The 113,484-nt window shown below is 73.9% G+C and carries 100 protein-coding genes and 1 riboswitch; of the genes, 43 read left to right on the top strand and 57 right to left on the bottom strand.

All coding sequences use genetic code 11. The features are described from left to right. Positions 1 to 103 precede the first annotated feature (103 nt). Positions 104 to 907 (top strand): hypothetical protein, encoded by an 804-nt coding sequence (locus ACIP4P_RS20265; RefSeq protein WP_350511533.1) that lies wholly within the window; start codon positions 104 to 106, stop codon positions 905 to 907. A 22-nt stretch (positions 908 to 929) separates the two neighbouring features. Here the strand turns inward: ACIP4P_RS20265 and ACIP4P_RS20260 are convergent, their stop codons facing one another. From ACIP4P_RS20260 to ACIP4P_RS20250, 3 genes are all read right to left on the bottom strand, one after another. Next, the gene (locus ACIP4P_RS20260; RefSeq protein ID WP_350511534.1) at positions 930 to 1,586 is read right to left on the bottom strand and encodes a response regulator transcription factor; all 657 of its coding nucleotides are present in this window, start codon (positions 1,584 to 1,586) and stop codon (positions 930 to 932) included. Further along, positions 1,579 to 2,775 (bottom strand): GAF domain-containing sensor histidine kinase, encoded by a 1,197-nt coding sequence (locus tag ACIP4P_RS20255; RefSeq protein WP_400920276.1) that lies wholly within the window; start codon positions 2,773 to 2,775, stop codon positions 1,579 to 1,581. The genes ACIP4P_RS20260 and ACIP4P_RS20255 overlap by 8 nt, the downstream gene beginning before the upstream one ends. Positions 2,776 to 2,935: 160 nt before the next feature. Then, positions 2,936 to 5,533, bottom strand: coding sequence for an FHA domain-containing protein (locus tag ACIP4P_RS20250; RefSeq protein WP_400920274.1), 2,598 nt, complete (start codon positions 5,531 to 5,533; stop codon positions 2,936 to 2,938). Positions 5,534 to 5,773: 240 nt separating this feature from the next. Between ACIP4P_RS20250 and serB the strand changes: the two genes are divergently transcribed. After that, positions 5,774 to 7,024 (top strand): phosphoserine phosphatase SerB, encoded by a 1,251-nt coding sequence (gene serB, locus ACIP4P_RS20245; RefSeq protein WP_350511536.1) that lies wholly within the window; start codon positions 5,774 to 5,776, stop codon positions 7,022 to 7,024. Positions 7,025 to 7,122: 98 nt separating this feature from the next. On the opposite strand, the gene ACIP4P_RS20240 is transcribed toward serB, so the two are convergent. The 3 genes from ACIP4P_RS20240 to ACIP4P_RS20230 all read right to left on the bottom strand — a co-directional run bounded on the left by ACIP4P_RS20240 (position 7,123) and on the right by ACIP4P_RS20230 (position 9,332). Then, complete coding sequence (locus tag ACIP4P_RS20240; protein WP_400920271.1) at positions 7,123 to 7,650, bottom strand: SixA phosphatase family protein; 528 nt, start codon at positions 7,648 to 7,650, stop codon at positions 7,123 to 7,125. 168 nt (positions 7,651 to 7,818) lie between these two features. Further along, positions 7,819 to 7,941 carry an SGM_5486 family transporter-associated protein gene (locus ACIP4P_RS20235; RefSeq protein ID WP_350511538.1) on the bottom strand — a complete coding sequence of 41 codons (123 nt, stop codon included), beginning with the start codon at positions 7,939 to 7,941 and terminating at the stop codon, positions 7,819 to 7,821. A 104-nt stretch (positions 7,942 to 8,045) separates the two neighbouring features. Further along, positions 8,046 to 9,332, bottom strand: coding sequence for a CynX/NimT family MFS transporter (locus ACIP4P_RS20230; RefSeq protein ID WP_400920269.1), 1,287 nt, complete (start codon positions 9,330 to 9,332; stop codon positions 8,046 to 8,048). Positions 9,333 to 9,455: 123 nt separating this feature from the next. Between ACIP4P_RS20230 and ACIP4P_RS20225 the strand changes: the two genes are divergently transcribed. After that, entirely contained in the window at positions 9,456 to 10,145 is a 690-nt protein-coding gene (locus tag ACIP4P_RS20225; protein WP_400920267.1) for a FadR/GntR family transcriptional regulator, read from the top strand. 88 nt (positions 10,146 to 10,233) lie between these two features. Here ACIP4P_RS20225 and fabI read toward each other — a convergent pair whose 3' ends face one another. Beyond that, positions 10,234 to 11,001, bottom strand: coding sequence for an enoyl-ACP reductase FabI (gene fabI, locus ACIP4P_RS20220; RefSeq protein ID WP_350511541.1), 768 nt, complete (start codon positions 10,999 to 11,001; stop codon positions 10,234 to 10,236). A 2-nt stretch (positions 11,002 to 11,003) separates the two neighbouring features. After that, complete coding sequence (gene fabG / locus ACIP4P_RS20215; protein WP_350511542.1) at positions 11,004 to 11,723, bottom strand: 3-oxoacyl-[acyl-carrier-protein] reductase; 720 nt, start codon at positions 11,721 to 11,723, stop codon at positions 11,004 to 11,006. Between the two features lie 315 nt (positions 11,724 to 12,038). On the opposite strand from fabG, the gene ACIP4P_RS20210 reads away from it, so the two are divergent. The 6 genes from ACIP4P_RS20210 (at position 12,039) to ACIP4P_RS20185 (ending at position 17,954) form a co-directional block, all read left to right on the top strand. Beyond that, positions 12,039 to 13,184, top strand: coding sequence for an MBL fold metallo-hydrolase (locus ACIP4P_RS20210; RefSeq protein WP_400920264.1), 1,146 nt, complete (start codon positions 12,039 to 12,041; stop codon positions 13,182 to 13,184). 224 nt (positions 13,185 to 13,408) lie between these two features. Then, entirely contained in the window at positions 13,409 to 14,962 is a 1,554-nt protein-coding gene (locus ACIP4P_RS20205) for a TldD/PmbA family protein (RefSeq protein ID WP_400920306.1), read from the top strand. After that, entirely contained in the window at positions 14,962 to 16,359 is a 1,398-nt protein-coding gene (locus ACIP4P_RS20200; RefSeq protein WP_400920262.1) for a metallopeptidase TldD-related protein, read from the top strand. The genes ACIP4P_RS20205 and ACIP4P_RS20200 overlap by 1 nt, the downstream gene beginning before the upstream one ends. 32 nt (positions 16,360 to 16,391) lie before the next feature. After that, positions 16,392 to 16,940: an RNA 2'-phosphotransferase gene (locus ACIP4P_RS20195; RefSeq protein WP_350511545.1), complete on the top strand. Its 549-nt coding sequence runs from the start codon at positions 16,392 to 16,394 to the stop codon at positions 16,938 to 16,940. A gap of 144 nt (positions 16,941 to 17,084) precedes the next feature. Next, positions 17,085 to 17,468 carry a DUF3099 domain-containing protein gene (locus ACIP4P_RS20190; protein ID WP_400920260.1) on the top strand — a complete coding sequence of 128 codons (384 nt, stop codon included), beginning with the start codon at positions 17,085 to 17,087 and terminating at the stop codon, positions 17,466 to 17,468. Positions 17,469 to 17,735: 267 nt separating this feature from the next. Continuing rightward, the gene (locus ACIP4P_RS20185) at positions 17,736 to 17,954 is read left to right on the top strand and encodes a hypothetical protein (RefSeq protein ID WP_400920258.1); all 219 of its coding nucleotides are present in this window, start codon (positions 17,736 to 17,738) and stop codon (positions 17,952 to 17,954) included. 12 nt (positions 17,955 to 17,966) lie between these two features. On the opposite strand, the gene moaA is transcribed toward ACIP4P_RS20185, so the two are convergent. The 4 genes from moaA to ACIP4P_RS20165 form a co-directional block, all read right to left on the bottom strand. Next, positions 17,967 to 18,956 carry a GTP 3',8-cyclase MoaA gene (moaA, locus tag ACIP4P_RS20180; RefSeq protein ID WP_400920256.1) on the bottom strand — a complete coding sequence of 330 codons (990 nt, stop codon included), beginning with the start codon at positions 18,954 to 18,956 and terminating at the stop codon, positions 17,967 to 17,969. Between the two features lie 79 nt (positions 18,957 to 19,035). Beyond that, positions 19,036 to 20,643, bottom strand: a complete 1,608-nt coding sequence (locus ACIP4P_RS20175) for a cation acetate symporter (RefSeq protein WP_350511549.1) — start codon at positions 20,641 to 20,643, stop codon at positions 19,036 to 19,038. Further along, entirely contained in the window at positions 20,640 to 20,996 is a 357-nt protein-coding gene (locus ACIP4P_RS20170; RefSeq protein WP_350511550.1) for a DUF485 domain-containing protein, read from the bottom strand. Before ACIP4P_RS20170 ends, ACIP4P_RS20175 begins: the two co-directional genes overlap by 4 nt. A 271-nt stretch (positions 20,997 to 21,267) precedes the next feature. Beyond that, the gene (locus tag ACIP4P_RS20165) at positions 21,268 to 22,311 is read right to left on the bottom strand and encodes a zinc-dependent alcohol dehydrogenase family protein (protein ID WP_400920253.1); all 1,044 of its coding nucleotides are present in this window, start codon (positions 22,309 to 22,311) and stop codon (positions 21,268 to 21,270) included. A 145-nt stretch (positions 22,312 to 22,456) separates the two neighbouring features. Here ACIP4P_RS20165 and ACIP4P_RS20160 point away from each other — a divergent pair, with 145 nt between their 5' ends. Further along, positions 22,457 to 23,452: a DEDDh family exonuclease gene (locus ACIP4P_RS20160; protein ID WP_400920251.1), complete on the top strand. Its 996-nt coding sequence runs from the start codon at positions 22,457 to 22,459 to the stop codon at positions 23,450 to 23,452. Between the two features lie 31 nt (positions 23,453 to 23,483). Beyond that, the gene (locus tag ACIP4P_RS20155) at positions 23,484 to 24,287 is read left to right on the top strand and encodes an SURF1 family protein (protein ID WP_400920249.1); all 804 of its coding nucleotides are present in this window, start codon (positions 23,484 to 23,486) and stop codon (positions 24,285 to 24,287) included. An 11-nt stretch (positions 24,288 to 24,298) separates the two neighbouring features. Here ACIP4P_RS20155 and trxA read toward each other — a convergent pair whose 3' ends face one another. Next, positions 24,299 to 24,631 carry a thioredoxin gene (trxA, locus tag ACIP4P_RS20150; protein ID WP_350511554.1) on the bottom strand — a complete coding sequence of 111 codons (333 nt, stop codon included), beginning with the start codon at positions 24,629 to 24,631 and terminating at the stop codon, positions 24,299 to 24,301. A gap of 3 nt (positions 24,632 to 24,634) precedes the next feature. Next, the gene (locus ACIP4P_RS20145; protein ID WP_400920247.1) at positions 24,635 to 25,042 is read right to left on the bottom strand and encodes a MerR family transcriptional regulator; all 408 of its coding nucleotides are present in this window, start codon (positions 25,040 to 25,042) and stop codon (positions 24,635 to 24,637) included. A gap of 100 nt (positions 25,043 to 25,142) precedes the next feature. On the opposite strand from ACIP4P_RS20145, the gene ACIP4P_RS20140 reads away from it, so the two are divergent. Next, positions 25,143 to 25,904 carry an SDR family oxidoreductase gene (locus ACIP4P_RS20140; protein ID WP_400920245.1) on the top strand — a complete coding sequence of 254 codons (762 nt, stop codon included), beginning with the start codon at positions 25,143 to 25,145 and terminating at the stop codon, positions 25,902 to 25,904. A 38-nt stretch (positions 25,905 to 25,942) separates the two neighbouring features. Here the strand turns inward: ACIP4P_RS20140 and ACIP4P_RS20135 are convergent, their stop codons facing one another. The 9 genes from ACIP4P_RS20135 to ACIP4P_RS20095 all read right to left on the bottom strand — a co-directional run bounded on the left by ACIP4P_RS20135 (position 25,943) and on the right by ACIP4P_RS20095 (position 32,943). Beyond that, entirely contained in the window at positions 25,943 to 26,590 is a 648-nt protein-coding gene (locus ACIP4P_RS20135; protein ID WP_400920243.1) for an alkaline shock response membrane anchor protein AmaP, read from the bottom strand. Continuing rightward, positions 26,587 to 27,207 carry a DUF6286 domain-containing protein gene (locus ACIP4P_RS20130; protein ID WP_400920241.1) on the bottom strand — a complete coding sequence of 207 codons (621 nt, stop codon included), beginning with the start codon at positions 27,205 to 27,207 and terminating at the stop codon, positions 26,587 to 26,589. Before ACIP4P_RS20130 ends, ACIP4P_RS20135 begins: the two co-directional genes overlap by 4 nt. Beyond that, on the bottom strand, positions 27,204 to 27,551 hold the full coding sequence (locus tag ACIP4P_RS20125; RefSeq protein WP_400920239.1) for a hypothetical protein: 348 nt from the start codon (positions 27,549 to 27,551) through the stop codon (positions 27,204 to 27,206). Before ACIP4P_RS20125 ends, ACIP4P_RS20130 begins: the two co-directional genes overlap by 4 nt. Next, positions 27,551 to 27,742 (bottom strand): hypothetical protein, encoded by a 192-nt coding sequence (locus ACIP4P_RS20120; RefSeq protein WP_196951007.1) that lies wholly within the window; start codon positions 27,740 to 27,742, stop codon positions 27,551 to 27,553. The genes ACIP4P_RS20125 and ACIP4P_RS20120 overlap by 1 nt, the downstream gene beginning before the upstream one ends. A 72-nt stretch (positions 27,743 to 27,814) precedes the next feature. Next, complete coding sequence (locus ACIP4P_RS20115; protein WP_400920237.1) at positions 27,815 to 28,348, bottom strand: Asp23/Gls24 family envelope stress response protein; 534 nt, start codon at positions 28,346 to 28,348, stop codon at positions 27,815 to 27,817. Positions 28,349 to 28,518: 170 nt separating this feature from the next. Further along, entirely contained in the window at positions 28,519 to 29,325 is an 807-nt protein-coding gene (locus ACIP4P_RS20110; protein ID WP_400920235.1) for an enoyl-CoA hydratase/isomerase family protein, read from the bottom strand. Positions 29,326 to 29,559: 234 nt separating this feature from the next. Beyond that, positions 29,560 to 29,793 carry a helix-turn-helix domain-containing protein gene (locus ACIP4P_RS20105; protein WP_030059940.1) on the bottom strand — a complete coding sequence of 78 codons (234 nt, stop codon included), beginning with the start codon at positions 29,791 to 29,793 and terminating at the stop codon, positions 29,560 to 29,562. A 327-nt stretch (positions 29,794 to 30,120) separates the two neighbouring features. Further along, positions 30,121 to 31,719: an ABC-F family ATP-binding cassette domain-containing protein gene (locus ACIP4P_RS20100; RefSeq protein ID WP_350511562.1), complete on the bottom strand. Its 1,599-nt coding sequence runs from the start codon at positions 31,717 to 31,719 to the stop codon at positions 30,121 to 30,123. A gap of 213 nt (positions 31,720 to 31,932) precedes the next feature. Continuing rightward, positions 31,933 to 32,943, bottom strand: coding sequence for a hypothetical protein (locus tag ACIP4P_RS20095; RefSeq protein ID WP_400920233.1), 1,011 nt, complete (start codon positions 32,941 to 32,943; stop codon positions 31,933 to 31,935). Between the two features lie 369 nt (positions 32,944 to 33,312). On the opposite strand from ACIP4P_RS20095, the gene ACIP4P_RS20090 reads away from it, so the two are divergent. Continuing rightward, positions 33,313 to 34,554: a glycoside hydrolase family 26 protein gene (locus ACIP4P_RS20090; RefSeq protein ID WP_400920231.1), complete on the top strand. Its 1,242-nt coding sequence runs from the start codon at positions 33,313 to 33,315 to the stop codon at positions 34,552 to 34,554. 3 nt (positions 34,555 to 34,557) lie between these two features. Here the strand turns inward: ACIP4P_RS20090 and ACIP4P_RS20085 are convergent, their stop codons facing one another. The 9 genes from ACIP4P_RS20085 to ACIP4P_RS20045 form a co-directional block, all read right to left on the bottom strand. Next, entirely contained in the window at positions 34,558 to 35,718 is a 1,161-nt protein-coding gene (locus tag ACIP4P_RS20085) for a GNAT family N-acetyltransferase (RefSeq protein ID WP_400920229.1), read from the bottom strand. Beyond that, complete coding sequence (locus ACIP4P_RS20080; protein WP_400920227.1) at positions 35,715 to 36,620, bottom strand: Wzz/FepE/Etk N-terminal domain-containing protein; 906 nt, start codon at positions 36,618 to 36,620, stop codon at positions 35,715 to 35,717. Before ACIP4P_RS20080 ends, ACIP4P_RS20085 begins: the two co-directional genes overlap by 4 nt. A 46-nt stretch (positions 36,621 to 36,666) precedes the next feature. Beyond that, positions 36,667 to 37,782, bottom strand: coding sequence for a glycosyltransferase (locus ACIP4P_RS20075; RefSeq protein WP_400920225.1), 1,116 nt, complete (start codon positions 37,780 to 37,782; stop codon positions 36,667 to 36,669). Further along, positions 37,779 to 38,699, bottom strand: a complete 921-nt coding sequence (locus tag ACIP4P_RS20070) for a polysaccharide deacetylase family protein (RefSeq protein ID WP_400920223.1) — start codon at positions 38,697 to 38,699, stop codon at positions 37,779 to 37,781. The genes ACIP4P_RS20075 and ACIP4P_RS20070 overlap by 4 nt, the downstream gene beginning before the upstream one ends. Further along, complete coding sequence (gene murJ / locus ACIP4P_RS20065) at positions 38,689 to 40,431, bottom strand: murein biosynthesis integral membrane protein MurJ (RefSeq protein ID WP_400920221.1); 1,743 nt, start codon at positions 40,429 to 40,431, stop codon at positions 38,689 to 38,691. The genes ACIP4P_RS20070 and murJ overlap by 11 nt, the downstream gene beginning before the upstream one ends. Beyond that, positions 40,428 to 41,744 carry an O-antigen ligase family protein gene (locus ACIP4P_RS20060; protein ID WP_400920219.1) on the bottom strand — a complete coding sequence of 439 codons (1,317 nt, stop codon included), beginning with the start codon at positions 41,742 to 41,744 and terminating at the stop codon, positions 40,428 to 40,430. The genes murJ and ACIP4P_RS20060 overlap by 4 nt, the downstream gene beginning before the upstream one ends. Positions 41,745 to 41,750: 6 nt before the next feature. Next, positions 41,751 to 43,274 (bottom strand): sugar transferase, encoded by a 1,524-nt coding sequence (locus ACIP4P_RS20055; RefSeq protein ID WP_400920217.1) that lies wholly within the window; start codon positions 43,272 to 43,274, stop codon positions 41,751 to 41,753. A gap of 407 nt (positions 43,275 to 43,681) precedes the next feature. Then, positions 43,682 to 44,836 (bottom strand): glycosyltransferase, encoded by a 1,155-nt coding sequence (locus tag ACIP4P_RS20050; protein WP_400920215.1) that lies wholly within the window; start codon positions 44,834 to 44,836, stop codon positions 43,682 to 43,684. A 260-nt stretch (positions 44,837 to 45,096) separates the two neighbouring features. Beyond that, positions 45,097 to 45,537 carry an SRPBCC family protein gene (locus tag ACIP4P_RS20045; protein ID WP_350511573.1) on the bottom strand — a complete coding sequence of 147 codons (441 nt, stop codon included), beginning with the start codon at positions 45,535 to 45,537 and terminating at the stop codon, positions 45,097 to 45,099. 103 nt (positions 45,538 to 45,640) lie between these two features. Between ACIP4P_RS20045 and ACIP4P_RS20040 the strand changes: the two genes are divergently transcribed. Then, positions 45,641 to 46,537: a HipA family kinase gene (locus ACIP4P_RS20040; protein WP_400920213.1), complete on the top strand. Its 897-nt coding sequence runs from the start codon at positions 45,641 to 45,643 to the stop codon at positions 46,535 to 46,537. Positions 46,538 to 46,620: 83 nt separating this feature from the next. On the opposite strand, the gene ACIP4P_RS20035 is transcribed toward ACIP4P_RS20040, so the two are convergent. The 3 genes from ACIP4P_RS20035 to ACIP4P_RS20025 form a co-directional block, all read right to left on the bottom strand. Then, positions 46,621 to 48,111 (bottom strand): S8 family peptidase, encoded by a 1,491-nt coding sequence (locus ACIP4P_RS20035; protein ID WP_400920211.1) that lies wholly within the window; start codon positions 48,109 to 48,111, stop codon positions 46,621 to 46,623. A gap of 357 nt (positions 48,112 to 48,468) precedes the next feature. Next, positions 48,469 to 49,908, bottom strand: coding sequence for a glutamine synthetase (locus tag ACIP4P_RS20030; protein WP_400920209.1), 1,440 nt, complete (start codon positions 49,906 to 49,908; stop codon positions 48,469 to 48,471). Positions 49,909 to 49,984: 76 nt separating this feature from the next. Beyond that, a complete protein-coding gene (locus ACIP4P_RS20025; protein WP_400920207.1) occupies positions 49,985 to 52,756 on the bottom strand; it encodes an MXAN_6230/SCO0854 family RING domain-containing protein in 2,772 nt (923 codons plus the stop codon). A gap of 550 nt (positions 52,757 to 53,306) precedes the next feature. Between ACIP4P_RS20025 and ACIP4P_RS20020 the strand changes: the two genes are divergently transcribed. From ACIP4P_RS20020 to ACIP4P_RS19980, 9 genes are all read left to right on the top strand, one after another. Next, complete coding sequence (locus tag ACIP4P_RS20020; protein WP_400920205.1) at positions 53,307 to 55,082, top strand: 3-hydroxyacyl-CoA dehydrogenase family protein; 1,776 nt, start codon at positions 53,307 to 53,309, stop codon at positions 55,080 to 55,082. 242 nt (positions 55,083 to 55,324) lie between these two features. Then, positions 55,325 to 56,245: a TetR family transcriptional regulator gene (locus ACIP4P_RS20015; RefSeq protein WP_400920203.1), complete on the top strand. Its 921-nt coding sequence runs from the start codon at positions 55,325 to 55,327 to the stop codon at positions 56,243 to 56,245. Between the two features lie 393 nt (positions 56,246 to 56,638). Next, positions 56,639 to 57,976 carry a crotonyl-CoA carboxylase/reductase gene (gene ccrA, locus ACIP4P_RS20010; protein ID WP_400920201.1) on the top strand — a complete coding sequence of 446 codons (1,338 nt, stop codon included), beginning with the start codon at positions 56,639 to 56,641 and terminating at the stop codon, positions 57,974 to 57,976. 10 nt (positions 57,977 to 57,986) lie between these two features. Next, on the top strand, positions 57,987 to 60,017 hold the full coding sequence (locus ACIP4P_RS20005; RefSeq protein WP_350511581.1) for a protein meaA: 2,031 nt from the start codon (positions 57,987 to 57,989) through the stop codon (positions 60,015 to 60,017). A gap of 26 nt (positions 60,018 to 60,043) precedes the next feature. Then, positions 60,044 to 61,006 carry an HpcH/HpaI aldolase/citrate lyase family protein gene (locus tag ACIP4P_RS20000; protein ID WP_400920199.1) on the top strand — a complete coding sequence of 321 codons (963 nt, stop codon included), beginning with the start codon at positions 60,044 to 60,046 and terminating at the stop codon, positions 61,004 to 61,006. An 11-nt stretch (positions 61,007 to 61,017) separates the two neighbouring features. Beyond that, positions 61,018 to 61,521 (top strand): MaoC family dehydratase, encoded by a 504-nt coding sequence (locus ACIP4P_RS19995; protein WP_350511583.1) that lies wholly within the window; start codon positions 61,018 to 61,020, stop codon positions 61,519 to 61,521. A gap of 173 nt (positions 61,522 to 61,694) precedes the next feature. Then, positions 61,695 to 62,897: an acyl-CoA dehydrogenase family protein gene (locus ACIP4P_RS19990; protein ID WP_350511584.1), complete on the top strand. Its 1,203-nt coding sequence runs from the start codon at positions 61,695 to 61,697 to the stop codon at positions 62,895 to 62,897. A gap of 518 nt (positions 62,898 to 63,415) precedes the next feature. Continuing rightward, on the top strand, positions 63,416 to 64,108 hold the full coding sequence (locus ACIP4P_RS19985) for a phosphatidylserine decarboxylase (RefSeq protein ID WP_350511585.1): 693 nt from the start codon (positions 63,416 to 63,418) through the stop codon (positions 64,106 to 64,108). Next, the gene (locus ACIP4P_RS19980) at positions 64,095 to 64,973 is read left to right on the top strand and encodes a CDP-alcohol phosphatidyltransferase family protein (RefSeq protein ID WP_380463542.1); all 879 of its coding nucleotides are present in this window, start codon (positions 64,095 to 64,097) and stop codon (positions 64,971 to 64,973) included. Before ACIP4P_RS19985 ends, ACIP4P_RS19980 begins: the two co-directional genes overlap by 14 nt. Positions 64,974 to 65,081: 108 nt before the next feature. Here the strand turns inward: ACIP4P_RS19980 and ACIP4P_RS19975 are convergent, their stop codons facing one another. From ACIP4P_RS19975 to ACIP4P_RS19965, 3 genes are all read right to left on the bottom strand, one after another. Beyond that, positions 65,082 to 66,407, bottom strand: coding sequence for a hypothetical protein (locus ACIP4P_RS19975; protein ID WP_400920195.1), 1,326 nt, complete (start codon positions 66,405 to 66,407; stop codon positions 65,082 to 65,084). A gap of 571 nt (positions 66,408 to 66,978) precedes the next feature. Next, positions 66,979 to 68,097, bottom strand: a complete 1,119-nt coding sequence (locus ACIP4P_RS19970; protein WP_350511587.1) for a hypothetical protein — start codon at positions 68,095 to 68,097, stop codon at positions 66,979 to 66,981. A gap of 158 nt (positions 68,098 to 68,255) precedes the next feature. Next, positions 68,256 to 68,948 carry a helix-turn-helix domain-containing protein gene (locus tag ACIP4P_RS19965; protein ID WP_400920192.1) on the bottom strand — a complete coding sequence of 231 codons (693 nt, stop codon included), beginning with the start codon at positions 68,946 to 68,948 and terminating at the stop codon, positions 68,256 to 68,258. Between the two features lie 194 nt (positions 68,949 to 69,142). Next, a riboswitch (cobalamin riboswitch) is annotated at positions 69,143 to 69,273 on the top strand. Between the two features lie 92 nt (positions 69,274 to 69,365). Between ACIP4P_RS19965 and ACIP4P_RS19960 the strand changes: the two genes are divergently transcribed. The 6 genes from ACIP4P_RS19960 (at position 69,366) to ACIP4P_RS19935 (ending at position 76,818) form a co-directional block, all read left to right on the top strand. Beyond that, positions 69,366 to 70,481: a cobalamin biosynthesis protein gene (locus ACIP4P_RS19960; protein ID WP_400920190.1), complete on the top strand. Its 1,116-nt coding sequence runs from the start codon at positions 69,366 to 69,368 to the stop codon at positions 70,479 to 70,481. Then, positions 70,478 to 72,016 (top strand): cobyric acid synthase, encoded by a 1,539-nt coding sequence (locus ACIP4P_RS19955; RefSeq protein WP_400920188.1) that lies wholly within the window; start codon positions 70,478 to 70,480, stop codon positions 72,014 to 72,016. The genes ACIP4P_RS19960 and ACIP4P_RS19955 overlap by 4 nt, the downstream gene beginning before the upstream one ends. Continuing rightward, positions 72,013 to 74,148, top strand: a complete 2,136-nt coding sequence (locus ACIP4P_RS19950) for a putative cobaltochelatase (protein ID WP_400920186.1) — start codon at positions 72,013 to 72,015, stop codon at positions 74,146 to 74,148. Before ACIP4P_RS19955 ends, ACIP4P_RS19950 begins: the two co-directional genes overlap by 4 nt. Before the next feature lie 6 nt (positions 74,149 to 74,154). Then, positions 74,155 to 74,760: a cob(I)yrinic acid a,c-diamide adenosyltransferase gene (cobO, locus tag ACIP4P_RS19945; protein WP_350511591.1), complete on the top strand. Its 606-nt coding sequence runs from the start codon at positions 74,155 to 74,157 to the stop codon at positions 74,758 to 74,760. Positions 74,761 to 74,770: 10 nt separating this feature from the next. Then, a complete protein-coding gene (locus ACIP4P_RS19940) occupies positions 74,771 to 76,183 on the top strand; it encodes a cobyrinate a,c-diamide synthase (protein WP_400920184.1) in 1,413 nt (470 codons plus the stop codon). 89 nt (positions 76,184 to 76,272) lie between these two features. After that, positions 76,273 to 76,818: a chloramphenicol phosphotransferase CPT family protein gene (locus ACIP4P_RS19935; RefSeq protein WP_400920182.1), complete on the top strand. Its 546-nt coding sequence runs from the start codon at positions 76,273 to 76,275 to the stop codon at positions 76,816 to 76,818. Between the two features lie 12 nt (positions 76,819 to 76,830). Here the strand turns inward: ACIP4P_RS19935 and ACIP4P_RS19930 are convergent, their stop codons facing one another. Both ACIP4P_RS19930 and ACIP4P_RS19925 read right to left on the bottom strand, forming a co-directional pair. After that, entirely contained in the window at positions 76,831 to 78,546 is a 1,716-nt protein-coding gene (locus ACIP4P_RS19930) for a serine/threonine-protein kinase (RefSeq protein ID WP_400920180.1), read from the bottom strand. Positions 78,547 to 78,592: 46 nt separating this feature from the next. Next, a complete protein-coding gene (locus ACIP4P_RS19925) occupies positions 78,593 to 79,186 on the bottom strand; it encodes a TetR/AcrR family transcriptional regulator (RefSeq protein ID WP_400920177.1) in 594 nt (197 codons plus the stop codon). A 170-nt stretch (positions 79,187 to 79,356) separates the two neighbouring features. Between ACIP4P_RS19925 and ACIP4P_RS19920 the strand changes: the two genes are divergently transcribed. After that, on the top strand, positions 79,357 to 80,535 hold the full coding sequence (locus tag ACIP4P_RS19920; protein ID WP_400920175.1) for an FAD-dependent monooxygenase: 1,179 nt from the start codon (positions 79,357 to 79,359) through the stop codon (positions 80,533 to 80,535). 398 nt (positions 80,536 to 80,933) lie between these two features. Then, a complete protein-coding gene (locus ACIP4P_RS19915; protein ID WP_400920173.1) occupies positions 80,934 to 81,596 on the top strand; it encodes a class I SAM-dependent methyltransferase in 663 nt (220 codons plus the stop codon). A gap of 6 nt (positions 81,597 to 81,602) precedes the next feature. Here the strand turns inward: ACIP4P_RS19915 and ACIP4P_RS19910 are convergent, their stop codons facing one another. Both ACIP4P_RS19910 and ACIP4P_RS19905 read right to left on the bottom strand, forming a co-directional pair. Further along, on the bottom strand, positions 81,603 to 82,055 hold the full coding sequence (locus ACIP4P_RS19910) for a hypothetical protein (RefSeq protein WP_400920171.1): 453 nt from the start codon (positions 82,053 to 82,055) through the stop codon (positions 81,603 to 81,605). Between the two features lie 102 nt (positions 82,056 to 82,157). Continuing rightward, a complete protein-coding gene (locus tag ACIP4P_RS19905; RefSeq protein ID WP_400920169.1) occupies positions 82,158 to 82,667 on the bottom strand; it encodes a MarR family winged helix-turn-helix transcriptional regulator in 510 nt (169 codons plus the stop codon). A 173-nt stretch (positions 82,668 to 82,840) separates the two neighbouring features. Between ACIP4P_RS19905 and ACIP4P_RS19900 the strand changes: the two genes are divergently transcribed. Continuing rightward, positions 82,841 to 83,821 carry an EamA family transporter gene (locus ACIP4P_RS19900; protein WP_400920167.1) on the top strand — a complete coding sequence of 327 codons (981 nt, stop codon included), beginning with the start codon at positions 82,841 to 82,843 and terminating at the stop codon, positions 83,819 to 83,821. A gap of 64 nt (positions 83,822 to 83,885) precedes the next feature. On the opposite strand, the gene ACIP4P_RS19895 is transcribed toward ACIP4P_RS19900, so the two are convergent. From ACIP4P_RS19895 to ACIP4P_RS19880, 4 genes are all read right to left on the bottom strand, one after another. Continuing rightward, positions 83,886 to 84,707, bottom strand: a complete 822-nt coding sequence (locus tag ACIP4P_RS19895) for a hypothetical protein (protein WP_400920165.1) — start codon at positions 84,705 to 84,707, stop codon at positions 83,886 to 83,888. 179 nt (positions 84,708 to 84,886) lie between these two features. After that, positions 84,887 to 85,921 (bottom strand): TolB family protein, encoded by a 1,035-nt coding sequence (locus ACIP4P_RS19890; protein ID WP_400920163.1) that lies wholly within the window; start codon positions 85,919 to 85,921, stop codon positions 84,887 to 84,889. Positions 85,922 to 85,951: 30 nt separating this feature from the next. After that, positions 85,952 to 87,343, bottom strand: coding sequence for an MFS transporter (locus ACIP4P_RS19885; RefSeq protein WP_400920161.1), 1,392 nt, complete (start codon positions 87,341 to 87,343; stop codon positions 85,952 to 85,954). 5 nt (positions 87,344 to 87,348) lie between these two features. After that, a complete protein-coding gene (locus tag ACIP4P_RS19880) occupies positions 87,349 to 88,296 on the bottom strand; it encodes an alkaline phosphatase family protein (protein WP_400920159.1) in 948 nt (315 codons plus the stop codon). A gap of 323 nt (positions 88,297 to 88,619) precedes the next feature. On the opposite strand from ACIP4P_RS19880, the gene ACIP4P_RS19875 reads away from it, so the two are divergent. Both ACIP4P_RS19875 and cobC read left to right on the top strand, forming a co-directional pair. Continuing rightward, positions 88,620 to 90,056, top strand: coding sequence for a cobalamin biosynthesis protein (locus ACIP4P_RS19875; protein ID WP_400920157.1), 1,437 nt, complete (start codon positions 88,620 to 88,622; stop codon positions 90,054 to 90,056). Next, entirely contained in the window at positions 90,053 to 91,099 is a 1,047-nt protein-coding gene (cobC, locus tag ACIP4P_RS19870) for an Rv2231c family pyridoxal phosphate-dependent protein CobC (RefSeq protein WP_400920155.1), read from the top strand. The genes ACIP4P_RS19875 and cobC overlap by 4 nt, the downstream gene beginning before the upstream one ends. 45 nt (positions 91,100 to 91,144) lie before the next feature. Here cobC and ACIP4P_RS19865 read toward each other — a convergent pair whose 3' ends face one another. From ACIP4P_RS19865 to ACIP4P_RS19825, 9 genes are all read right to left on the bottom strand, one after another. Further along, complete coding sequence (locus ACIP4P_RS19865) at positions 91,145 to 91,957, bottom strand: MOSC domain-containing protein (RefSeq protein WP_400920153.1); 813 nt, start codon at positions 91,955 to 91,957, stop codon at positions 91,145 to 91,147. Then, positions 91,951 to 92,490, bottom strand: coding sequence for a hypothetical protein (locus tag ACIP4P_RS19860; RefSeq protein WP_400920151.1), 540 nt, complete (start codon positions 92,488 to 92,490; stop codon positions 91,951 to 91,953). The genes ACIP4P_RS19865 and ACIP4P_RS19860 overlap by 7 nt, the downstream gene beginning before the upstream one ends. Then, positions 92,487 to 93,020 (bottom strand): hypothetical protein, encoded by a 534-nt coding sequence (locus ACIP4P_RS19855; protein WP_400920149.1) that lies wholly within the window; start codon positions 93,018 to 93,020, stop codon positions 92,487 to 92,489. The genes ACIP4P_RS19860 and ACIP4P_RS19855 overlap by 4 nt, the downstream gene beginning before the upstream one ends. A gap of 124 nt (positions 93,021 to 93,144) precedes the next feature. Next, positions 93,145 to 94,242 (bottom strand): LLM class flavin-dependent oxidoreductase, encoded by a 1,098-nt coding sequence (locus ACIP4P_RS19850; protein ID WP_400920147.1) that lies wholly within the window; start codon positions 94,240 to 94,242, stop codon positions 93,145 to 93,147. Positions 94,243 to 94,478: 236 nt separating this feature from the next. Then, positions 94,479 to 95,105 carry a hypothetical protein gene (locus ACIP4P_RS19845; protein ID WP_400920145.1) on the bottom strand — a complete coding sequence of 209 codons (627 nt, stop codon included), beginning with the start codon at positions 95,103 to 95,105 and terminating at the stop codon, positions 94,479 to 94,481. A gap of 222 nt (positions 95,106 to 95,327) precedes the next feature. Further along, on the bottom strand, positions 95,328 to 96,350 hold the full coding sequence (glnII, locus tag ACIP4P_RS19840) for a glutamine synthetase (protein ID WP_400920143.1): 1,023 nt from the start codon (positions 96,348 to 96,350) through the stop codon (positions 95,328 to 95,330). A 208-nt stretch (positions 96,351 to 96,558) separates the two neighbouring features. Further along, positions 96,559 to 97,497: an SCO1860 family LAETG-anchored protein gene (locus tag ACIP4P_RS19835; RefSeq protein WP_400920141.1), complete on the bottom strand. Its 939-nt coding sequence runs from the start codon at positions 97,495 to 97,497 to the stop codon at positions 96,559 to 96,561. A 182-nt stretch (positions 97,498 to 97,679) separates the two neighbouring features. After that, on the bottom strand, positions 97,680 to 98,357 hold the full coding sequence (locus ACIP4P_RS19830) for a uracil-DNA glycosylase (RefSeq protein WP_350511615.1): 678 nt from the start codon (positions 98,355 to 98,357) through the stop codon (positions 97,680 to 97,682). A gap of 104 nt (positions 98,358 to 98,461) precedes the next feature. Further along, positions 98,462 to 99,553, bottom strand: coding sequence for an amidohydrolase family protein (locus ACIP4P_RS19825; RefSeq protein WP_350511616.1), 1,092 nt, complete (start codon positions 99,551 to 99,553; stop codon positions 98,462 to 98,464). A 108-nt stretch (positions 99,554 to 99,661) separates the two neighbouring features. Here ACIP4P_RS19825 and ACIP4P_RS19820 point away from each other — a divergent pair, with 108 nt between their 5' ends. Beyond that, on the top strand, positions 99,662 to 100,747 hold the full coding sequence (locus ACIP4P_RS19820) for a pyridoxal-phosphate-dependent aminotransferase family protein (protein WP_400920138.1): 1,086 nt from the start codon (positions 99,662 to 99,664) through the stop codon (positions 100,745 to 100,747). Between the two features lie 206 nt (positions 100,748 to 100,953). Next, entirely contained in the window at positions 100,954 to 103,188 is a 2,235-nt protein-coding gene (locus ACIP4P_RS19815; protein WP_400920136.1) for a transglycosylase domain-containing protein, read from the top strand. A gap of 105 nt (positions 103,189 to 103,293) precedes the next feature. On the opposite strand, the gene ACIP4P_RS19810 is transcribed toward ACIP4P_RS19815, so the two are convergent. After that, positions 103,294 to 104,934 carry an APC family permease gene (locus ACIP4P_RS19810; RefSeq protein ID WP_400920134.1) on the bottom strand — a complete coding sequence of 547 codons (1,641 nt, stop codon included), beginning with the start codon at positions 104,932 to 104,934 and terminating at the stop codon, positions 103,294 to 103,296. A 269-nt stretch (positions 104,935 to 105,203) separates the two neighbouring features. Between ACIP4P_RS19810 and ACIP4P_RS19805 the strand changes: the two genes are divergently transcribed. Next, on the top strand, positions 105,204 to 106,802 hold the full coding sequence (locus tag ACIP4P_RS19805; protein ID WP_400920132.1) for a TauD/TfdA family dioxygenase: 1,599 nt from the start codon (positions 105,204 to 105,206) through the stop codon (positions 106,800 to 106,802). 84 nt (positions 106,803 to 106,886) lie between these two features. Here the strand turns inward: ACIP4P_RS19805 and ACIP4P_RS19800 are convergent, their stop codons facing one another. Beyond that, positions 106,887 to 107,666 (bottom strand): GntR family transcriptional regulator, encoded by a 780-nt coding sequence (locus ACIP4P_RS19800; protein ID WP_350511803.1) that lies wholly within the window; start codon positions 107,664 to 107,666, stop codon positions 106,887 to 106,889. Positions 107,667 to 108,052: 386 nt separating this feature from the next. Here ACIP4P_RS19800 and ACIP4P_RS19795 point away from each other — a divergent pair, with 386 nt between their 5' ends. From ACIP4P_RS19795 to ACIP4P_RS19770, 6 genes are all read left to right on the top strand, one after another. Then, positions 108,053 to 109,219 carry an ABC transporter substrate-binding protein gene (locus ACIP4P_RS19795; RefSeq protein WP_350511621.1) on the top strand — a complete coding sequence of 389 codons (1,167 nt, stop codon included), beginning with the start codon at positions 108,053 to 108,055 and terminating at the stop codon, positions 109,217 to 109,219. Positions 109,220 to 109,225: 6 nt separating this feature from the next. Next, positions 109,226 to 110,218: an ABC transporter permease gene (locus ACIP4P_RS19790; RefSeq protein WP_400920130.1), complete on the top strand. Its 993-nt coding sequence runs from the start codon at positions 109,226 to 109,228 to the stop codon at positions 110,216 to 110,218. Continuing rightward, complete coding sequence (locus tag ACIP4P_RS19785) at positions 110,218 to 111,027, top strand: ABC transporter permease (RefSeq protein WP_400920303.1); 810 nt, start codon at positions 110,218 to 110,220, stop codon at positions 111,025 to 111,027. The genes ACIP4P_RS19790 and ACIP4P_RS19785 overlap by 1 nt, the downstream gene beginning before the upstream one ends. A gap of 94 nt (positions 111,028 to 111,121) precedes the next feature. Then, positions 111,122 to 112,207: an ABC transporter ATP-binding protein gene (locus tag ACIP4P_RS19780; RefSeq protein ID WP_350511623.1), complete on the top strand. Its 1,086-nt coding sequence runs from the start codon at positions 111,122 to 111,124 to the stop codon at positions 112,205 to 112,207. An 83-nt stretch (positions 112,208 to 112,290) separates the two neighbouring features. After that, a complete protein-coding gene (locus tag ACIP4P_RS19775) occupies positions 112,291 to 112,995 on the top strand; it encodes an HAD family hydrolase (protein ID WP_400920127.1) in 705 nt (234 codons plus the stop codon). A 7-nt stretch (positions 112,996 to 113,002) separates the two neighbouring features. Then, complete coding sequence (locus tag ACIP4P_RS19770) at positions 113,003 to 113,323, top strand: multidrug efflux SMR transporter (protein ID WP_350511625.1); 321 nt, start codon at positions 113,003 to 113,005, stop codon at positions 113,321 to 113,323. Positions 113,324 to 113,484 lie beyond the last annotated feature (161 nt).

Genomic DNA, 113,484 nt, shown 5'->3' with positions numbered 1-113,484 from the left:
GGCGAGCCTACTCCGGCAGCCGGTGGGCACGGGATGGGTGCGCCGCACGCGCATGGGCAAACCTACGCCACGCGGATGACCGCCGATTCCGTAGGCTGGCCGGATGCTCGCGACTCCTGCCGACAATCCGTACGAAGAGCCCCGTTCGGGGCGGCTGACCGCCTGGGGCAACGCCCTGCTGAGCGGCCTGGTGGCGCCCGACGACGCCGCCGCGGCCGTGCTCGGCGAGGACGAGGGGCACCGGGTGACCGGGCTGCCCGGGGACGCCCCGGGCGAGCAGCACGGCCTGACCTGGGCGCTGGGCCGGCTGCGGGTGCTGGGTGCGAAGGGGCTCCGGCTGGCGCTGCCCTCGGCCGGGCACCCGCTGGGACTGACCGGCCCGGCGGCCTTCAACCAGCACGCCATGGCGACGGGCGAGGCGGTGCTCGCGGTGGGGGTGCCGCTCGGGCTGGTGCCGGAGATCACGGTGTTCGGGCCGGCCGGGGACCGCTCGGCGACCGTGCTGTGGCGCTGCGCCGAGGTCAACGACGCCCCGCCGGCCGACGTGCCCTCGCTGCACGAGGCCGAGCGCGAGCTCGCGGACGGGCTGCGCGAGGCGACCGTGCTGCTGACCCGGCTGGACGTGGCCGGCGCCGGGCCGGAGGCGATGCGCGCCCTGGAGGCGTACCGCCGGCGCGGGCACGCCGAGCTGCTCGCCCCCGGCTACCCGCCGCGCGCCGTCCGGGTGCTGGAGTCGGCCCGGCAGGTGTCCGCGCTGCTGTCGATCGCCGCGGGCGGCCACGGCGCGGCCGTGAGCGCCTCGGAGATGGCCGCGCGGCAGTCCGTGCTGGCCCCCCTGCGGCGCACCGCCCGGCGGGCCCAGGTGGCGGCGTACAACGCCCTGGTGGACGAGCGCGAGGCCCGTTAGGACCGTCCGCCGGGGCCGTCCGCTACGCCGGCCGGGTCTCGCCGTTGCGGACGGCCCACAGCGCGGCCTGGGTGCGGTCGGCGAGGTCCAGCTTCATCAGGATGTTGGACACGTGGGTCTTCACCGTCTTCTCCGACAGGTGCAGGCTGCGGGCGATCTCCCGGTTGGAGCGGCCGTCGGCGATGTGGCCGAGCACCTCGCGCTCGCGCTCGGTGAGGGTGCCGCCGCGGCCCTGCGGGGCGCGCGGGCCGTCGTCGGAGAGCAGCGCCTCGGCCAGTTCGGGCTGGAGCAGGACGTGACCGGCGTGCACCGAGCGGATCGCCCCGGCCAGCGCCTCCGGGTCGACGTCCTTGTAGACGTACCCGGCGGCGCCGGCCCGCAGCGCGGGGACCATGGTGCGGTGCTCGGTGAAGCTGGTGACGATCAGGATCCGGGCCCGGCTGCCCTCGTCCTTGAGGGTGCGCAGCGCCTCGATGCCGTCGACGCCGGGCATCTTGAGGTCCATCAGGACGACGTCCGGGTCGAGTTCACGGGCGCGGTCGACGCCCTCGGCCCCGTCGGCGGCCTCCCCGACCACCTCGATATCGTCCTGGACCTCCAGGAAGGTGCGCAGTCCGCGGCGGACCACCTGGTGGTCGTCGACCAGCAGGACGCGGATCGACGGCGTGCTCTCAGGCACCGGGGACCTCCATCTCGACGAGCGTCCCCTTGCCGGGGGCGGATTCCAGGGTGAGCGTGCCGCCGACGGCGGCCGCGCGGTCGCGCATCGAGGCCAGGCCGAGGTGGCGGCCGGCCCGGCGGACGGATTCGGGGTCGAAGCCGCGGCCGTCGTCGCGCACCCGCAGCACGGCGCCGCGGCCAGGGGTGCCGGCCAGGGTGACGCTGACCCGGCCGGCTCCGGAGTGGCGCAGCGCGTTGTGCAGGGCCTCCTGGGCGACCCGCAGCAGCGCGGCCTCCTGGGCGGGCGGCAGGGCGCGGACGCCGTCGGCGGCGAAGGCCAGGTCGGCGGTGTGGGCGCGGTCGAGCACCTGCACCTGGGAGGCGAGGGTGGCGCTCAGCCCGTCCTCCTCCAGGGCGGCGGGGCGCAGTTCGACCACCACGGCGCGCAGTTCGTCGGCGGCCTCGGCCGCGAGCCGGGCGACCTCGGCGAGTTCGGCGCGGGCCCGGGCCGGGTCGCGGTCGACCAGCTTCGCGGCGGCCTTGGCGGTCAGCCGCAGCGAGAAGAGCTTCTGCGCGACGGCGTCGTGCAGGTCGTGGGCGATCCGGGCGCGCTCGCCGGCCAGGGTGAGTTCACGACTGCGCTCGTACAGGCGGGCGTTGGAGAGGGCGAGGGCGGCGTGCGCGGCGAGGATCCGCAGCAGTTCCTCGTCGTGGTCGGTGAACAGGCCGCCGCCGCGCTTGTTGGCGAGGAAGATGACGCCCAGCACCTGGGGCTCGTCCTCGGCCGCCTCGGCGTCCAGGACCGGCATGCCGAGGAAGGCGTCCATCTCGGGGTGGGCGGCGGGCCAGCCCTCGAAGGCGGGGGCCTTGCGGACGTCGGCGAGGCGGGTGGGCCCGGTCTCGTGCAGCAGTTCGGCGAGCACGCCGTGCTGGCGGGGCAGCGGGCCGATCGCCCGCCACTGCTCGTCGGTGACGCCGTCGACCACGAACTGGGCGAAGCCGCCGTGGTCGTCGGGCACACCGAGGGCCGCGTACTCGGCGCCGAGCAGGTCGCGGGCGGAGGCGGTGATGCGGCGCAGCACCTCGCGGACCTCCAGGTGCCGGCTCATCGCGAGCAGGGCCTGGCTGACGGCCTCGATGCCGGCCAGCGGGTCGCAGGCGGCGGGCGGTCCGACGGGGGCGGGACGGTCATCGGTGGCGCTGGGCATACCGCCAAACTACCGCCGCCGCGGGGGCGTCCGCGTCCGTCCCCGGCCGCGCGGGACGCAGGTCCGCGGACCTAGGACGATGGGCCCCGTCCCGTACGCCGGGGAACGCCGAAGGGCGCTCCCCCGGCGTACGGGGAGCGCCCTTCGGCGGTGGCGGGCGTCAGCCCTTCTGCATGACCTCCGGCTCGTGCCGGCGCTGCAGCCGGGTCACGACCACGCCGATCACGACCGAGATGACGATCAGCACGGCCGCGTCGATCGACCACTGGGCGACGGAGTGCGTCCACAGCGGGTCGTAGTTCGGGTTCTGGAAGTCCTTGTTCCAGGGGCCCATCAGGTGCGACAGGTCGAGGGTGGTGGACACCATGCCGGTGCCCCAGCGGGCCGGCATCAGCCAGGCGACCTGCTCCAGTCCGGGCTTGCCGAAGATCTGGAACAGGCAGCCGGTGAAGACGACCTGGACGATGGCGAACATGACCAGCAGCGGCATGGTCTTCTCGGCGGTCTTCACCAGCGCGGAGATCATCAGGCCGAACATCATCGCGGCGAAGCTCAGCAGGATCATGCCGATGGTCATCTCGATCATCGGGATGTCCTTGACGATCAGACCGTGCTCGGGGAGCTTGCGCGGCAGGAAGCCGACGGCGGAGATGATCGCGCCCTGGATCACCGAGAAGATGCCCAGCACGATGATCTTGGACATCATGTACGCCGAGCGGGACAGCCCGGTGGCCCGTTCCCGTTCGTAGATCGCCCGTTCCTTGATCAGCTCACGGACCGAGTTGGCCGCCCCGGAGAAGCAGGCGCCGATCGCCAGGATCAGCAGGATCGTGGCGGCCCCGTTGTTCAGGTGGAGCTGGGTCTTCGGATTGGGGGCGAGCCCGGGTTCGTTGGGGATCAGCACGCTGACCGCGCCGATCACCGCCGGCAGCAGCACCGACAGCGCCAGGAAGCCGCGGTCCGAGGCGAGCACCGACATGTAGCGGCGCATCAGCGTCCACAGCTGGGAGCCCCAGCTCTGCGGCTTGGGCGGGCGGACGGCCTCCTGGGCGACCTGGGCGTGCTGCACCTCGCCCGCCTCGACGGTCGGGGCGGAGTACTGCTGGTAGTGCACCGAACCGCGGTAGCGGCCGGACCAGTCGTGGTCCGGGTAGTTCTCGAAGGCCTGGAAGACGTCCGCCCAGGTCTCGTACCCGAAGAAGTGCAGCGCCTCGTCCGGCGGGCCGAAGTAGGCCACCGAGCCGCCCGGCGCCATCACCAGCAGCCGGTCGCAGAGCGCGAGTTCGGCCACCGAGTGGGTGACGACCAGGATGGTGCGGCCGTCGTCGGCGAGGCCGCGCAGCATCTGCATGACCTCGCGGTCCATGCCCGGGTCGAGGCCCGAGGTGGGCTCGTCCAGGAAGATCAGCGAGGGCTTGGTGAGCAGCTCCAAGGCGACCGAGACGCGCTTCTGCTGGCCGCCGGAGAGCGCGGTGATCTTGTTGTCGGCGCGCTTGTCCAGGCGCAGCTCGTACAGCACCTCGTCGATCCGGGCCTCGCGCTCCTTGGCCTCGGTGTCGCCGGGGAAGCGCAGGCGGGCCGCGTACTTGAGGCCCTTCCGCACGGTCAGCTCGCGGTGCAGGATCTCGGACTGCGGCACCAGGCCGATCCGGGAGCGGAGTTCGGCGAACTGCTTGTAGAGGTTGCGGCCGTCGTACAGCACCTCGCCGCGGTCGGCCGGGCGGTAGCCGGTGAGGGCGCGCAGCAGGGTCGACTTGCCGGAGCCGGACGGGCCGATCACGGCGACCAGGGACTTCTCCGGGACGCCGAAGCTGACATCGTCGAGCAGGACCTTCTTGCCGCCCTTGTGGTCGACCTCGACGGTCAGGTGGCGGGCGGAGAAGGAGACCGCGCCGGTGTCGACGAACTCCTGCAGCTGGTCGCCGACCAGCACGAAGCCGGAGTGGCCGACGGTCAGCCGGTCCTGCGGGCCCATCAGCTGGCGCTGCACCCGCTGGCCGTTGAGGAAGATGCCGTTGTGGCTGCCGAGGTCGACGATCTCGTAGCGGCCGTCCGGCAGTTGGCGCAGCTCGGCGTGGTGGCGGGAGACCTGGAGGTCGGACACCACGACGTCGTTGTCCAGCGCACGGCCGATCCTGACGGTGCGCATGCCGGCGGTCAGGTTGCGGATCACCGTCGGCTGCGGGCCGCCGGCACCGTGCTGGGGCGCGGGCGTGAAGCCCTGCTGCTGCGGGAACCCGCCGTGCTGCGGCGGCTGCTGGTCCTGCGGCGGGTACGGCTGCTGCTGCGGGGGTGCGTACTGCTGCGGGGGCTGCTGGCCCGGCCAGGCCTGCGGCGGCTGTTGCTGCTGGTACGGGTCCTGACCGGGCCAGGGCTGCTGCTGCGCGGGCGGCTGGGGCGTCGGGGCGGGGCTGCGGCTGGTGACGGCCTCGTGCACCGGGGTGGGCTGCGGGGCGGCGGCGTGGGCGGGCGCGGAGAAGGCGAGTCGGGGGCCGTTCTCCGGGTTGCCCAGGTTCACCACGGCACCGGGGAACAGCTGGGCCTGCATGGTGCGGGCGCCGGCCGTGTACGTGCCGTTGGTGCTGCCGTGGTCGTCCAGCTGCCAACCGCTGCCGTTGAAGCTGATGGTCCCGTGCTGCCAGGAGACCCTGGCGTCGTCGAACGTGAAGTCCGACTGCGGGTTGCGCCCGATGGTGTAGGACCGCCCCGGCTCAAGAGTCCGTTGCTGTCCGTTGATCTCGATGACGAGTTGCGGCACTGCTCGCCTGCCCCGCTCTCTCGGTTCCCCCGAATTGTGGCCCCCCGGCCGGGGGTGCTTCGTTCCTCTGACTGACGGGGGGAATCATTCCAGTCCGCCGTCCGCCGGTGAAAGTCACCCCGGGTGACTGTGACCAGGCTGCTACGCGGGGGTGCCGGCCCGGGAAGGGGCGCGCGGGTGTCCCGCGACGTGGGACGGGTGCCCTCCGCGCACCCACCGACGGGTAGCGTGGGAGACACCATGAACGCATCGCCCTTGGCCGCTGAGCCCCTCCCCGCCGCCCAGCCCCGGACCGCGGACGAGCGCACCCTGCTCGTCAAGGTGTTCGGCAAGGACCGCCCCGGCATCACCGCCGGCCTCTTCGCCACCCTGGCCGGCTTCGGCGTCGACGTCATCGACATCGAGCAGGTCGTCACCCGTGGCCGCATCACGCTGTGCGCCCTGGTCACCCCGCCCCTGGCGCCCGGCGCCGAGGGCGGCCTGCGGGCCACCGTGCACCGCTGGGCGGACGAACTCAAGCTGCAGGCCGAGATCCTCTCCGGCATCGGCGACAACCGGCCGCGCCGCGAGGGCCGTTCGCACGTGACGGTGCTCGGCCACCCGCTGACCGCCGCCGCCGTGTCCGCGCTGACCTCCCGGATCACCGCGGCGGGCGGCAACATCGACCGGGTCTTCCGGCTCGCCAAGTACCCGGTGACGGCGGTCGAACTGGCCGTCTCCGGTGTGGCCACCGATGAGCTGCGGGCCGAACTGGCCCAGGAGGCGGCCACCCAGCGGGTGGACGTCGCGGTGGTGGCGGCCGGGCTGGAGCGCCGGGCCAAGCGCCTGGTGGTGATGGACGTGGACTCCACGCTCATCCAGGACGAGGTGATCGAGCTGTTCGCCGCCCACGCGGGCTGCGAGGAGGAGGTCGCCGAGGTGACGGCGGCGGCGATGCGCGGCGAGCTGGACTTCGCCGAGTCGCTGCGGGCCCGGGTCGCCCTGCTGGCCGGGCTGGACGCCGCGGTGACCGAGAAGGTGCGCGCGGAGGTCCGGTTCACGCCGGGGGCGCGCACCCTGATCCGCACCCTCCAGCGGCTGGGCTTCCAGGTGGCGGTGGTGTCGGGCGGGTTCACCCAGGTCACCGACCACCTGGTGGAGCAGCTGGGGCTGGACTTCGCGGCGGCCAACACCCTGGAGGTGGTGGACGGGAGGTTCACCGGCCGGGTGGTCGGCGAGATCGTGGACCGCGCGGGCAAGGCCCGCTGGCTGGCCCGGTTCGCCGAGCAGGCCAAGGTGCCGCTGGAGCAGACGGTGGCGATCGGCGACGGCGCCAACGACCTGGACATGCTGAACGCGGCCGGGCTGGGGGTGGCGTTCAACGCCAAGCCGGTGGTGCGCGAGGCCGCCGACACCGCGGTCAACGTGCCGTTCCTGGACACCGTGCTCTACCTGCTGGGCATCACCCGCGAGGAGGTCGAGGCGGCCGACGGCGGGCTCTCGGTCGACTAGGCCCGGACCGAAACCCAGGCCCGGCCGCTCGACGGCGGTGGTTGCACACGAGGGGCGCGCGGATCCAATCCGCGCGCCCCTCAAGCATGTTCCGGAGGTCAGTCCTGCGGCGTGTGGTACGAGACCAGCGCGGCCACGCCCGGCTCGACGTCCTTCCAGGACCCGCCGAAGCTGAGCACCGCGATCGCCGCCGTCGGGAAGCCCCCCAGCCGCAGCCGGTTCAGCGCGTCGACGTCGCCGCTGTCCCCGGCCAGCACCTGGGTCAGGCCCAGCACACCGGGGTTGTGGCCGACCAGCACCACGTCCGCGAACTCCTCCGGGGTCTCCTGGAGGACGGCGATGATCTCCCCCGGGCTGGCCTCGTAGATCCGCTCCTCGTACACCGTCCGGCGGGCCCGCTTGGGCAGCTCGTGCGCGGCCAGCTTCCAGGTCTCGCGGGTGCGCAGGGCGGTGGAGCAGAGCACGAAGTCCGGGTTGATGCCGGAGTCGACCAGCCAGCGGCCGGCGTCCGGGGCCTGCTGGCGGCCCCGGTCGGCCAGCGGCCGGTCGTGGTCGTCCACCCCGTCCGGCCAGTCGGCCTTGGCGTGGCGGAGAACGATGATCCTGCGGGGCGTTTCGGCGCTCATACCCAGCAAGCTTGGCAGAAAAGCGGTCCGGGGGCGCGGTGCTCCCGGTTGCCGCCACTCCGGGGGGTGGCGGGTGCCGTCCTGCGCCGATCGCGGTCACCGGGAGTACGGGACTCCGGGGGTACCGCGACGGTGCGGCGGGCACCACGGGCGGGCGGAGCGGACGGGTCAGCCCATCGCGGCGGCGACGGTGGCGATGATCGCCACCAGCACCACGATGCCGGCGAAGGCGAGGGCGATGCGGCCGAGCTGCTTGCGGCCGTCGGTGGGATTCGGGTCGAGAACGGGCATGTCGGGATTCAACCACCCCGAACACGCCCGTTCCGCGCTGGCCCCACCGCCTTGGCCTGGCCTTGACCTTCCGGACCCCGACGCGACCGCCGGGCCCCGGGCCGTCAGGCCTTGGCCGGCTCGACCGGCAGGACCGCCTCGTCCTCGATGTGCCGGGCCCGCGCGGCCCGCAGGCCGAACAGCATCTGCGGCACCAGCAGCAGCGACAGGAAGCCCAGCGGCCAGTACCACTGGCCGGTGGCCTGGTAGAGCCGGCCGATCAGGATCGGGCCCGGGATGGAGATCAGGTAGCCGAAACCCTGGGCGAAGGCGGACAGCTGGGCCACCCCGCCCGGGGTCCGGGCGCGCAGCCCGATCATCGTCAGCACCAGCGGGAAGGCGCAGTTGGACAGACCGACCAGCACCGCCCACAGCCACGCCCCACCGGCCGGGGCGAGCGCCAGCCCGGCGTACCCGACGATGCCGCAGCAGGCCAGCACGACCACGAAGAGCCGCTGGTCGCCACGGCGGGCGGCCAGGTTGGGCAGCACGAAGGAGACCGGCACCCCGATCACCATGGTGACCGCGAGCAGCACCCCGGAGGTGCCCTTGTCGATCCCGGAGTCCTGGAAGATCTTCGGCAGCCAGCCCATCACCACGTAGGCGCCGGTGGCCTGGAGGCCGAAGAAGCAGGCCAGCGCCCAGGCCGTACGGCTGCGGGTGATCGGCAGCCTGACGGGCACGGCCGCGCCCCCGGCGCGCTCCCCGCGCTCGCGCTTGGCGATCAGCACCGGCAGCCAGAGCACCAGGGCGAGCGCGCCGAGCGCGGCCCAGACGCCCAGGCCGTAGCGCCAGTCACCGCCGAGCGCGCTGGTCACCGGCACGGTGACGGCGGCGGCCAGCGCGGTGCCGGCCGACAGCGCCATCGAGTACAGGCCGATCATCGGCCCGACCTTCTCCGGGAAGTACCGCTTGATCACCACCGGCAGCAGCACGTTGGAGACCGCCACCCCGGCCAGGGCGAGCGCGGTGAGCAGCAGGAACACCGCGGTGCCGCCGGCGAAGGAGCGGGCCAGCACGCCCGCGGTGATCGCGCCCATGCCGGCCGTGACCACGGCGATCGGGCCGACCCGGCGGGCCGCCGCGGGTGCGGCGAAACCGAACAGCCCGAAACAGAGCGAGGGGACGGCGGTGAGCAGTCCGGCGAGGGTCGGGTTCATCCCGAGGTCGCCGCGGACCTGGTCGAGCAGCGGCCCGAGGCTGGTGACCACGGGGCGCAGGTTGAACGCGGCGGCGGCGATCGCGACGGCGAACAGCACGCCGAGGTACTTGGCGGAGGCGTCGGGCCGCTCGGTCTGCGGCCGGTCCCCGGTACGTGCGGGGGTGGTGGTGGTGTCTGCTGCGGGAGGCATGTGCGCCATCATAGAATGATGGGATGAATTGATGCACCTTGGAATTGGCATGATGTGCCGACCGTTCATCCACCGGCCATCTCCCTCCAGGGCCCACCCACCCCGTAGTCGCAAGGAGTCCCCGTGGCGCTGTCCTCGCCGAGGCGCACCCCGCTGTCCGACCAGGTGATCGCGCAGCTGCGCGCCCAGATCACCTCCGGGGAGTGGCCCGTCGGCTCGCGCATCCCCACCGAGGCCGCCCTCGTCGAGCAGCTCGGGGTGGCCCGCAACACCGTCCGGGAGGCCGTCCGGGCCCTCGCCCACAACGGCCTGCTGGACATCCGCCAGGGCTCCGGCACGTACGTGCTCGCCACCAGCGAGCTGGCCGGGGTGATGCACCGCCGCTTCGCCGACGCCGACCAGGCCCAGGTCGCCGAGCTGCGGGCGACGCTGGAGACCTCCGCGGCCGGGCTGGCCGCCGTCCGCCGCACCGACCGCGACCTCGGCCTGCTGGACGCCGCGCTCGACCGGCGCGAGACCGCCTGGCGCTCCGGCGACGCCGAGGACTTCGTCCAGGCCGACGCCGCCTTCCACCAGGCCGTGGTGGCCGCCGCCCACAACGACGTGCTGCTGGCCGTCTACTCCGACCTCGGCGAGGTCACCCGCGAGCACCTGCGCAACGACGTCGGCCCCGAGCTGATCGCCGAGCGCTACATCGGCCACGACACCATCCGGGACGCCATCCGGGACCGCGACGCCCGGCGCGCCTCGGTCGAGGCCGGCCGCGCCATCGCCTGCGCGACCACCGACGTCCAGGCCGCCCCGGGCGCGTAGGGCCGGTCCGGGCCACCGCGACGGGAACGCCGCTGCCCGGCACCCCAGGACGGGGTGCCGGGCAGCGGCGTCGAGGACGATCGGGCGATCAGGCCCCGATGGCGTGCAGACCGCCGTCGACGTGGACGATCTCGCCGGTGGTCTTCGGGAACCAGTCCGACAGCAGCGCGACGATGGCGCGGCCGGCCGGCTCCGGGTCGCTCAGGTCCCACTTCAGTGGGGAGCGGTGGTTCCAGGTGTCGGCCAGGTCGCCGAAGCCCGGGATGGACTTGGCGGCCATCGAGCCGAGCGGGCCGGCCGAGACCAGGTTGCAGCGGATGTCCCGCGCGCCCAGGTAGCGGGCCATGTACCGGTTGGTGGCCTCCAGGGCGGCCTTGGCCGGGCCCATCCAGTCGTACTGCGGCCAGGCGAACTGGGCGTCGAAGGTCAGGCCGACCACCGAGCCGCCGTCCTGCATCAGCGGCATCAGCGCCGTCGTCAGCGACTTCAGCGAGTACGCCGAGACGTGCATCGCGGTGGCCACGGACTCCCACGGGGTGTCCAGGAAATTGCCGCCCAGCGCGTCCTGCGGCGCGAAGCCGATCGAGTGGACGATGCCGTCCAGGGTCGGCAGGGTCTCCCGGACCTGGTCGGCGATGCCGGCCAGCTGCTCCGGGTTGGAGACGTCCAGCTCCAGCACCTTGACCGGGTGCGGCAGCTTCTTGGCGATCCGCTCGGTCAGGGTCGGCCGCGGGAAGGCGGTGAGGATGATCTCCGCGCCCTGCTCCTGGGCGAGCTTGGCGGCGTGGAAGGCGATGGAGGACTCCATCAGCACGCCGGTGATCAGGATCCGCTTGCCCTCGAGGATTCCACTCATGATCAGTGACCCATGCCCAATCCGCCGTCGACGGGAATGACGGCTCCGGTGATGTACGCGGCCTCGTCCGAACCGAGGAACCGCACGGTGGAGGCGACCTCGGCGGGCGCCGCGTAACGGCCCAGCGGCACGCCCGAGACGATCTCCGCGCGGCGCTCGTCGCTGAGCACGGCGGTCATGTCGGTGTCGACGAAGCCGGGGGCGACCACGTTGACGGTGATGTTGCGCGGGCCCAGCTCGCGCGCCAGGGAGCGGGCGAAGCCGACCAGGCCGGCCTTGGAGGCGGCGTAGTTGGCCTGGCCCGGCGAGCCGGACAGGCCCACCACGGAGGAGATCAGCACCACGCGGCCCTTCTTGGCGCGCATCATCAGCCGCGACGCGCGCTTGACCACCCGGAAGGTGCCGGTCAGGTTGGTGTCCAGGACGGAGGTGAAGTCCTCCTCGGTCATCCGCAGCAGCAGGGTGTCGTTGGTGATGCCCGCGTTGGCGACCAGCACCTGGACCGCGCCGTGCTTCTGCTCGATCTCCGTGAAGGCGGCGTCGACCTGCGCGGCGTCCGTGATGTCGCAGCGCACCGCGAGGACGTCGTACTTCGCCAGGGCCTCGGGCACCTCACCCGAGCGGCTGGTGATGGCGACCTTGTCGCCCGCCTCGGCGAAGGCCTGGGCGATCGCGAGGCCGATGCCCCGGTTTCCTCCGGTGACGAGAACCGAGCGGCTCAACGACCCACCTCTCTCCATGTGGTCAGCGCGTACGTCGGAATGCGTACGCGGTGTGACGCTATCGGGCGGTCGGCGGCGGCGGCGAATCGGGCCCCCACAGCGCCGCACCGGAGGATCTGTGGCAATCCGACAATCCGGAGCCCCGCCACCTGCCCGTTCCCCGCCCCGCCCCACCGGCCGCAGGACCGCCGCGAAAGGGGCCGCTGTACGGGAACAACACGGACGGCCGCGCCCGTTGCCCCGTGGTGCGGGCCGAACCGGGACCGGCCGTACCCTTCCCCGAAGAGTCCCGGTGCGGAAACGAAGGCAGGGCGCATGACCAAGGCACGGCCCGGGAGCACCTCCCGACGCGGACGACTGCTCGCCCTCACCGCCCTGGCCGCGGGCCTCGGCGCGACCGCCTGGGCACTGCGCGACCTGCCCGCGGCGTTCGGGCGCCGCCCGGACGGCGAGCGCGAGGCGAGGGTGCGCAACTCCCCGCAGTACCGCGACGGGGTCTTCCACAACGCGCCCTCGGACCTCGCCCGGTCCACCGCCACCCCGGACTTCGACCGCGACACCGTCCGCCGGATGCTGTTCCAGCGCGAGGGCCGCGTCCCGGCCCACCCGGTGCCCACCGTCCGCCCCGCCGCCGCGACCGGGCCGGCCGCCGAGGGCCTGGAGATCACCTGGTACGGGCACGCCTCCGCGCTGGTGGAGATCGAGGGCTCGCGCGTGCTGCTCGACCCGGTCTGGAGCGACCGCTGCTCCCCCGCCGCCCACGTCGGCCCCAAGCGGCTGCACCCGGTGCCGGTCGAGCTGGAGGAGCTGCCGCCGGTCGACGCGGTGCTGATCTCCCACGACCACTACGACCACCTCGACATGGCGACCGTCAAGCGCCTGGTCCGCAGCCAGTCCGCGCCCTTCGCCGTACCGCTCGGCATCGGCGGCCACCTGCGCCGCTGGGGCGTCCCCGAGCACCGGATCATCGAGCTGGACTGGGACGAGACCTGCACCCTGGGCGAGCTGGTGCTCACCCTCACCTCCGCCCACCACTTCTCCGGCCGCGGACTGACCCGCAACACCACCCTGTGGGGCTCCTGGGTGATCGCCGGCCCGAGCCGCAAGGCCTTCTACACCGGCGACTCCGGCTACTTCGAGGGCTACGCCCGGATCGGCGCGCAGCACGGCCCCTTCGACGCCGCCCTGGTGCAGATCGGCGCCTACGACGCGGCCTGGGCGGACATCCACATGACCCCCGAGGACGCCGTCCTCGCCCACCGGGACCTCCGGGCCGGGCTGCTGGTGCCGGTCCACTGGTGCACCTTCAACCTGGGCCTGCACCCGTGGGCCGAACCGGTCGAACGGCTGCTCAAGGAGGCCAAGACCCAGGCCGTCCCGCTGGCCGTCCCCCGACCGGGCGAGCGGGTCGACGTGGACAACCCGCCGGAGCTGGACGGCTGGTGGGAGTCCGTCTCCTGACGGACCTCCCGACACGCCGGGGGCCGGCGCCGCCCGACACCGCGGCGCACCGGGGACGGCGCTGTCCGAAACTGCAGCGCACCGGGGACGGCGCTGTCCGAAACCGCAGCGCACTGGGTGAAATGCGCTGGCCGGAAACCCCGTGGACGGGAAATGATGCGGTGCGGGCGCCCCTGTGGCCCCGCACCGCCCCCCTCCGCGACCTGGGAGCCCGATTGCCTCCGATCCCTGCGGCGAACAGCGCCGGCGCCGCGTCCGCCCGCGCCGTCGACCCGCTGTTCCTCGCCCTGCCGCTGCGCACCCTCGCCGACGCGGCCCTCAGCCGGGCCCGCGAACTCGGCGCGAGCCACGCCGACTTCCGGCTGGAACGGGTCCGCAGCGCCTCCTGGCGGCTGCGCGACGCCCGGCCGGCCGGCACCTCCGACAGCGTGCAGCTGGGCTTCGCCGTCCGGGTGCTGCTGGACGGCGCCTGGGGCTTCGCCGCCGGGGTGGACCTCACCCCGGCGGCCGCGGCGGAGGTCGCCGCCCAGGCCGTCGCGGTGGCCCGGCTCTCCGGCGGGATCAGCCGGGCGGCCGGCTCCACCGAGCGGGTCGAGCTGGCCGACGAGCCGGTCCACCGGGACGCCACCTGGGTCTCCGCGTACGAGGTCAACCCCTTCGAGGTGCCGGACGCCGAGAAGACCGCGCTGCTCGCCGAGCGCAGCGCCCGGCTGCTGGCCGCACCGGGCGTCTCGCACGTCCAGGCGGCCCTGCTGACGGTGCAGGAGAACAAGTTCTACGCGGACACCGCGGGCACCACGACCACCCAGCAGCGGATCCGGCTGCACTCCGACCTGGAGGCCACCTCGGTCGACGAGCGCACCGGCGCCTTCGACTCGATGCGCACCCTGGCCCCGCCGGTCGGCCGCGGCTACGAGTACCTGACCGGCGCGGAGTGGGACTGGGACGGGGAACTCGCCGAACTGCCCGTCCTGCTGGCCGAGAAGATGAAGGCCCCGAGCGTCCGCCCGGGCCGCTACGACCTGGTCGTCGACCCGTCCAACCTCTGGCTGACCATCCACGAGTCGATCGGCCACGCCACCGAGCTGGACCGCGCGCTCGGCTACGAGGCCGCCTACGCCGGCACCTCCTTCGCCACCTTCGACCAGCTCGGCAGCCTCCGCTACGGCTCCGAGCTGATGCACGTCACCGGTGACCGCACCGCCGAGCACGGCCTGTCCACCATCGGCTACGACGACGAGGGCGTCGCCACCCAGTCCTGGGACCTGGTCAGGGACGGTGTCCTGGTCGGCTACCAACTCGACCGCGGAATGGCCAAGTTGAAGGGCTTCGAGCGCTCCAACGGCTGCGCCTTCGCGGACTCCCCCGCGCACGTCCCGGTCCAGCGGATGGCCAACGTCTCGCTCCGGCCCGCCGCCGACGGCCCGGACACCGCGGGCCTGTTCGCCGGGGTGGAGAACGGCCTGTACATCGTCGGCGACCGCTCCTGGTCGATCGACATGCAGCGCTACAACTTCCAGTTCACCGGGCAACGCGCGTACGCCATCAAGAACGGCGAACTGGCGGGCCAGGTCAAGGACTTCGCCTACCAGGCCACCACCACCGACTTCTGGGGCTCGATGGCGGCGGTCGGCGGACCGCAGACCTACGTCCTCGGCGGCGCCTTCAACTGCGGCAAGGCGCAGCCCGGCCAGGTCGCGGCGGTCAGCCACGGCTGCCCGTCGGCACTGTTCCGCAACGTCAACGTGCTCAACACCCAGCAGGAGGCGGGTCACTGATGACCGCGATGCAGCCCCACGAACTCGTCGAGCTGGCGCTCGGCCTCTCCCGCGCCGACGGCTGCGTGGTGATCGCCGACGAGGAGTCCACCGCCAACCTGCGCTGGGCCGGCAACGCCCTGACCACCAACGGCGTCACCCGTGGCCGCCGGCTCACCGTGATCGCCACCGTGGCCGGCGCCGAGGGCACCGCCTCCGGCGTGGTCTCCCGCGAGGCCGTCACCGCCGAGGACGTCGAGGACCTGGTCCGGGCCGCCGAGGAGGCCGCCCGGGCGGCCGGCCCGGCCGAGGACGCCCAGCCGCTGATCGCCGACGTGCCGCCGTCCCCGGACTTCGGCCGGCCGCCCGCGGAGACCTCGATCGAGGTGTTCGAGGCCTTCGGCCCGGCCCTCGGCGCGGCCTTCGCCCGGGCCGCCGCCCAGGGCGAGCTGCTCTACGGCTTCGCCCGGCACGAGGTCGTCACCAGCTACCTGGGCAGCTCCACCGGCCTGCGGCTGCGCCACGACCAGCCCACCGGCACGGTCGAGCTCAACGCCAAGACGGCCGACCTCAGCGGCTCGGCCTGGGTCGGCGCCGCCACCCGGGACTTCACCGACGTCGACGTCCCGGCCCTGCACGCCGAGCTCACCAAGCGGCTCGGCTGGGGCGCCCGCAAGGTCGACCTGCCCGCCGGGCGGTACGAGACGCTGCTCCCGCCCTCGGCCGTCGCCGACCTGATGGTCTACCTCCACTGGTCCTCCGGCGGCCGGGACGCCACCGAGGGCCGGACGGTCTTCGCCAAGCCCGGCGGGGGGACCAGGCTCGGCGACAAGCTGGCCGGCCTGCCGCTGACCCTGCGCGCCGACCCGCGCGAACCCGGCCTGGAGGCCGCCCCGTTCGTGCTGACGCACAGCACCGGCGGCGACGTCTCGGTCTTCGACAACGGCGCTCCGGTCACCGCCACCGACTGGATCCGCGAGGGCGTGCTGACCGAGCTGATCACCAGCCGGCACGCGGCCGCCCTCACCGGCCTGCCGCTGCGCCCGTCGGTCGACAACCTGGTGCTGGAGACGGCCGACCAGGAGTCCGCGCCGACCCTGGACGAGATGATCGCCCGCACGGAGCGCGGCCTGCTGCTCACCTGCCTCTGGTACATCCGCGAGGTGGACCCGGCGACGCTGCTGCTCACCGGCCTCACCCGGGACGGCGTCTACCTGGTCGAGAACGGCGAAGTGGTCGGCGCGGTCAACAACTTCCGGTTCAACGAGTCCCCGGTCGACCTGCTCGGCCGGATCACCGAGGCGGGCCGCACCGAGCGCTGCCTGCCACGCGAGTGGGGCGACTACTTCACCCGCACCGCGATGCCACCCGTGCGTGTCGCGGACTTCAACATGAGTTCGGTCAGCCAGGCCTCATAGCCGGCGGCCGACGGGGGGATACGAAGAACATGATGGACGAAAAGCGGCTGGTCAGATCGAGCAAGATGCTGTCGCGCATCCTGCGGCACGAGCCGGAGCTGCTGGGGATCACCCTGGACGGCTCCGGCTGGGTCCGGATCGACGTCCTGCTCGACGCGCTCGCCGCGAAGGGCCGGCCGCTCACCCGGCCCGAGCTCGACCACGTCGTGGCCACCAACAACAAGCGCCGCTTCGGCTACTCGCCGGACGGCCTCTCCATCCGCGCCAACCAGGGCCACACGGTGGCGGTCGACCTCGGTCTGACCGCCACCGAGCCGCCCCACGTGCTGTACCACGGCACCGCCGACCGCCACCTGGCCCCGATCTTCCGGGAGGGCCTGCGCCCGATGACCCGGCAGGACGTGCACCTGTCGGCGGACACCGAGACGGCGACCAGGGTCGGCGCCCGGCACGGCCGCCCGGTCGTGCTGACCGTGAACGCGGCCGCGATGGCGGCGGACGGATACGAGTTCCGGCTCAGCGAGAACGGCGTCTGGCTCACCGACGCCGTCCCCCCGCAGTACCTCTCCCGGCGCTCCTGACACCCACAGCGCCGTACGGCTCCTCTATCACGCCCGACCGGGTGGGCCCCGCCCACCCGGTCTCGTCGTCCCCGCCGCCCGGGCGTACCGTGAGGAGGCCGCGCGGAACGGCGCGCGGGCGCGTGGACGAGGGCGGTAGGACACATGGGCAAGAGCGCCGAGGGCGAACAGGTCTACCGGATCACGGGCGCGCGCAGCAGCCTCTCCGAGGACGTCCGGGGGCGCCAGCGCCGCTACGTCATCTCGATGCTGATCCGCACCGTCTGCGTGCTGCTCGCGGTGGTGCTGTGGGACGTCCAGCGCTGGCTGGCCTTCGCCGCGCTGGGCGGCGGTGTGCTGCTGCCGTACTTCGCGGTGCTGATCGCCAACGCCGGCCGGGAGCAGGCGCCGGGTCTGCCGAGCACCTTCGACTTCCCGGCCGACACCCCGCTGATGCTCGGCCCGGGTGGTACGGGTGGGGCTGGTGCGGCCACTGGTACAGGACAGGCAAAGGCCCCGGCCGCCGAGGCGCCGCCGCACACGGACTGATCGTCCGATTCGCTCTGGTTCAGCCGGATTCAACTCCACGAAAGCTCAAAAGAACCTCAGATTAATCATGCAAGACCTCCCCATCCGAGGGTCTCGGCGTGACATACTGCGTACGCGCTCCGCATCCCCCGTCGGAGCGACGGACCGACGCCGGGCGGCTCCCCCCGTGGCTGCCCGGCGTCGCCATGTCCGGATCCGGGCGAGCCCGACCGGCGTGACAGACTGGCGGTGACGACGCACCCGCCTGAGCACCGAGGACGGCCCCCGATGGACACCGCGCAGACGCCGATCTGCTCCGCCAAGGGCTGCCGGGCGGAAGCCCGTTGGGTGCTGGTGTGGAACAACCCCAAGCTGCACACCCCGGACCGCCGCAAGACCTGGCTGGCCTGCGAGGAGCACCGCGAGCACCTGTCCCAGTTCCTGGGCGTGCGCGGCTTCCTCAAGGAGGTCGTCGCCTTCGCCGACTGGACCGCCGAAGAGGCCTGACCGCCGTCCGGTCTAACCGCCGATCGCCGACATCGGCCGCTCGGGCTGGTGGAACTCCGGGTCGTCGATCCCGGCCCCGGCCTTCTTGCCCCACATCGCCGCCCGCCACAGCGCGGCCAGCTCCGCGTCGTCCGCCCCCGAGCGCAGCGCGGTGCGCAGGTCGGTCTCCCCGGTCGCGAACAGGCAGTTGCGCACCTGCCCGTCGGCGGTCAGCCGGGTCCGGTCGCAGGCCCGGCAGAACGGCCGGGTGACGGAGGCGATCACCCCGACCCGGCCGGGGCCGCCGTCCACCGTCCAGCGTTCGGCGGGCGCCGCGCCCCGGCGCGCGGACGGCTCCGGGGCGAGGACGAAGCGGGCCCGCAGCAGTTCGAGGATCTCCTCCGCGGTGACCATCGACGAGCGGTCCCAGCCGTGCTGGGCGTCCAGCGGCATCTGCTCGATGAAGCGCAGCTCGTAGCCCCGCTCCAGGCACCAGGCCAGCAGGTCGGCCGCCTCGTGGTCGTTGACCCCGCGCATCAGCACCGCGTTCAGCTTCACCGGCGCCAGCCCGGCCGCCTCGGCGGCGGCCAGCCCGTCCAGCACGTCCTGGTGGCGCCGGCGGCGGGTGAGCGTGAAGAACACCTCGGGGTCGAGGGTGTCCAGCGAGACGTTGACCCGGTCCAGCCCGGCCTCGCGCAGCGCCGTCGCGGTCCGGGCCAGCCCGATGCCGTTGGTGGTGAGGGAGAGCTCCGGGCGCGGCTCCAGGTCGGAGCAGGCGGCCACGACCGCGACCAGCCCGGGGCGCAGCAGCGGCTCGCCGCCGGTGAAGCGGACCTCGCGCACGCCCAGGTCCCGCACGGCCAGGGAGACCAGCCGGACGATCTCCTCGTCGGTCAGCAACTCGGGCTTGGCCAGCCACTGCAGCCCCTCCTCCGGCATGCAGTACGTGCAGCGGAGGTTGCACCGGTCGGTCAGGGAGACCCGCAGGTCGACGGCGCGTCGTCCGAAGGTGTCGAGCAGCACGTGCGTCCCTTCCCGAAAAAGCGGCCGGCCCGGTCCACCGTCTCGGCGGGGCCGGGCCAGCATAGTCATGCCGGATCGATCAGTGGGCGCCCAGCCCGGTGAGCGAGCGGACCTCCAGTTCAGCGTACTTCGCCGGGTCGGGCTGTTCCCTGGACAGCAGGGTGCCCAGCCAGCCGGCCAGGAAGCCGATCGGGATGGAGACCAGGCCCGGGTTCTCCAGTGGGAACCAGTGGAAGTCGGAGTCCGGGAAGAGCGAGGTCTTGGCGCCGGAGACGACCGGGGAGAAGACCACCAGCAGCACCGAGCTGACCAGTCCGGCGTAGACCGAGCTGACCGCGCCGACGGTGGTGAACCGCCTCCAGAACAGCGAGTAGAGCAGCGTGGGCAGGTTGGCCGAGGCCGCCACCGCGAAGGCCAGCGCCACCAGGGCGGCGGTGTTGAGCTTGTCCGCGAAGAGGCTGAGCACGATCGACACCGCGCCGATCCCGACCGCGGCCCACTTCGCCGACCGCACCTCCTCGCGCTCGCTCGCCTTCCCGCGCCGGATCACGTTGGCGTACAGGTCGTGGGCGAAGGAGGCCGAGGAGGCCAGGGTGAGCCCGGCGACCACCGCCAGGATGGTGGCGAAGGCGACCGCCGAGATCACCGCGAGCAGGATCGCACCGCCGGTGCTGCCGCTGCCGCCGCCGAGCGCCTCGGCCAGCTGAGGGGCGGCCGTGTTCCCGGCCGCGTTGGCCGCCTTGATCTCCTTGGAGCCGACCAGCGCGGCCGCGCCGAAGCCGAGCGCCAGGGTCATCAGGTAGAAGACGCCGATGATGCCGATCGCCCAGAGCACCGACTTCCGGGCCGCCTTGGCGGTGGGCACGGTGTAGAAGCGGACCAGGATGTGCGGCAGGCCGGCGGTGCCGAGCACCAGCGCGATGCCCAGGCTGATGAAGTCGAGCTTGGCGGTGCCGGTGCCGTACTTCTGCCCGGGTTGCAGGAAGGCCTCGCCCTTGCCGCTGGCGCTCGCCGCCGCGCCGAGCAGCTCCGAGGGGTTGAAGTGGTACTTGGCCAGCACCAGGACGGTCATCAGCGCGGCGCCGGCGATCAGCAGCACGGCCTTGACGATCTGCACCCAGGTGGTGCCCTTCATACCCCCTATCACCACGTAGACGATCATCAGTGCGCCGACGCCGACGATGGTCCAGCGCTTGGCGGCGTTCCCCTCCGCGCCGAGCAGCAGGGCCACCAGCGTCCCGGCGCCGACCATCTGGGCCAGCAGGTAGAAGATCGACACCACGATGGTGGAGACGCCCGCGGCGGTGCGCACCGGACGCTGGCGCATCCGGAAGGCGAGCACGTCCGCCATGGTGAAGCGGCCGGAGTTGCGCAGCGGTTCGGCGATCAGCAGCAGCGCGACCAGCCAGGCGACCAGGAAGCCGATCGAGTAGAGGAATCCGTCGTAGCCGGCCAGCGCGATGGTGCCGGCGATGCCGAGGAAGGAGGCGGCGGACATGTAGTCGCCGGAGATGGCCAGGCCGTTCTGGAAGCCGGTGAAGCCGCGGCCACCGGCGTAGAAGTCGGCGGCGCTGCGGTTCTGCCGCCCGGCCCAGACGGTGATGACCAGGGTGGCCGCCACGAAGAGTCCGAACAGGGCCATCGTCAGACCGCGGTGGTCGGTGGCGGAGCTGGCGAGCAAGGTCATTCGGCGGCCTCCCGGGGAGCGTGGACGACGGCGCCGTGGGCCTCGCGGATCGCGGCGGCGGGCGGGTCGATCCGCCGGTCCGCGTAGCGGGCGTACCAACCGGCGATGACGAAGGTGGTGACGAACTGCAGCAACCCGAGCACCAGGGCCACGTTGATGTGCCCGAGGACCCTGGTGCCCATCAGCCCGGGGGCGTAGCAGGAGAGCAGGACGTAGAGCAGGTACCAGAGCACGAAGCCGATGGTGACCGGGAAGGCGAAGCTCCGGAACGAGCGCCGCAGGGTACGGAACTCCTCGCTGTCGTCGATGAGTTGGACTTCCGTGGCAGTAGTGGTGATCGGCGGCGAATCCACTCTGTCTCCTCACTCCTTCGGTGGGGCGGTCACACGGGTGGGAACAATCGAACGTGAGGGACGTCACATTCCCCGTGCGCGCCGCGCAATGCTAGGAGCGTCGTGCCCACCCCGGAAGGGGTTGACCGCGATCAGCCAGTCGTTCACCCCCTCGCACTATCCAATTGGCCGAAAACCGCCGCTCGCCGCGCCGTCCGGAGTGTGCCCGGAGGGGCCGGAGGAACCGAAAGGGGTGACACCGTCCAACGGTGCCACCCCTGTTGACGGAGCGTCAGAACGCGATCCGGACCTTCAGCGCCGAACGGTCGTCCATCGCCCGGTAGCCGTCCGGCACGCCGTCCAGGTCGACCGTCCGGTCGAAGACCAGGCCCGGCTCGATCGCTCCCGAGAGCACGTCCGGCAGCAGCTCGGGGATGTACGCCCGGGCCGGCGCGACGCCACCGTTCAGCGAAACGTTTCGGCCGAACATCTGACCGATGTCGACGCCCGCGGAGCCGCCGTGCGGCACGCCCACGTAGCCGACCGCGCCGCCGTCCCGAGTGATCGAGATCGCCGTCCGCATCGACTCCTCGGTGCCGACCGCCTCCAGCACCGCCTGCGCGCCCAGCCCGCCGGTCAGCTCCTTGACCGCCTCGACCGCGGCCTCGCCGCGCTCGGCCACCACGTCCGTCGCCCCGAAGCGCCGGGCCAGCTCCGTCCGGGCGGGGTGGCGGCCCAGCGCGATGATCCGGCCCGCGCCCAGCCGGTGCGCCGCCAGCACGCCGCACAGGCCCACCGCGCCGTCGCCGACCACCGCGACCGTCGCCCCCGGACGCACCCGCGCGGACACCGCCGCGTGGTGCCCGGTGGCCATCACGTCGGACAGCGCCAGCAGCCCCGGCAGCAGCTTCTCGTCGCCCTCCGCCTCCTTCGGCAGCTTCACCAGCGTCCCGTCCGCGAACGGCACCCGGACCGCCTCGCCCTGGCCGCCGTCCGAGCCGACCGAGCCCCAGAACCCGCCGTGCGGGCAGGAGGTCTGCAGGCCTTCGAGACAGAACTCACAGACGCCGTCCGACCAGACGAAGGGCGCGACCACCAGGTCGCCCTTCGCGAAACCCCGGACCTCGGCGCCGACCTCCTCGACCACCCCGAGGAACTCGTGCCCGATCCGCTGCCCGGCCACCCGCTGGGCCACCCCGCGGTAGGCCCACAGGTCGCTGCCGCAGATGCAGGCGTTGACCACCCGCACCACCACGTCCGTGGGGTGCTGGATCACCGGGTCGGGCACGTCCTCGATCCGGATGTCGTTGGGTCCGTGAATCACCGTGGCACGCATGCGTTCTTCCTCACAAAGATCCGGCCCGAGGGCCGAAAACGATCTCGACCAGGTGTACGACATCCCCTCCGACCACTCTATTCCGGCCCCCGCGTCGGAACATTTCGACCGGACCCGACCGGCTCGCCCCTTATCCTGTTGGACCATGCAACCGATCCAGCCCGAGACGTACGGCGCGCCGCGGACCGCCCCGGTCCCCGCCCAGCGCTCCGCCGCCCCCGCCGAGGGCTTCGCGGTCGTCGACGTCGAGACCACCGGTCTCGGCCGCTCCGACCGCGTCATCTCGGCGGGCGTCTACCAGCTGGACGGCGACGGCGAGGTGACCGACCACTGGTACACCCTGGTCAACCCCGAGCGGGACCCGGGCCCGGTCTGGATCCACGGCCTCACCGCCGAGCTGCTCTCCGGTGCGCCGACCTTCCCCGAGATCGCCGAGGAGTTCGCCACCCGCCTGGCGAACCGCGTGCTGGTCGCCCACAACGCGCTGTTCGACTGGAACATGATCTCCCGCGAGTTCTCCCGGGCCGGCCGCACCGCTCCGGTCGAACAGCGGCTGTGCACCATGGTCCTCTCCCGCGACCTGCGCCTGCCGCTGCCCAACGGCAAGCTCGCCTCGCTCGCCGCCCACTTCGGCGTCCAGCAGCTGCAGGCCCACAACGCCCTGGACGACGCCCGGGTGCTCGCCGAGGCCTTCCGCCCCAGCCTGCGGCTGGCCCGGCTGGCCGGCCTCGCGCTGCCGCTGCAGACCTGCGTCGCGGTCACCGACCTCGGCGAGGACGAGCCCGCCACCCCCGGCCGCGGCAACTGGACCGGCTCCCAGTACCGCCAGGCCAAGAAGCGCCCGCCCTGCCCGTACCCCAACCCGGGGCGTTGGGAGGACGGCAAGCCGCTGGTCCAGGGCATGCGGGTGGCCTTCACCGGGGACACCGCCACCGACCGCGAGGTGCTGGAGGACCGCGCCGTCGAGGCCGGGCTGCACATCGCCGGCTCGGTCAGCCGGCTCACCAGCCTGCTGGTCACCAATGAACCGACCAGCTGGAGCGGCAAGGCCCGCAAGGCCCGCGACGTCGGCACCCCGGTGATCACCGAGGACGCCTTCCTCCAACTGCTGCGCGAGGTCGCCCCGCACCCCGGTGCGTGAGCCGGTTGTGAGGTCGGCGTACCGTTCCCATGTGTACCGTTTTCTGCTGACCCGACAGTGGCTGATCACCATGCTGATCGCGCTGCTGCTGATCCCCGCGACGATCAAGCTGGGCTTCTGGCAGCTGCACCGCCACGAGGCGCGGGTGGCCCGGAACGAGCTGGTCGGCAAGGCCCTGACGGCCCCCCCGGTGCCCTTCGACTCGCTGTCGACGGCCCCCGGCGCCGGGGTGCCCTCCGGCCTCCTCTGGCACGCCGTGACGGCCACCGGGCAGTACGACCCGGCCCACGAGTTCGTGGTCCGCAAGCGCACCGACTCCAACGGCACCCTCGGCTACTTCGTCATCACCCCGCTGAAGCTCGCCGACGGCAAGGGCACCGTGCTGATCAACCGCGGCTGGGTGCCCTCCGGCGACGGTGCCACCCAGTACCCGCCGGTCCCGGCCGCCCCCACCGGCGAGGTCACCCTCACCGGCCGGCTGCGCGCCGACGAGACCACCGGCAGCAGCGGCGGCTGGGTCAAGGACCGGGCCGGCCTCCCGGACCACCAGTTCAACCTGATCAACACCGAGCAGCAGTCCAAGGAGAACGGCACCACCCTGCTCGGCGGGTACCTGGAGCTCACCGGCACCACCCCGGCCCCGGCCGACCAGCCCGAGCTGATCGGCGAGCCCAACCACTCCGACATCGGCCCGCACATGGCGTACGCCGTCCAGTGGTGGCTGTTCACCGCGATGATCCCGGTCGGCGTCTGGGTCCTCATCCGCCGCGAGGCCAAGGACCGCGCCAAGCAGGCCGGCGAGCCCGAGGTCGCCCTCGACGCCCTGCCGGCCTGACCGACGACGCGCTACAGCACGTCCGCCAACTCCCGCAGCAACCGCGCCTTCGCCCGCGCCCCCACCACCGAGCGGACCGGCTCCCCGCCCCGGAACAGCATCAGAGTCGGCATCGACAGCACCCCGTACGCCGCCTGGGTCCGGGGGTTGTGGTCCACGTCCAGGCTGACCACCCGCATCCGGTGCGCCTCCTCCCGCGCGACGTCCGCCAGCACCGGCGCCATCATCCGGCACGGCGGGCACCAGTCCGCCGTGAAGTCGACCAGCACCGGCCCCTCGGCCGCCAGCACCTCCGCCGCGAACGTCTCGTCCGTCACCGCCGGCACGCCCGGGATCTCCACCATCGCCTACTCCTTCGCCAGTTCACACAGGGGAGGCTGCTCGGCGGAGGCGAGTTCGTCCCGCGCCCGCACCGCCCGATCGAACTGCCCGGACACCTGCTCGCGCACGTCCCGCAGCCGCGCGATGCACTCGTCCAGCTCCGCGAGCTTGCGCCGGTACACCTCCAGCGAGGCCGGGCAGGAGTCACCCTCCGGGTGCCCGGCCCGCAGGCACTCCACGAACGGCCGGGTCTCCTCCAGCCCGAAGCCGAAGTCCTGGAGCATCCGGATCTCCCGGAGCAGCCGCAGGTCCTCCTCGCCGTACGCCCGGTACCCGTTGCCGGCCCGCCGGGCCGGCAGCAGCCCCAACTGCTCGTAGTACCGCAGCGCCCGCGTGGTCGTCCCCGCCCGCTCCGCCAACTCCCCGATCCGCACGCCGAACCACTCCTTCCGAACAGCCGGTACCGACGGTAAACCTTGCCCCGGACGTCAACGCCAGTGCGAACGCGGGACCGTGGCCCGGCAAGATGTCCCCATGGATCTCGGACTGAAGAACAAGGCCTACGTCGTCACCGGCGCCACCCGGGGCCTCGGCCTCGCCGCCGCCCGCGAACTGGCCGCCGACGGCGCCCACGTGCTGATCAGCGGCCGCACCCGATCGGCCGTCGACGCGGCCGTCACCGAGCTCGACGCGCTCGGCAGCGCCCACGGCCTGGTCGCCGACAACGCCGACCCGGACACCGCCGAGCGCCTGATCACGGAGGCGAAGGAGCGTTTCGGCCGCTTCGACGGCATCCTGATCAGCGTCGGCGGCCCGCAGGCCGGCCCGGTCGAGACCACCCCCGAGTCCGCCTGGCGGGACGCCTTCGAGTCGGTCTTCCTCGGCGCCCTGCGGCTGGCCCGCGCCGCGGCGGCCGCCCTCCCGGCCGGCGGCGTGATCGGCTTCGTGCTCTCCAGTTCGGTCCGCCAGCCGATCCCCGGCCTCGGCATCTCCAACGGCCTGCGCCCCGGCCTGGCGATGGCCGCCAAGGCCCTCGCCGACGAGCTCGGCCCGCGCGGCATCCGGGTGCTCGGCCTGCTCCCGGCCCGGATCGACACCGACCGGGTCCGCGAGCTCGACGCCCTCGCCGCCGACCCCGAGGCCGCCCGCGCCGCGGCGAGCGCCAGCATCCCGCTCGGCCGCTACGGCACCCCCGAGGAGTTCGGCAAGGTCGCCGCCTTCCTGCTCTCCCCCGCCGCCTCCTACCTGACCGGCCTGATGGTCCCCGTCGACGGCGGCGCCCTGCGCTCCCTCTGACCGCACCCGCACCCGGGTAGGGCCTGCTCCAGCTCCCGCTACTCCAGCCTCCGCCGCTCCGGCCGGCGCCGGGCGAACCGGCGCCGCCGCCCGGCGGGGGCCTCCTGCAGCACCCGGATCCGCAGGTCGGCCGGCAGCTCCGCCAGCCCCAGGCTGCGCACCGCGTCCGCCCGGGGGCCGTCCTCGAAGTGCTCCACCAACGCCACCGGGTCCCCGCCCGGGGTCAGTCGGACGGCCCCGCGCAGCCGGGGGTGCCCGGGCGCCCGGACCAGCCGCACCCCCGCCCGCTCGACCTCCGGCAGCACCGCCGTGCCCTGCTCCAGCGCCTCCTCCAGGGCCCGGGCACCCACCCGCAGCCGCAGCCCGGGCACCCCCGGCGTCGGCACGGCGATCCCCGGCAGCCCGGTCCGGCGCAGCTGGGCGACCAGCCACCAGGCCGTCCCCAGCACCAGCACCGACAGCCCGCCGAGCACCGTCGGCCACCACCACGAGGACCCGGCCCACCGGCGCCGGGAGTGCGCACCGACCACCGGCTGGTCCGGCGAGGTCAGCGGCCACCAGCCGGGCGGGTGGACCCCGAGCCGCTGGTACAGGTCCAGCCCGCCCGCCAGCACCAGCACCCCGACCCCCAGCAGCACCGCCCCCACCAGCCCCAGCAGCACCCGGTTGACGACCGTCCGGCTCACCGCGCCGCCTCCCCCGCCCGGTCGGCCGTCTCCTCCGGCACCACCCCGGCCGACCCGCCCCAGGAGCGCACGTCCAGGCGCAGCGGCCGCGCCAGCCCGACCCGCGCCAGTTCCTCCCGCAGCTGCCGCTGCACCGTCGCCGGGTCCACCGGCCCGCTCACCGACACCCGCACCCGCCGCCGCCCGACCCGGATCCGCAGCCGGTCGACGCCCGGCGACCCGGCGGCCCGGTCCGCCAGCAGGTGGCCGATCCCGGCCCGCTCGATCGCCGCGGCCGTCCCACCGTACGGGCGCAGCACCAGCCAGCGGCGCAGCCCGGGCGCGCACGCCAGCCACAGCAGCCAGCCGCCCACCAGGACCGCCGCACCGGCGCCCACCAGCACCCACTGGTCCGCCAGGTGACGGGCGGCCAGCTCGTCCGCGAGCCGCGCCCGCCAGCGCCGGGCCGGCTGTCCGGCCCGCACCGCGACCGCGTCGTACAGCAGCGCCCCCGCGACCACCAGGACCACCGTGGCGACCAGCGCCGCCACGGCCGCCCGGGCCGACCGCAGCCGGGGCACCCGCCGCTCCCGGTCGGCGGCCCCCCGCTCCGCCCGCGCCGCACTCGCGGTACTCACCGGGCTGCCCGGGGGACCAACGTCTCCACCACGACGACCACCTGGGACACCCTGGTCCCGGTCAGCCCGACCACCCGCTCGGCCACCCGGTCCCGGACGCCCCGGGCGAGGCCCGCGAGGTCGGCGGGGAAGGGCAGGTCGACCGCCACCCGGACGGTCACCGTGCTGCCCGGCCGGGCCACCGACACCCGGGGCGGCGCCCCCTGCGCCGACCGCCCGGCCCACGCCTCGGCGAGCGCCTCCCGGGCCGCCTGTCCGGCGATCCGCCGGTACACCCGGTCGGCGACCCGAAGCCGCCCCCGGCGCGCCGCGGCGGGGGCGGGGGCGGGAACCGAGGCCCCCATCAGCGCCGCCGGTCGCGGCCGCGGAGCAGGTCCCCGAGGTCGCCCAGCTCGATGTCGCCCTCCAGCAGCCGCCCGACCACGAAGCCGACCAGCCCGAGCGCCGCCACCAGCAGGAACGCCGCGAACCCGCCGAAGTACCCGGCGAAGCCGAGGGCCATGCCCACCACCAGGCCGACGATGGCCAGGTTCATCCGCTACTCCCTCGTCTCCCTCGTCCTCCGCCGAACACCGGGCGCCGAACGCCAAACACCGGGCGCCGGGCGCTACTTGAGCTTGGGCCGCTGCCCCGACACCGCCACCGGCTCCTCGTCCTCCTCCACCTCCGGTTCGTCCGGGAGGTGGACGTCGTTGACCGCGATGTTGACCTCGACGACCTCCAGGCCGGTCATCCGCTCCACCGCGTCGATGATGTTCTCCCGCACCTGGCGGGCGAGTTCGGGGATCACCACGCCGTACTCGACCACCAGGGCGATGTCGATCGCGGTCTGCTTCTCGCCGACCTCGGCCTTGATCCCGCGTCCGACGCCGGCCCTGCCGCCGGACGCCCGGTCCCGCATCGCGCCGAAGGTGCGGGCCAGCCCGGAGCCCAGCGCGTGGATGCCGGTGACCTCCCGGGCGGCCATTCCGGCGATCTTCTCCACCACGCCGACCGCCAGCGCGGTGCGCCCGCGCTCGCCGACCGGCCGGCCGCCGTCCCCGCCCGCGCCGGACGCGGGCCTGGCACCGCCGGGCGGGCCGGGCACGGGCCCACCGCCGGGGTTCTTGTGCAGGGTCGCGGGGGTCGGGGTGTCGGGCATGGGACGCATCTCCCTCGTGGCGGCTCCAGCTGTATCGCAAACCTCCCCAAGCCTGGCATTCCGCCACGGCCCCCGCCCGCCGAGTACGCCCCCGGGAGTGCCCCGGGAACGCCGGAGGCCCGGCCCCGGGGCACTCCCCCGGGCCGGGCCTCCGGCTGTTGGCGGACTGATCAGTCGCCGATCCCGGCGAGCTCCCGCAGTCGACGGGCCTGGGCCGCCCGTTCGGCCGAACGCTGCTCCTCGTACGACCGTCCGGAGGCGCCCTGGAGCAGCGCCTTGGTCTCGATCACGGCCCCGCGCGGAGCGGCCAGCAGGGCGGCGGCGAGGTCGCGGGCGGCGGCGTCCAGCTCGGCGACGGGCACGGCCAGGTTGGCCAGCCCGGTCGCGGCGGCCTCCTCCGCGCCGACCCAGCGGCCGGTCGCGCAGATCTCCAGCGCCCGGGCGTAGCCGACCAGTTCGACCAGCGGCTTGGTGCCGGCCAGGTCCGGGACCAGGCCGAGCGAGGTCTCCTTCATCGCGAACTGGACGTCGTCCGCGACCACCCGCAGGTCACAGCCGAGCGCGAGCTGGAAGCCGGCCCCGACGGCGTGGCCCTGGACCACGGCGATGGTGACCAGGTCGGCGCGGCGCCACCAGGTGAAGGCCTCCTGGTAGCCGGCGATGGCCTCGTCCAGCTCCCGGTCGGCGGAGCCGGCCAGCTGCAGGAAGGTGGGCTCGCCGGGGATGCCCTCGGGGGTGAACATGGCCCGGTCCAGCCCGGCCGAGAAGGAGACGCCCTCGGCCCGCAGCAGCACCACCCGCACGCTGCCGGGCAGTTCGCGGCCGGCCTGGGCGAGGGCGCGCCAGAGCGCGGGCGACTGGGCGTTGCGCCGCTTGGGCTGACAGAGGGTGACGACGGCCAGCTCGCCGTCGATCTCCAGACGGACGCCGTCCCGCTCCCAGCTCGGGGCCTGCGGGTCGGTGGCGGGGGCGGTCATGCGGGAACCTCCGGTGGCGGGGGACGTGGCTACCGGAGAGTAACAAAACTGGGCGCGAACGGGCAGGGCCCCGGCCCGGAAAGATCAGGAGAGGAGGAGCGGGTCCGGGATCCGGACATGACGATCGGCGGCCGGTCCACTCGATCCGAGGGCGGACGCCCAGCTGCGGTCAGCTGTCGTCTCCTCGGCCGGCGCCCTGCCGCCGCGCCATCCAGCTCCGGGGCTGACGAACCGTCAGGAACCGGCCCCGGCAGTCGCCTTGTTCTTGCCCCGCGTGGCACCACCGCGGCCCCGGAGGATCACTCCGGATTCGCTCAGCATCCGGTGCACGAAGCCGTACGAACGACCGGTCTCCTCCGCGAGAGCGCGAATGCTCGCCCCGGAGTCGTACTTCTTCTTGAGATCGGCCGCGAGCTTCTCACGCGCGGCACCGGTCACCCGGCTGCCCTTTTTCAGAGTCTCGGCCACCCGTGCCTCCTCGTAGCGTTGCTCGGTCAGATTCCCATGATCACCCATCCACCGCGTCCTGGCCACCCATTCGACAAGGTCGATGTCGCAAATGCGTGGTCCTGCGGTGGTGATCCGAGCGCACCGGGGCGCTCACGCAGAGTGCACGCCCCCGGACTGATTCCGCCGTATGCCGAGAAAGAGCTGATCAGCAACGTCGGCCCGACCACGATCGAGTGGCGGGCCGACGGGAAGTGCTTAAACGGAATCCGGGTCTTCTTCATTCCCGGACACGCCGAAAGGACTAGATTTTCTGGTCCGAAAAGCCGATACGGCGTCTAGTTCCGGTCAGGTCAGCGAGACCAGATCGGCGTACGACGGGTTCCAGAGGTCCTCCACCCCGTCGGGCAGCAGGATGATCCGCTCCGGTTCGAGCGCCTCGACCGCACCCTCGTCGTGGGTGACCAGCACGACCGCACCGCTGAAGTCGCGCAGCGCGCCGAGGATCTCCTCGCGGCTGGCCGGGTCCAGGTTGTTGGTGGGCTCGTCCAGCAGCAGCACGTTGGCGGAGGAGACCACCAGGGTGGCCAGGGCCAGTCGGGTCTTCTCACCACCGGAGAGCACCCCGGCCGGCTTGTCCACGTCGTCGCCGGAGAACAGGAAGGAGCCGAGGATCTTGCGGATCTGCACCAGGTCGGTGTCCGGCGCGGCCGAGCGCATGTTCTCCAGGACGCTGCGCTCCGCGTCCAGGGTCTCGTGCTCCTGGGCGTAGTAGCCGATCTTCAGGCCGTGGCCCGGGATCACCTCGCCGGTGTCCGGCGCCTCGACCCCGGCCAGCATCCGCAGCAGGGTGGTCTTGCCGGCACCGTTGAAGCCCAGCACGACGACCCGGGAGCCCCGGTCGATCGCCAGGTCGACGTCGGTGAAGATCTCCAGCGAGCCGTAGGACTTGGACAGGCCGCTGGCCGTCAGCGGGGTCTTGCCGCACGGGGCCGGGTCCGGGAAGCGCAGCTTGGCGACCTTGTCGCTCTGGCGCACCTGCTCCAGGCCGGAGAGCAGCTTGTCGGCGCGCCGGGCCATGTTCTGCGCGGCGACCGTCTTGGTGGCCTTGGCCCGCATCTTGTCGGCCTGGGCGTTCAGCGTCGCGGCCTTCTTCTCGGCGTTGGCCCGCTCGCGCTTGCGGCGCTTCTCGTCGTCCTCGCGCTGCTGCTGGTACTGCTTCCAGCCCATGTTGTAGACGTCGATGCAGGAGCGGTTGGCGTCCAGGTAGAAGACCTTGTTGACGACCGTCTCGACCAGGTCGACGTCGTGCGAGATGACGATGAAGCCGCCCTTGTACGTCTTCAGGAAGTCCCGCAGCCAGACGATCGAGTCCGCGTCCAGGTGGTTGGTGGGCTCGTCGAGCAGCAGCACGTCGGAGTCCGAGAAGAGGATCCGGGCGAGCTCGACGCGGCGGCGCTGACCGCCGGAGAGGGTGTGCAGCGGCTGGGCGAGGATGCGGTCCGGCAGGCCTAGGGCGGCGGCGATGGTGGCGGCCTCGGCCTCGGCGGCGTACCCGCCCTTGGTGAGGAACTCGGTCTCCAGGCGCGCGTACTTCTTCATCGCGTTCTCCTGGGTGGCCCCCTTGCCGTTGGCCATCCGGTCCTCGTTCTCGCGCATCTTCTTCAGCACGGTGTCGAGGCCGCGGGCGGAGAGGATGCGGTCCTTGGCGAGGACGTCCAGGTCGCCGGTGCGCGGGTCCTGCGGGAGGTAGCCGACCTCGCCGCTGCGGGTGACCGTACCGGCGGCGGGCATGCCCTCACCGGCCAGCACCTTGGTGAGCGTGGTCTTGCCGGCGCCGTTGCGCCCGACCAGGCCGATCCGGTCACCGGCGGCGACCTTGAAGTTCGCGGACTCGATCAGGACCCGGGCACCGGCGCGCAGCTCAAGGGCGTTGGCGGAAATCATGGCTGGAACTACTCCTGGGACGTGGGCGGGCGGCCGGGTACGGGCCCGGGCGGCGGGAAGCGGTAACGGGGCTTCATCGGCGGTCGGCGCGGTGGAACTGGGCGCCGCCGCCCGCTATTGCCCGGAGAGGATAGCCATGACGGCCAGTCTACCGGGCCGCGCGAAACGCCCCGTGGGCGTACCGCCCTGGGGTACCCGCGGGGCCCTCGGCGCCTACTGCGGGGCGGTCGCCCCGTCGGTCGCGGAGGCCGTCGCCGAAGCCGCCGCGGCCCCGGTCGGATCCGCCGGGGCGGCCGCCGTCGGGCTCGCCGACGGGTCGGTGCAGCCCTCCTTCGGGCGGACGGCCGCGAACGGCGCGTCCAGGCCGGTGCAGGCCGTCTCGGGGGCGGCCGCCTTGGTATCGAAGACCTTCACCGGCACGATCGGCCCGTCGGTGATCTCCACCCGGCTGGCGTCCAGCACCTTCACGGTCGCGGCCGGGCCGGTGATCATCGACCAGCCGTTGCTGTCCAGCCGGTAGCCGGTGATGCCGCCGGAGACCGGGACCCCGCCGCTGGTGCAGGTGCGCGGGATGAGCACCGCGTAGTCGGTGTGCACGGTGCGCAGCGGGTCGTAGAGGCAGCCGTTGGACGGCCGGTCGTTGTACCGCAGGTCCCCGTCGGCGTCGCGCAGGCCCATGGTCAGGTTGGGCGTCACCACGGCCAGCCAGGGCGAGCCGTCCCGCTGGACGGTGTGCAGCGCGGCGGCGGCCCGCTGCTTGGCGGTCTCCTTGCGCTCGGCGTCGGTCCGCTTGTCGGCGCCCGGCTCGCCGTCGGCGCGCAGGTAGTCCGCGAGGCCGGGCACGGCGCGGTGCCAGCGCACCTCGTGGTCGCCCGGGCGCACCGAGGTGATCAGGCCGTCGTCCCAGACCACGATCGCGTTGTCCCCGGCCATCGCCAGGTAGAGCGCCTCGGCGCCCTCCCGGCGGTACGTCCAGGCCCGCTCGCCGGTCTGCTTGTGGTACGCCTCCAGGCCGGGGCCGACCACCTTGAGGTCCAGGCCGGCCGAGTCGACCGACTGGGAGTTCACCGGGGTCGCCTCCGCGTCGCCCGGCCCCGCCACCCGGTCGCCGAACGGCACCGGCTTGTTCGCGTGCGCCGCCGCACCGGCCGCAAGGACCAGCATCACCGCCAGGGCAGGCAGGATCGAGCGGGGGGTGAGGACACGCGGCGGCTTCCAGGACACGGCCGGAGCGTACCTTTCGGCGGGCGCACGAGTCAGCCCGGAATCGCCCTCCGGACGGCCCGCCGACCGTACGCCGGGCGGTGCGCGCCCGTCCCGCACGCCCGCCCGCCCACCTGCGCCGTCGGCTCCCCGGCCGGTCGGCGGGGCCCTCCGCGGCGGGCGCCGTAAGGCCCGCCGGACCGTTACAGACCTGATACACGCGACCGGGCCGGACGGGGGTTGCGGCAGACGGCGTTCGAATATCGCCCACTTTAGGGTGACATTCGGCTTTCCCGTCGCGTGCCGGGCCTACTGTCGGCGAGCGTGGCGCCACCGTCCGTCGACGTGGCCACCGCCCGCCCCGCTCCCGCGACGTCCGGAGGAGAGACCATGCGCATCGGCCGCCTGACGCTGGCCGCCGCCACTCTGCTGCTGCTGGCCACGGCCAGCGTCCCGGCCGGGACTCCGCTCAGCCGGACCGAACGGCACTCGCTCTCGTCGGACGCCTTCGAGCCGCGCGGCGCGGCCCCCCGCCCGCCGGTCCAGCGGCCGAAGCACGAGCCGCCGTTCGGCGCCTTCGTCGGCTCCTGGAACGACTACATCCCGCAGATCGGCAAGTACGCCCAGTTCCTGGGCAACGCGAACATGCAGGTCGGCCACACCTACCTGGCGGGCAACGGCTGGGCGGACATCGAGGGCGAGCCGGTGGTGCTCGGCCTGTGGTCGCAGTGGCGGCTGGCCGACCCGTCCCGGCTGCTGGTGCTCGGCGTGCCGATGCTGGTGCCCAACGAGGCGAACGTGCCGGACGGCGAGGTCGCCCGGCTGCTCGGCCAGGGCGCGCGCGGGGACTTCGACAGCCACTTCCTCCGGCTCGCCCGCCGACTGGTGGCGCTCGGCGGCGCGGACACCGTGATCACCCTCGGCTGGGAGATGAACGGCGTCACCTACACCCACCGCTGCAAGCCCGACCCCGCCGCCTGGAAGACGTACTGGCGCCGGATCGTCGGGGTGATGCGCTCGGTGCCCGGGCAGCGGTTCCGCTTCGACTTCGCCCCCAACCGGGGCCTGGACGCCATCCCGTGGACCAAGTGCTACCCGGGCGACGACGTGGTCGACATCATCGGCATGGACAGCTACGACCAGCCGGCCGGGAGCACCTTCGACGACTACGTGCGCGAGCCGTACGGCCTCCAGGACCAGGTGGAGTTCGCGGCCAAGCGCGGCAAGCCGGTCTCGTACCCGGAGTGGGGGCTGTTCCGCAACGGCGACAACCCCGAGTTCGTCCGCCGGATGGTCGAGTGGATGCGCACCCACGACACCGCCTACCAGACCGTCACCGACTACTGCCCGCACGGCTTCTTCCAGTGCCGGAGCAACCCGCGCTCGACCGCGGTGTTCAAGCAGCTGATGGCCGGTTCGCCGGGGGCACCGACGGCGGTGCCGACGGCGCCCCCGGCCCCGATGGTGCCGGTGCTGCCGAGCGCCCCCGGCCTGCCGACCCCACCGGTCCGGCCGACCCCGCCCGTCCCACCCGCCCTGCCGGGCGCGACGGCGAGCCCCTCCGCCACGGCCTCGCCCAGCCCCTCCGGGGCCGCCCGACCCTCCCGCCGGGAGGGCGAGGACGGACCTTAGGGCCTAGGCCCGGCGGCGGGCCAGCAGGGCCTCCTTGAGCCGGGGGAAGCGGGTGCGCAGCTGGTGCACCGCCGCCGCCCGGGCCAGCACCGTGCCGGCCCGGGCGGCGGCCGCCGGGGCGGCGCCGGCCGGGCCCAGCAGCAGCCGCTGGTTGGGCATCCGGTCCGGCCGCCAGCGCTGCTTGTACGGCTCCTGGCCGCGCAGCAGGCCGAGCACCGGGATGCCCGCGCCGACCGTCTCGTCCAGGGCGGCGCTGAACAGCAGCCCGGCGATGTCCAGCCGCTCGCGCAGCACCGGGTGGGCGCCGTACATGTACAGCCCGCCGAAGGAGGGGCAGAGCAGCAGCAGGTTCACCGCGACCAGCTCGCCGTTCAGGTGGAACTGGTGGACCGCCGCCCGCCCGCTGGCGACCAGGCCGACGGTGGACTCGGTCAGGTGCCGGGCGAAGCGCTCGGTGCGGTGCTCGGCGGTGACGCCGCGCTCCTGCCACTGCAGGAAGTGCAGCCGCAGCAGCCCCTCCAGCGCGGCCGGCACCTCGTCCACCGGCGTGCTGCGGACCTGCACCCCGGCCTCGGCGATCTTGCGCAGCTTCACCCGGCTGCGCTGGGCGGTCTTGCCCGGCACCCGCTTGAGCAGCCGCTCCATCGGGACGGCCGGGAGGTACTGGCAGAGCGAGTCCTGGTGCCGGCGGCGGGAGCCGCGCCAGTGCTCGTACACCCGCTGGACCGCCGCCTCGGGGTGCACCTCGCGCAGCTCCAGCCAGTGCCAGGGGCGGGTGAGCGGGAGGGCGGCGGCGAACTCGGCGGCGGCCCGGTCCGCGCAGTCGTCGTCCAGCAGGACGTCGCCGTAGTCGACCAGCCCGGCGCCGAGGCCGGTGAGGCCGCCGAACGGGCCGCCGCGCCGCATGAAGGCGCCCGCGCCGACCAGTCGGCCGTCCCGGCGGACCAGCACCACCAGCAGCGCGCCCGGGCGGCCGTAGTGGCGCCACCAGGAGCGCTGCCAGACGGCCGCCTGGAAGAAGGTGGCGGTGCGGCAGCGGGCGACCAGGTCGTCCCACTCCTCGGCGAGGGTGTCCAGTGCGTCGTCCTCGCGCCGCAGCTCGGTGGTCCAGACGGGCACGGCCGACTGGACCGGGAGGCCGGCGGCGCGGGCCTCGGTGCTCATCGTCCGCTCCCGGCGGCGGCCTTCTCCTTGGTCGGGGGCTTGGGCTCGCCGTCGGGCTTGCCCGTGGCCTTGCCCGCGGCCTTGCCCGTGGACGCGGCGTCGGCCTTCGACTCGGACTTGGGCTCGGCCTTGGGTTCGGCCTCCGACTCCGCCTTGGCCCCGGTCTTCGACTCCGTCCCGGGCACGACCTCGACCTCGGCCTTCGCCGCGCCGCTCGACCGGGCCGGGCCGCCCGGCTGTTCGGCGCGCGGCCGGGGCGCGACCGGGGCCGGCGCGACCTCGCCCGGCTCCGGGGCGGCCGGGGGCTCCGGGGCCCTCGGTGCCGTCGGCGCCGCCTCGGCCGGGCCGCCCCGCCGACGGGTCATCAGCACCAGCGACCCGAGCAGCAGCCCGGCCGCGGCGCCGACCGCGACGTCCAGCTTGCCGGAGGGCGTGGTCGGCTTGTCCGGCTCGGCGGCCGGGGCCAGCGTCACCAGCCGGACGTTGGTGTCCTTGCTGCTGGTGTTGGCGAAGGCGACCAGCGAGCGGGCCACCGCGTCGGCGGTCTGGGCGGCCTCCTGGGGGCGGGTCCCGGTACCGGTGATCTCGATCATCGGGGCGTCCGGGGAGGTCGTCCCGGAGACCAGGGACTCCAGCTCGGAGCGGGTGTGGCCGGTCTCGGCGGCCGCGACCGCGAGCACCTGCGGCTGGCCCGCGAGCCGCCCGTACGCCTGGGCGAAGTTGGTCGCGGTGGAGGCCTCACCGGGGTTCTGCGGCACCACCAGGACGTAGGCGCTGGCGGCGTACGAGGGGTGCGAGACGACGGCGTACCCGGCGCCGGCCGCGGCGCCCAGCGGCACCGCGAGCGCCACCGGCCACCAACGGCGGACCAGGTGGCGGGCGCTTCGGCGCGGTGTGGTCATGGGTGTGGCTCCTTGGGTCTGGGGCGGCGGTTCCGGCGGCGGGCGGTCAGACGCGGGCCAGCCGGTCGTAGAGGGCGCCCAGGTCGGCGGCGACCCGGGCGATGTCGTAGTGGCCGACGGCCGGGGGGTGCGGCAGCGGGTCGGCGGTGTGGCCGCCCTCCTGCCGCAGGTCGCGCAGCGCGGCGGCGTACGCGGCGGGCTCGGAGGGGATCCGGCGGGCCTGCGGGGCAGCACTGGGCGGCAGTTCGTCGAGCGCCGGGCAGGCGCTGTGCCGCACCGGCAGCCCGGCCGCGAGGCCCTCCAGGACGCCGAGGCCGAAGGTCTCCGCGGTGGAGGGGGCGGCCAGTACGTCCATCGCGGCCAGCAGATCGGGCACGTCGTCGCGTTCGCCGGTGAACACCAGCCGGTCCCGGACGCCGAGTTCGGCCGCCCGCCGCTCCAGCCCGGCGCGCTCGGGGCCCTCGCCGACCAGCACCAGCCGGGCCTGCGGGTCGAGGTCGGCGAGGGCCGCCAGCAGCACCTCGAAGCGCTTGCCGGGGACCAGCCGGCCGACCCCGCCGATCACCCAACTGCCCTCCGGCAGACCGAGTTCGGCCCGGACCCGGCGGCGGGCCGCGGCCCGTTCGGCGGCCGGGCGGCGGTAGCCGGAGGTGTCGATGCCGTTCGGGATCAGCTCGATCCGGGCCGGTGGCACGCCCCAGGAGCGCAGCGTCTGGGCGACCTGCCGGGAGACCGCGACGGTGGTGCTGCCGAGCCGCTCGGCCGCCAGGTAGAGGCCCTTGACGCCCCGGGTGACCGGCCGGCCCTCGATCACCCCGGCGTGCAGCGAGTGCTCGGTGGAGACCACCGCCCGCACCCCGGCGAGCCGGGCGGCCAGCCGGCCGTACAGCTGGGCGCGGTAGAGGTGGGTGTGCACCAGGTCGTAGCGGCCGGCCCGGACCAGCCGGACCAGCCGGGGCAGCGCGCCGAGGTCCCGGTTGCCGCGCATGCCGAGGTGGTGCACGGTCACGCCGTCGGCGCGCAGCGCGTCGGCGACCGTGCCGGGGTTGGTCAGCGCGACCACCTCGCAGCGCTGGTGCGGCGGCAAGTGGCGCAGCAGCAGGTGGAGTTGGCGTTCGGCGCCGCCGGAGGCGAGCCCGGTGACGATGTGCAGCACCTTCACGGCCGCCGCTCCTTCATCGCCCGCTCGCCTCCGGGCCGCTCGGACCCGCTGCCGACGCTCCCCTTCGACTCGGGGCGGCCCCCGCTTTTGCGCTTCAGCCCGGTGACGGCGTCCCGCAGCCGGTGCCGGCCCTTCTTGGCGCGCAGCCGCCAGGCGCCGTCGCGGTCGCCGACGTAGCAGCGGGGCAGCGCGAAGCGGCCGGTGAGCGGGGAGTGGGCGATCGCGCAGGCGTAGTCGTAGCCGGCCTCGCACACGGCCTCGGCGGCGGGCGCGTCCACGGCGCCGTACGGGTAGCAGAAGCCGGTGACCGGACCGCCGACCACCTCCTCCAGCAGCCGCCGGCTCTCCCGGGTCTGCACCGCGAGGACGTCGGCGGGCAGCCCGGGCAGGGCCTGGTGACCGAGGCCGTGCGAGCCGATCTCCCAACCGGCGGAGGCGAGTTCGGTGACCTCCTCGACGGTGAGCAGCTTCTTGCGCGGCCCCTCGGTGTCCCAGCCGTTCTCCTGGCCGAGCAGGTCGGCGACCACGTACGCGGTGGCGGTGAAGCCGTACGCCTGGAGGATCGGTACGGCGTACCGGGCGAAGTCCGCGTAGCCGTCGTCGAAGGTGAGGCCGACCAGCTTGTCGTCCCGCCCGTGGGCGCGGGCCCGCATCAGCTCGCGGACCGAGACGCCGCGCCGTCCACGCCGGTGCAACCAGGCGATCTGCTCGGCGAACCGCTCGGGGCTGACGGTGAGTTGGTACGGATCCTCCTTCTCGACCGCCACCGAGTGGTACATCAGGATCCACGGCGAGGAGGAGCCGAGCAGGACCGGTTCGCCGACCGGACGGCGGCTCCTGGGCAGTCGCGCCCGGCCGGGCGTGGCGCCGGCGCCGCCCGCCAGGGCCGAACGGACGGTTCCCCGTTCATTCTCCATCGGGCAGCTTCCCTTCATCGGCGACGGTTGGCGGGTTCGGGGAGCGCCCCAGGACCCGGGCGACGGCGAGGACCGGGCCGCGCACCTCGCGGGCGCCGAGGCCGGTGCCGAGGACGGCGAAGGCCAGGACCACCGCGAGGCCCCCGGTGAGGGTCGCGAGCAGCGGATCGGCGCTCAGGCCCGCGGCGGCGGTGCCCAGCAGGGTGGCCCCGGCGGCGGCGCCGACCAGCCGGCCGTGGCCGCCGAGCACCCGGCGCAGCCGCAGCGGGATGCCGCGCAGCACCAGGCCGCGCAGCAGCAGCGCGGCGGTGACGGTGATCCCGGAGGCGTTGCCGGCGGCCAGGCCGAGGGCGCCGAAGCGGTGCGTGGCCAGCAGCCCGACGGTGACCGTCACCGCGAGGCCGAGCAGCATCGCGGCGACCGGGTACCAGTCCAGCAGCCGGCGGCCGCCGTCCTCGCAGCGCGGGTCGTCGGCCCGACGGACCACCGGGCGCAGCGAGAAGTACGGGCGGATCATCACGCCGATCAGCGCCTGGGCGGGCAGGCCGAAGCTGTAGACCCGGATCACGGCGGCGGTGGCCGCGGTGTCGCCGGGGCCGAAGGCGCCGCGCTCGAACAGCAGCGAGACCACCGAGGGGGCGCAGGCCATCAGGAAGGCGGTGCCCAGCAGGACGACCGCCGCGGCCTGGCCGAGGTCCTTCTCGACCCGGTCGCGGGCCGCGGTGAGGTCCCCGGCCGCGAGCGCCCGGGCGACCAGCGGGAAGGTCACGGTGCAGATCAGGATGCCCGCCGTCATGGCGAGTTGGGAGACCTTGGCGGCGTAGTTGAGGTGCGAGATGGTGCCGGGCGGCAGCGCCGAGCCGAGGTAGCGCTCGGCGAACACCTGGGACTGCCGGGTCAGCGTGAAGGCGGCCACCGGGAGCAGGGCCAGCGGCATCAGCACCAGCGTGTCGCGGCTGCGCCGGGTGCGGCCCGCCGCGGCCTGTCCGGCCCGCAGGTGGCGCAGGAACGGGCCGACCAGCAGACCCGCCATCAGCAGGCTGCCGAGCGCCACGCCGAGCGCGGCGGAGCGGACCCCGAGGACGCCGTGGAAGCCGAACAGCAGGGCCAGGATGCCCAGGTTGTAGGCGACGTAGATGCCCGCCGGGGCGGTGAAGCTGTGGTGGGCGCGCAGGGCGGCGGCGAGGTAGCCGGCCACGCCGAAGGGCAGCACGGTGATCGCGGTGATCCGGGTGCAGACGACCGCCAGGCCCGGGTCGGGCAGGCCGGGGGCGAGCAGCTCGACCAGTTGGGGCGCGCCCAGGGCGGCGGCCAGGGCCAGCCCGCTGAGGGCGAGCAGCAGCCAGGGCAGGGTGGCGCGGACCAGCTGGCGGACCGGGTCGGGGGCGTCCGGGTCCTCCTCGCGCAGCACCAGGGCCAGGGCGAAGGCGGGCACCATGAGGAAGGACATGGCGTCCTCGATCAGCAGCGGCGCGGCCGTCTCGGGGACGGTCCAGGCGACCAGGAAGGCGTCGGTGCCCTGGCTGGCGCCGAAGTAGCGGGCCAGCAGCAGGTCGCGCAGCAGACCGAGCCCGGAGCCGGCCGCGCTGAGCAGCGCGGTGATGCCGAAGGCCTTGGCGAGGAAGCCGCCCCGGGGCGCCGGGCCGGGCCCGGGGGCCGGGGCCTGGACGGGGGCGCTGCGCGGGGCCGGGAGGGGGGAGGCGAGCGCGGCGGCGGGCCGGTCGGTGGTCACCGGGCCTCCCGCACGCCGGCCCTGGCGGCGAGGCCGAGGACGACGGAGGTCAGCACGGTGGTGGTGCCGCCGATGTCGGCGTACAGGAAGTCGACCAGCACCCAGGTGAGCAGGGCGAGGGCAGCCAGGGTCGTACCGCCGCGGTGGCGCAGGCAGCCGAGTAGGAGGCCGAGGAAGAGCGCGGCGTACGCGGTGATGCCGATCAGACCCTGCTCGCTGAGCACCAGGAAGTACATGTTGTGCGGGGAGAGCAGCGGCTCGCGCTGGAAGCCGATGGTGGAGTCGGCGGCGTCGCTGCCGGAGGACAGCCGCAGCGGGGCGTGGCTGTCGCGCAGTTTGGGGAAGGCCTTCGGTCCGGCGCCGTGGACGGGGTGGTCCTGCCAGATCCGGCCGGCGGTGGCCCACAGGTCGTAGCGGTCCGAGACGGACTGGTCGGGCGCGGCGGAGACCGAGCCGATCGAGCTGAGCCGCTCGGTGACGCCGGAGGCGCCGAGGCCCAGGCCGCCGATCAGGACGACGGCGGCGGCCAGGCCCAGCACGGCGCTGCGCACCAGCAGCCGGGCGTCGGCGCGCAGCAGCAGCACGGTGGCGGCGGCGCCGGTGGCGATCCAGCTGCCGCGGCTGAAGGAGACGGCGAGCGGGAAGGCGAGGAAGGCGGCGGCGGCGAACATCGCACGGCGCAGCCGGACGTCGCCGCCCGGTCCGCGCTCGCCGAGCGCGAGGGCCAGGGCGGCCAGCAGCCCGTAGCCGACCACGGTGGACATCGCCATGATGTCCAGCGCGCCGAAGGTGCCGACCGCGCGGATCGGCTGGCCGGTGTAGGAGGCACCGGTGCGGGTGAGGTACTGGTGCGCGCCGACCACGCCCTGGATCAGCGCGGCGAGCACGAAGGAGCCGAGGACGAGCCGCTGGTCGGTGCGGTCGCGCAGCGAGCAGAGCACGGCGGCCGGCACCAGGACGAACACCTGGGTGAGCCGGACGAAGCCGGTGACGCTGGTGGCCGGGTCGATCGAGCCCGTGGTGGCGACGGCGGCGGCGACCACGATCCCGCCGAACAGCACGGCGGTGGTGCGGGTGATCACAGGAAGTCGGCCGCGCAGCAGGTTGAGCGCGGTGAGGGCGACCAGGGCGAGCGAGGCGACGTCGGCGGCGGTGACGTGGACGGCCGCGGTGACGTCCTTCTCCCCGGTGGGCACGCAGACCAGCAGGACGGTGGCCGCGGCGAGCAGACTGGGCCGGTCCGCGAGGGCGGGCAGGGCCCGCCGTAAGGCCGGTCGGGTCAGCCGTGGCAGGGCCGGGAGGGTCAGGGCCACGCGGGGTCAGCTCCCGTCCGGGTGGAGCATCAGGGCCGCGGTGCGGCAGAGGACCTTGACGTCCTGCCAGAGGCTCCAGCTCTCGATGTAGCGGTTGTCGAAGCGGGCCCGGTCCTCGATCGAGGTGTCCCCGCGCAGGCCGTGGACCTGGGCGAGGCCGGTGAGACCGACCGGGACCCGGTGGCGGTCGGCGTACTCGGGGTAGGCCTGGCTGAACCGCATGACGAAGTAGGGGCGTTCGGGGCGCGGGCCGACCAGGCTCATGTCGCCGCGCAGCACGTTCCACAGTTGCGGCAGCTCGTCCAGCGAGCTCTTGCGCAGCAGGCGGCCGACCGCGCCCATCCGGTGGTCCTGGGAGATGTTCCAGCGGGTCGCCGACTCGTGCTCGTTGCTGGGGCGCAGGGTGCGGAACTTCAGGACGGTGAAGACCCGTCCGTCCAGGCCGGTGCGCTGCTGGCGGAAGAGCACGCCGGGGCCGGTGTCGAAGCGGACGGCGAGGGCGCACAGGGCCAGGACGGGGGCGAGCAGCAGCAGGCCGAAGCCCGCGGCGACGACGTCCAGGGCGCGCTTGGCGGCCCAGCCGGGGCGGCGCATGGCCGGGCTGCCGAGCCGCAGGCAGGGGAAGCCCCACAGGTGGTCGCCGCCGGCGATCGGGGCGGTGGGCAGCGAGCCGTGCTCGCGCAGCGCGGGCACCAGCCAGACCTGGCAGCCGAGCCGGACGGCGTCGCGCAGGGCGGCGGCGGTCTCGGCCTCGTCGGCGGCGCCGGCGGTGGCGATCACCTGCTGGATCCGGTGCCGGCGGACCTCGCGCTCCAGCACCTCGCGGCCGCCGAGGACCGGCAGGTCGGTGTCGCCGGCCAGCAGCGGCGGGTCGGCGTCCAGGAAGCCGACCGGGCGCATGCCGTACTCGCCGTGCTCGCTGAGGGCGGCGGCGACCTTGCGGCCGAGCCGGCCGGCGCCGAGCACCAGGACCGGGCTGGGGCGGCCGCGGCGGATCCGCCGGACCAGGTGGTAGAGGACGGCGCGGCCGACCGCGACGATCACCAGCTGGGCGCCGAGCAGAACGGTGAGCCGGGCCGGGGTGGCGGGGCCGCAGTCGGGCCAGCGGCCGTCCAGGCAGCCGGCCAGGGTGACCGCGAAGGCGGTGGCGACCACGGCGCGGACGGCCAGGGCGGGCAGTTCGTCCAGGACGGACAGGGTGAGCCGGGTGCGGTAGAGGCCGCCGGCCAGGTTGAGCAGCAGGAGCAGGGGCAGGACGGCCGCGACGCCGAGCAGCGGGGCGAGGGCGTCGGCCGGGTCGATCGCCCGGTTGGCGATGCCGACGGCGGAGCACAGCGCGATCGCGTCGACCTGGACCAGCGCGAGCGGCAGGGCGAGCCGGGAGTGGCCGGCCCGGCGGTGCCGGCGGGGCGCCGGCACCGCCCGGGCGTACGTCGCCCCGGTCGGCCGGTCGAGCAGCCCGGTGCCGGGGAGTCGCGGTCCGGACAGGGACCCGCCGGATCGCGGCACACTGTCGTGGTCAATGGTCATCAGCGCACGAACTCCCCTGCTGTGTGCCCGGGGTGGCGGTGTCCCGACGCCGTCGGGCGCAGGGCCGCCGTCCCGGCCCGGTGGGCGCGGTCCTGACAGCGCCTGCTACCGCTGGCGGCTTTCGGCTCTCCGGCCGGCTCTCCTGCGCGGGGGCCGATCGCGGAAGGCCTGGTCGCCGTGGACGCGGCCGCGAGGGGCCCGGACGCGAATGTCCGGGACGAAATCGAAATGAAGCAGGCAAAATCCGACAATACCGAACCAGGCCATGGGGGTCGGAAGTTGACTTGCCGATTCATTCCAGCCGCCCATTAATAGGTATTTCGGATTTGACGCCTCGCCCATATTTCCGGCTGAGGGTGCGAATGCGCCGGCGTCGGAACGGCGGGGATTCACGGCATGTGAAACGATCAGATCCGCTCTGGGACACGGGCCCTGCGCCGGCCGGCGGCCGGTCCGGCCCCCAGCAGATGGCGGTACAGGGCGTCCACCTGTTCGACCACGGTGCGGACGTCGTGCCGGGCGACCACGTGGTCACGCAGCCGGGCACCGCGTCGCTCGCACTCGATCGGATCGGACAGCGCTTCGGCCATCCGGGTGGCGAGCGCGTCCGGCTCCCCCGGCGGCACCACCGACTGCCCGCGCTCCGCCGGCGGCAGGCACTCCCGGGCACCCGGCACATCGGTCAGCAGCACCGGACGGGCCGCCGCCATCGCCTCCAGCGGGGCCAGCGCCATGCCCTCCCAGCGCGAGGGCAGCACCACCAGGTCCGCCGCCGCCAGCCACGGCCGAGGATCCGGCACGTCCCCGACCAGCCGGACCCGGCAGGGCTCGGCCGACTCCCGGACCGTCTCCGCCAGCCGCTGCTCCTCCGGCCCGCCGCCGACCAGCGCCAGCCGGGCCTGCGGCACCCGGCGCAGCACCTCCGGCCAGGCGGCCAGCAGCACGTCCTGACCCTTCTGCCGGCACAGCCGCCCGACGCAGACCGCGAGCGGGGCGTCCAGGTCCAGCCCGAGCGCGATCCGGGCGGCCCGGCGGTCGGCGGGCGCGTAGTGGCGGACGTCCACGCCGTTGGGCACCACCGCCCAGTCCGCGTGCATCCCGGCGGCCACGCCGTCCGCCCGCTCCTGGACGCTGACGCACAGCAGCCGGTGCGCCCAGCGGGTCGCGAAGCGCTCCCAGCGCAGGGTCGCGGCGGCCATCGCGCCGTCCACGGCGGCGAAGGACCAGGCGTGCGGCTGGAAGACGGTCGGCACCGCGCCGCGCACGGCCAGCCGGCCGGCCAACCCGGCCTTGGCGCTGTGCAGATGGACCACGTCGGGCCCGGCGGCCCGGACGATCCGGCGCAGCCGCCAGGCCTCGGCGGCGGTGCCCGGGCCGGGCGAGCGGCCGGCGGGCCAGTCCTGGACCAGCGCGCCCACCGCGGTGGCCTCCTCGGCCAGTCGGCCGCCGCGCGGGCAGGCGACCAGCACCCGGTGCCCGGCCTCGCGCTGCCCCCGGACCAGATCGACGACGACGCGGGCGACTCCGCCGTCCACCGGCTGTGAAATGTGAAGGATCGTCATATGCACGGCGGCGAGCCTAGGATGGCTCCCCCGCGCCGGGCGGCCCTCGTCACCCGCAGGTGGCGGGCCGTCCACCCGTACGGCTTTCGGCTCGTACGGGCGGACGAGCCGCTCGAAATCCCGGACGAATTCCCGGTTCTACTATCGGATCCCGCGGACCTCCGTGGATTCCGGCGGATTCCGGCGGATTCCGGCGGACCTCGGTGGATCTCAGCTGTTCTCGGTGGACCTCGGTGGATCCCAGCCGACCGCGGTGGACCTCAGCGGACCTCGGCGTCCAGGTTGGCCAGCACCTGGTCGTGGATCCGGTTCAGGCCCTTGGGGGCGAAGGTGCGCTCGAAGAAACCGCCGATGCCGGTCGCGCCCTGCCAGGTGGCGGTGACGGTGACCTTGGAGCGGCCCTCGCCGACGGCCGCGACGGTCCAGGTGATCACCATGCTGGAGTTGGCGTCCTTCTCCACCAGCTGGTCCGGCTTGGGCGCCGAGACGGTGAACAGGCAGTCGCGCACCCGCTTCTCGGTGGCCTGCAGCTTCCAGTGCACCTGGGTGCCGGCGCCGGTGCCGCCGACCCGGACCTCGTACTCGCTGTACTGCTCGGGCAGCAGCTTCGGGCGGGTCACCTGGTAGTCGGCCAGCGCCTCGTACACCCGCTCGGGGGCCGCGTCGTAGACCCGCTCGGTGGTGGCCTGCACCTGTCCCATGCCGTGCTCTCCTCGTGTGGTGGGTACCGCTTCGCCGTACCGTTCGCACCGGCAAGCCAATCACAGCGTCGCGGCCGCGACGCGGCGGGATAGGGTGACGGGTGTGCTCGATCTGGTGACTGCGCTGCGCTACGTGGACCCGCTGCGGGCCGGCGGTTCGGTGCCCGGCGTCGTGGAGACGGACGACCTGGGGACGTACGTGGTGAAGTTCACCGGTGCCGCCCAGGGCCGCAAGGCGCTGGTGGCCGAGGTGATCGTCGGTGAGCTGGCGCGGCGGCTCGGGCTGCGGGTGCCGGAGCTGCGGCTGGTGGACTTCGACCCGGCGGTGGCCGCGGACGAGCCGGACACCGAGATCCAGGACATGCTCAAGGCCAGCGCCGGCCTCAACCTCGGGATGGACCTGCTGCCCGGGGCCACGGACTACCGGCCCGGGATGATCCCGGTGGACTCGGTCGAGGCCGGGCGGGTGGTCTGGCTGGACGCCCTCACCGGCAACGTGGACCGCACCGTCCACAACCCCAACCTGATGGTCTGGCACCGGCGGCTCTGGCTGATCGACAACGGCGCCGCGCTGATCTTCCACCACCGCTGGGCCGGCGCCGAGGCGTCCGTCGGCAAGCGGTACGACCTCAGCGCCCACGCACTCGGCGGCTGCACCCCGGACGTCCGGTTGGCCGACGAGGACCTCGGGCCGCTGGTCACGGTCGAGCTGCTGGAGCAGGTGGTGGCCCTGGTCCCGGACGAGTGGCTGGCCGACGAGCCCGGCTTCGACTCGGTGGCCGCCGTCCGGCACGCCTACGTCACCCACCTGGCCGCCCGGGCGGTGCTCTCCGAGCAGTGGCTGCCGGAGGGCTTCGCCACCCCCGAGCAGCTGCGCGAGGCCGAGTTGCGGCGCGCGGCGCGCACCCGGGCCGGTCGGCCGGCCTGGCTGCAGGAGGTGCCGGACCTGCATGGCAAGCCCTCGGTGGAGACGGTCTGGGAGCACCACTTCGAGGAGTAGCGGGTGCTCGAACGCCGCTGGGGAGCGGGGCCCGAAGGCCCCGCTCCCCAGCTCAGTGCTCAGAGGTCACCGCGGTCGGCGCGTCAGCGCCACCACTGGACCGCCTTCTCGGCGTTGATGATGCCCGCGCCGTAGAAGCCGTTGTCGTCCTCGCCGCCCTCGCAGGTGGCCTTGAACTGACCGGTGTTGCCCGGGTTGTACTCGCCGGTCGGGCAGGCGTGGGACTCGGCCTGGTTGGTCAGCAGCTCGGTGAGCTCGTCCGGGCTGGCCCACGGGAAGGTGCTGGCGAGCAGCGCGACCACGCCGGTGACGTGCGGGGTGGCCATCGAGGTGCCCTGCATGTACCCGTACTTGTTGCCCGGGATGGTCGACAGGATGCGACCGTTCTTGTCCGGGGTGTTCGGGATCTGGTAGCGGGCGTCACCACCCGGCGCGGCGACGGTGACGATGCCCTTGCCGTAGCTGGAGTAGTACGACTTGTCGCCGTTGACGCCGACCGCGGAGACCGCGATCACGCCGGGCAGCTCGGTCGGCAGCGACAGGCAGTCGTTGGTGACCGGGCGGGTGGTCTTGGTGGTGTCGTCCGGGCTGGAGACGTCGACGGTCTTGTGGGCCAGGTCGATGTTCTCGTTACCGGCGGCGGCGACGTTCAGGACGCCCTTGCGCTGCGAGAAGGCGACGGCCTTGCGGACGGCGGCCGAGATCGCGGCCTGGTCCTTGTCGTTCGGGCAGTTGAACATCCACGGGTCGACGTAGTAGCTGTTGTTCGTCACCTTGAAGCCGTGCTCGCCGGCCCAGACGAAGCCGCAGACCGCGTTCTCCGGGTAGATGAAGCCACCGTCGTCGACGACCTTGACCGCGGCCAGCTTCACGTTCGGGGCGATGCCTATGATGCCCTTGCCGTTCTTGGCGGCGGCGATCGTACCGGCCACGTGGGTGCCGTGGTCGCTGTTGGTCGGCTGCCAGGCCTTCCAGTCGGTGTTCGTCTTGCCGTCGATGCAGGAGACCGACTGCGAGGCGTCCACGTTGGCGGCCAGGTCCTCGTGGGTGGCGTCGATGCCGGAGTCCAGCACGCCGACGGTGACGTTGCGGCTGCCGAGCGAGATCTTGTGCGCCTTGTCGACGCCGATCTGGCGCATGTCCCACTGGTTGGGCTCGTACGGCTCCTGGCCGTCGGCCGCGGCGGCGGCGCCGGTCGGCTCGGCGGCGACCTCGGCCTTGCCCTGGTCCGCGGCGAGGATGCCCTTGGTGCGGCTGGCACCGACCGAGTCGACGCCCTTGGCCAGGCGCAGCTTCTCGGCGAACTTGGTGTCGTTGGAGCGGGCGACCACGACGCCGATCTGCTCGTACGACTGGACCACCGTGCCGCCGAGGGAGGTGACGGCCTTCTCCACCTTCTGCACCTGGCCGTGGTTGGCCTTGGTGTTGACGACGTAGCTGAGCAGCGGACCGGTCGTCGGGTCGCCGGTGGGCGCCGCGACGGCGGTGCCGGCCGGAAGCGCGAGGGCGCCGGCGGTGGCGAGCACGAGGCCCACTGCCGCGTACCGGGTCCGGCTGATCCGAGGAACTCTCATGGGGGTATGCCCTCCCGGGTCGTCAGGCGGCAGCCGCGGTGCGGCAGGTGCGCTGGGATGACCGGGACGTTAATGAATATTCGCTGAGAAGCGCAAGAGGTAGTCATCTAATCGTCACATCTTGACCAACAATGGCGGGCGGCGTTCCGCAGGTCAACAAGGCCAACAGAGACGAAGATTGTTAAAAAGTGATGGTTCGCCGACGAGCTGACTCAACTGGTCATGTACGCGACGCACCCAGTCCGTACCGGAACTGTGCGGCGCCGGTCCGGAACGGTTCGGGAAGGCCGTGGGCATCGGCGGAGAACAACGGTTTTCCGGACGGGGCGAGTTCGGGCATCTCCCCTCCCGTCCGTCTCAGTACCTCCAGCGCGTCGCCGCGATCAACTCCTCGGGGCCGACGGCCGCGTACTGCTCGGCCTCGGCCCGGCGCACCGCCAGCACCGCCTGGTGCAGCGGCTCGCCCAGCGCCTCGCGCAGCACCGCCGAGCACTCGTACGCGGCGATCGCCTCGGCCGGGCCCTGCGGCAGCCGGGGCACCGTGCCCGGCTCGGCGGCGGCCGGGTCCCCGGTGAACTCCGTTGGCAGGGCTCGGCGTTGCTCCAGCCCGGCGAGCCCGGCGGCGAGCACCCCGCCGACCGTCAGGTACGGGTTGGCGCTCGCGTCGAAGCACTTGACCTCGGCGTTCGCGGTGGCGGCGCGCTCCCCGGCGGAGCCGGTGACCAGACGCAGCGCGGCCTCCCGGTTCTCCAGGCCCCAGCACTGGTACGCCCCGGCCCAGTGCTGGGGCACCAGGCGGAGGTACCCGGCCGGGCTGGAGCACCCCAGCACCAGGAGTTCGGGCAGCGCCTGGAGCACCCCGGCGAGGAAACCCTCGGCCTCGGCCGTCAGCCCGTGCGGGCCGGGGCCGCCGTGGCCGAGGTTGCGGCCATCCCGCCAGAGGCTGACGTGCAGGTGGCCGCCGTTGCCGACGCCGTCGGGCTCGACCACCGGGGCGAAGGACACCCGCAGGCCGTGCCGGGCGGAGACGGCGCGGACGGTGTGCCGGACCAGCACGGAGGTGTCCGCGGCGCCGACCGGGCCCTCGGGGGCGACCGAGACCTCGAACTGGCCCGGGGAGTACTCGGGGTGGATCTGCAGCACCGTCAACCCCTGGGCGCCGAGGGCGCGCAGGACGTCCCGCAGGTAGTCGGAGAGGTCGGTGAGCCGGTGCATCCCGTACGCGGGGCCGTGCGTCGGGTACTGCGGCGGATCCTCCGGGGCTCCCTCCCGGGCGACCACCCACTCGACCTCGATGCCGGCCTTGAGGCTCAGCCCGCGGGCGGCGGCCGCGGCCTCCATCCGGCGGGCGAAGAGCCGTTGGCAGCCCGGGTGCGGGCCGCCGCCCTGGGTGTGGCGGTCCCCCGGGGCCCAGGCCCAGCCGGGCTGGGCGGCCAGCGGGACGATCCGGTCGAGGTCCGGGTAGAGCCGGAGGTCCCCGGTGGGGCCGCCGATGTGCGGGCTGGTGATGATGGCGTCGTCGGCGAGGATGACGTCGAAGCAGGGCGCGGCGCCGACGCCCCACTGGGCCGCGTGCACCAGGCCGCCGAGCGGCACCGCCTTGACCCGGGCGATGCCGGCGTTGTCCACCCAGGTGACGGCGACCGCCTCGACGGCGGCGGTGCGCAGCCGGTCGACCGCCCGCTCGGCCCGCTCGGCACGCTCGGCCCGCGGGGGCAGCGCGACGGCGGCCACGAGGGCGGCCGGGTCGAGCGGGCCGGTGGGGCCGGCGGCCTGGGAGGCGGTGACGGTGCTCATGCCGTCATGCTGCCCCGCGGCCGGGGTGGCGGTAACTCCCCTATCGGGTGGAAGAGATGGACGTCCGTACGCCTCTTCACCCGTTCGTGGCAGGGTCGTTCGTGGCAGGGCCATTCGGGGAGGTGCCAGCCGGGGACGTGCCGTCCGGGGCGAAGCGGGCCGTCAACTCCCCGGCGGTGATCCGCTCCAGCGCGTCCGGAGCGGCGTCCAGCGGCCCCGGGTAGAGCCGGTACAGCGTCCCCTCCGCCCCCGCCGGGGCGGGCACGTCGGCGTGCACCAGGGCCGTGAACGCCCGGACGCCGGTGAGCCGTTCGGCGATCAGCCGGGCGGTGTCGTCGGCCCGCTGCTCGGTGCGGTGGTCACTCCCGTACCGTCCGCGCACCCGCTCGGCGAAGTCGGCCACCGGCTCGTCCGCGCCCCGGCGGTAGCGGTCCAGCCGCTCGCCGTCGCGGTCGCGCACCCACACCTCGTCGCTGCCCGCCGCCGCGGCGGCGCTACCGAGGTCCCACAGGGTGGCCCGGGTGCCGGGGGCGAAGTGGGTCAGCACCGACTCGGCCAGCGCGCCGATCCGGTCACGGTGCCGGTGGAGGTTCTGGAACCCGCTGGTGGAGCTGAGGTTGAGGTCGGTCCAGGTGTACGCGCGGGTCTGGAGGTCGACGATCATCGGCAGGCAGATCCTGGCGTTCCCGGCGAGGTCCAGCCGCTGGCGGACGCTGCGGGGGTGGAAGCTGCCGGTGCGCTGCCGGGCCGCCTCGGAGGGCTTCAGCGACATGAAGCCGGCGAAGGCCTCGGTGAGGTCCTCGAAGGGGACGTCGTTGTAGCTGAACACCACCGCCACGGCGTACCGGGCCCGGGCCTCGCCCAACGACCGCAGGTCGAGGTCGACGAACTCGGTGGCGCCGTGCGGCGGCGGGGCGGTGGTGAAGTCGCCGGAGTGGACGGCGGCCCGCGGCCCGGTGACCAGCCGGGTGTAGTCGCACAGTCCGGTGAAGCGCCACTCCTCGTCGTAGAAGGCGACCGACAGGTCGAGGTCGACCCGCTGGTGCGCGCGCTGCATCCAGTGCACGAACAGTCGCAGGTACTGCCCCGCCGGGAGCCGCTGCACGCTGCCTCGCGGTACCGCCACCAGGGTCTTGGCGGCGGCGCGCTCGGCGAAGGGGACCACCAGGTCGGCGAGGCCGGCGTCCAGCACCGCCACGTCGTAGCGCCCGCCCTCGCGCGCCGACCGCCCGGCCCGGCGCAGCAGTTCGGCCTCGATCAGGGCGCAGACCGGCGCGCTGAGCCCGGCCGGGACGGGCTTGCCCCAGTCGTGCCGGGTGTGCGCGGCGGCGACCCGGCCGCGCGGGAAGTACAGCCGCTGCTCGCCGATCCGACGCGGTGCGCGCAGCCGCCCGTACGCGCCGAGCAGCGGTCCGGGGGCGACGGCGCGCAGGGCCGCGGGCAGCACCTCGGCGAGGTCGGCGGGCAGCGGTTCGCCGGGCCGCCCGGCGGCGTGCACCCGCAGCAGGTGGTGCAGTCGGCGGACCAGCTCGCCGGGGCGGCGGGCCAACAGCCGGACGGCGGTGGACGGGTCGCCCTGGGCCAGGGCGCGTTCGACCCGGGCGGCGGAGGTCTCCACGGTCAGCCGGGTGTGGCCGCCGGGTGTCTCCCGCACCCGCAGCGGGGCGGGGGCCTCGCGCAGTTCCGGGCCGAGGCCGTGCAGGTCCAGGTCGCTCTGCCGCAGCACGGCGAAGGCGGCCGCGGCGTACGGGAAGCGGGTGCGGTGCTCGTACGGGTGGAGGAGTTCGCCGGCTCGCAGCCAGGCGGCGCGGTGGCGGCGCAGGTCCTCGGCGAGGGTGCCGACCGGGAACGCGTCCAGGACGGCGAGGAGTTCGCGGCGCAGCGGCCGGGGCAGGTTGCGCAGGCGCAGTCCGCGGGCGGTCTCCGGGAGCAGGTCGGGCTCGGCGCCGGACCAGGCCCAGAGCAGCCGCAGGACGTCGGTGGCGGTGGTGAGGTGCTCGGCGAGCAGCGGGCGGGTGCGCTCCGGGTCGCGGCGCAGCAGGGCGGCCAGGACGGTGGCGCGGGTCTCCCGGACCGGGATGGCCGTGGGCAGCCAGCCGGCCGGGTCGGCGGGGGCCCGGTCGAGCAGCTGGGCGAGGTCCTCGCGGTCCTGTGGGGCGAGCGGGGTCCGCCGGGCGAGCAGGGCGGCCAGCGCGGCGCCGATGAGCGTGTCCGGGTCGGCGGCCTCGGCGAGGCGCAGCGGCTTGAGCGTCCGGCCGGGCCCGAGGTCGCGGGCGGCCTTGCGGGCGGCCCTGGTGTCGGGGTCGAGGCGGCCGGGCTCGTCCAGCGGGGTTCGGCAGAGCGGGCACCGCGGCTCGCCGCCGTCGGCGAGCTCCTGGTAGCACTCGCCGCAGAGCAGGTGGGCGCAGGGGGCGAGGGCCCCGATGCCGGCTTCCAGGCTGGAGCGTTCGCAGAGCAGGCAGAGCTGGTCGGCCTGGCAGAGCAGGTGGCCGCGGACGGCGGCCGAGTAGTCGGCGTGGGCGTGCGCGGGCACGCCCTCGGGGAAACGGCGGAACAGCGGCTGGTGGCGGCGGTCGGCGCCGAGCAGGGCGTCGATCCCGGCGAGCAGCCGGGTGCCGGCCTCGGCGAGGTCGGCCGGGCGCAGCCGGCCGAGGGCGTCGCGCAGCGGCTTGGTCAGCACGTGGCCGCGCTGCACCAGGTCGGCTTCCAGGGCGACCAGGCCCCGGGCCGTCCACGGGTCGGGTTCGCCGGGTGCGGCCCCGGGCGCGACCAGGACCTGTCCGTGGCGCCGCAGCAGGTAGGCGTCCAGCGCGTTGCCGGGCCCCTCGGCGACCTTCGACCTGTTCACTCCGCTGCTCCCCCGGCTGGATATGACAAAGCGGGGGCGGAGAGTGGGCGCGCTGGGTCATTTTAAGAGATGAGAGAAGGAAGCACGCCGCGGAGCCGCCCCCGCGTGGATAACCCTAGTGGGGCCGACTCCCGGTCTCGAACGGGTTTTCCGCCTCCGCCCCCTTCCTACTCATGAGTAGCTTCGCTACAGTGGCCGGACACGCACCACCGCCGGGCTTCGGGAGCCGCACCGGCGGGAGGTCGCGGTCGTCGTGTCTGCGACGCCCGCGCAGTGCGCCTTCACCGGTCGGTGCCGCGAACCGCGGCCGGGACCGGGTCTCTCTCCTCGTATCAGCGCCGCCTTCACCCCCGAGCGCCTGAGTACCACGGCACACCCACGGATCGGCCGGAGCGGACCGGCCGTCGTCGGGCTGCGCCGAACCCGTCATCTCCCCAAGCCCCCGCGCGTGGACCCTCCTCCGGCGGCGGCCGCCCCCGTTTCGCCGACGAGTGCGGCGGCCCGCCCGCCGGAGCACGCGCGGGCCATTCATGACTAGGAGTCAGGACAGATGGAGCGTCCCTTCCCCACCGTGGCCGTCGTCGGCCTCGGCACGATGGGTGCCGGTGTCGCGGTGGCGGTCGCCAGGAGCGGCCGCCGGGTGATCGGCATCGAGGCCGGCGCGGACTCGGCCGCCCGGGCGCTGGCCCGGATCGAGGAGGCGACCGCGCACGCGGTCGCCCGGGAGCGGATCACCGCCGAGGAGCGGACCGCGCTGCTGGAGCGGATCTCGGTCGGGCACGCGCTGGCGGCGGCCGCCGACGCGGACCTGGTGATCGAGGAGGTCCCCGAGCAGCTGGAGCTGAAGCGGGAGGTCTTCGCCGAGCTGGACCGGATCTGTCCGGAGACCACGGTGCTGGCCACCGGCACCACCGCCCTGTCGGTGACCCGGATCGCCGCCGCGACCTCCCGCCCGGAGCGGGTGCTCGGCCTGCACTTCTTCAACCCGGTGCACTCGATGAAGCTGGTCGAGGTGGTCCGCACCGTGCTGACCTCCCCGCAGACCGCCGAGGACGCCGCCGCGTTCGCCCGTGACCTGGGCAAGGAGCCGGTGGCGGCCGGCGACCGGGCCGGCTTCGTGGTGAACGGCCTGCTGTTCGCGTACCTGAACCAGGCCGCCTCGATGTACGAGTCCAAGTACGCCTCCCGGGAGGACATCGACGCGGCGATGCGGCTCGGCTGCGGCCTGCCGATGGGCCCGCTGGCGCTGCTCGACCTGATCGGCGTCGACATCGCGCGCACCGTGCTGGAGGCGATGTACGAGCAGTCCCGGGACCGGCTGCACGCGCCCGCGCCGATCCTCGGCCAGCTGGTCTCGGCCGGACTGCTGGGCCGCAAGTCCGGGCGCGGTTTCTACACCTACGAGGCGCCGGGCTCGTCCAGGGTGGTGGACGCGGCGACCGGCCCGGCCGCCCCGAAGGTGCCCGGCCGTGCGGTGCGCACCGTCGGCGTCTGCGGCTCGGGCACGATGGCCACCGGCATCGCCGAGGTGTTCGCCAAGGCCGGGCACCCGGTGCTGCTGGCCGCCCGCAGCCAGGAGAAGGCCGAGCGGGCGAGGGCGCAGCTGGCCAAGTCGCTGGAGCGCTCGGTCACCAAGGGCCGGCTGACCGAGGAGCAGCGGGACGCCGCGCTGGCACTGGTCACCCCGGTCGGCGGGTACGCCGAGCTGGCCGACGTCGACCTGGTGGTCGAGGCGGTCGCCGAGGACCTGGCGGTCAAGCGGGAGCTGTTCGCCACCCTGGACAAGATCGTCCGCCCGGGCGCGGTGCTCGCCACCACCACCTCCTCGCTGCCGGTGATCAGCTGCGCGACCGCCACCTCGCGGCCGCAGGACGTGATCGGCATGCACTTCTTCAACCCGGCCCCGGCGATGAAGCTGGTCGAGGTGGTCTCCACCGTGCTGACCGCCCCCGACGTCACCGCGACGGTGCTGGAGCTGACCGCGAAGGTGCGCAAGCACCCGGTGGAGTGCGGTGACCGGGCCGGTTTCATCGTCAACGCGCTGCTGTTCCCCTACCTGAACGACGCGGTGCGGATGCTCCAGGAGCACTACGCGACGGTGGACGACATCGACACCGCGATGAAGCTGGGCTGCGGCTACCCGATGGGCCCGTTCGAGCTGCTGGACGTGGTCGGCCTGGACGTCTCGCTGACCATCGAGCAGGTGCTGCACCAGGAGTTCCGCGAGCCGGGCCTGGCCGCGGCGCCGCTGCTGGAGCACCTGGTGGCGGCCGGCTGTCTTGGCCGCAAGACCGGCCGCGGCTTCCGCGACCACGCGCGCCGATGACCACCTCACGGGCCGGGGGCGAGCTGCCGCCGTACGAGGCCGGACCGGGCCCGTACGGTGGCGGCGCGGCGCCCCGCGGCAACGGCGCGGCCTACGGGAACGGGACCGCCCCCGGCGGCCCCGGCTGGTCGCCGGGGGCGGTGTCCGCGCGCTGGCCGAGACCGGCCGTGACCGGCCCGGTCACGCCGGTGCGCCGGGGAAGGGCCGTGGTCACACCAGCCGGGCCGTGTAGCGTTCCGGGCATGGATCGGGTTCAGTCAACCACCCCTCAGCACTCCGCCGGACCGCGCGGCGCCGACCGGACGGCCGGCCCGTCCGGGGGCGCAGCGCCGGAGGCCGGCCCGGGCAGTCGCCGGGCGGCGGCGCAGCGTCAGCAGATGCGCCAGGACCTGGCCACGGCCGCGATGGAGCTGTTCGCCTCGCAGGGCTACGAGGAGACCACGGTCGACCAGATCGCCGCGGCCGCCGGGGTGGCCCGGCGCACCTTCTTCCGGTACTTCCGGTCGAAGGAGGAGGCGATCTTCCCCGATCACGACGACACCCTGGTCCGGGTGGCCGACCTGCTGGCCAGCGCCGAGCCGGAGGAGCACCCGCTGGACGTGGTCTGCCGCGGCATCAAGGAGGTGCTGCGGATGTACGCCTCCACTCCGGGGGTGTCGGTCGCGCGGTACCAGTTGATCCGTCAGGTCCCGACGCTGCGCGAGCGGGAGATCGCCGTCGTGGCCCGGTACGAGCGGCTGTTCACCCGGTACCTGCTGGGCCGTTTCGACACCGGCGAGCCGATCCCCTCGGGCTGGCAGCGCGGCGGCGAGGACGACTCGATGCTGGCCGAGGTGTCGGCGGCGGCGGTGGTCGCGGCGCACAACCACGTGCTGCGGCGCTGGCTGCGGGCCGGCGGCCGGGGGGACGTGGAGGCGCAGCTGGACCACTCCTTCGAGGTGATCCGGCGGACCTTCTGGGCGGCCAGTGCACCGGGTGCCAGACGGCGCGGCTCGGTAGTGGCACCGGGTGCCACTGGGGGCCCTGAGGACGAAGTAGCGGAAAGCGCACTGAGTGCCAGCCCCGGAGGTGAGGTGCTCATCACAGTCGCCCGAACGGACGCTCCACTGGAGGTCGTGGTGGACAGCATCCGGGCCGCACTGAGTGGTGCCCAGGGTCACTGAGGGCCATATAACCGCAGGTCAGAGGTGCACGGAGGGCCCGCGTCGAACCATCGGCGCGGGCCCTCGGCATGCCCCCGTCAGGCGTGTTCCGAGGCCTTCCGGTGCTCCGGAATTCATGACACCCGGTGTCTTTACGAGTGGCACAGGGTGCCACTACCGTGTTCTCCACCAGGTCGCGGCGCCGCGGCTCCCCACCTCGGCGCGCCGTCGTCCGGCGTTCCCACACCCCGGGAACAGTGCCAGACCAGCACTGCCAGACCCGCCCGGACCGACTCCCGGGCGGACCGCCTGACCGTCCGACCGCCCACCACCCACCTCAGCGAAGCCGGTGTCCGCTCCCGGCTCCCCCAGACGCCCTGTGCCCTTCACACAGGTACGCCTTCGGAGGCAGCCATGCAGGAAATCCTCGACGCGATCCTCAGCCCCGACACCACGTCGGCGGACTTCGCGGCGATCAAGCTCCCCGAGTCCTACCGGGCGGTCACGCTCCACAAGGACGAGGAGCAGATGTTCGCGGGCCTCGACAGCCGCGACAAGGACCCCCGCAAGTCCCTTCACCTCGACGAGGTCGCCCTGCCGGAGCTGGGCCCCGGCGAGGCGCTGGTCGCCGTCATGGCCAGCTCGGTGAACTACAACACCGTGTGGAGCTCGATCTTCGAGCCGGTCTCCACCTTCGGCTTCCTGGAGCGCTACGGCCGGCTGTCCCCGCTCACCAAGCGCCACGACCTGCCGTACCACGTGCTCGGATCCGACCTCGCGGGCGTGGTGCTGCGCACCGGAGCCGGCGTCAACTCCTGGAAGCCCGGCGACGAGGTCGTCGCCCACTGCCTCTCGGTCGAGCTGGAGTCCCCGGACGGCCACAACGACACGATGATGGACCCGGAGCAGCGCATCTGGGGCTTCGAGACCAACTTCGGCGGCCTGGCCCAGATCGCCCTGGTGAAGACCAACCAGCTGCTGCCCAAGCCCAAGCACCTCAGCTGGGAGGAGGCCGCCTCCCCCGGCCTGGTCAACTCCACCGCGTACCGCCAGCTGGTCTCGCGCAACGGCGCGGGCATGAAGCAGGGCGACAACGTGCTGATCTGGGGCGCCAGCGGCGGCCTCGGCTCGTACGCCACCCAGTACGCGCTGGCCGGCGGCGCCACCCCGATCTGCGTGGTCTCCAGCGAGGCCAAGGCCGACATCTGTCGGGCCATGGGCGCCGAGGCGATCATCGACCGCTCGGCCGAGGGCTACAAGTTCTGGAAGGACGAGCACAACCAGGACCCGCGCGAGTGGAAGCGCCTGGGCGGCAGGATCCGCGAGTTCACCGGCGGCGAGGACGTCGACATCGTCTTCGAGCACCCGGGCCGGGAGACCTTCGGCGCCTCGGTGTACGTCACCCGCAAGGGCGGCACCATCGTCACCTGCGCCTCCACCTCCGGCTACATGCACCAGTACGACAACCGCTACCTGTGGATGTCGCTCAAGCGGATCGTCGGCTCGCACTTCGCCAACTACCGCGAGGCCTACGAGGCCAACCGCCTGATCGCCAAGGGCAAGATCCACCCGACCCTGTCCAAGGTCTACTCCCTGGAGGAGACCGGCCAGGCCGCCCTCGACGTGCACCACAACAAGCACCAGGGCAAGGTCGGCGTGCTCTGCCTGGCCCCCGAACCGGGCCTGGGCGTGCGCGACGCGGAACTGCGCGAGCAGCACCTGCCGGCCATCAACCGCTTCAGGAACGTGTGAGACCACTCCGATGACCGAGCCCCAGAAGCGCGACCGGCCCTGGCTGATGCGCACCTACGCCGGACACTCCACCGCGAGCGACTCCAACGCGCTCTACCGGCGGAACCTGGCGAAGGGCCAGACCGGCCTGTCCGTCGCCTTCGACCTGCCGACCCAGACCGGCTACGACTCCGACCACATCCTCGCCCGCGGCGAGGTGGGCCGGGTCGGCGTCCCGGTCGGCCACGTCGGCGACATGCGCACCCTGTTCGACGGCATCCCGCTCGAACAGACCAACACCTCCATGACGATCAACGCCACCGCGATGTGGCTGTTGGCGCTCTACCAGGTGGTCGCCGAGGAACAGGGCGCCGACATCGGCAAGCTCACCGGCACCACCCAGAACGACATCGTCAAGGAGTACCTGTCGCGCGGGACCCACGTGTTCCCGCCCGGCCCGTCGGTGCGCCTGATCACCGACATGATCGCCTACACGGTCGGCAACATCCCCAAGTGGAACCCGATCAACATCTGCAGCTACCACCTCCAGGAGGCCGGGGCCACGCCCGTCCAGGAGATCGCCTACGCGATGTGCACCGCCATCTCGGTGCTCGACGCCGTCCGCGACTCCGGGCAGGTGCCCGCCGAGCGGATGGGCGACGTGGTCGCCCGGATCTCCTTCTTCGTCAACGCCGGCGTGCGCTTCGTCGAGGAGATGTGCAAGATGCGCGCCTTCGCCCGGCTCTGGGAGAAGGTCACGCTGGAGCGCTACGGGGTCACCGACCCCAAGCAGCGCCGCTTCCGCTACGGCGTCCAGGTCAACTCGCTGGGCCTGACCGAGGCCCAGCCGGAGAACAACGTCCAGCGGATCGTGCTGGAGATGCTGGCCGTCACGCTGTCCAAGGACGCCCGCGCCCGGGCCGTCCAACTCCCGGCCTGGAACGAGGCGTTGGGCCTGCCCCGGCCCTGGGACCAGCAGTGGTCGCTGCGCATCCAGCAGGTGCTGGCCTACGAGTCGGACCTGCTGGAGTACGGCGACATCTTCAACGGCTCCGAGGTGATCGAGGCCAAGACCGCCGCGCTGCTGGCCGGCTCCGAGGCGGAGATCGCCAAGGTGCTGGAGATGGGCGGCGTCATACCGGCCGTGGAGTCCGGCTACCTGAAGTCCAACCTGGTCGCCTCGCACGCCGCCCGCCGGGCCCGGATCGAGTCCGGCGAGGACAAGATCATCGGCGTCAACTGCTTCGACACCACCGAGCCCAGCCCGCTCACCGCCGACCTCGACACCGCGATCATGGTGGTCGACCCGGCCTCCGAGCAGTCCGTGCTCGCCGCCCTGGAGGCCTGGCGCGGACAGCGCGACGAGGCCGCCGCCCAGGAGGCGCTGGCCGGGCTCAAGGAGGTCGCCGCCACCGAGGCCAACCTGATGCCGGCCACCCTGGCCTGCGCCCGGGCCGGGGTCACCACCGGCGAGTGGTCCTTCGCCCTGCGCGAGGTGTTCGGCGAGTACCGCGCCCCCACCGGCGTGGGCGGCGCGCCCGTCGCGGTCGCCGCCGAACCGGGCGGGGAACTGGAGCAGGTCCGCGCCGCCGTCGCCGCCACCGCCGAGGAGCTGGGCGCCGGCAAGCTGCGCCTGCTGGTCGGCAAGCCCGGCCTGGACGGACACTCCAACGGCGCCGAGCAGATCGCCGTCCGGGCCCGCGACGCCGGGTTCGAGGTGGTCTACCAGGGCATCCGGCTCACCCCGGAGCAGATCGTCTCCGCCGCCGTGGCCGAGGACGTGCACTGCGTGGGCCTGTCCATCCTCTCCGGCGCCCACACCGAGCTGGTGCCCGACGTCCTGAAGCGGCTGCGCCGCGCGGGGGTGGAGGATGTCCCGGTGATCGTGGGTGGCATCATCCCGGCAGCGGACGGCGAGGCCCTCAAGGCCGCCGGCGTCGCCGCCGTGTTCACCCCGAAGGACTTCGGCATCACCACCATCATCGGCCGGATCGTGGACGAGATCCGCCTGGCCAACCGGCTCCAGCCGTGGACACCCGCACCGACCGCGGCCACCAGCTGACCACTGGAAGGAACAGACCCACCCTCATGACCTCTGTCAACCGCCTGCGCCCGCGCCGCTCCTGCCTCGCCGTGCCGGGCAGCAACCCGCGCTTCCTGGAGAAGGCCCAGGGCCTCCCGGCCGACCAGGTCTTCCTCGACCTGGAGGACGCCTGCGCCCCGCTGGCCAAGGAGGGCGCCCGCCACCTCATCGTCGACGCGCTCAACAACGGCGACTGGAGCGGCAAGACCCGCGTCGTCCGGGTCAACGACTGGACCACCCACTGGACCTACCGCGACGTGATCACCGTGGTCGAGGGCGCCGGCCCCAACCTGGACTGCATCATGCTGCCCAAGGTCCAGGACGCCGAGCAGGTCAAGGCGCTCGACCTGCTGCTCACCCAGATCGAGAAGACCATGGGCTTCGAGGTCGGCCGGATCGGCATCGAGGCGCAGATCGAGAACGCCAAGGGCCTGATCAACGTCGACGCCATCGCCGAGGCCTCGCCCCGGCTGGAGACCATCATCTTCGGCCCCGCCGACTTCATGGCCTCGATCAACATGAAGTCCCTGGTGGTCGGCGAGCAGCCGCCCGGCTACGGCGCCGACGCCTACCACTACATCCTGATGCGCATCCTGATGGCCGCCCGCGCCAACGACCTCCAGGCGATCGACGGCCCGTACCTGCAGATCCGCAACCAGGAGGGCTACCGCGAGGTCGCCCGCCGCTCGGCCGCCCTCGGCTTCGACGGCAAGTGGGTGCTGCACCCGGACCAGGTCGCCGCCGCGAACGAGATCTACTCGCCCTCGCAGGAGGACTACGACCACGCCGAGCTGATCCTCGACGCCTACGACTACTGCACCTCGGAGGCGGGCGGCGCCAAGGGCTCCGCGATGCTCGGCGACGAGATGATCGACGAGGCCAGCCGCAAGATGGCCCTGGTCGTCGCCGGCAAGGGCCGGGCCGCCGGCCTGCAGCGCACCACCAAGTTCGAGATCCCGGAAAGCTGAGGGCCTGAGCCATGCAGTTCGGACGCACCTACGAGGAGTTCGAGGTCGGCGCGGTCTACAAGCACTGGCCCGGGAAGACCGTCACCGAGTACGACGACCACCTCTTCTGCCTGCTCACCATGAACCACCACCCGCTCCACATGGACACCAACTATGCGGAGAAGACCACGGACTTCGGCCGGAACGTCGTGGTGGGCAACTACATCTACTCGCTGCTGCTCGGCATGTCCGTCCCGGACGTCTCCGGCAAGGCGATCGCCAACCTGGAGATCGAGTCGCTGCGCCACATCGCGCCGACCTTCCACGGCGACACCCTGTACGGCGAGACCACCGTCCTGGACAAGTGGCCGTCCAAGTCCAAGGACGACCGCGGCATCGTCCACGTCGAGACCAAGGGCTACAAGCAGGACGGCACGGTCGTCTGCGTCTTCCGCCGCAAGGTGATGGTGCCGACCGCGACGTACATCAAGGAGCGCGGCGGCGAGCAGCCCGGCCGCCCCGAGCCGCTTTCCTGAACACTCCCTCCCTCAGGGCTCCCCTATATAGGGGAGCCCGCAGACCCCGGACGGGAAGGCCGCCGTCATCGGCCGACCCCCACCCGGTCGGGGGCCCTGCTGCCGCAGCCACGCCGGCAGGGCCCCCGGAAATCCCCCCCCCCGCTCTTTCCCAGACATTCCGGAGCCGCACGATGGGACGCCTCGCACAGACCGACGGCCTCACCGAGATCCAGCGGGACATCCTCGCCACTGTGCGGGATTTCGTCGACCGGGAGATCATCCCGGTCGCGACCGAGCTGGAGCACAAGGACGAGTACCCGACCGCCATCGTCGAGGGCATGAAGCAGCTCGGGCTGTTCGGCCTCACCATTCCCGAGGAGTACGGCGGCCTCGGCGAGTCGCTGCTCACCTACGCCCTGGTGGTCGAGGAGATCGCCCGCGGCTGGATGTCGGTCTCCGGCATCGTCAACACCCACTTCATCGTGGCGCACATGATCAACGCCCACGGTACCCAGGAGCAGAAGGAGTACTTCCTGCCCCGGATGGCCGCCGGTGAAATCCGCGGCGCCTTCTCGATGTCCGAGCCCGGCCTCGGCTCCGACGTTTCCGCCATCTCCACCAAGGGCGTCAAGGACGGCGAGGACTACGTCCTCAACGGCCAGAAGATGTGGCTCACCAACGGCGGCACCTCCACCGTGGTCGCGCTCCTGTGCAAGACCGACGAGGGCGGCGACACCCCGTACAAGAACATGACCACCTTCCTGATCGAGAAGACGGCCGGCTTCGGCCCGAACCCGACCGTCCCCGGCCTCACCGTGCCCGGGAAGATCGAGAAGATGGGCTACAAGGGCGTCGACACCACCGAGCTGGTGCTGCAGGACGTGCGGATTCCGGCCAACCGTGTCCTCGGCGGGGCTCCGGGCCGCGGTTTCTACCAGATGATGGACGGCGTCGAGGTCGGCCGGGTCAACGTCGCCGCCCGCGGCTGCGGCGTCGCCCGCCGCGCCTTCGAGCTCGGCATCACCTACGCCCAGCAGCGCTCCACCTTCGGCAAGAAGATCGCCGAGCACCAGTCGATCCAGTTCAAGCTCGCCGAGATGGCCACCAAGGTCGAGGCCGCCCACCAGATGATGGTGATGGCCGCCCGCAAGAAGGACGGCGGCGAGCGCAACGACCTGGAGGCCGGCATGGCGAAGTACCTGGCCTCGGAGTACTGCAAGGAGGTCGTCGAGGACGCCTTCCGGATCCACGGCGGCTACGGCTTCTCCAAGGAGTACGAGATCGAGCGGCTCTACCGCGAGGCCCCGATGCTGCTCATCGGTGAAGGAACTGCGGAGATCCAGAAGATGATCGTCGGACGCCGGCTCCTGGAGGAGTACAGGATCGCCGAGTGACGACCCGGGCTCCCGGCTCCGGCGCCGGGAACGCGGAGTGATCACGGGGTCGTCCGGATTGACGGACGACCCCCTCCGAACCGCCGGTCGACGGGCGTGCGGGCCCGTCCCGGCAGAGCGCCGTGCCAGCCACGGACCCGGCCTGGTCCGCCGGGTCCGGCACGGCCTCCGGACAGCGGCCGCAGGGCGTACAGCTGCAGCGACGCGCCCTGCGGCCGCTTCCGTACACCCACGACCCCCGGTACGGCCCGTGTCCCCCTCCGGGTTCCGATCGCCGCCCTGCTGAGACAAGAGTCACCAGCCGTGTCCGGTCCCTTGGGAACCGGACCGGGGCGAGCTACGGTCGTAGAGGCGGGACGCGTGTACGCGCTCCCACCGGACACATGAACGAGCAGGCGGGTTGCCCACCCACCGTGTGCTCCCGATAGCATCCACCGGGACAGCAAGCCGTCCCTCTATTACCGATCCCGCGGTGGCCCCCGTCCAGCGGCCATGATCCCCCGCGACAAAGGTCTTCGATGCCCATCAGCCCGTCCCCTCACACCTCCGTCACGGACCGCGATGCCCTCGCCGCCCCGACGGCCGGTCGGCGACCCCGCGTGACCATCGCGCGCGGAGCCACCCCCTGGTTCGTCCCCACCCTCGCCACGGCCGCCGTGACCACCGCCCTCACCCGGCGCAACGGCAAGTGGGCCCTGGCTGCGGTACCGGCCTGCGCGCTCGGCGCGGGCATGCTGTGGTTCTTCCGCGACCCCGAGCGTGAGATCGGCACGGGCAGAGTGATCTCCCCCGCCGACGGCGTGGTCCAGAGCATCGACGCGTGGCCGGACGGCCGCACCCGCGTCGCGATCTTCATGAGCCCGCTGAACGTCCACGTCAACCGGGCGCCCCTGCCGGGCACGGTGACGTCGGTCGAGCACGTCGCGGGCGGCTTCGTGCCGGCGTTCAACAAGGACAGCGACCAGAACGAGCGGGTCGTCTGGCACTTCGACACCGAGCTCGGCGACATCGAGATGGTGCAGATCGCGGGGGCCGTGGCCCGTCGCATCGTGCCGTACACGGCCGCCGGAACCAAGGTCGAGCAGGGCGAACGGATCGGCCTGATCCGGTTCGGGTCCCGGGTCGACACCTACCTGCCGGCCGGCGTCGAGGTCGGCGTCGAGGTCGGCCAGAAGACCACAGCCGGGGTGACGCGCCTTGACCGTGACTGATCCTGAAACAATCGTCGGCCTGGACGACGAGGAGACGGCCCTGCGCCGTCGCCGCTGGGCGCGCGACCGCGAGCTGCGGGCACCGCGTTCCCCCCAGCACCTGTCCACCGCCGACTTCCTGACCCTGGGGAACGCCGTCTGCGGCTTCCTGGCGATCTACTCGATCACCACCGGGGTCCTGGTCCCGCACATCACCAACCCGGACGCCGCTCCGGACCGGCACAGCGCCGCCACCGCGGTGACGCTGCTGCTGATCGGCTCGATGTGCGACCTCTTCGACGGGCTGGTGGCGCGGAAGCTCCGCTCCTCCGCCCTCGGAGCGGAACTCGACAACCTGGCCGACCTGATCAGCTTCGGCATCGCGCCGGCCTACTTCGTCGCGGTCTGGGGCATGGTCTCCCAGGGCTCCAACACCAAGCTCTCGGCGCTGATCGCGCTGACCGTGCTGCTCGCGGTGGTCCTGCGGCTGGCCCGCTTCTCGGCCGTCAAGATGCGGCCCGGGGTGTTCCAGGGCATGCCCTGCCCGATGGGCGCGATGACGGTCATCGCCATCGTGCTGCTCGACCCGCCGTTCCTGCCCGGTCTGCTCGCCATCTTCGGCGCCGCGTACCTCATGGTCAGCCGGATCGAGTACCCGAAGCCGCAGGGGCTGCTGGCCACCGCCACGCTCTGCTGGGTCGTCGTGGCGATCGGCTGCCTGGCCGCCTGGGCGACCGGGCTGCCCGGGGGCGACACCCTGATGCACGTCGGCGCCTTCGCCCAGATCACGCTCGCGGCCATGGCGCCGCTGCTGGTCATCCGGCGCAAGGTCGGGCAGAAGGTCGGCGACGTCCGCGCCCGGCGGGCGGAGTCGCGGCTCGGCTGAGCCTGCGTCCGCGATCTCGCGATGAGGAAGGGCCCGGAACCTGATGGTTCCGGGCCCTTCCTCGTGCTCGTTGCCGCTCGTGCTCCCGTTCCTGGTCCCGCTGCCGGGTCACGCCCCGCCGGTGTGGACGCTGAAGGCCGAGCGACGGGCCGCCCGGGCCACGCCCGGGTCCGGGTGCACCCCGGAGACCGCCGTCAGCACCGAGGCCGCCCGCGGGTGCCCGGACTGCCGGGCCCGGGCGAACAGCCGCACCGGGTCACCCGCCGCGGCGCCCTCGACGTGGCCGACCAGCAGCTCCGTCTCACCGTGGTCCAGCACCGCGGCCGCGGTGTCCACCCACAGCCAGGCCGCGTCCTCGGCGCCCAGCACGTCCGCCGGGGAGACCCCCTCGTCGGCCCGCTCGGCCAGCCACAGCAGCGCGTACGGGCGCAGCACCGGCGCGTCCACGGCCGCCCGGACCGCCTGCTCGGCGGGCCCGCCGGCCACCCGCAGCGCCTCGAAGGCCAGGCCGCGCACCAGCGCGTCGTCGCCCCGGGCGGCGTCCAGCAGCTCCGCCACCGCGCGGTCCGCCGGGCGGGCCGCCACCCAGGCGCGGAACTCCGCCCGGGCCGGGCCCGGTGAGTAGTCGGCGCAGGCGTTCAGCAGCTCGAAGGCGCTCTGCTCGATGTGCCCGGCCGCGGTCTGGGCGACCGTGCAGATCTCCTCCAGCTTGGCCCGCACCGCCCAGTGGCCCAGCGGGGACAGCTCGGCGGCGGCGTCCCGGCGCACCACGGCACCGACGGCCGCCAGGCCGTCCAGCATCCAGTCCAGGACGGCGGCCACGTCGGAGGGCGCGGGCGGGGTGTCGATCTGCGGCGCCCGGCAGGTGCCGCGCACCGCGGACACCGCCGAGGCGGCGTGCGGGACGGGCGACAGGCCCGGGTTGCCCAGACCGGCGCCGACCCGGCGCTCGTCCAGGCCGCGGCGCAGCAGCTCCAGCAGCTCGCTCTCCTGCACCGGACCGTCCACCAGGTGCAGGAAGGACAGCAGCTGCGGGGCCTGGTCGACGGCCTGGCCGGCCAGGACGGCGAACACCCCGCGCAGCGCGGCGGGCGGGACCGGGGCGAGCAGCGTCCAGGCGTCGAACAGGCCGGACCAGCCGCGCACCACGGCCTCGTCGTCGTGCTCCCAGGCATGCAGGCGCCAGCCGGGGCCGGCTCCGCCGTCCCGGGCCTCCACCAGGCCCACCAGCAGCGCCTGGCCCCAGGCCTTGGCCGCCGCGCCGACCGTCATGGCCAGCGCCCGGCCGGCCGCCCGGGCGTCCTCCGGGAGCAGCTCGCCGCGCTTGTCGACCTCCGCCAGCTCCCCGGCCCAGCGGGCGATCCGGACGGCGTCCACCAGCATCCGACGGGCCAGCGGCGCCAGTTCGGCCGGTGCGGGGAAGCCCTCGGGCACCGGAACCCGGCCCCGGCCGGGCGCCGGCGCCGGCCCTCGTCGCCGGGGTACACCTGCCCCGCCCGGCCTGCCACCGGCGGGCCGGTGGGCCGTACCGGGGAGACGGGTCACCGTCGCACCGGTACCGATCGTCGGCGGGAGCGGGGCATCACGGTCGCGCGGGTTCCGAGACGTCACGTCGAGCAGTCTTCCCCTTGCACCGGCCTTCTGTCACATCCGGTTGTCCGTACGACCGCTCGGCCGGGGACGGGGCCCGGGCGAGACCCAGGCAAGATCGGGCAACAGAGGCAAACCGCCTGGCCGGAAACGTGTGGCGGGGCCATGCCAGGGTGGTGGCGGGGTGTCGCGCTGCCCGTTCGAACGGTCACTCTCCGTGTCCGGGTGGGCGTCGAGGGGCGCGGGGGACGGGGCGGGGTGGAAGCGGAACACCGGGATCCGGCCAGGTCGCGGGCGCCGGCCGGAACGCGGCGCTGCACCGGAAGTCGGCCGGGCCGACTTCCGGTGCGGCGGGTGTCTTCCGGTGCGGGGGGCGTCCGGTGCGGCGGGTGTGACCTCCGGTGCGGCGGGGGGCTCAGAGGAGGGGGGTGAGCCAGCGCCGCAGGAGTTCGCCGTAGTGGTCCGGCGCCGAGTTCCACAGGGCCGCGTGCTCGGCCCCCGGGAAGCGCTGGAGGCTCACCACGTCGTGGCGGGCCGCCGCCAGGCGCTGCACGGTGCCGAAGGGGGCCAGCTGGTCGTCCGGGCTGTGCAGCACCAGCGTCGGGACCCGCAGGTCGGTGCCCTCCGCGAGCCGGGAGAAGTCCGCGAGGTCGACCCCGGTGCGGCCCTGCGCGGCCAGCGCGCCGAGCTCTGCGGCGACCCCGGTGTAACCCGCCCGGGCGGCGTCCCGGCGGGCCGAGGCGGGGAGGTCCAGGACCACCGAGTCGAGCACGATGCCGCGGACCGCCTGGGCCCAGGCCGACCGGGCCGCCGCCTGCAGGACCATGGTTGCGCCCACCGACCAGCCGTAGAGGATCACCCGGCCCGCCCCGCTGTCGAGCGCCAGCCGCACCGCCGACTCGACGTCCCGCCACTCCGTCTCGCCGAAGTGGCTGAGGCCGTCCGGCGAGGCGGGGGCGCCCTCGTCGCCGCGGTAGGTGACGGACAGCACCGGCAGGCCCAGGCGGTGCAGCACCGGCAGGACCGGGAGGGTCTGCTGGCGGTCCGCCTCGGGCCCGTGCACCAGGATCACCCAGGTGCCGCGCGTGCCGTCGACCCGCCAGGCGGGGAGCGGGCCCAGCTCGCCCTCGGCGGCGGTGTCGGTGAAGGACAGGCCGAGCGCCCGGGTCGGATCGCCCAGGTGCACCCGCGGCGTGAAGCGGACCTCGGTGCCGGGGACGAGGGTGCCCCGGTCGGCCCGGACCAGCCGACGGGTGACGCCCTGCTCGTCGCGGTGCAGGATCTCCTCGACCACCGCGTGCCCGCCGTCCTCCCACTCCACGGCCCAGCGGCCCGGCCGCAGGCTCTCGGGGCGCCGGTTGAAGGTGACCCGGCCGGCCGCCAGGCTCTGCACCAGCACCGGCCCGGACTCCGATCCCCCGGCCCCCGGCCCCGCCCCCGGCCGGACCATCCGCTCCGAGGCCCGGCGGCCGATCACCAACACGGCCGCCCCCGCGGCGGCGGCCGCCACGACGGCTGCGGTTCCCCAACGCATCTCGATCCCCGCTCTGTTTCACGCACCGGACGGTTTTCGAGCACCAGTCCACCGGCGCACCGCACCCCCGGCCACCGGGCTGGCCCGTCCGGGGGACGGGGACGGGAGGGGAAGGGAGGGGACGGCGGGTGGGAGGGGACGGGAGGCGGCGGGCCGGGTCAGACGGGGACGGCGGGGTCCCGGGTGCTGAGGAGCTGCCAGAAGCGGGGGGTGAGGGGTGGGGTGGCGGTGCGGGGACCGGCCGTGGCGCCCCAGTAGGTGGGGGCGTGGTGCTCCTGGTGGAGGACCGGGAGGACGGCCGCCAGATCGGCTTCGGGGACGGGGACGAGGCGGGCGATCGGGCGCAGCTGGGACTGCCAGCGGCCGGTCACGCACTGCCGCAGGAGGCGGTCGAGGGCCTCGCCGCGGCCGGTGGCCTCGACCAGCTCGGTGAGCCGCAGGCCCAGGGCCTGGGCGAGGGCGTGGGTCTGGTCCGGCTCGCCGTCCCAGTGGCCGGTCAGTTCGGCCCGCCGGTAGTCGGCCGGCGCCATGCCGACCCGCTCGGCGACGGTCTCCTGGGTGAGCTCGCGGGCCAGCCGGTGGTCGCGCAGGCTCGTCGGCCGGCCGTCCATCAGCTCGGCGACGGGGCACCAGAGGGCGCGGGCCAGCGCGATCAGCTCGGCCTCGCCGGGCCGCGACCCGCCGAGCTCCCAGGCGAGGACGTGACCGGGGAGCAGCCGCACCCCGTGCGCGGCCATCCCCTCGGCGACCTGCTCGGGGGTCAGCCCGAGGCCGGCCCGGTGGGCGCGGGCGGCGCCGGGCGCGAACGGCACCGGGGCGGGGGCGACGGCGGGTGGCTTTCTGCGGCGCATGGCCCGAACCGTAGGCGCGGCCGGCGCGACGCCCCCAGCCGCCGAACGCACGAAGCCGGGCCGGTCGGGCCGCCGCCGCGCTGGGCGATCGCACAGGCCCGGAGCGGGCCGTTCCTGTGACCAACCCCTCCGTGACCTCGGTTGACTCCCGGATCGGGCCCGTGATGGGATCCTGGGGCCAAACGGAGGCATGGAGAGGAAGCCGGTGCGAGTCCGGCGCGGTCCCGCCACTGTCACCGGGGAGCACGCCCGGAAATGCCACGGTGGTCCGTCAGGAGCCGCTGGAAGGCCCGGGGGTGCGTCCGACCCGGAAGCCAGGAGACTCTCGCCCCCGGTACGTCGATCCAGGGCGCGGACCCTGAGTGAGGACACCCACGCGATGCGCGCTGCCCCGCCGGACCCCGACCACCCGCTGCCGTGCGCCCGCTGACCCGCGCCGCCGCCTTCGCGCTGGGGGCCGTCGCGGGCTACGCCGCCGACGCCCGGTTCGCCGACCCGCGCCGCGGCCACCCGGTCGCCCTGTTCGGCAGCGCCGCGACCCGCCTGGAGCGGCGCCTGTGGCGCGACGACCGCGCCGCCGGGGCGGCGTACACCGCGCTGTGCGTGGGCACGGTCGCGGCCGGGGCGCTGGCCCTGGACCGTACGGTCGGCCGGCACCCCCTGGGCCGGGCCGCGCTGGCCGCCGCGGCGACCTGGACGGTGCTCGGCGGCACCTCGCTGACCCGGGAGGCGCGCACCATCGGCCGGTCGCTCGCCGCGGGCGATCTGACGGCGGCCCGGGAGCGGCTGCCGCACCTGTGCGGGCGGGATCCGAGCGCGCTGGACGGGCCGCAGATCGCCCGCGCGGTGGTCGAGTCGGTGGCCGAGAACACCGCCGACGCCGTGGTGAACGCGCTGACCTGGGGCGCCCTGGCGGGCACGCCGGGGCTGCTGGCCTTCCGCGCGGTGAACACCCTGGACGCCATGGTCGGCCACCGCTCGCCCCGCTACGCCCGGTTCGGCTGGGCGTCGGCCCGGCTGGACGACGTCGCGGGCTGGCCGGGCGCCCGGCTGACCGCACTGCTGACGGTGGCCGCCGCGCCCGAACCGCGGACCGCCTGGCGGGTGTGGCGCCGGGACGGCTCCGCGCATCCGAGCCCGAACGCGGGCCAGGCCGAGTCGGCGTTCGCGGGCGCGGTGGGCGTGCGGCTGGGCGGGACTCTTCGGTACCCGCACGAGCCGAAGGGCGCGCCGGAGCCGAAAGCGACGAGCGACAAGCGACCGACGCAGGAGGGAGCGCCGGAGCGTGGGGGCACCTCCCGGCCGCCAGGCTGGGGGAGACCGTCGGCTCCGGGTCAGGAGCGCCCGGAGGCGAGTGCGGAGCCGACTGCCCGAGTGGAGCACCGGCCGGTGCTGGGGGCGGAGCTGCGGCCCGTGACGGTGGACGACATCGAACGGGCCTGCGCGCTGTCCCGGCGGGTGGGCGTGCTGGCGCTGGGTACGTCCGTCGCGGGGCATCTGGCGATCCGTCTGTGGAGGAGGGGCACGGCATGAGCAACGCGCTGCTGGTCGCGGGAACGACCTCGGACGCGGGCAAGAGCGTGGTGACGGCCGGGATCTGCCGTTGGCTGGTCCGGCAGGGGGTGCGGGTCGCGCCGTTCAAGGCGCAGAACATGTCGCTGAACTCCTTCGTCACCGCCGACGGCGCCGAGATCGGCCGGGCCCAGGCGATGCAGGCGCAGGCCGCCCGGGTGGAGCCGGAGGCGGCGATGAACCCGGTGCTGCTGAAGCCCGGCGCGAACGGCCGCAGCCAGGTGGTGCTGCTCGGCAGGGCGGTCGCCGAGGTGGGCGCGCTGGACTACCGGGAGCGCAAGCCCGTCCTGCTGGAGCGCGCCCTGGAGTGCCTGGCGGACCTGCGGGCCCGCTACGACGTGGTGGTCTGCGAGGGCGCCGGGTCGCCCGCCGAGATCAACCTGCGCGACCGGGACATCGCCAACATGGGCCTGGCCACGGCCGCCGCGCTGCCGGTGGTGGTGGTCGGGGACATCGACCGCGGCGGGGTGTTCGCGGCGATGTACGGGACGCTGGCGCTGCTGTCGGCGGAGGACCAGCGGCACGTGGCGGGCTGGTTCGTCAACAAGTTCCGCGGCGACGCCCGGCTGTTGGCGCCCGGGCTGGAGATGCTGCGCGAGCTGACCGGCCGGCCGGTGCTGGGCACCCTGCCGATGCTGCCGGGGCTGTGGCTGGACGCCGAGGACTCGCTGGACCTGTCCACCGTGGCGGACCGGGCGGACGGGCCCGGCCCGCTCGGGGCGGACGTGCTGCGGGTGGCCGTGGTGCGCTTCCCCCGGCTGTCCAACTTCACCGACCTGGACGCGCTGGCGCAGGAGCCGGGCGTGCTGGTGCGCTGGGTGACCCGGCCGGAGGAGCTGGCCGACGCCGACCTGGTGGTGCTGCCCGGCACCCGGGCCACCGTGGCCGACCTGGCCTGGCTGCGCGAGCGCGGCCTGGAGCCGACGCTGAAGGCGCGGGCGGCGGCCGGGCTGCCGATCCTCGGGGTGTGCGGCGGCTACCAGATGCTGGCGCGCTCGATCGAGGACGAGGTGGAGTCCGGGGCCGGGACGGTCGACGGGCTCGGGCTGCTGCCGACGCACGTCCGCTTCGGCGTCGAGAAGGTGCTGGCACGGCCGGTCGGCATGGCCTACGGGCAGCGGGTCGAGGGCTACGAGATCCACCACGGGGTCGTCTCCGTGGAGGGCGGCGAGGCGTTCTTCTCCGATGACCGCGGGCAGGGCCTGGAGGGCTGCCGGGTCGGCCCGGTCCTGGGCACCACCTGGCACGGCGCGCTGGAGAACGACGGCTTCCGCCGTGAACTCCTGCGCGAGGTCGCCGAATCGGCCGGCCGGGCGTTCGTCCCGGCGCCGGACACCTCGTTCGCCGCGGCGCGCGAGGCCCGGCTGGACCGGCTGGGCGACCTGATCGAGGAGCACGCGGACACCGACGCGCTGTGGAAGCTGATCGAGGGCGGGGTGCCGGCGGCCGGAACGCTGCCGTTCCTCCCGCCCGGGGCACCTGGGAGTGACGCATGAGTGACGTCCGCTATCCGTTCACCGCGATCGTCGGCATGGCCGACCTGCGGCTCGGGCTGCTGCTGAACGCGGTCTCGCCGGCCGTGGGCGGCGTGCTGGTGCGCGGCGAGAAGGGCACCGCCAAGTCGACCATGGTGCGCGCGCTGGCCGGGCTGCTGCCCGCCATCGCCGCCGTGGACGGCTGCCGGTTCGCCTGCGACCCGGCCGCGCCGGACCCGCAGTGCCCGGACGGCCCGCACCACGCCCCGGCCGGCTCGGAACGGCCTTCCCAGCTGGTCGAGTTGCCGGTCGGCGTGGCCGAGGACCGGATCGTCGGCTCGCTCGACCTGGAGCGCGCGCTGGCCGAGGGCGTCAAGGCGTACGAGCCGGGGCTGCTGGCCAAGGCGCACCGCGGCGTGCTGTACATCGACGAGGTCAACCTGCTCCAGGACCACGTGGTGGACCTGCTGCTGGACGCCGCCGCGATGGGCCGCTCGTACGTCGAGCGCGAGGGCGTGTCGGTGCGGCACGCGGCGCGGTTCCTGCTGGTCGGCACGATGAACCCGGAGGAGGGCGAGCTGCGGCCGCAGCTGCTCGACCGCTTCGGGCTGACCGTCGAGATCGCCGCCACCCGGGACCCGGCCGAGCGCGCCGAGGTGGTCCGGCGCCGGCTCGCGTACGACGCGGACCCGGCCTCGTTCGCCGCGCGGTTCGCCGAGGACGAGCGGGCGCTCGCCGAACACATCACCGCCGCACGGGAGTTGCTGCCGAAGGTCGAGCTCACCGAGGTGGCACTGCGTCAGATCACCGCCGTCTGCGCGGCGTTCGAGGTGGACGGGCTGCGCGCGGACATCGTGATGGCCCGCACCGCGGTCGCGCTGGCCGCCTGGGCGGGGCGCACGGAGGTGCTGGAGGAGGACGTCCGCAAGGCCGCCCAGCTGGCCCTGCCGCACCGGCGGCGGCGCAACCCCTTCGACGCCCCGGGGCTGGACGAGGAGCAGTTGGACCGGACGCTGGAGGAGCACGCCCAGCCCGACGAACCGCAGCCGGACGACCCGGAGCCGGAGCCCGAGGGCGACGGTCCGGGCGATGACGGCCCGGGCGACGGTGGTCCGGACGGCGGCGGCGACGGCGGCCCCGGCGGTGGTCCGGACGGCGGCGGCGCACCCGAGCCGTCGGCCCCCGAGAACAGCACGGCGGACCCCGCGGCGGACTCCACCGCGGCGCCCGAGGCGCCCGCGCAGCAGCCCGTACCGGCCCAACACCCCTCCCCCGCACGGGAGTCGGCGCCGGTGGCGGCCGGCGACCCGTACCGGACCAGGCTGTTCACCGTGCAGGGCACCGGCCACGGCGCCCAGGGCCGCCGCTCCCCCGCCGAGACCACCGGCGGGCACACCATCCGGGCCCGCCGGCCGCAGGGCATGCTCAGCCGACTGCACCTGACCGCGACCCTCCAGGCCGCCGCGCCGCACCAGGTGGCGCGCGGGCGGGCCGGTCGGGCGCTGGTGCTGCACAAGGACGACTTCCGCGAACAGGTGCGCCAGGGACGGGAATCCAACCTGGTGCTGTTCGTGGTGGACGCCTCCGGCTCGATGGCCGCCCGGCAGCGGATGACCGCCGTCAAGGGCGCGGTGCTGTCGCTGCTGATGGACGCCTACCAGCGCCGGGACAAGATCGGCATGATCACCTTCCGGGGCGCGGACGCCGAGCTGGCACTGCCGCCCACCTCCTCGGTCGAAGTCGGCGCCGCCCGACTGGAGACGCTGCCCACCGGCGGGCGCACCCCGCTGGCGGCCGGCCTGCTGCGCGCCCACGAGGTGCTGCGGGTGGAGCGGCTGCGCGACCCGAACCGGCGGCCGCTGCTGGTCGTGGTGACCGACGGCCGGGCCACCGGCGGGCACGACGCGCTCGCCCGCTCGCAGCGCGCGGCCACGCTGTTCGCCGCCCAGGGCACCGCGAGCGTGGTACTGGACTGCGAGTCCGGACCGGTCCGACTGGGCCTGGCCCGCACCCTCGCCGGGCTGCTCGGCGGCAGCGCCGTCAGCCTGGACGAACTGCGCGCGGAGGGCGTCGCCTCGCTGGTCCGCGCCAACCGTGCCGCGAATCCCGCGACTTCTGCGACTTCTGCGACTTCGATGCGAAAGGCGGCCTGAGCCGACATGCCCAAGGGTGTTCCCGAGAGCGTTCCCGACGACGGCCTGACCACCCGCCAGCGCCGTACCCAGCCGATCACCGCCGTGCACACCGGCCCCGGGAAGGGCAAGTCCACGGCCGCCTTCGGGATGGCGCTGCGGGCCTGGAACCAGGGCTGGTCGGTCGGGGTGTTCCAGTTCGTGAAGTCCGCCAAGTGGAAGGTCGGCGAGGAGAACGCGCTGCGCGTGCTCGGCGCCTCCGGCGAGGGCGGCACCGTCGACTGGCACAAGATGGGCTCCGGCTGGTCCTGGATCCAGCGCTCCGCCGAGCAGGAGATGACCAGCGAGGAGGCGGCCAAGGAGGGCTGGGAGCAGGTCAAGCGGGACCTCGCGGCCGAGACCTACCGCTTCTACGTGCTGGACGAGTTCACCTACCCGATGCACTGGGGGTGGATCGACCCGGCGGAGGTCGTCGCCGTGCTCCGGGACCGCCCGGGCAGCCAGCACGTCGTCATCACCGGCCGGTACGCGCCCGAGGCGCTGACCGACGTCGCGGACCTGGTCACCGAGATGACCAAGGTCAAGCACCCCATGGACGCCGGCCGCAAGGGCCAGCGCGGCATCGAATGGTAGTCCCGCACCAGTGAACGTTCCCCGCCTCGTCATCGCCGCGCCCTCCTCCGGGGCCGGCAAGACCACCGTCGCCACCGGCCTGATCGCGGCACTCGCCGCGCGCGGGCTGGCGGTGTCGCCGCACAAGGTCGGCCCGGACTACATCGACCCGGGCTACCACGCGCTGGCCGCCGGGCGGCCGGGCCGCAACCTGGACGCCTTCATGTGCGGGCCGGAGCGGATCGCGCCGCTGTTCCTGCACGGCGCGGCGGGGGCGGACGTCGCGGTGGTCGAGGGGGTCATGGGCCTGTTCGACGGGGCCTCCGGGCGGGGCGAGCTGGCGTCCACCGCGCACGTGGCCAAGCTGCTGCGGGCGCCCGTGGTGCTGGTCGTGGACGGCTCCTCGCAGTCCCGCTCGGTGGCCGCGCTGGTGCACGGCTTCGCGTCCTGGGACCCGCAGGTGCGGCTGGCCGGGGTGATCCTCAACCGGGTCGCCTCCGACCGGCACGAGCAACTCCTGCGCGAGGCCCTGGAGGAGGGCTCCGGAGTGCCCGTGCTGGGCGCGCTGCGCCGCTCGGCGGCGGTGGCCACGCCGTCCCGCCACCTCGGACTGATCCCGGCGGTGGAGCGCTCGGCGGAGGCGCTGCGGGCCGTCGCGGACATGGGGGCGCTGGTCGCGGCCTCGGTCGATCTGGACGCCCTGCTGGAACTCGCCCGCACCGCGCCGGAGTTGGACGCGGAGCCGTGGGACCCTTCGGCGGAGGTCGCGCCGGTCGCCGGAGTCGGGGGATCCGATGGGTCGCTCGGCGGACGGCCGCGGATCGCGGTGGCGGGCGGCGCGGCGTTCTCCTTCTCGTACGCCGAGAACGCCGAACTGCTCGGCGCGGCGGGCGCGGAGGTGGTCCCCTTCGACCCGCTGCACGCCTCGGCGCTGCCGGCGGGAACGGCAGGGCTGGTCATCGGCGGCGGGTTCCCGGAGCTGTACGTACGGGAGTTGAGCGGGAACGCCGCGCTGCGCGACGCGATCGCCGCGTTCGCCGCGGCCGGCGGGCCGATCGCCGCCGAGTGCGCCGGACTGCTGTACCTGGGGCGGGAGTTGGACGGCCTGCCGATGTGCGGGGTGCTGGACACCAGCGCCCGGATGACCGAACGGCTCACCCTCGGCTACCGGGAGGCCGTCGCCCTGCACGACTCCCCGCTCGCCCCGGCCGGCAGCCGGGTGCGCGGGCACGAGTTCCACCGCACGGTCTGCGAGCCGGGCGCGGGCGACCACCCCGCCTGGGGCTGGCGGCTGCCCACCGGGCCGCGCACCGAGGGCTTCGCCGCGGGCAATGTGCACGCCTCGTACCTGCACCTGCACTGGGCCGGGGCGCCCGCGCTGGCCGTCTCCTTCGCGGCGGCCGCGGCGGAGTTCAGCGCGGGCCGGCGGGACAGCACCGGCTGACGGGACGGCGTCGGCCGGCGGGACAGCACCGGCTGACGCCTGCGGTTAATGCCGGGGCGAGGCGTGCCGCGCACTCCTAGGATGCCCGCATGCCTCATGTGATCGTTCTCAACGGCGGCTCCAGCTCGGGCAAGTCCAGCATCGCCCGACGCCTCCAGGAACTGCTGCCGGAGCCCTGGCTGCACCTCGGCGCGGACACCATGGTGAGCGCGCTGCCGCCGTGGCTGCTCGGCGGCGGCGACGGCATCGGCGGCCTGGACGACGGGGACGGCACGGTGGAGGTCGGGCCGGTCTTCGCCCGGCTGGACGCCGCCTGGACGCTGGGCGTCGCGGCGATGGCCCGGGCCGGGGCCCGGATCGTGGTGGACGAGGTGTTCCTCGGCGGGGCGGCCTCACAGCAGCGGTGGCGCGCGGCGCTGGCGGACCTGGAGGTGCTCTGGGTCGGCGTGCGCTGCGACCCGGCGGTGGCCGCCGCCCGGGAGGCCGCGCGCGGCGACCGGGTCGGCGGGATGGCCGCGGCGCAGGCCGAGTCGGTGCACGAGGGGGTCGGGTACGACCTGGTGGTCGACAGCTCGCGGGCCTCGGTGGACGAGTGCGCGGGGCTGATCCTGGCGCGGATGACGACCGGGAGCTGAGCCGGACAGGCCCTAGAGGGTGAGGGTCTGCCAGCCGCGGGTGATCTGCTCGTGGACGGCGGTCGGGTCCGGTGCCGTCGGCTGGGCTGCCGCGAGTGCGGCCAGCAGGGCGGTGCCGTCGGCGGGGCGGGCGGCCGGGTCGGTGGAGAGGGCGTGGTGGATGACGGCGGCCAGGGTCGGGTCGAGGGCCTGGACCGCCGCGAGTGCGGTGGGTTCGGGTCCGGTGTCGACGATCCGGCGGATCACCGCTCCGGTGTTGGTCGCGGCGAACGGGCTGGTCCCGTGGGCCGCGCAGACCACGCAGCACGCCCAGGCCCAGATGTCGGCGGCCGGGCCGACCCGCTCGTCGCCGAACTGCTCCGGCGCCATGTAGGTCAGGGTGCCCGGGCCGCCGCCGGTGGCGGTCAGCCGGGTGCCGTCGACGATCGCGGCGATGCCGAAGTCCAGCAGGCGCGGGCCGGCGGTGGTCAGCATGATGTTGGCGGGCTTGAGGTCCCGGTGGACCAGTCCGAGGCGGTGCACCCCGGACAGGGCGACCGCCAGTGCCAGCGCGAGGGCGCGCAGTGCCTCGGCGGAGCGGATCGGGCCCTGCTCGCGCAGGTGGGCGTCCAGCGGGCGGCCGTCCAGCAGTTCCATGGCCAGGTAGGGGCGTCCGGCGTCCACCCCGCTGTCCAGCACCCGGGCGGTGTAGGCGCCGGGGACCATCGCCAGCACCTCGGACTCGCGCTGGAAGCGGCGCAACAGGTCGGCGTCGTCGAGGAGTTCGAGGTTGATGGTCTTCAGCGCGACCTGGGTCGCCGAGCCTTCGCGGCGGGCGAGGTAGACCGTGCCCATGCCGCCGGAGCCGATCCGGCCGAGGAGTTGATAGCCGCCGATCGTGCGGGGCTCGTGGGCGCTCAACGGCTGGCCGACGGGCGGGGCGGGCTGCACGGGCGGGGCGGGCGGGACCGGAGGCGCCGGGGGCGTGAACTGGGTCGGGACGTACGGGTTCTGCGGCTGGGCGTAGGGCGCCTGCGGCTGGCGGTACGGCGTCTGCGGCGGCGCCGTCGGGGCGTACGGGTTCTGCGCGGCGAGCGCCGCCTGGAACGCCTGCGCCGCGTCGGCCGACCCGCCCGCCCGGGCACCCGCCGCGTCGTCGCCGACCGGCTTGGGCTTGCGGCTCACCAGGACGGCGACGAGTTGGTAGAACGCCGCGGCGACGACCAGCGCGACCGGCAGGAGGAACAGTCCGAGCGCCGCCCGGAGGACGAGCAGGCCGATGACCCGGCGCCGGGTCCCGCTGGACGTCCAGACCTCCCGGGGCAGGCCGACGGTCAGCAGGTTGCGCTGGGTCAGGTGGCAGAACAGCAGCCAGAGCAGCAGGCAGACCACGAAGACGCTGATGTACTCGATCCGGGCCAGGCTGAGGGCCGTGTGCGTCGGGTAGGCGATGTACCTGGCGTTGGCGGGGTCGAAGGACTGCTGCAGCACTCTGGAGTTGAAACCCCCCAGGACGTTGGCGGACACGAAGACCACGAGCCCCGCCGCGCCCAGCAGGCCCACCGCCAACTCGCCGACGGTCGCACCGGTGCCGCCCGGCGCACCGGCGGTCGCATCGGCGCCGGTCGCCGCCAACGCCCGTCGCCGAGTGGCCGTCTGCGAGCGCACCAGCACCGGCAGGGTCACCAGCCGGAGCAGCAACGCCGCACCGATCGTCATCAGTACGGCCACGTCCAACGTGCTCAGCATGATTCCCCCTGGCTGATCGAGCACACGGAGTATAGGCGGCGGCCCGTCAGGCGTCCCCACCCAGCAGCGAGGTGAGGTAGCGGTCGATCTCCGCGCGCAGCTCCTCCGGCATCGGCACGTGCCAGTGCCCGCTGCCGGCCGTCGCGTTGAACAGCACGCCGTCGCACCAGCGGATCAGCCGACGGGCGTCGCGCTCCGGGTCGGTGGAGCCGGCCCGGGCGAGCAGGTCGGCGGCGAGGTCGGCGAAGCGTGCCCCCAAACGGTCGTAGACGGCGCGCAGTTCGGGCCGGCGGGTGGCCTCCAGGGCGAGTTCCAGGCGGGCCAGGGTGAGCCGGCGACCGCTGGTGAGCGCCTGGAAGAGCGCCTCGGCGGCGATCCCGGCCAGGAGTTCGCGCGGCGGGACGGCGGAGGGCGACCGGCCGCCCTCGGCGAACACCGGGTAGTCGGCGGTCTCCCGTTCGACGATCCGGGTGAGCACCAGCTCCAGCAGGGCGGCCCTGGTCCGGGCCAGGTTGGAGGTCGAGCCGGCCGGCAGGCCGGACGCGTCGTCCACGGCGCGGTGGGTGAGGCCGCGCAGGCCGGCGTCGGCGATCAGGTCAATGGCGGCGTCGGCGATCAGGGTCGGGCGCGGGGGCGTCATGGGTCCGATCATGGCCTTTCCCTTCGGGCTCCCCCAACTCATCGAGCTCCCCCAACTCACTACAGTCGTAGTTTACGGGCAACTACATGTGTAGTACGGTGCCGGAACAGCCCTCACTACACCCGTAGTGAGCAGTTCGTTGCCAGCTCGTGCGACAAGAGGAGTCCCTCATGGGCCTGCACCAGGCGATCGTCATCGGCGGCGGCATCGGCGGCCTGACCGCCGCCCTCGCCCTCCATCGACAGGGCGTCCCCGTCACCGTCCACGAACGCGCCGCCTCCCTGGAACCGGTCGGCGCCGGACTCGCCCTCGCCCCCAACGCGCTGCGCGCCCTCGACCGGCTCGGTGTCGGCCCCCGGCTGCGCGCCCTCGCCGCCCCGCACCCCGCCATCGGCGTGCGCCACCCCTCCGGCCGCTGGCTCGCCCGCACCAGCACCGCCGCCGTCGAGGCCCACTTCGGCGACCCGGTCGCCGCCGTCGCCCGCGCCGAGGTCATCGCCGCCCTGGTGGACGCCCTGCCGGAGGGCACCGTCCGCACCGACTCCCCCGCCACCGTCGTCGACCCGGGCAGCGGACGGCATCCCGCCGTCGTCCGCACCGGCGACGGGGAGCGGCCCGCCGGGCTCGTCGTCGCCGCCGACGGCATCCACTCCGCCACCCGCGGCCTGCTCTTCCCCCACCACCCGGGCCCCCGCTACAGCGGCTTCACCACCTGGCGCGCGATCGTCACCCCGGCCCGCCGCCCGGCCGCCGCCGGCGAGGTCTGGGGCCGCGGCCGACTCGCCGGGATCGTCCCGCTCGCCGACGGCCGGGTCTACGTCTACGGCGCGGCCCTCGCCCCGGCCGGCGCCCGGGCGGCCGACGACGAGCGGGCCGAACTCCAGCGCCTGTTCGGCGACTGGTGCGCACCCGTCCCCCAGCTGTTCGCCCTCGCCGAGCCCGACCGGGTGCTCCGCAACGACGTCCGGGAACTCGCCGACCCGCTGCCCGCGTACCACCACGGCCGGGTCGTCCTGCTCGGCGACGCCGCCCACGCCATGTGCCCGTTCCTCGGCCAGGGCGCCTGCCAGGCCATCGAGGACGCCCTCGTGCTGGCCGCCCCGCTCGCCCCCGCCACCGACCTCGCCACCGCTCTCCCCGCCTACACCGCCGCCCGGCTCCCCCGCACCACCGCCGTCGTCACCGCCTCCCGCCGCACCGGCAACCTGGTCGCCCTCTGCACCCCGGCCGCCACCCTGCTCCGCACCACCGCCCTCACCCTGGCCGGCCTCCTCCCCACCCGCGCCCTGCTGAGCCGCTCCGCGGGCATCTACGACTGGCAGCCGCCGACGCTGACCGGCGGGGCGTGAACGGGGGCCGGCCGCTCCCGGCGGCCTGAGCCGGCCGGCGGGGAGCGCGTCGAACTGACCCCACGAGCCGGACGCCTCTCGGACTTCGACGCGCCCGAGGCTTCCCCCACGCCGTCCGCCGCTTCGCCCGCGAGCTCCCCGCGGTCGACGCAGAGGAGCGCGTCCAGCTCGACACGGGCCGGAACGGGGGCCCGACGGTTCGTCGTCGACGGTGTCGACGTGTCGCGAACCGTCGATCCGGCGGAGGCGCTCGCCGCCGTCCGCCGGGAGTTGGCGGCGGCCGTTCCCCCACGGGACTGACACCCAGGCACTGAACGCCTCGCGGGGAGCAGCCCGGGCGAGGTGGGCGGGCCGCACCAACAGACCGATTGTCAGCGGCGGTTGGGAGGATGGCCAGCATGACGGACGGGCGGGGCAGCCGGGCGATCGGCGCGTACTGGGACGCGGCGGCGTCGAGCTTCGACGACGAGCCGGATCACGGGCTGCGGGCGGCCGGGACGCGGGAGGCCTGGGTGCGGCGGATCCGGGAGTGGTTGCCGGCGGGTCCGGTGGAGGTGCTCGATGTCGGTTGCGGGACGGGCTCGTTGGCGGAGCTGGTGGCGGCGAACGGGCACCGGGTGACCGGGGTGGACCTGGCCCCGCGGATGGTGGCGCGGGCCCGGGCGAAGCTGGCGGCCGCCGGGTTGCCGGGGCGGTTCCTGGTGGGCGACGCGGGCGCGCCGCCGGTCCGGGAGAGCGGCTTCGACGTGCTGCTCTGCCGCCATCTGGTCTGGACCCTGCCCGAGCCGGAGCGGGCGCTGGACGCCTGGGTGCGGCTGCTCCGGCCCGGCGGGCGGCTGGTGCTGGTCGAGGGGCGCTGGCGCGAGGCCGGCGGGCGGGTGGAGCCGTACGTCGCGGGTGCCGGGCGGCTGCCCTGGGACGGGGGCGTCGGTGCGGAGCAACTCGCCGCGGCGGTCAGGCCGTTGGTGGCGCGGCTGCGGATCGTGCCGCTCAGCGGGGAGGCGGAGCTGTGGGGCGGCCCGGTGACGGACGAGCGCTACGCCCTGGTCGCCGACCGGTAGCGGAGGTCAGGAGGCGCTGCCGAAGGTCCCGTTGAGCGGGTCGGCGCGGAAGCAGGCGACGCAGCGGAGCCGGGTGTAGATCGCCACCGTGCCCATGCAGACGTCCTCGCGGCCGTCCAGCGGTGAGGTGGAGTCGGCCGGGCCCCCGCAGTCCAGGCAGCGCCGACGGGGCCGGGCGATGACCGAGCAGGCGCGGCAGACCAGGTGGGTCGGGTGTTCGGCGTGCACCACGACGGGCTGCGGGCCGCCGTACAGCAGGTGGTCGCACCAGGTGCAGGACTCGTCCTGCTGCGCGGCCAGCATCCGGTCCCGGGTGTCCCGTTGCCACTTGGCCGCGTTCTGCAGCGGCACCTTCACCGGCGGGCCCCAGCCGGCGGCGGCGAGCCACTGGGCGCCCTCGGCGCCCGCCGCCCGCAGTTGGTCGTCGACCGCGATGTCCCTGGGGGTCTTGCGCTTCATCGGCCCTCTCCTCCGGTGCGGTGGCCCACCGGGATAACGCGGCCGGACGGGTGGTGGACACGCGAACCACCCCACCGGGGCGCGGGGAGCGCCCGGACCGGTTCAGCCGAGCCGCTCGGTGTCGCCGTGGGCGAGGAGCAGTTTGCGCAGCAGGACGTCGAGTTGGGCGCGCTCGTCGGCGTCGAGGGCGGCGAGGATGGACTCCTCGTTCCGGATGTGGCCGGGCAGGGCGGCGTCGATCAGCTCCTTGCCGGCCGGGGTGAGGCGGACCAGGACGGCTCGGCGGTCGGTCGGGCAGGGGTTGCGTTCGACCAGGCCCTTGGCGGAGAGCTTGTCGACCCGGTTGGTGATGGCCCCGGAGGTGACCATGGCGGACTTCAGCAGCGCCCGGGCGTTGAGTTCGTAGGGCTCGCCGGAGCGCCGCAGGGTGGCGAGGACGTCGAACTCGGAGGAGTCCAGGCCGCAGGTGAGGAAGTACTCGCGCAGGGCGTTGTCGACCCGGGCGTTCAGCCGCCGCAGCCGACCGATCAGGGCCATCGCCTCCAGCGGGAGGTCGGGGCGGTTCCTGGCCCACTGGTCGGCGATGTCGTCGACGGTGTCGCGCTGCTGCATGGCCTGCCATCTCCCTCGGGCTCCGTGCGGCGACCGTCCGCCGCTCGTCGTTCGCCGGTCCCCGTCCACCGGTCGTAGATATCTTAACATTCATATACTTGACGTTCACGGATCCCGGGGCGTAGAAATATCTCAACGTTCAGATAATCAACGTTGAGGGGATCGGGAACACCATGGACCGCAAGCGCGCAGGGATCGCCGCCGCCGCCGCACTCGCCCCGGCCGCCTGGGGCACCACCTACCTGGTCACCACCCAGCTGCTGCCCGAGGGCCGCCCGCTACTGCTCGCCGCGCTGCGGGCGCTGCCCGCCGGGCTCCTGCTGCTGTTGATCGGCCGCAAGCTCCCCAGGGGGCGCTGGTGGGGGCGTGCGGCGGTGCTCGGGATGCTCAACATCGGGCTGTTCTTCCCGCTCACCTTCGTCGGCGCCTACCGCCTGCCCGGCGGCGTCGCGGCCACCATCGGGGCGATCCAGCCGCTGCTGGTCGCCGGACTCTCGATCGGCGTGCTCCGGGTCCGGCCCGGGCGACGGGCCCTGCTCGCGGGAGTGGTCGGGGTCGGCGGGGTGGCGCTGCTGGTACTCAAGAGCGGGGCCGCGCTGGACGGCGTCGGGATCGCCGCGATGGTCGCCGCGATCGGACTGATGGCCACCGGCACCGTCCTCACCCGCCGCTGGGGCCGCCCGGAGGGCGCCACCATGGTCGACCTCACGGCATGGCAGCTGCTGGCCGGCTCGGTCTTCCTGGTCCCGCTCGCGGCCCTGGTCGAGGGCGCGCCGCCGGCCCTGAGCGCGGCCAACCTGGCGGGCTTCGCCTACCTCGGCCTGTTCAGCACCGCGGTCGGGTACGTCCTGTGGTTCCGCGGCATCGAGCGGCTCGGCGCCGGGCCGGCGTCCTTCCTGGGGCTGATCAACCCGGTGGTGGCCACGGTCGGCGGACTGGTCGTCCTCGGCCAGACCCTCACCGCGTGGCAGGTGCTCGGCCTGGTGCTGGCCCTCGGGGCGATGCTCATCGGCCAGGCCCCGGCCCGCGGGACGGCCACGGCCACCGCCGCGGTGGGTCAGGCGGCCGCGGGCGAGGCTGCCGAGGTCGAGACGGCCGGGGTCGAGACGGCCGCGGCACACACGCCCGTACGACAGGCGGCAGCCGCCCGCTGACGGCCCCGCCCCGGACCCGCACCCCGCACCCCCGCCCCGCCCGGCCGCTGCCCGGCGGGGCGGGTCAGCCGGTGGCGCGGATGTAGATGTCGGCGGCGCCCGGGAGGCCGCCGGGGACGGTGGCGACGTAGATCCGACGGGCGGTCGGGGCGTGGGTGGGGACGGCGGACGGGGTCGCGGTCGGGGTGGGGGTCCACGTCGGGGTCGGGGTCCAGGTCGGGGTGGGGGTCCAGGTCGGGGTGGGGCTCGGGTCGGGCGTGCCGTCCTCCGGATCCCCGTCGCCGGTCGCGTCCGGGCCCTCGGCGATGTCCGGGGCGGCGTCGGTCGGCGGCGGGTCGGACGCGACGACGGCCGGCTCGGGGGTGGGCGTCGCGGTGGGCGGCACGGTGGACGTCGCGGAGGGCCTCGCGGTGGGCGTCTCGGAGGCCGGCGCCTCCGGGAGCTCCGGGGCCTCGGCCGGCTCGTCACCGCCGAGGGCGGCGGCGAGGTCCGGCGGCAGCGGGGCGGCCGGACCGGGCTCGGGGAGGTCGTAGGTGCGCAGGAACTCGCCGAGGCCGGGCTCCCTGCCGCCGCCGAGGCGGTAGTGCAGGTAGGCGACGGGCGCGCCGTCCGAGGTCCGGGTGTAGACGGCGCCGACCGGGACGTAGTAGCGACCGGCACCGGGGTGCTGGGAGGGGTGCAGGCCGGCCAGGCGCTCGGCGCGGTCCCGGTCGGTGTCCCGGCCGACCCGGCCGATGGTGAGCGCGTTGACGCCGCGCACCACCAGGGCGGCGCCGGCGGACACGCACAGCACCAGTCCGACGGCGACGGTGCGCCGCAGGACCGGCCGGCCGTGCAGGGCCGGCCAGGAATCGGTGACCATGCGCTCGGGCGGGATGCCGTCCACGGTTTGCTCGCTCCCCCGTTTCGCTCAGGACGTCCGATCGAGACGATCGTCCCGGACCGCAGTCCCGGACAAACGTCTCGGACAGATGTCTCGGACGATCGTCCGTCCGGGACGATCGTCCGACACCTGCGATCAGGACGTCACACTCTGCTCGACGTGGGACCGTAGCGGAGAGTTCCTCAGCCCAGGTAGGCGGGGGCGACGGCGGCCTTGGTGACCAGCCGGGGAGCGCCGGAGCCGTCGGCCGGGACGGTCCACAGGTCGGCGCCGTAGTCCCCGGGCAGGGCGTAGAGCAGCGCGCCGCCGTCCGACCAGAGCGCCTGGTCGTCGATGTTGCGCTGCTCGGCGGTGGCGGTCTCCGTCCCGCTCGCCAGGTCGAGCACGTACAGCCGCCACGGGGAGTCGGCGGGCAGGCCGGGGACGCGCTTCTTGTACGCGATGCGGGTGCCGTCCGGGGAGAGCGAGGGGCATTCGACGTTGTCGTGCAGCGTGGTGAGGGTGCGGGCGGCGAGGTCGCCGCGGACCAGGTGGGTCTGCCCGGAGCTGGCCAGGGTGGCGTAGAAGGTGTTGTCGTCCGCGAAGGTGACGCCCCAGATGTTGATGTCGTGCGCCTGGTACGGGTGGCCGTCCTTGACGACCGCGAAGTCCTCCAGGTTCTCCCGCAGGTTCCAGTCCCGCACGTCCACGATCGAGGTGCGGGTGGAGAAGTTGGTGCCCGCGTAGGAGTCGCCGCTGACGAAGACCGTCCAGGCGGCGAGGTGCCCGGACGGGGAGACCCGGGCCCGGGTGGGGATGCCGGCGGCGGGGAAGGCGCGCCGTGCGTGCAGGTGGTCGTCGAGGACGACGGCGCGGTAGGTGTCGTCCAGCGCGCCGTGCTGGGCCTGGAGGCAGATGCCGGTGCCCGCGGCGGCGTGGAAGCGCAGGCACTGGGTGCCGGAGGCGGTGCGCGGGCCGTCCGGCCGGTCGGCCGGGACGGTGGTGATCTCGTCCCGGTGCGGTCCCCAGGCCATGTTGCGGAACAGCAACTGCCGCCCGTTCGACGGGACGTCGAGGGAGACCGGCCCCGGGCTGACGGGCGGCCCGCCGGCCTGGGTGCGGCCGCGTTCGGCGGTGCGGTCGGCCGCGTAGAGGACGGCGCCGGTGCCGACCGCGCCGAGCACCAGGACGGCGAGCAGCAGCACGATCACCCGGCTGCGGTTGCTCTGCAGGTTCACGGACTCTCCAGGTTCACGAGCGCTCCGGATTCACGAGCGCTTCTCGTCGGCAACGGGCTCGGCGGCAACGGGTCCAGCGGCAACGGGTTCCACGGCCACGGGTCCAGCCGCCACGGCGCGCCCGGCGGGTTCGGACGTCCGCAGCACCACCGCCGCGCCAGCCACGCACAGCGCCAGCGCACCCGCCGACCAGGCCAGCGCGGTCGAGCCGCCCACCACGCTCCACAGCGCGCCGAACAGCAGCGAGCAGGCGAACCGGGCCAGGGCCTGCCCGGTGCCGACCAGGGCGAGCCCGGCGCCGCGCTGCTCGACCGGCACCGTGTCGGCCGCCGCGGCGGCGAGCACCCCGTCGGTGGCGGCGTAGAACGAGCCGTGCAGCACCAGCACGCAGACCACCGCCGGCAGCCCGCGCAACGGCGAGAGCAGCAGCCCGTACGCCAGCAGCAGCACCCCGTGCCCGAGCAGGAAGAGCCGGCGGCGCCCGACCCGGTCGGCCAGCGAGCCGAGCGGCACGGCGAGCAGCAGGAAGGCGGCGGCCGTGCCGAGCGGCAGCAGCGGGAACAGGTTGACGGACAGGCCGAGTCGGCGCTGGATCAACAGGTAGAGGAAGGAGTCGCTGACGGTGGTGAGGCCGAGCAGCACGGCGCACAGGGCGAGCCTACGCAGCCCGGGCAGACGGAGCAGGGTGAGGCTGCTCCGCAGTGTCGGCGCGGTGGTTGACGATGCGTCAGCACTCAGCCGGTTCGGCACGAAGAGCAGCAGGATCAGCACGCCCAGCACCGCGACGCAGGCGCTGACGGCGAACACCGCGTCGTAGCCGTGCCGTTCGCCGCCGTCGGCGAGCAGCGGCCCGCCGGCCAGCCGCAGCACCAGGAAGGCGGTGAGCGGTCCGAGCAGCGCGCCGGCCGTGTCCATCGCCCGGTGCACGCCGAACGCCCGGCCGCGGTGGGCGGGTTCGGTGGCCAGCGAGATCATCGCGTCCCGGGGTGCGGTGCGCAGGCCCTTGCCGGTGCGGTCGGCGGCGATGACGGCGCCGATCAGCGGCACGGTGTGGACGAACAGCAGCAGTGGCCGGCACAGCGCGGACAGCCCGTACCCGACGGCCGCGACCGTCTTGTGGCGGGCGGTCCCGTCGCGGCCGCGGCGGTCGGCGAGGTAGCCTCCGGCCAGCTGGACCAGGGCGCTGAAGCCGTTCTGGATGCCGTCGAGCAGACCGAAGCCGAGCGGGGAGAGGCCGAGTCCGGTGAGCAGGTAGAGCGGCAGGACGGCGTTGACCATCTCGGAGGAGATGTCGGTGACCATGCTCACGGCGCCGAGGGCGAGGACCGCCCCCGGCACGGAGCGCAGGGCGGCGCCCCGCCGCACCGGGCCGGTGGCCGGTGCGACGGGGGCCTTCGAGCTGTGGGAGTCCGCGACGTACACGGGCGTCAGTTCCAGATGCCGGTGATGTCGGAGGCGTTCGCGGAGTTGCCCGCGTGGGCGTTGACGCCCGCCAGGTCCTCCAGCGTGTGCAGCACGTCGTAGTGGTTGTAGGTGGTGGCGGTGGAGCTGCCGGGGGCGACGTGGGCGCCGTAGACCATGGTCGGGATGCGGTTGCCGGCGAGCCGGTTGTCCTCGTCGAAGGTCACGACCAGCAGGCTGTTGTGGCTCTTGGCCCACTGGGCGTAGCCGTCGAGGTTGCTCTGCAGCCAGGAGTCGCCGGTGCTCACGGAACAGTCGTGCATGTCGTTGCACAGGTCCGGGACGACGAAGGAGACCTTGGGCAGGGTGGTGTAGTCGGTCGGGAAGGCGTCCATGCCGTAGGCGCTGGAGGTGGGCACGTTGCCGAAGCCGAACCACGGGTTGTGCTTCTGCGCGTAGTTGCCGCTGCTGCAGTCGGTGGCGCCGACGCCCGGCAGGCCCTCGTTGTAGCTGGCCCAGGTCTGGTTGGCGGCGAGCAGCTCGGAGCCCAGGTTGGGCTGCTGGAGCGCGCCGACGTCGACGCAGCTGTCGTCCGTGACGCCCTGCGAGCTGCCGGAGAAGATCATGTAGTAGTTGGGCTGGCTGGGGTGGGTGAGCGCGAACGACTGGGTCAGCGTCGCGCCGCCGGCGGCCAGGGTGTTGTTGAAGTACGGCGCATCGGAGCTGCCGATGACCTGCGAGTACGCGTGGTTCTCCATCATCACGACGATGATGTGGTCGGGCGAGGGCAGGCCGGCCGCGGTGTCGGCGGCCGCGTCGCCGCTCGCGGCCCACAGGCCGAGCGAGCCGGCGACCAGGCCGAGGCCGGCGGCGAGGGCGGTGATCGGGCGGAGCTTGCGACCACGGGCGGGGCGCGGGTCGGTGGTGGGGGCGGCGGTGGGGGTGCCGTGTTTGCGGAGTCGTGCGAAGGCCATGGGGTCCTCCGGTTGTCGGGGCTCCCAGGACGGGAGCGCCGAGAACAGTAGGATCGCGGCAGTGACGTGTACCGCACAAGAGAAGTGAAGAACAGGCGAACAGCTGCGAGGCCGTGCCCGTACGGAGTGACCGGACACGAAGGGACCTGCGACGGAGGTCCCGCCCGGCGCCGTACCCGGCGCCTCCGCGGAGGTCGTACCCGGCACCGCGCCGGGCCTGGCGGCGGAGGTCACACCCGCCGCGATTGACCCCTTTCGGCCGCCCGTGGTGGGATCACGGGGGCCCACGAACGCAGGGCCGGGGACGGCAAGGAGTGCGGGACGTGATCGGACTGGTCGCCATCCACGGGCCGGGCCGCCCGCTGGCCGACGAGCTGCAGGCCCACTGGCCGGAGAGCAGCCACGTCTACCGGGCCTCCCGCGGCAACTGCTTCCAGGCGCCGGAGGCCATGCAGTTCGCGCTCGACCGCCACCGGCAGGTGATCGCCGTCGGCCCGCTCGCCACCGTCGTCGGGCTGCTGACCGGCGGGCTCGTCGCCCGCCCGAGCGACACCGAGGTGCTCTGCCTGGACCCGGGACGACGCTGGATCATCCCGCTGGCCCACACGGACTCCGCCGAGGAGCTGGCCCACGAGGTGGCCGCCGCCCTCGGCGTCACCCCGGTGCTCACCGGCCCGCTGCCCGCCCCCGAGGACCCACTGGCCGTCCTGACCCCGCACGCCGTCCGCTACTGGCGGGGCGGCGGCGCGGCCGCCGGGCAGGCGGCCGCCGACGGCCGGCCGGTCCGGCTGGTCGCCGAGGTGCCGTACCCGCTGCCCGCACTGCCCCCGAACGTCCGGCCGGACGCGCCCGAGGACGCCCCGGTGCTGCGGATCACCGACCGGGAGGACCCGGACGGCAGCGACCTGCTGGTCGTCCCGCGCACCCTGGTGGTCGGCATCGGCGCCGGCAGCGCCGCCGAACCGGCCGACGCCATGCGGCTGTTGACGGAGGTGCTCAAGGAGACCGGCCATCTGCGCCCGGCGATCGCCCGGGTGGCCACCGTGGCGGGCAAGGGCGACCACCCGGCGGTGCGCTGGGCCGCCCGCTGCCTGAACGTGCCGGTCGACGAGCACCCGGCGGAGGAGCTGGCCCGGCTCACCGTGCCGAACCCGTCCGAGGCCGTCGGTACGGCGGTCGGCACCGCGAGCGTCGCCGAGGCGGCGGCGCTGGCGAGCGCGGGCGGCGGTGAACTCGTCGTCCCCAAGCGGAAGTCGGCGACGGCCACGGTGGCGATCGCCCGGGCCGCGGTGCGCGGGCGACTGGCCCTGGTCGGCCTCGGCCCGGGCGACCACGACCTGCTGGTCCCGCGCGCGCTGACCGAACTGCGGCGCGCCTCCGTGGTGGTGGGCCGGCCGGCGGCGGTCGAGGCGGTGGCCGGACTGCTCCGGCCGGGCACCCGACGGGTCGCGGTGCCCGAGCCCGGGTCGGTCCGGAACACCCGCGGCGAGGTGCTGGACCGGGCCGGGGTGCCGACGGACGGCGCCGGCGAGGTGGTCGACCACCTCGGGGCGGCCGTCACGCTGGCCGCGCACGGGCATGCGGTCGCCCTGGTCGCGCTCGGCGACGGCGCGGGGCTCACCGTCCCGCCCGGGGCGTACGAGCTCCACCGGGTCCCCGGCCTGCCCGAGACCCCGAAGCTCCCCGGCCTGCCCGGACCCCACAGCCTGCCCGAGACCCCCGAAACCCCTGACCTCCCCACGGACGGAGCCCGCGCATGACGGCCCACGAGCCCGACCTGCGCCACCACGGCGACGCCGAGGTGCGGGCGGACGGCCGCGACCTGGTCGACCTCGCCGTCAACGTCCGCACCGGCACGCCCCCGCCCTGGCTGCGCGAGCACCTGGCCGCCACCCTGAGCACCCTCGCCGCCTACCCCGACCAGTCCGCCGCCCGCGCCGCGGTGGCCGCCCGACACGGGCGCCCGGTCGAGGAGGTGCTGCTCACCTCCGGGGCGGCGGAGGCCTTCGTGCTGCTCGCCCGCGTACTGACGGCTCGTCACATCGCCGTCGTCCACCCGCAGTTCACCGAGCCCGAGGCCGCCCTGCGGGACGCCGGACACCGGGTGCACCGGGTCCTGCTCTCCCCCGAGGACGGCTTCCGGCTGGCCGCCGTCCCCGCCGAGGCGGACCTGGTGGTGCTCGGCAACCCGACCAACCCGACCTCCGTCCTGCACCCCGCCGAGGCCGTCGCCGCACTCGCCCGCCCCGGGCGCACCCTGGTGGTGGACGAGGCCTTCATGGACACCGTGCCGGGCGAGCGGGAGTCCCTCGCGGCCGTCCGGGACCTGCCCGGGCAGGTCGTCGTCCTGCGCAGCCTCACCAAGACCTGGGGCCTGGCCGGACTGCGGATCGGCTATGTGCTCGGCCCGGCGCCGCTGATCGCCGCCCTGGGCGCCGCACAGCCGCTCTGGCCGGTCTCCACCCCGGCGCTGGCCGCCGCCGAGATCTGCAGCGGCCCGGCGGCGCTGGCCGAGGCGGACCGGGCGGCCGCCGAACTCACCCTGTGGCGCGACTACCTGGTGAAGGGCCTGGCCGCCTTCCCGACCCTGCGGATCCACGGCGAGCCGGCCGCCTCCTTCGTCCTGGTCCGGCTGCCGGGCGCGGCGGCGGTCCGCGAGCGGCTGCGCGAGCACGGCTTCGCCGTCCGGCGCGGGGACACCTTCCCCGGCCTCGGCGAGGACTGGCTGCGGATCGCCGTCCGGGACGAGGGGACCACCGACCGCTTCCTCACCGCCCTGCAGCAGGTGCTGGGTCCGGCCTGAGCCGGGCCACCCCGCCCCCCGCCCTCAGCCCTCAGCCCTCAGCCCTCAGCCCGGCCCGAGCCTGACCACGTCACCGGCCCCGACCCGGCCCGGCGCCAGCACCTGCGCGTACACCCCCGTGCAGGGCAGCGCGGGCATGCCCTCCAGCGGGACCAGCCGGTTGCGCTCGGCCGGGACCCGCAGCGCCTCCGTCCGCCGGGGCAGCGGGCCGTGCCGCAGGGTGGGGACGGCGCAGCGCGGGGTGGGCGCCACGATGCGCAGCCGCAGCGTCTCCCCGATCGCCAACTCCCGCCCCACCCAGGCGTTCTCGACGAAGCCCTCGCCCTCGGTGCGGATCACCAGGTTCGGCCGGTAGCGCTCCGCGTCGACGCCCACCGCCGCCAGCGTGGAGCTGGTGATCAGGTGCAGCGGAGCGAAGTCGAAGAAGCCGCCCGCCTCTGCGGCGCGCCCCAACTCGCTGAGCGTCACCGGGACTTCCGCCTCGATCCCGTGCGCCAGCACCTCCTCCGGGACGGCCCGCTCGACCGTCGCGCCGGGCGGGCGCTCGGCGATCAGGGTGAGCTTGCGGCCGAACGTCTCGGACAGCTCCGCCTCGTCGACGGAACGCCCGTCTGGGCCGGTGATCGCCACCCGGCCGTCCGCCGCGGTGGCCGCCGAGTAGTCCAGCAGCCCGGCCCAGCGGCGGGGGTTCTTGGCGCTGGCCACCCGGCCGCTCGCCACGTCCAGCAGCGCCCGGCCGCGGTCCCCGGCGAGCCCCCGGCCGTCCACCGTCACCGCCGAGAGCTCCTCGCCCAGCAGCGACTTGACCGGATAGCGGCGCAGCCGCTCGACCCGCCCGACCTGCTCCTCGCTCAGCACGGCGACTCCTCCGCCCACTCCCGCAGCGCCGCGAAGTGCAACTCCCGCAGGCCGGCCCGGGGGTCGACCCAGAGCGGCAGCGCCTCCCCCGGATGGTTGGCCGCGATCCACTCGATGTCCGCCGGCCCGAGCTCGTCGTCCAGCCAGACGAACGGCCGCCCGGCCGCCCACGCCACCACGTCCCTGGTCTTCCAGTACAGCCCGCCCGGGTCCTCGCCGAACAGGTTCGTCCAGCGGATGTACGGCAGTTCGGGCAGGCCGAGGCGCGGACCGATGAAGGTGTTCGCCTCGTCCATCCAGGTGGTCGCCCACACCAGCTCGTACGGCAGCGACAGCAGCTCCGGCCCGTGCTCCGGGTTCAGCCACACCCGCAGCGGCTCCACCTCCGCCCGCGGCAGCGGCGCGTGCCGGGCCACCCAGGACTCGGGCAGCAGCCGGTGGGTGCCGTAGCCCTCGGGGCAGTCGGTGTCCTGGGCGGCGTAGGGGTTGAGCGGCCCGTCCACGTCGAGCAGGAGCAACGGCCGCCCGGTCACGCGGCGGCCGCCCAGTCCCGCAGGGTCGCGAAGTCCTCGGCGAGCAGGCCGATCCGGGGATTGACGTGCAGCGTGAGCGCCGGGGCCGGGTGGTGGGCGGAGATCCAGGCGGCGTCCTGCGGGCCGAGTTCGTCGTCCACCCAGACGAACGGCCGCCCGGCCGCCCACGCCACCACGTCCCTGGTCTTCCAGTGCAGCCCCTCCGGGTCCTCGGCGAACAGCTCCGTCCACGGGATGTACGGCAGTTCGGGGAGCCCGAGGTTGGGGCCGATGAGCACGTTGGCCTCGTCCATCCAGGTGGTCGCCCACACCAGCTGGTACGGCAGCGACAGCAGCTCCGGCCCGTGCCCCGGGTTCAGCCACACCCGCAGCGGCTTCGCCTCGCCCTCGGCCCGCCGGCTCTGCCGCCGGGCCCACCAGCTGGGCATCAGGTCGTGGCTGTCGTAGCCGGCCGGCCGCCGCAGCCGGGGCGCGGCATAGGGGTTGAGCGGTCCGTCCACGTCGAGCAGGAGCAGGGGCTGCTGGGTCATGTCGTGAATTCTCCGGTGGCCGTGCGGAATTGACCAGCGGTTTGCAGGCGCCATCACCGGTCACGGCCGGCACCGTTCCCGACCGGCACCGGTCCCCACCGATACCGGTCACGACCGGCACCGGTCACGGCCGGCGCCACAGGCCGCGGCCGGCCAGCAGCGGCAGGACGCCCTCCCCGAACCAGTACGCCTCCTCCAGGTGGGGCATGCCCGACAGCACGAACTCGTCGATCCCCAGCTCGTGGTACTCGGTGACCAGGTCCGCGACCTCCCGGTGGCTGCCCACCAGCGCCGTCCCCGCGCCGCCGCGCAGCAGCCCGATCCCGGCCCAGAGCCCCGGGTACACCTCCAGGCGCTCCGACGAGCCGCCGTGCAGCGCGAGCATCCGCCGCTGGCCCTCCGACTCGCTCTCGGCCAGGGCCCGCTGGGTCTCCCGGACCCGGCCCGGGTCCATCCCGGCGAGCAGCCGCTCGGTCTCCGCCCAGGCCTGGGCGGAGGTGTCCCGGGTGATCACGTGCAGCCGGATCCCGAACCGCACCGACCGGCCCCGGGCGGCGGCCAGCTCACGGATCCAGCCGATCTTGTCCCGCACCTGGCCGGGCGGCTCGCCCCAGGTCAGGTAGACGTCCGCGTGCCGGGCCGCGACGTCCCCGGCCGCCGGGGAGGAGCCGCCGAAGTACACCGGCGGCACCGGATCGGGCAGCCGGTTCAACCTCGCCCGCTCGACCCGCAGATGGGGGCCGTCGTGGTCGACCGTCTCCCCCGCCCAGAGCCGCCGGGTGATCTCCAGGAACTCCCCGGTGCGCGCGTAGCGGGCGTCCTTGTCCAGGAAGTCCCCGTACGCCCGCTGCTCCGCCGACTCGCCGCCGGTCACCACGTTGAGCAACAGCCGCCCGCCGGACTGCCGTTGGTAGGTCGCCGCCATCTGCGCCGCCAGCGTCGGGCTGATCTGCCCGGGCCGGAACGCCACCAGGTACTTCAGCCGCTCGGTCACCTGGGTCAGCATCGCCGTGGTCAGCCAGGCGTCCTCGCACCACGCCCCGGTCGGTGTCAGCACCCCCTCGAAGCCCAACTGCTCGGCACTGCGGGCGACCTGGCCCAGGTAGGCGATGCTCGGCGGCCGGTCGGAGCCGGCCGTCCCGGGCGTCGAACCGTGCCCGCCGCCGACGATGCCCCGGCTGTCGCCGTTGGTGGGGAGGAACCAGTGGAAGGTGAGAGCCATGAACGGACACACTCCTGCGGCCGGTACTGCCTGACGTCGGTGGTGTTTCGGAGAACCCGCGAACTCACCGACGACGACAGCCGGCCGCCCACACCCGCGCCAGGTCCACGTACAGACGGCGCACGAGGAGGGGGCGGCCCGGAGTGGTCATGGACCGATTCTCCGGGACTCCCCCTCCTCGTTCAAGAGGCGTCCGGCCGCTCCGGGCGGCCGGGTGGCCGGGTGGCCGGGTGGCACTACGGCCGCGAGCTCCAGCCGGTCCAGGTGCCGTCGACGTCCCGGGCCCGGGACCACCAGCGGCCGTCGGTACCGTGCACGTCGAAGCGGAAGGCGCCGTTCATGGACTGCGCGGAGATGCCCAGCCGGCCGTCCATGCTGCCGCCGAGGGACTTCCAGGCGGTCAGCTTGGTGGAGTTGGCGATCGTCGACCGGGTGTACACCTGGTGGTTGGTGCCGATCACCAGGATCAGCCGGGTGCCGTCGCGGAAGTCGAAGAAGGTCGCGCCGGTGGGGCCGTAGTAACCGCCGCACAGGAAGTTGCCGCCGAACACCGGGTCGCTGCACTGAGAAGGCGCCGGCTGCAGCGTGCCGCCGCCGGCATCGACACCGCCGGCGTCGACGGCCTCGACGGTGGCGGCGTCGGCCTCGACCGCCAGGGCGCGCACCGTGCCCGGCTTGCCCGGCTTCGCGGGCACGCCCGGCGTGATCGGACGACCCGTGGGTGCCGGAACGGCCGGCACCGTGACCCGCGGGACCGGCGAGGCCGCGCCGGGGCTGCTCGCGGCGGCCGAGAGGGGTGCGGCGGCCAGCCCGATGCCCGCGAGGACGACGGTGGACCCGAGGGCCACCTTGAACTTGTTCATGCGCGCTCCTGAGTGCGACTGTTCGGGCCCCGGCCGGCGACCGGTCGACGGGGAGAAGCCCCCGCGGCCGTTCCGGACGGCCCTCACCGGTAGCAACGGGACTTCCTGGCCGCCGAGTTCAACCGTCCACCCACCGTCCGCCCCGGTGCCGCACGCACGACCGCCGGGCCTCCCCTCCAGGTGGAGGGGAGGCCCGGCGGGGCGCTCAGGAGGGCGCGGGGATCAGACCTGGCCGGCCTTCTCCAGGGCCTCGCAGCAGGTGTTGATCAGCAGGCGGGTGACCACGTAGGGGTCGACGTTGGCGTTCGGGCGGCGGTCCTCGATGTAGCCCTTCTGCTCCACCTCGACCTGCCACGGGATGCGGACCGAGGCACCGCGGTTGGAGACGCCGTAGCTGTAGACGTTCCACGGGGCGGTCTCGTGCTTGCCGGTCAGACGGGACTCGATGTCGGCGCCGTACTGGGTGACGTGCTCCAGCACCTTCTCCTGGGAGGAGCCGAGCGACTCGCAGGCGGTGATGATGGCGTCGTAGCCCTCGCGCATCGCCTTGGTGGAGAAGTTGGTGTGGGCACCCGCGCCGTTCCAGTCGCCACGGGCCGGCTTGGCGTCCAGGGTGGCGTCGATGCCGAACTCCTCGGCGGTGCGGTAGAGCAGGTAGCGGGCGATCCACAGGTCGTCCGAGACGGTCAGCGCGTCGACCGGGCCGATCTGGAACTCCCACTGGCCGGGCATGACCTCGGCGTTGATGCCGCAGATGGCCAGGCCGGCGTCGATGCAGCGGTCCAGGTGCAGCTCGACGATCTCGCGGCCGAAGACCTCCTCGGCGCCGACGCCGCAGTAGTAGCCGCCCTGCGGGGCCGGGAAGCCGCCCTCCGGGAAGCCGAGCGGGCGGGAGCCCTTGAAGAAGGTGTACTCCTGCTCGATGCCGAAGATCGACTCCTGCGCGGTGTACTTCTCCTCGACCTCGCGCAGCAGGGCACGGGTGTTGGACTCGTGCGGGGTGCCGTTCGTCTCCAGGACCTCACACAGGACGAGGATGTTGTCGCCACCGCGGATCGGGTCCTTGACGACCTTCACCGGCTCCAGCACGCGGTCCGAGGCGTGGCCCTCGGCCTGGTTGGTCGAGGAACCGTCGAAGCCCCAGGTCGGGATCTTGTCGGCGTTGGGCAGGACGCGAGTCTTGGAACGGAGCTTCGCGGTCGGCTTGGTGCCGTCGATCCAGATGTACTCGGCCTTGATTGCCACGACGTGTCCCTCGCATTGCTGGGTGGTGGGTGCCCGCGTAGCGTCGCAAGTCGCCGTTTCCCGGTTGTTCCTCTCGTGTAACGCGCATGTGAACCAACCGTCCGCATCGACACGGTCACGGTGCGGGAGTGCCAGGCGTGGCACTCCCGCCGTCCGGAGTGACCAAAAGGATGAGGAACGGCCGCCCGGCGGCCCGGGGCGCGGCCGGTCAGCCGCGGCGGGCGTGCGCGGACCGGCGGCGCCGGGTGGCCCACAGGGCGGCCGCACCGCCCGCGACCAGGGCGGCCGCACCGGCGGCGAGCGGGCCGGTGGCGCTGCTGCCACCGGTGGTGGCGAGCCGCTCCGGCTGCCCGGTCGGCTTCTCCACCGCCGCCTGGGGCACCGCGGCCCGCGAGGTGCTGGTGTCGACCACCGGCTGGGCGGTGGGCGCGCCGGTCGGCGCGGCGCTCGGGCTGTCCGTGGGGGTGGACGGTACGGGCTTCTCGCAGCTCACCGAGGCGACGGTGATCTTTCCGGTGACCTTGGCGACGTTCAGGTTCAGCGGGTTCACCTCCACCTGCACCTCCAGGGCCGAGGCGGCGGCGGTGGTCGTGGTGGTGGTCTTCTTGGAGAACTCCACCGACACGCTGCCGACCAGCGGCACGTCCACCTTGGTCGGGCCGTAGAGCCCGACGGTGACGGGCTTGCCCAGCACGGTGAGCTTGGCGGGCGCGACCACGTCCGCGGTCGGCTGCCCGTCGACCGGGCAGGTGGCCTCGGCGCTCATCGCCTCCAGGCCGAGCAGCGCGGTGGCGGGCAGGCCGGGGGCGTGCACATCGGCGTTGACCAGCTTGACGGAGGCGGCGGCGCCCTTGGCGTCGACCCGGGTGACGGACTTGCCGATGTCGGCCTTGACCAGTTCGACCGGGGCGGCCTGGTCGACCCCCGCCACCTTGGCGGTCAGCACGGAACCGTCGCGCTGTGCCGGGGACTCCACCTTGTTGAGCGCGATGTCCACCGGGACGGCCACGGAGTTGTTCAACAGCTTGACGTCCAGGGCGACTTCGGCGGTCACGGCGCGCGCCTTGCCCGGCGACGCGGTCGGCGCGGAGGCCGGCACCGGCGCCGCCTGGACGGGCCCGGCGGCGAGCGCGGTACTCGCCACCACGACGGCAGCGGCGGAAACGATTCGGCGAGAAGACAAGGCGGTACCCCCACACAGATGAAATGGTGAGCCGCCAGTCTTCTCGAACGATCTGTCACATGAGCAGCACGGAACGTCATTTCACCCGTTGGGGTGAGTTTGGCGTTCCGCCCTGACGTGACTCTGCTACGGCAAGCCCGACTCCGTTACGGCAGCCGCCAGTCCACCGGCTGCGCCCCCTGCCGCACCAGCAGCTCGTTGGCCCGGCTGAACGGCCGCGAACCGAAGAAGCCGCGGTCGGCCGACATCGGGCTCGGGTGCACCGACTCGACCGTCGGGATGGTGCCCAGCAGCGGGCGCAGGTTGCGGGCGTCGCTGCCCCAGAGGATCGCCACCATCGGGCCGCCGCGCGCCACCAGCGCCCGGATCGCCTGCTCGGTGACCGCCTCCCAGCCCTTCCCCTTGTGGGCCCGGGGGTTGCGCGGCTGCGTGGTCAGCGCCCGGTTCAGCAGCAGGACGCCCTGCTGCGTCCAGGGCGTGAGGTCGCCGTTGGACGGCTGCGGCAGACCGAGGTCGGTGCCGTACTCCCGGAAGATGTTGATCAGGCTCGCCGGGATCGGCCGGACCTCGGGCGCCACCGAGAAGCTCAGGCCGACGGCGTGGCCGGGGGTCGGGTACGGGTCCTGCCCGACGATCAGGACCCGGACGTCGGCGATCGGCTGCTGGAACGCCCGCAGCACGTTCGGCCCGGACGGCAGGTAGGTGCGGCCGGCCGCAATTTCGGCGCGCAGGAAGTCGCCCATCGCGGCGATCTGCCCGGCGACGGGCTCCAGGGCGGTGGCCCAACCGGGCTCGACGATCTCATTCAGTGGACGCGGTGCCATGGGCGTCACCCTATCGGCCCATACCGACAGAGCGTCACCGCAAACGATCACCCCACCGGCCGCCCCGCCGACCGCCCCCGCGCCAGCCCCGCGCCGCCCCGGCGTCACCCCACCGGCCGCCCCCGCAGCACCACCAGCAACGGGTCCGCGAGCACCCTGACGTCCGCCCGCGGGTCCTCCCGGTACACCACGAAGTCGGCCGGCGCACCCTCCTCCAGCCCGGGCCGCCCGAGCCAGGCCCGCGCCCCCCAACTCGCCGCCGACAGCGCCTCCGCCGGGCTCAACCCCGCCTTCACCAGCTCCGCCACCTCGTCCGCGACCAGCCCGTGCGCGAGCGAGCCGCCCGCGTCCGTACCGACGAACACCGGGATCCCGGCGTCGTGCGCGGCCCCCACGGTGTCGTACCGGCGCTCGTGCAGCCGCCGCATGTGCGCCGCCCAGGCCGGGAACTTGGACTCCCCGCCGGCCGCGAGGTCCGGGAAGGTGGCGATGTTGACCAGCGTCGGGACGATGGCCACCCCGCGCTCGGCGAAGGCCGGGATCAGCTCCTCGGTCAGTCCGGTGGCGTGCTCGACGCAGTCGATGCCGGCCGCCAGCAGGTCCGGCAGCGACTCCGCGGCGAAGCAGTGCGCGGTGACCCGCGCGCCCTCCTCGTGCGCCGCCGCGATCGCCTCGGCCAGCGCGTCGCCGGGCCAGCAGGCGGCGAGGTCGCCGCGGTCGCGGTCGATCCAGTCGCCGACCAGCTTCACCCAGCCGTCGCCGCGCCGGGCCTCGGCCCGGACGTACGCGGCGAGGTCGCCGGGCTCGATCTCGTGGGCGTAGTTGCGGATGTAGCGGCGGGTGCGGGCGATGTGCCGCCCGGCCCGGATGATCCGGGGCAGGTCCTCGCGCTCGTCGATCCAGCGGGTGTCGGCGGCCGAACCGGCGTCGCGGATCAGCAGGGTGCCGGCGTCACGGTCGGTGAGCGCCTGCTTCTCGCTGGTCTCGGCGTCCACGGCGCCGTGCGCGTCCAGGCCGACGTGGCAGTGCGCGTCCACCAGACCGGGCAGCACCCAGCCGGTCACCGTCCGGACGTCCCCGGCGGTCGGCGGGCGGGAGAAGCTCACCGTGCCGTCCACCACCCAGAGTTCGTCCCGGACCTCGTCCGGACCGACCAGCACCCGACCCCGCACGTGCAGCACCGCGCCATCGCTCATGGCCGCACTCTACCGACGCGACCGTGACCTGTAAGCAGTGAAAATGCGGCACACTCGTTCCGGCACCCACCGATCCGTACCCGGCCCGCACCCGAAAGGTTCTGCACCGTGAGCCCCTTCCTCGACCTCCCCCCGCTCAGCGCCGCCGGGTTCGCGGCGATCGAGGACCAGGTGGCCGCGCTGCTGCACACCGACGCCGACGTCATCGTCACCCAGGGCGAGGCGCTGCTCCCGCTGGAGGCCGCGATCCGCGGCGCCGCCCACCCCGGCTCCACCGCCCTCAACATCGTCACCGGCCCGTACGGGCAGACCTTCGGCAACTGGCTGCGCTCCTGCGGCGCGACGGTGGTCGACCTGGCCGTGCCCTTCGACAGCGCGGTCGGCGCCGAGCAGGTCGCCGAGGCCCTCGCCCGCCACCCGGAGATCGACTTCGTCTCCCTGGTGCACGCCGAGGCCGCCACCGGCAACACCAACCCGGTCGCGGAGATCGCCGCCGTGGTGCGCGCGCACGGCGCCCTGCTGATGCTCGACGCGGTCGCCTCGGTCGCCGCCGAGCCGCTGCTCACCGACCAGTGGGGCATCGACCTGTGCGTCATCGGCGGCCAGAAGGCGATGGGCGGCCCGGCCGGGGTCTCCGCCGTCTCCGTCTCCGAGCGCGCCTGGGAGCGGATCGCCGCCAACCCGGCCGCGCCGCGCCGCTCCTACCTGTCGCTGCTCGACTGGAAGGAGCGCTGGACGGACGCCGGCCGCGCCGTACTCCCGCACGCCCCGGCCCAGTTGGAGATGCTCGCGCTCGGCGCCTGCCTGGACCGGATCGCCGCCGACGGCCTGCCCAGCGTGATCGCCCGCCACCGCGCCGCCTCCGCCGCCACCCGGGCCGGTGCCCGGGCGCTCGGCACGCTCAGCCCGTTCGTCCACCAGGACGCCCACGCGGCCCCGGTCGCCACCACCCTGCGCACCGCGGCCGGCCTGCACGCCGCCGAACTCGCGGCCGGCCTCGACCCGGCGCTGCCGGTCCAGCCGGGCGGCGGGGCGCTGGCCGCCGAGATGCTCCGGGTGAACCACTACGGCCGGGCGGCCTCGCTGGACACCGTCCGCGCCTGCCTGACCGCCCTGGCCGGCGCGACCGGGGCGGACGCCGTACCGGCCCTGGCCGCCGCCGAGGCCGCCTGGACCGCGACCGCCGGGGTGTAGTCCGCCACCGCCTCACCCCACCGGACAACGCCCCACCGGACAACACCCCGCCGAACGACGCCCCGCCGGACCACCGCCCGGCGGGGCGGAGCGCTGTCCCGGGCCGGGCGCCGCGCAAAACGGAACTCCGACCCCATAAGGCCCACTTCGGCCCCTCCGAGCACTCCGCGTGCAACCTTTCTCCACACCCGCGACATCAAAGTGTTGTGGACTCAAATCGCCCTCCTATATCGACCACACGGAATTCCGCCGACGACACCGCGGATTCCCGCCCGTCCCGCAACTCGCCGCTCCGGCTGGTCCGCTTCGGCGCGACCTTCCTCGGGGTGAGCGTGGTGTCCGGCGTCCTGGTGGCGGGCCTCGCCCTGCCGGTCGCCGGCGGCATCGGGTTGACCGCCAAGGACACGGCGGAGGGCTTCGACGACATCCCCGACGATTTCAAGACCCCGCCGCTGACCCAGGCGACGCAGATCTTCGACGCCAAGGGCGGGCTGATCGCGAAGGTCTACGAGCGCGACCGCACCGTCATCCCGGCCGACCAGATGTCGCCCTTCATGCGGCACGCCCAGGTCGACATCGAGGACGCCCGGTTCTACGAGCACGGCGCCGTCGACGTCAAGGGCATCGTCCGCGCACTCGGCAAGAACGCGGAGAGCGGCACCACCTCCCAGGGCGCCTCCACGCTGACCCAGCAGTACGTGAAGAACGTCAACGTGGAGAAGGCCGGCGACGACAAGGACGCCGTCCAGGAGGCCCAGCGCAAGACCCTGGGCCGCAAGATCCAGGAACTGAAGATCGCCGTCAAGCTGGAGGAGGAACTGCCCAAGGACCAGATCCTCACCAACTACCTGAACATCACCTACTACGGGAACGGCGCCTACGGCGTGGAGGCCGCGTCCCAGCGCTACTTCAGCAAGAGCAACAAGGACCTGACCGTCGCCGAGGCGGCCACCCTGGCCGGACTGGTCCAGAACCCGTCCCAGTACGACCCCAAGCTGCACCCGAGCGCCGCCCAGAAGCGCCGGGACACCGTCATCGACAAGATGCTGGAGAACAAGCACATCACCGCCGACCAGGCGAAGGAGGCGAAGGCCGCCCCGCTGGGTCTGAAGTACAAGGACCCGCAGAACGGCTGCATCACCGCCAAGGCCGGCCTGGGCTTCTTCTGCGACTACGTCCGCCACGTCGTCAAGCAGGACCCGGCCTTCGGCAAGAGCAGCGAGGACCGCAAGAAGGTCTGGGACCAGGGCGGGCTGAACATCTACACCACCCTCGACCCGGACAAGCAGGCCGCCGCCCAGAACGCGGTGAGCAGCAACGTGAAGGTCACCGACTCCGTCTCGGCCGCCGCCAGCATGATCGAGCCCGGCACCGGCAAGATCCTCGCCATGGCCCAGACCCGCCCCTACGGCCTGGACGCGACCAAGAACCAGACCGTGGTCAACCTCAACGTCGACGCCGCGATGGGCGGCGGCACCGGCTTCCAGCCCGGCTCCACGTTCAAGCCGATCGTCGCGGCCGCGGCCCTGGAGGCGGGCCTGCCGACGAACCAGGAGTACAAGGCACCGAACGCGATGCCGTACCCGAACATGAAGACCTGCGACGGGACTTGGCGCAATGACGCCCGCCCCAAGACGGTGGTGCCCAACGAGTCCCCGAACGAGAAGGGCCCCTACCAGCTCAAGGAGGCCATGGCGCGCTCGATCAACACCTACTTCGTGCAGATGGAGCAGGAGATCGGCCTCTGCGCGGTGAAGCAGATGGCCAACAAGCTCGGCATCACCACCAAGGCCAGCGGCAAGCCGCTCGAAGAGGTTCCCGCGATGGCGCTGGGCGTCGAGGAGATGAGCCCGCTCACCATGGCGAACGTCTACGCGACCTTCGCCGCCGAGGGCACCCACTGCAACACCCTCGCCATCGACAAGATCACCACCGTGGACGGCAAGGACGTGCCCGTCCCGGCCGGCCACTGCGAGAAGGTGCTCTCCGACGACACCGCGGAGGCGATCAACACCATCCTGAACGGCGTGACCGTGGACGGCACCGGCTCCGCGCTCAACCTGGAGGGCAACCGGCAGATCGCCGGCAAGACCGGCACCTCGGACCACAAGAAGGCCGCCTGGTTCAGCGGTTACACCCCGCAGCTCGCCACCTCCGTCTGGCTGGGCGGCCCGGCGGGCGGCGTCGAGATGCGCAACATCACCATCAACGGCCGCTACCACTCCGAGGTGTTCGGCGCCGACGGCCCCGGCCCGATCTGGCGGGACGCCATGAACGACGCCCTGCGGGGCACGTCCAAGCAGTCCCTGCCGATGGCCGACATCCCCGACCCGGTCACCAAGCCCGACCCGAGCACCACCGGAACCGGCACCAGCCCCGGCACCAGCCCGGGCACCGGGACCGGCGCACCGGCCACCGCCCCGGCCGACCAGCAGCACTGACGACTCCGCCCCGCCGAGCGCTGCGCTCGGCGGGGCGAAGTGCTGCGCTCGGCGGGGCGAAGTGCTGCGCTCGGCGGGGCGAAGTGCTGTGCGGGAAGCGGCCGTTCAGTGCCCGCCCGGGTCCACCACCTCGACGCCGCGGATGTTCCGCTCGATCTCCTCCGCCGGCAGCGCCGCCGCCAGCGCCCAGTAGTAGACGACCAGCGAGAACAGCACCACCACCGCGATGTCCCACCACAGCGGCAGGTTGCCCCGGGCGCCCACGCCGAAGGTGCCCTGCCAGGAGACGACCCCCATCCCGATCAGGTAGACCGGCAGCCACTGCCCGGCCCGGAAGTCCATCCGCGGCGCGTTCGGCACCCCCTTCGACACGGCGTGGGCCGAGTACCCGCCGAGCAGCAGGTACCCGATCAGGATCGCCAGGCCCAGCCGCCACAGGGTGTCCCAGCCGGACCAGTAGATGACCAGGCTCGCCACCGCGAAGGCGGCCGGTGAGATCACCGCGCCGCCGGGCAGACGGTACGAACGCTCCATCGTCGGCAGCCGCTTGCGCAGCACGCCGAAGGCCAGCGGGGCGCCCGCGTACATCAGCACCACCGCCGAGGTGATGAAGCCGACCAGCCGCTGCCAGCTCGGGAACGGCAGGAAGCAGAGCACCCCGGCGATCCAGGCGATCAGCAGGCCGAGCCAGGGCACCGCGCGCCGGTCGGTGTACTGGAGGGCCCGCGGCGCGTAGCCGTTGCGGCTGAGGCCGTAGGTGACCCGGGAACTGGAGGTGATGTACACCAGGCCGGTGCCGGCCGGCGAGATCACCGCGTCGACGAACAGGACGGTGGCCAGCCAGCCCAGGCCGATCAGGGTCGCCAGGCCGGCGAACGGGCCGCTGATCCCGGGGTAGGTCAGGGTGCTCCAGCCGTGGGTGAAGGTGGAGGGCGGCAGGGCGCCGATGAAGACCACCTGGAGCGCCAGGTAGACGATCGTGCCGATCACCACCGACCCGAGCACCGCCCGGGGGATGTCCCGGGCGGGGTTGCGGCTCTCCCCCGCCCACTGGATGGCCTGTTCGAAGCCCAGCAGCGCGAAGATCACCCCGCTGGTGCTGATCGCCGCCAGCACGCCCTTGGCACCGTCCGGCGCGAAGCCGTGCACGCTGAAGTTGGAGCCGTGGAACTCGGTGAGCCCGAGGACGAAGACGGTCAGCAGCGGGATCGCCACCTTCCAGACGGTGGCGGCGCTGTTGGTGTGCGCGAGCAGCCGGACGCCGAGGAAGTTGACCGCCACGAACACCCCGAGCAGGGCGGCCGCGACGAGGAACCCGGTGCCGGTCAGCGTCAGGTTCCGGTGCAGCAGGCCGTCCGCCCAACTCCAGTGCTGGGCGTAGTTGATCATCGCCTGCACCTCGATCGGCGCGATGGTCGCCGCCTGCAGCCAGGTGAACCAGCCGAAGGACATCCCCGCGAACCCGCCGAAGGCGTAGTGCGGGTAGCGCGCTGTCCCGCCCGCGACCGGGAACAGTCCGCCCAACTCGGCGTGGATCAACGCCAACAGGACGATCGCCACCGCCCCGATCCCCCAGGACAGCATCGCCGCGGGCCCCGCCGCGACCGCCGCCTTCTGCGCCCCGAACAGCCACCCCGACCCGATGATCGCCCCCACCGAGGCCCACAGCAGCCCGGCGACCCCCACCTCGCGCCTGAGCCCGGTGTGCCCCTCGGCCGCCGGTCCCGGGTCCGTCCTGTGCGCCATCGCGGCCACCTCTCGCGTCGGGGGGGAAATCCACCCCGACAGTGCCGCAGCCCCCTTCGCCCCCTCCCCCGAACACACCCCCCGACCTGCGCACTCACCCGAACGGCCGGACGCCCGCGTGACCGCTTTCGGCCGACACCTCCCGACACAGTTCCCGTGGCGTTCACCCGCCCGGCACGCGCTCCTCACCGAAGGCAGGCAAGCTCCGGCCAAGCGGATGAAGTTGGCTATACAACTTCACCCCGAAAGGCCAGCCGAGGAGGACACCCATGACCGAGCAACCGCCGCCCTACTGGCTGCGCGACAACTGCCCCTGCGCCGAGTGCCGGGACCCGCGCAACGGACAGAAGCTGTTCCAGATCGACGACCTGCCCGCGGACCTCGCCCTCGCCGCGAGCAAGGAGATCGACGGCAACCTGGAGGTGCTCTGGTCGGACGGGCACCGCTCCCGCTACCCGCTCGCCTGGCTCGCCGAGGAGGCCGACGGCGACGGCCGCACCGAGCGGGACAAGCGGCTGTGGACCGCCGCCGACTTCGCCCGCGGCCTCCCCGAGGCCGACTGGGAGGCGTACCTCACCGACCCCGCCGAGCAGGCCGCCGTCCTCGCCGCCGTCCGCCGCAGCGGCTTCGCCCTGCTGCGCGGGGTGCCGACGGTGGAGCGCCAGGTGCTGCGGGTGGCCGAGAGCTTCGGCTACGTGCGGGTCACCAACTACGGCGAGCTGTTCGACGTCCGGGTCGAGCCCGACCCCAACAACCTGGCCTTCACCAGCGTCGCCATCGCCCCGCACACCGACAACCCGTACCGCGACCCGGTGCCCACCCTCCAGCTGCTGCACTGCCTGGAGAACTCGGCCACCGGCGGCGACTCCGGCCTGGTGGACGGCTTCACGGCGGCGGCGGTCCTCCGGGACGAGGCCCCCGAGGCCTTCGCCACCCTCACCCGCACGCCCGTCCCCTTCGTCTTCCGCGACCGCCGCACCGAACTGCGCGCCGACCGCCCGCTGATCGACGTGGACCCGCTCGGCCGGATCCGCGAGGTGCGCTTCAACAACCGCTCGATCGGCACCCTGCGCGCGGGCGCGGACGAGCTGACGGCCTTCTACGCCGCATACCGCCGCTTCGCCGCGATCACCCTGCGCCCCGAGCTCCAGCTCACCTTCCGGCTCGGCCCCGGCGACTGCCTGATCTTCGACAACACCCGGCTGATGCACGCCCGTACGGCGTTCCAGCAGGACGGCCACCGGCACCTCCAGGGCTGCTACGCGGACCTCGACTCGCTGGCCGGCACCCTCGCCGTGCTGCACCGCCGCACCGCCGCCCTGGACGAGCTGGCCGGGCTGTTCGCGGGCCAGGGCGCCGGGGAGTACCTGGGCGAGGCGGTCACCATGGCCGAGCACATGCTGCAGGCCGCCGCGGCCGCCGAGGCGGCGAACGCCCCGGGCCACCTGGTCGCCGCCGCCCTGCTGCACGACGTCGGCCACTTCTTCGACGAGCACGGCCAGGAGTCCACGCACGGACGGGATCTGATGGAGGGCCAGGACAATCGGCACAGCCACACCGGCGCCGACCGGCTGGCCCGCTGGTTCGGCCCGGAGGTCACCGAGCCGGTGCGGCTGCACGTGGCCGCCAAGCGCTACCTGTGCGCCGTCGAGCCCGACTACCGCGCCAAGCTCTCCGAGGCCTCCGAGTACACCCTCCAGGTCCAGGGCGGCCCGATGGACGGACGGGAGGCCGCCGCCTTCGCCGAACTCCCGGGCGCCGTCGACGCGGTGGCCGTCCGCCGCTGGGACGATCAGGCCAAGGAGGCCGGCGCCGGGACGCCGGGCTTCGACCACTACCGCCCGCTGCTCGCCTCGCTCATGCGCTGAACGTCACGCGCCGAACGTCACGCGCCGAACGTCACGCGCCGGACGTCACGCGCCGGCCCCAATCGCACCGCCGCGCCCGGGAGTTCAGTCCAGCTCCCGGGCGTGCCGCGAAAGCGCCGACGTGGCCAGCGAGTTGTGCACGCTGAAGGCCACCGTCCCGGGCAGGTAACGGTCCTGGGACCACTCCACCGGGGTGCCGGTCGGGTCGGTCGTCCGCCGCCGCTCGCGCAGCAGCGGCCCGCCCCGGCGGCAGCCGAGCAGCCGGGCGTCCTCCCCGTTGGCGGCGACGATGTCGATGGTGTGGTCGGCGTCGGTGAACAGGATGCCGTGCTCGCGCAGCACCTCGGTGTGCGAGACCACGTCCGGCGGCAGCTCGGCGACGATCTCGCCGACCCGGGGCGGGTAGACGGTGCGCTCGACCATCACCGGCGTGCCGGACAGCGTCCGCAGCCGGACGGTGACGTACACCTCGGCGCCCGGCTCCAGACGCAGTTGCTCGCGCTCGGCGGCGTCGGCCGGGCGGCGCACCAGGGAGTCCAGGATGCCGCCGGGCTCCTCGCCCATCGAGTACGCCCAGTGCGTGAAGCTGAGCAGTTCGGAGAAGCTCTGCACCCGGGCCCCGCCGAGCACCACCCGCCGGGTGCCGCGGCGGGAGGTGACCAGCCCGTCCGAGCGCAGCACCGCGAGCGCCTGCCGGACGGTGCCGCGGGAGACCCCGTACTGCTCGGCCAGCGCACCCTCGGCGGGCAGTCGGCCCGCCTCGCCGTACGCGCCGGTGGTGATGGCCTCGCGCAGATCGGCGGCCACCTTGCGGTACAGAGCTCCGGTCTCGCGCTCCACGGGGCGCCCGGGCTCCACTGCCACGTCAGTCAATGTCCCTCCTGGGGCGGTGTCCTGCGCAGCCGTACCGGCGCGGACAGCCCGACCTTATCCCGCTGCGCAGTTCGAGCATCGCACCGAACGGATCACGCTCCGATGGCCGGATTCCACCGTTCCCGCAGCCGACCCCGGTTCTGGGCCGTCCGTTCACCTTCCCGTCACCGAACTCCGGGTTACTTACCTCCGTCAGCGAAGTTGGCTAGTCAACTCGGACGGTTCCGAACGGATACCGGACGAAGGCGACAAGGACCCTTGACGGACGCCGGACGGATCCACGCCACGGCCACTCGCACGATCGATCCCCCGATCAGATCCGACACCACTCCCGTGCAGCACCCCCCTCGCAGTACACCCGATCAGGAGACTGACCCGTGTCCGTGCACCGTGCCCGTTCCGCCGCCTTCGCGGCCGTCCTGACCGCCGCCGCGCTGTCGCTCACCGCCTGCGGTTCCGCCGGCTCCACCTCCGCGAAGTCGAACGACGCCTCGGGCGCCAAGAACGCCAAGACCGCCACCTCGGTCGCCGACTTCGGCGGGATGGACGGCCTGGTCGCCGCCGCCAAGAAGGAGGGCAAGCTGCACGTCATCACGCTGCCGCGCGACTGGGCGAACTACGGCAAGCTGATGGACGACTTCAAGGCGAAGTACGGCATCGACATCGAGGACGAGAACCCGGACGGCGCCAGCCAGGACGAGATCAACGCGATCACCTCCCGCAAGGGCCAGGACCGCGCCCCCGACGTCGTCGACCTCGGCTCGGCCTTCGCGATCAGCGCCGGCAAGCAGGGCCTGCTGGCCCCCTACAAGGTCGCCGACTTCGACAAGATCCCGGCCACCATGAAGGACGCCAACGGCCTGAGCTACAACGACTACGGCGGCTACATGTCGATCGGCTGCGACGCCAAGAAGGTGTCCGTCTGCCCGAAGACCTTCGCCGACCTGCTGAAGCCCGACTACAAGGGCATGGTCGCCCTGAACGGCAACCCGACCAAGGCCGGTGCCGCCTTCGGCGCCGTGTACGCGGCCGCGCTCGCCAACGGCGGCTCGCTGGACAACATCCAGCCCGGCATCGACTTCTTCGGCAAGGTCAAGCAGGCCGGCAACTTCAACCCGGTCGAGGTCACCCCGGCGACCATCGAGAAGGGCGAGACCCCGATCTCGATCGACTGGTCGTACCTGAACGCCGGCTACAGCGACAAGTTCAAGGACAAGGGCATCGACTGGCAGGTGGCCATCCCCTCGGACGGCTCCTACGCCCAGTACTACAACCAGGCGATCAACAAGGACGCCCCGCACCCGGCCGCCGCGCGCCTGTGGGAGGAGTACCTCTACAGCGCCCAGGGCCAGAACGGCTTCCTCGGCGGCTACGCCACCCCCGCCCTGTTCGACGCCATGAAGGCCGCCGGCACCCTCGACGCCACCGCCGCCGCCAAGCTGCCGGTCGTCGACAAGCCCTTCACCACCTTCCCGACCCAGGACCAGACGGACGCGGCCAAGAAGACCGTGACCGAGAACTGGGCCAAGGCGATCGCGGGCTGACCTGAGATGACCACGGCTCCCACCCCGGTGCCGGCCAACGCCTCCGCCGCCCAGAGCGGCGGGGGCGCCCCCGGCCCCGCAACCACCTCCCCCACCATCGTCACGGCCGTCGAGACCGCCGCGGCCAAGGCCCCCCGCCCGGCCGGGCGCCGGGCCCGCGGCAGCCGCGCCTGGCTCGCCGCCCTCCCGCTGATCCTGTTCTTCCTGATCGGCTTCGGCCTGCCGGCCGTCGCCATCGCCATCGGCGCGTTCACCACCTCCACCGACGCCCCCGACGGCGGTGGGACCTTCACCACCGACAACCTCACCGGCTCGCTCCAGGGCGCCTACTGGACGGCCCTGTGGGGCAGCGTGAAGCTCTCCCTGCTGACCGCGCTGATCGCCGCCGTGGTCGGCCTGCCGCTGGCCCAGGCCGTGGCGACCTCCCGCTTCCGGGCGTTCCGCGAGGCCGTGATGTCCGCCTCCGGCGTGCTGGCCAACTTCGGCGGCGTGCCGCTGGCCTTCATGTTCGTCGCCACCCTCGGCAACGCGGGCGAGGTGACCAAGAAGTTCGGCCTGACCAAGCACGGCTGGAACCTCTACACCTTCACCGGCCTGTCGGTGGTCTACCTGTACTTCCTGGTCCCGCTGATGGTCATCACCATCACCCCGGCCCTGGAGGGCCTCAAGACCCAGTGGCGCGAGGCGGCGTCCAACAACGGCGCCACCGGCCTCCAGTACTGGCGGCACGTGGCGCTGCCGGTGCTGCTGCCCTCGCTGCTCGGCGGCTTCGTGCTGCTGTTCGGCGCCTCCTTCGCCGCCTACGCCACCGCCGAGGCCATGGTGGGCAGTTCGGTGCCGCTGATCTCGATGCAGATCGGCGACGCGCTGTCCGGCAACGTCCTGGTCGGCCAGGGCAACCTCGCCCTCGCCCTCGGCCTCGACATGATCGTGGTCGCCTGCCTGGTGATGGCCGTGTACCTGCCCCTTCAGCGCCGGAGTGCCAAGTGGCTCGCCTGATCAATCGCATCCGTTTCGGCCGCGGGCTGGTCCTGCTGATCTGCGGGATCTACTTCGCGGTGCCGATGGCCGCCTCGCTGTGGTTCAGCATCGACGACAACAAGGGCGGCACCACCTTCCGGGCCTACACCCAGCTGGTGAGCGCCCCCGGCTTCACCGACAGCCTGGTGCTCAGCCTCGAACTGGCCGCCGTCACCGTGGTGGTGCTGCTGCTCCTGCTGGTCCCGGCGGTGCTCGCCGCCCGGCTCGGCGCGCCCAAGCTGCGCCCGGTGATCGAGATCATGTGCTCGATGCCGCTGGTCGTCCCGGTCGTCGCGCTCACCACCGGCATCATCGGGGTGCTGCGCTGGGGCCCGGACTACCTCCAGGACACCCCGCTGTTCCAGACCATCGTGGCCATCCAGGACCCGGCCTTCCCGATCGTCCTGATCATCGCGTACGTGCTGATGGCACTGCCGTTCGCCTACCGGGCCATCGACGCCGGACTGCGCGGCGTGGACGTGGCCACCCTGGTCGAGGCCGCCCGCAACTGCGGCGCCGGCTGGCTGCGCGCGGTGTTCACCGTCGTCCTGCCGAACCTGCGCAGCTCGCTGCTGAACGCCGCCGTGCTCACCGTCGCCCTGGTGCTCGGCGAGTTCACCACCGCGTCCATCCTCGGCTTCACCCCCTTCTCGGTGTGGATCAACTCCAACGGCAAGAGCGACGGCCAGATGTCCGTCGCGGTGTCGATGCTCAGCCTGCTGATCGTCTGGCTCGTCCTGCTGCTGATGTCCGCCGTCGGCCGGGGCCGCAAGGCCGCCCGGTCCTGACCCGGCGGCGGCACCGCCGCCCGGCCCCGACCGAGGGCGGCCCGGCCGCCCGGTCCTGATCCGAAACCCCCTTGTTCTCCAGGAGTCACCAGTCATGACCACGGCCACCGCCCTCGCCGACGGCGTCTCGACCGCCCCCGGCAGCGCCACCGTCGAGTTCCGCTCGCTGCGCCGCGCGTTCGGCGCCACCACCGCCCTCGACGGCCTGGACCTGACCGTCAACCCGGGCGAACTGCTCGCCCTGCTCGGCCCGTCCGGCTGCGGCAAGACCACCGCGCTGCGCATCCTGGCCGGCTTCGAGCAGCACGACTCCGGCGAGGTGCTGGTCGACGGCCGGGACATCACCTCGATCCCGGCGCACAAGCGCGACGCGGGCATGGTGTTCCAGTCGTACAGCCTCTTCCCGCACCTGACCGCGCTGGACAACGTCGCCTTCGGGCTGCGGATGCGCGGCACCGGCAAGGCCGAGCGCCGCAAGCGCGCCGGGGAGCTGCTGGAGCTGGTCGGCCTGCCGCACCGCGCCGAGCACTACCCGCACCAGATGTCCGGCGGCCAGCAGCAGCGCATCGCGCTGGCCCGCGCACTCGCCCTCCAGCCGCGCGTGCTGCTGCTGGACGAGCCGCTGTCCGCGCTGGACGCCAAGGTCCGCCTCCAGCTGCGCGAGGAGATCCGCCGCCTCCAGCAGGAGCTGGGCATCACCACCCTGTTCGTCACCCACGACCAGGAGGAGGCGCTGTCCATGGCCGACCGGGTCGCGGTGCTGCGGGCCGGGAAGCTGGAGCAGTGCGCCACCCCGTCCGAGCTGTACGGTCGGCCCGCCACCGCCTTCGTCGCCGAGTTCGTCGGCACCATGAGCCGCATCCCGTGCACCCGCACCTCGGACGGCGTCGAGGTGCTCGGCCGCCGGCACGCGGTGGACGGCGAGATCCCGGCCGACGGCGAGCTGCAGGTGCTGGTCCGCCCGGAGAACGTCCTCCTCACCCCGGCCGCGGACGGCCCGGCCCAGGTGGTCACCGCGTCCTTCCTGGGCGCCGTCAGCCGGCTCACCGTCCGACTGGCCGACGGCACCGAGGTCAAGGCCGACCTGCCCACCGAGGCCGCCGCCGCCCTGCCGGCCGGCTCGCGCGCCGAGCTCACGCTGCCCGAGCGCCCGGTCCTGGTGGACCGCCGCACCGTCTGAACCCCCGCCGTCCGGGGGCCCGGCACCCGCTGAGATCCTCGTACCGCCACTGCACCCTCTGAAGAACACCCGAAGGTACCGCCATGCCTGAATCCGTTCCGTCCGCCCCCGTTCCGTCCGTCCCCGCCCCGCCCGCCGCCGTCCTCTTCGACATGGACGGCACCCTGGTCGACACCGAGCAGCTCTGGTGGCAGGCCGCCGCCGAGCTCGCCGAGGAGCTGGACCGCCCGCTCACCGACCAGGACGCCCCCGAGGTGCTCGGCCAGGCCGTCGAGCACACCGCCGCCCACCTGCACCGGGTCAGCGGCACCGACCGCACCGAGGCCGAACTCGCCCTGGTGCTCGGCGAGTCCTTCGCCGCCAAGGTCGCCGCCGAGACGGTGCCGCGCCCCGGCGCGCTGGCCCTGCTGGCCGCCCTGCGGGAGGCCCGGGTGCCCACCGCACTGGTCTCCGCCTCCCCGCGCCTGGTGGTGGACCTCGTCCTCTCCGCCATCGGCCGCGACTGGTTCGCCGTCACCATGGCCGCCGAGGACACCCCGCGCACCAAGCCCGCGCCGGACCCGTACCTGGCCGCCGCCGAGCGGCTCGGCCTGGACCCGGCCGCCTGCGTCGCCGTCGAGGACACCCCGACCGGCGTCGCCTCCGCCGCCGCGGCCGGCTGCGCGGTGCTCGCGGTGCCGTCCACCGCCGTCCCGATCCCGGACGGCGAGCGGATCACCCTGCTGGACAGCCTGGAACTGGTCGACCTCGCGCTGCTGGGGAAGCTCAGCGCCGCCCCGGCCGTTTGACAGCGACATGCCCTACGTTCTGCTCACCCTCGCCATCCTGAGCGAGGTCTGCGCCACCAGCTGCCTCAAACTCACCGAGGGGTTCACCCGCCTCTGGCCCAGCCTCGCGGTCGGGGTCGGCTACGCGCTGTCCTTCTACCTGCTCGGCCGGGCGCTCAAGCACATCCCGGTCTCGGTCGCGTACGCAGTCTGGTCCGGCGCCGGGACGGCGGCGGTCGCCGGGATCGGCGTGGTCGCCTTCGGCGAGTCGCTGGGGCGGCTGCAGTGGGTCGGGCTCGCGCTGGTGATCGTCGGGGTGGTCGTGCTCAACCTCAAGGGTGGTCACTGACCTCCCCTCACCATCCGTTCTCCGGACCGGGGCGGGGGGCGGGCCCCCCCCCCCCCCCCCCCGCCCCCCGGGGCCCCGCCCCGCCCCCCCCCGGGGGCCGGAAAACCCCCACGGCAAAAAAGAGGGGCGGTGTTACCGACACGCCGACCCAGACCCGGGCC

The sequence above is a fragment of the Kitasatospora sp. NPDC089509 genome (assembly GCF_044749365.1).
Taxonomy (GTDB): Bacteria; Actinomycetota; Actinomycetes; order Streptomycetales; family Streptomycetaceae; genus Kitasatospora.
Note: the sequence above shows the minus strand (reverse complement) of the source record. Positions and strands in the feature narration are given on the sequence as shown.

Bases quoted from the DNA above. Each gene is read 5' to 3' on its own strand.
- ACIP4P_RS20265 (WP_350511533.1), top strand. From the start codon at position 104: ATGCTCGCGACTCCTGCCGACAATCCGTACGAAGAGCCCCGTTCGGGG.
- ACIP4P_RS20255 (WP_400920276.1), bottom strand. From the start codon at position 2,775: ATGCCCAGCGCCACCGATGACCGTCCCGCCCCCGTCGGACCGCCCGCC.
- serB (WP_350511536.1), top strand. From the start codon at position 5,774: ATGAACGCATCGCCCTTGGCCGCTGAGCCCCTCCCCGCCGCCCAGCCC.
- ACIP4P_RS20240 (WP_400920271.1), bottom strand. From the start codon at position 7,650: ATGAGCGCCGAAACGCCCCGCAGGATCATCGTTCTCCGCCACGCCAAG.
- ACIP4P_RS20235 (WP_350511538.1), bottom strand. From the start codon at position 7,941: ATGCCCGTTCTCGACCCGAATCCCACCGACGGCCGCAAGCAGCTCGGC.
- ACIP4P_RS20230 (WP_400920269.1), bottom strand. From the start codon at position 9,332: ATGCCTCCCGCAGCAGACACCACCACCACCCCCGCACGTACCGGGGAC.
- fabI (WP_350511541.1), bottom strand. From the start codon at position 11,001: ATGAGTGGAATCCTCGAGGGCAAGCGGATCCTGATCACCGGCGTGCTG.
- ACIP4P_RS20210 (WP_400920264.1), top strand. From the start codon at position 12,039: ATGACCAAGGCACGGCCCGGGAGCACCTCCCGACGCGGACGACTGCTC.
- ACIP4P_RS20200 (WP_400920262.1), top strand. From the start codon at position 14,962: ATGACCGCGATGCAGCCCCACGAACTCGTCGAGCTGGCGCTCGGCCTC.
- ACIP4P_RS20195 (WP_350511545.1), top strand. From the start codon at position 16,392: ATGGACGAAAAGCGGCTGGTCAGATCGAGCAAGATGCTGTCGCGCATC.
- ACIP4P_RS20190 (WP_400920260.1), top strand. From the start codon at position 17,085: ATGGGCAAGAGCGCCGAGGGCGAACAGGTCTACCGGATCACGGGCGCG.
- ACIP4P_RS20185 (WP_400920258.1), top strand. From the start codon at position 17,736: ATGGACACCGCGCAGACGCCGATCTGCTCCGCCAAGGGCTGCCGGGCG.
- ACIP4P_RS20175 (WP_350511549.1), bottom strand. From the start codon at position 20,643: ATGACCTTGCTCGCCAGCTCCGCCACCGACCACCGCGGTCTGACGATG.
- ACIP4P_RS20165 (WP_400920253.1), bottom strand. From the start codon at position 22,311: ATGCGTGCCACGGTGATTCACGGACCCAACGACATCCGGATCGAGGAC.
- ACIP4P_RS20160 (WP_400920251.1), top strand. From the start codon at position 22,457: ATGCAACCGATCCAGCCCGAGACGTACGGCGCGCCGCGGACCGCCCCG.
- trxA (WP_350511554.1), bottom strand. From the start codon at position 24,631: ATGGTGGAGATCCCGGGCGTGCCGGCGGTGACGGACGAGACGTTCGCG.
- ACIP4P_RS20140 (WP_400920245.1), top strand. From the start codon at position 25,143: ATGGATCTCGGACTGAAGAACAAGGCCTACGTCGTCACCGGCGCCACC.
- ACIP4P_RS20125 (WP_400920239.1), bottom strand. From the start codon at position 27,551: ATGGGGGCCTCGGTTCCCGCCCCCGCCCCCGCCGCGGCGCGCCGGGGG.
- ACIP4P_RS20120 (WP_196951007.1), bottom strand. From the start codon at position 27,742: ATGAACCTGGCCATCGTCGGCCTGGTGGTGGGCATGGCCCTCGGCTTC.
- ACIP4P_RS20115 (WP_400920237.1), bottom strand. From the start codon at position 28,348: ATGCCCGACACCCCGACCCCCGCGACCCTGCACAAGAACCCCGGCGGT.
- ACIP4P_RS20110 (WP_400920235.1), bottom strand. From the start codon at position 29,325: ATGACCGCCCCCGCCACCGACCCGCAGGCCCCGAGCTGGGAGCGGGAC.
- ACIP4P_RS20100 (WP_350511562.1), bottom strand. From the start codon at position 31,719: ATGATTTCCGCCAACGCCCTTGAGCTGCGCGCCGGTGCCCGGGTCCTG.
- ACIP4P_RS20090 (WP_400920231.1), top strand. From the start codon at position 33,313: ATGCGCATCGGCCGCCTGACGCTGGCCGCCGCCACTCTGCTGCTGCTG.
- ACIP4P_RS20085 (WP_400920229.1), bottom strand. From the start codon at position 35,718: ATGAGCACCGAGGCCCGCGCCGCCGGCCTCCCGGTCCAGTCGGCCGTG.
- ACIP4P_RS20080 (WP_400920227.1), bottom strand. From the start codon at position 36,620: ATGACCACACCGCGCCGAAGCGCCCGCCACCTGGTCCGCCGTTGGTGG.
- ACIP4P_RS20070 (WP_400920223.1), bottom strand. From the start codon at position 38,699: ATGGAGAATGAACGGGGAACCGTCCGTTCGGCCCTGGCGGGCGGCGCC.
- ACIP4P_RS20055 (WP_400920217.1), bottom strand. From the start codon at position 43,274: ATGACCATTGACCACGACAGTGTGCCGCGATCCGGCGGGTCCCTGTCC.
- ACIP4P_RS20050 (WP_400920215.1), bottom strand. From the start codon at position 44,836: ATGACGATCCTTCACATTTCACAGCCGGTGGACGGCGGAGTCGCCCGC.
- ACIP4P_RS20045 (WP_350511573.1), bottom strand. From the start codon at position 45,537: ATGGGACAGGTGCAGGCCACCACCGAGCGGGTCTACGACGCGGCCCCC.
- ACIP4P_RS20035 (WP_400920211.1), bottom strand. From the start codon at position 48,111: ATGAGAGTTCCTCGGATCAGCCGGACCCGGTACGCGGCAGTGGGCCTC.
- ACIP4P_RS20030 (WP_400920209.1), bottom strand. From the start codon at position 49,908: ATGAGCACCGTCACCGCCTCCCAGGCCGCCGGCCCCACCGGCCCGCTC.
- ACIP4P_RS20020 (WP_400920205.1), top strand. From the start codon at position 53,307: ATGGAGCGTCCCTTCCCCACCGTGGCCGTCGTCGGCCTCGGCACGATG.
- ACIP4P_RS20015 (WP_400920203.1), top strand. From the start codon at position 55,325: ATGGATCGGGTTCAGTCAACCACCCCTCAGCACTCCGCCGGACCGCGC.
- ccrA (WP_400920201.1), top strand. From the start codon at position 56,639: ATGCAGGAAATCCTCGACGCGATCCTCAGCCCCGACACCACGTCGGCG.
- ACIP4P_RS20005 (WP_350511581.1), top strand. From the start codon at position 57,987: ATGACCGAGCCCCAGAAGCGCGACCGGCCCTGGCTGATGCGCACCTAC.
- ACIP4P_RS20000 (WP_400920199.1), top strand. From the start codon at position 60,044: ATGACCTCTGTCAACCGCCTGCGCCCGCGCCGCTCCTGCCTCGCCGTG.
- ACIP4P_RS19995 (WP_350511583.1), top strand. From the start codon at position 61,018: ATGCAGTTCGGACGCACCTACGAGGAGTTCGAGGTCGGCGCGGTCTAC.
- ACIP4P_RS19990 (WP_350511584.1), top strand. From the start codon at position 61,695: ATGGGACGCCTCGCACAGACCGACGGCCTCACCGAGATCCAGCGGGAC.
- ACIP4P_RS19985 (WP_350511585.1), top strand. From the start codon at position 63,416: ATGCCCATCAGCCCGTCCCCTCACACCTCCGTCACGGACCGCGATGCC.
- ACIP4P_RS19970 (WP_350511587.1), bottom strand. From the start codon at position 68,097: ATGCGTTGGGGAACCGCAGCCGTCGTGGCGGCCGCCGCCGCGGGGGCG.
- ACIP4P_RS19965 (WP_400920192.1), bottom strand. From the start codon at position 68,948: ATGCGCCGCAGAAAGCCACCCGCCGTCGCCCCCGCCCCGGTGCCGTTC.
- ACIP4P_RS19955 (WP_400920188.1), top strand. From the start codon at position 70,478: ATGAGCAACGCGCTGCTGGTCGCGGGAACGACCTCGGACGCGGGCAAG.
- ACIP4P_RS19950 (WP_400920186.1), top strand. From the start codon at position 72,013: ATGAGTGACGTCCGCTATCCGTTCACCGCGATCGTCGGCATGGCCGAC.
- cobO (WP_350511591.1), top strand. From the start codon at position 74,155: ATGCCCAAGGGTGTTCCCGAGAGCGTTCCCGACGACGGCCTGACCACC.
- ACIP4P_RS19935 (WP_400920182.1), top strand. From the start codon at position 76,273: ATGCCTCATGTGATCGTTCTCAACGGCGGCTCCAGCTCGGGCAAGTCC.
- ACIP4P_RS19930 (WP_400920180.1), bottom strand. From the start codon at position 78,546: ATGCTGAGCACGTTGGACGTGGCCGTACTGATGACGATCGGTGCGGCG.
- ACIP4P_RS19925 (WP_400920177.1), bottom strand. From the start codon at position 79,186: ATGACGCCCCCGCGCCCGACCCTGATCGCCGACGCCGCCATTGACCTG.
- ACIP4P_RS19920 (WP_400920175.1), top strand. From the start codon at position 79,357: ATGGGCCTGCACCAGGCGATCGTCATCGGCGGCGGCATCGGCGGCCTG.
- ACIP4P_RS19915 (WP_400920173.1), top strand. From the start codon at position 80,934: ATGACGGACGGGCGGGGCAGCCGGGCGATCGGCGCGTACTGGGACGCG.
- ACIP4P_RS19910 (WP_400920171.1), bottom strand. From the start codon at position 82,055: ATGAAGCGCAAGACCCCCAGGGACATCGCGGTCGACGACCAACTGCGG.
- ACIP4P_RS19905 (WP_400920169.1), bottom strand. From the start codon at position 82,667: ATGCAGCAGCGCGACACCGTCGACGACATCGCCGACCAGTGGGCCAGG.
- ACIP4P_RS19900 (WP_400920167.1), top strand. From the start codon at position 82,841: ATGGACCGCAAGCGCGCAGGGATCGCCGCCGCCGCCGCACTCGCCCCG.
- ACIP4P_RS19880 (WP_400920159.1), bottom strand. From the start codon at position 88,296: ATGGCCTTCGCACGACTCCGCAAACACGGCACCCCCACCGCCGCCCCC.
- cobC (WP_400920155.1), top strand. From the start codon at position 90,053: ATGACGGCCCACGAGCCCGACCTGCGCCACCACGGCGACGCCGAGGTG.
- ACIP4P_RS19855 (WP_400920149.1), bottom strand. From the start codon at position 93,020: ATGACCCAGCAGCCCCTGCTCCTGCTCGACGTGGACGGACCGCTCAAC.
- ACIP4P_RS19850 (WP_400920147.1), bottom strand. From the start codon at position 94,242: ATGGCTCTCACCTTCCACTGGTTCCTCCCCACCAACGGCGACAGCCGG.
- ACIP4P_RS19845 (WP_400920145.1), bottom strand. From the start codon at position 95,105: ATGAACAAGTTCAAGGTGGCCCTCGGGTCCACCGTCGTCCTCGCGGGC.
- ACIP4P_RS19830 (WP_350511615.1), bottom strand. From the start codon at position 98,357: ATGGCACCGCGTCCACTGAATGAGATCGTCGAGCCCGGTTGGGCCACC.
- ACIP4P_RS19825 (WP_350511616.1), bottom strand. From the start codon at position 99,553: ATGAGCGATGGCGCGGTGCTGCACGTGCGGGGTCGGGTGCTGGTCGGT.
- ACIP4P_RS19810 (WP_400920134.1), bottom strand. From the start codon at position 104,934: ATGGCGCACAGGACGGACCCGGGACCGGCGGCCGAGGGGCACACCGGG.
- ACIP4P_RS19805 (WP_400920132.1), top strand. From the start codon at position 105,204: ATGACCGAGCAACCGCCGCCCTACTGGCTGCGCGACAACTGCCCCTGC.
- ACIP4P_RS19790 (WP_400920130.1), top strand. From the start codon at position 109,226: ATGACCACGGCTCCCACCCCGGTGCCGGCCAACGCCTCCGCCGCCCAG.
- ACIP4P_RS19780 (WP_350511623.1), top strand. From the start codon at position 111,122: ATGACCACGGCCACCGCCCTCGCCGACGGCGTCTCGACCGCCCCCGGC.
- ACIP4P_RS19775 (WP_400920127.1), top strand. From the start codon at position 112,291: ATGCCTGAATCCGTTCCGTCCGCCCCCGTTCCGTCCGTCCCCGCCCCG.
- ACIP4P_RS19770 (WP_350511625.1), top strand. From the start codon at position 113,003: ATGCCCTACGTTCTGCTCACCCTCGCCATCCTGAGCGAGGTCTGCGCC.